Genomic DNA, 108,198 nt, shown 5'->3' on the forward strand with positions numbered 1-108,198 from the left:
GCACGTACGGTTCTTAGAGGGGCGGCACTTGGTAACAAGTGTCGTCTACTCGACAGAGACGTGTTATGCCGCCATGCTTTGGGACAAGAACGCCTCAGTGCTATGACTCTAAAACGCGTGTGCCTCAAAATCCGGCAGAGTTAAACCCATACATATCTTGTTCCAGTTTTTCACCAGATTATTTAGTCGTGAAGATCTCGATACGATTGAAATTAATGTGAGGCGGATGATATAAATGTAATCTTTAAATGCAAGAATTAATAAATTTAGATATGGTACAAATGGATAACTTTCCCACCGTAGGACTTAAAACCTCGTTACCCATAAGCATATTGGCACTTGCCTTATATTACTTATGGGGCGACATGGGTTTTAATGATCTTCGAGGCCTTTTTTGGGTGGTGGCGTTTGTGATGATGCTTACTTTAAAGAAGAGTGAAAATAGCCTCTTTTCAGTAACTCCACAAGTTTCCTCTTTTACTCATCATGTATTCCCAATTACTGTGCTAGCGATTGGCGTGGCTTGTATCACGTTGTTCTATATGGAATTTATCCGGCAATATGTCACGGGACAAGAAGTCGACTATATCGTAGGATTTCTCGTTAGTGGTGAACTGGAAGTAAGCGAGAAACTAAATTATCTTTTCGAAACCGTTATATTAGCTCCGTTATCAGAGGAGTTTTTCTTCAGGTTTATCTTGCTAAGTAGCATATGCTTACTTTTGAGAAACAAGTTTGTAGGCGTAATTTTATCGTCACTCTTATTCGCCTACGGCCATGAAGACACTGTCGTTGCTTTTTCTCTAGGTATCACTGCATCAATAGTTCTACTGAAATACATGAGTATATATAGCGCTATAATTTTTCATACGATTTATAATTTGTGGATATATACAGTGGAAGTTTTTATCGTACCCGCATTTTTCTTTAATGATTGGGACTTTGCACCAAGTGGGAACATCGGAACAATCGTTTCTATAATGGCATTAGCTGTATCTTTTTTGGCACTATTGATTATTAAACGCAAGGAAAAATCAATACAATAAGGTTTTAGCAACCGCTTCATCACTATATGGACTGAGGCAATAATCAATGAAATCAACACACTTATCAACACCTCGATAGTAAAGTTGCTGACACACTTTTGTCCAAACCCGTGTTAATAGGTGCGATTATAATAGCTTGCCAACCAACGAAGAATTCGTGATTGCTCAACAGTCGGTAGAACTTCTGTAATCTGAACTGAAGTCTAAGCAAGAAAAAGACAATCAAAAGCGAGCCCAAGTGGCTCGCTTTTTGTGTCTAGTAAAGATGCGTCTGAATGTTTTAACAGGGGGATAGCCTACAAGGCGATCGTGAAACAGTTTTAGAACAGAGCTTAAATTGCGACTCATCGGGTGCTCTGGAAGCGCTAAGGTTATTTAGTCCCTGAGCGGTAGTTTGGATCTGTCCAGCATCGAGGTAACTCTTCCCCTGACATAAACATCAGTTCGGACTTTTTAAACATCTCAGGGTCTTGCTGTTCTTCGCCTGCTTGAAACCGACCTTCGATACTGTCTTGAAATAAGTTGGTTAATTTGGTCATTTCAGTTACATCAACGAGGTCACCGGTTTTTTCTCTTTTAGAAACATTTTTTTGCCCTCAATCTAATCGGTCACCCCTAATTATAATTGCTATTTGGAAAATGAGAGTCTTTTCAATTCCGGCACTTCTTGACTAAGCAGACCCCAGAGCTACGCTTATGATCATCGACAACCCAATCGATGAACAAGCTTATCCTCAACAAATAAATGGAGTCGCGATGTCATCTGCCCATATTGCAAACAATCTCAGTGAACTGATTGGCGATACCGATCTTGTTAGAATCAACAGTCTTTCAGATATATCAGGTTGTGAAATTCTTATTAAGTGCGAACACCAGAACCCGGGTGGTTCGATTAAAGATAGAGCGGCACTTCAGTTGGTTATGGATGCAATAGAAGCCGGTAAGCTTAAGCCGGGAATGACAATCGTTGAAGGTACTGCTGGTAATACGGGAATAGGACTTGCTCTGGTCGCTAAATCCCTTGGTTACAAAATGTTGGTGGTGATGCCAAAAGGGCAGGCACAAGAGAAAGAGCGCATGATCTCGCTTTATAATGCTGAACTGTTATTGGTCGACCCTTGTCCTTTTGCAAACCCTGAACATTTTTACCACACGGCTAAGCGGATTGGTGTCGAAAATGAGAGTTATTGGTGGGCAGATCAGTTTGAAAATCTCAGTAATTATCGAGCGCACTATTTAAATACTGGACCTGAGATCTGGCAGCAAACACAGGGGAATATTGATGCTCTAGTTTCAGTGGTGGGGACGGGTGGAACCATTGCCGGAAACTCACACTATCTATCTGAGCAGCAACCCAATCTCGAAACTTGGTTAGTTGACCCAAATGGGTCCGGCATTTATTCGTTTCTACGTAATGGACACTATCAATCAACGGGAAGTTCGTTCACGGAAGGCATAGGGATCATGCGAACGGTTGAAAATTTCAGGCAGGCAAAAATCAATCGTGCAATTACGCTTCCCGATCAGGATTTGGTGACGATATCCCGCCTTGTTGCGGAACATGACGGTATTCTTCTAGGAAGCAGTTCGTCGTTGAACGTAGCAGGTGCGCTATACGCTGCGGCTAGAATGGGGAAAGGGAAAACCATCGTTACATTTAGCTGTGACCTTGCTGAGCGCTCGTATTCGAAGCTGCACAACGAAACGTTTCTGAAAGAAAAAGAGATACAGCTTAATAAAGAAAACCTCTCTCAACTATGGGCTCGTTATCAAGCCGAAGATGGCAGCATGGTCGTCAACGTATAGTCGCTTTAAGTTAGTAACAGCCAGTGGTCTGCCAGCTCTTTCGTTAGCGCTGAACATCCGGTTAGAGCTAAACATCCGTTAGCACCAAATCCGGCACTATTGCTTGTTATTAGGGTAGTGAATCACATTATGAAATACGGCGTTTCCTTCACCGATATTTTTGTAGGCATGGGTCTGGTTGGCATTGAAGCGAACGGCTTGTCCTGCGCGTAACGTATGCCACTCATCATCAAACATCACGGCCATCTCTCCTGAAATGCATAAGATGTGCTCAGTGACGCCTGCGTTATGTGGGGCGGATTCATGCTGGTAATCGGGTGCTAGGGTGAGTTCGAATATTTCAAATCCTAGTGCTTCCTCAAAAGGAAACAACAAACTGACGAAAAAGCCAATGTTGTATTCCTCATGTCTTAGTTCGTTTGCATCTCTGAATAAACTCGTCAGTTCACTGTTTGGGCTAGCCGCGATAAAGCTCGAAAGTGACACCTCAAATCCAGAAGCTATCTGCCAGAGCTTAGCGACTGTCGGGCTGGATTCTCCACGTTCAATTTGTCCTAACATTGCTTTACTCACGCCTGTTGCTTTCGCTGTTTTGTCTAAGCTCCAGCCTTTTTCTTGGCGAAGGCGTTTCAAGTTAACGCCGACTTTAATTTCTGTTTGCATATTTTCTCTACAAGTTTTTCAAAAATTAGTTGTGCGTTATAGCGCACGGGTGCTAAGTTCAGTCTATGGACGTTATAACGCACACAGGAATAAATTAACATGACTAAGCTAAAATTTTCTCACGTCAGTACCGGCTTTATCGCTGTTTTCATTGGTTATGCGAGCGCCGCGGCGATTATTTTCCAAGCGGCAATGAGTGCTGGAGCAACCGAAGAACAAGTGGCGTCATGGTTTTGGGCGTTGGGGGTTGGCATGGGCGTAACCACAATACTGCTCTCGTTTCATTACAAGAAGCCTGTGGTTACAGCGTGGTCGACGCCTGGAGCGGCGTTGTTAATCACATCTCTTGAAGGGCTGACAATGAATCAGGCAGTAGCCGTGTTTTTGTTCAGTTCGATGTTGATCACGTTGGTTGGATTGGTGGGGATATTTGAGAAAGTCCTAAAACAGATCCCAACATCGATTGCCTCAGCGATGCTCGCGGGGATTCTATTGCAATTCGGTTTGGGTTTGTTCACGTCGCTAATGGAAGAGGCACAAGTCGTAGCGGTCATGCTCGCTGTATTTATTCTGGCGAAAGCGCGGTTAGGAAATTTACTGATCCCAAGCATTTTCATCATCGCATTGGTCATGTGTGTGGGTTTTGGCAAACTCGATGTTAGTCAGGTGACTATGGGATTAACGACCCCAGTGTTCATTTCGCCCGATTTTGAGTTCTTTTCGTTGTTTAGTGTTGGTATCCCATTGTTTATAGTGACGATGGCTTCACAGAACTTACCGGGATTTGCGGTTCTAAAAGCGAATGGATACCAAGTTGATTCATCGAAGATCATTACCACCACCGGGGTAACAGGTTTGATCTTCGCACCGTTTGGTGGCTTTGCGTATAACCTTGCAGCGATTACGGGCGCTATTTGTATGGGCCCGAATGCGGATAGTAACCCCAAGACACGTTATATGGCTGGGATCTGTATGGGCGGGTTTTACTTGTTAGCTGGTGTGATGGGGATGTCATTTGTGTCGCTGTTTAGCGCCGTACCCTCCGAGATTGTCATTGCGGTTGCTGGCTTAGCGGTGATGCCCACCTTGATGAATTGCCTTGCGGTATCAATGGCAGACAGTCACTACAGAGAACCCGCACTGCTTACTTTCTTATTCACCGCTTCTGGCACCAATTTACTGGGAATCGGTAGCGCATTTTGGGGTTTGTGCATCGGGTTGTTTTGTTGCTGGTTACATAATTACAAAGCTAAGTCGCGTGGAGCAAACAAGACTTCGCAAACTTCGTCGTAATCAAGCTACCCAAGATTAGGATCAGGTTCGCTGTAAATTAGAAACATCAGCAAGTTGTTTGAGTAGTAAGCCCAGTCATACTCGTGACTGGGCTTGCTTACAAAGGAATAAAGCTACTTAACTTCGTATCTCAGTAGCACTTCATTATCGAGAACGACATTTGTCGACCAGATAAAGCTTGCGCCAGCACCACTGAATTTTTCGATAAAGTTCATGTACGCTTTTTTATTGTTCACGCCAATATCGTCTTCTGAATATACCGATGCTAGAGGCCAAGATGTTGAATCGAACTCTTGGTTCATCCAGTTGGTTGGTGTTTCCCAATGAGCGGCGTAGGCATCTTGACCGTGGTCAGTTCCTTCCGTGGTGCAGCTTTCAGAAAGACGCTTCCCGTCCACTTCACTCAAACAAGTCAGGTCATAAATCGGTGAGGTATAAAAGGTTTGTGCTTGCCAGTCTGGACCTGTCACGGTTCCGTCACTAAAGCTCGCGATAAAGCCACCATCACCAGCGTGGTATGCCTTTCCGCGGTTATCTTCGCTGCCAAGACCTAGGTTTTCTTCCCAATCAATCACTTTCACCGCAATCGTGTAAGGCTTCTTCACCTTAAATTTGACGATGTTTGAGTTAAACGGTGTGAAAGGAACGGTGTCTACCGCGATTAACTTGCCGTTGATATAAAGTTCGAAATAGTTATCGGCAAAAATATAACCTGTTATTTCCTCACCGTCTTGATCCACAACAGCTACCGGTACAGAGCTTTGATCGACTTCGGCTAGGCTGCTTGGCGTGGTGTTTGAGCACTCTTCATAAAGATCAAAGGCTTTCGGCCCTGTCGCAAAGTTGTTCTTGGCTGGAACCGTCCAAACCTTTCCTTCTGAGTCCATAATTTCCCCGACGCCCGCCACTCGGCTACGTCCGTTTGCACACTCAAAGAGATTCGATTCAACAGTGGTCGCCACACCTTGAGTAATACTCGCTGAGCCTTGGTAATCACTGATGTTGCTGACCGAAGGCGTATCTGATGATGGTGAGCAGCCTGTAGCGAGCAAAGCAACCGATGAAAGGGCAAGGGCTTGATATTTTTTGATGATCATTGATTGGGTATCCTAAATGGGTGATTTAAATAAGCGTGGTTCAAAATAAGCCAAGTGCAAGTAAGTTAATTGAAAACAAAGCTATTTCAAACAAATCCGAGCTAAGTAGCTAAGTAGCTAAGTAGTTAAGTAAGCCGTGAACTCATAGCTGATAGCTGGAACGACGAAACTAAGCAAGAGCCAAAGCAATTGTGAGGTACCACGCTTATTATTTGATGAGGCATATATTACCCGTACAAATGTAAACAAGCGTAAAGCTGAGTAAGCATGCGCAAAACAGCGCTTTTATAGGATGATCACATCAGCTTGCGCGGAGCTTGAAAAAATACTTAGAACGAAGCGGTTTCAGGTTGTGATTGAGATAGTATTTTGCTACAAAACGCGCATAATCTCGCTATACAACATTTAAAGAAGAATTTACCTATGACTACCTTTCAATACTACTTTCACCAACTGCCTTGCTTCGACTGTAAAAAAACGACAGTAAGTACTGATCTTGGTTGGTTAACGCCTGCGATGAAAGACGATGCTATCGCACAAGTGACAGCAACACTTGCCCAAGGCGAGGTCACTCCTGATCTTTCAGCGGACGTGGTTTGTACGAAAGATGAAGCGCGTGAGTATTTACTACTGAACTTCTTCGGTTATTCAGAAGAAGAGCTAGCAAGCGGAATCGAAGCGGATGATGAAAAAGAAGTGGTAGACGAAATCGCAGAGCTAGTAGAAGAAGGTAAAGACACCATCACCTTCGAACATGAGATTGCTCTTCAGTGCTGTGCAGACTGCGATGTTGAAGACGAGTCAAACTAAGCTCTTGTATTAAGAGTATTAAACTAAGTACTCTTATTAAGGTTCATCATGAAGCTATGATGTTCTAATGATGAAAGGCGTTAGCGAATTGAGTTCGCTAACGCCTTTTTTGTCTCTCTGTTTCTTATCTTTAAGCGGCATTCAATCTTAAGATGTTGTGCTTTCTATGATGCCTTGTTTGCTCAGTTGCGAAAGGATCTCAGCGGTCTTCTCTCTGAATAAATCTCTCAGTAGACGCACAGTCGGGGTGATGGATTGACGACTTGGACACACTAACCACAGCTCGGTAGGGGTCGGCTTAAACTCAGGCATGACTTTAACCACTTCGCCTGAAAGCAGATGACGTGACATGTCTAGACAAGATTTTATTGCCACTCCTCTACCCGCGATACACCAACGTCTTACAAGGTCAGCGTCGTTCGAAGCTCGGTTCCCTTTTAGTTTCACTTTATGATCTTGAGTGCCATCGTTGAATATCCACTCGTCTTGCAATATGTCATGAAGTTGGTAGAGCAAACCATTGTGTTGAGTTAAGTCACTCGGGTGTTTTGGTGTTCCCATTTCAGCCAAGTATTCAGGGGCCGCACACAATATTCTGGGTACATCGCAGATTTTAAAGCCATACATGTTGGCATCAGTCGGGGAGCCGTAACGCAGCGCCATATCGACGGAATCTCGGTAGAAGTCGATATTGCTATCGCTGATGCTAGTGCGAAGCGTCGCCTTTGGGTATTCAAGCAAGAACTCATCTAACCAAGGTGTGATTAGGTTGCGTCCTAGATCCGATGAAAGCGCTATGCGAATTTCACCGTCAAGAATACCAAGCTCTTCGCGCATGTTGAGCTTCGCTTGCTCCAACATCTTTAAGGCTTGTTCGCATTCCGGTAAATAACGCTCGCCTGCTGAAGAGAGTCTTAGGTGGCGCGTGGTTCTTACAAATAACTCCGCACCGAGTGCCGCTTCAACACGTTTTACTGCTGCACTTGCTGTGGCAGTGCGCATATCAAGGTTGGTGGCTGCAGCGGTGATACTGCGAAACTCCGCCACTTTCAAAATGACCTGTAAGTCTTCAAGAAGCATGTTATCTACCTGTATTGAATTATGTTCTAAACATGGCGTTGGGATATTTCCCCATCACAATCTGCAAATGGGTTATCTCTACTTATCGCTTCTAAGTTAGCTTCAAATACTTAATTGTCAAAACTAATTTGATAATAATTCAAATATGAGGCTGTTTTTCATTAGTAATTTTCTCACTATCATTTCCCCATATCGACAACGTAGCGCAGTACACATCGTATGGACGAAACCTACGATCTAGGGGGATAAGATGACTAAGAAAATCACAATGGGTGTAACGGATTTGTCGTTCCACCGTACGACCGCATCATTGGTTGCCAATGTATTGAAATCCATGGGTTTTGAGGTAGAGCGTATTTTCTCTCCACATCAGGAGAACTTTGAAAAGCTGAAAGCAGGCCAAGTGGATATGCTTTCTTCTGCGTGGTTGCCATCAAGTCACGGTATCTACAAAGCGGGCGTTGAAGAAGTTGAGCCACTTATCGAGCTTGGGCTTCATTATGAACCTTATGCTTTGTGGGGCGTACCAGACTATGTGCCTGAAGAGGCGGTTTCTGAAGTCTCTGATTTATTAAAAGCTGAAGTGATCGAGAAAATGAACTCGACCATTCAAGGCATCAACCCCGGCGCTGGTATCACACGCTTCTCTATCCAGATGATGAAAGATTATGGCCTGAGCGATGCCGGCTACGAGTTCTTTCCTGGCAGTGAAGACGATTGTTTCAGTGCCTTTGAAAGTGCAGTCGCAAACAAAGAGTGGGTGGTAGTGCCACTGTGGAAACCTCAGTTTTTGCACTATCGTTACGATATTCGTGAGCTCAAAGAGCCAAAAGGCCTACTCGGAATAGTGGACAGAGCAGTGCTTCTTTTAAGAGACGACAAGAAGCATCTGTTCAGCGAACAACAGATTCAGAAGTTGGATTCCCTATGCTTCTCGAATGACATCATCGCAGAGCTGGATTACAAAGTTTGCCGTGAAGGTAAACCACAAGATCAAGTCACACATGATTGGTTGATTGAGAAAGGCCTGATTTAGCCTTTAAGCCGTTGGCAATGCAGTGAGACGTCTGCGTTACTCAGATAACGGCAATACCACTATCAAAAATTATTTGAGAATTATTCAAATATTAGGCGGTTTATCTAGAGTGAGAATTGACTAAGATTAACTCGTCTAATTCAAGGAGAAAGCACAATGTCAGTACCATCAAAAATGAAAGCTATCGGATTTACTCAATCACTTGCGATTACAGAGCAAGACAGTTTATTTGAGTTTGAAACGAGTCTGCCAGAACTAAAAAATAATGACTTGCTGGTAAAAGTGAGCGCGACTTCTATTAACCCTGCTGACGCAAAAATTCGTATTCGTAGTGCCAAAGACAAAACACTCGAACAACCAAAAGTGTTGGGCTATGACGCAGTCGGTGAAGTTGTTGGCAAAGGTGCTGACGTTGAAGGCTTCGAAGTCGGTGACCGTGTGTACTATGCAGGTGACGTAACTCGTATGGGCGCTAATGCCGAATACCAAGCTGTGGACTACCGTATTACCGCTAAAGCGCCGAAGAGCCTTTCTGATGAAGCTGCAGCCGTTATGCCACTAGCAACGCTTACGGCTTGGGAAGCATTGTTTGACCGCTTGCGTGTTCGTCCTGAAGAGAAAAAGTCTATCCTGATCATTGGTGGAGCAGGCGGTGTTGGTTCAATTACGATTCAACTGGCTAAGCAACTGACCAACCTAAATGTTATCGCAACAGCTTCAAGACCCGAAACTGAACAGTGGGTAAGGGATATAGGGGCGGATTATGTGGTGAACCACCGTAACCTTGTCGAGTCTGTGCGAGAGCAAGGCATTCAACATGTCGACTACATTTTCAATGTTGCAGACACAAAAGGGCACTGGGATGCGATGGTTGAATTGATCGCACCGCAAGGCATGATCAGTTCGATTGTTGAATTTGATGGTGGCATTGACTTGTCAGCGCTGCAAGGCAAATCAGCAGGCTTTGTTTGGGAGCTGATGTTTACACGTTCACTGTTTAACACCGAAGATATCCAGAAGCAGCAAGACATCCTATTCCAAGCCGCGAATCTGATTGATGCGGGCCGTATTAAATCGACGCTAACCTCGACCCTAAATGGCTTTAGTGTGGAAACACTTAAAGATGCACACCAACGTATTGAAAGCAGTGCCTCGATTGGTAAAACTGCCATCAAATACTAATTGCTGATGTTTTAATCCGTCGTTGTTTTGAGTCGTTGACGGTTTAAATAGAAGAAGCCCCTGATATCTTATTGTTAGTCAAAAGGTACCAGGGGCTTTTGTTTTCGGTTTAGTCAGATTAGTCAGTTTAGTCAGCTTCTGGTGATGTGATAGGTTTCGATGTTCTGAAGTGAAGCTGTATTAGGTCTAGCTCAAAAGGCGAGGGCTGTTTGTCCGCAATCAAAAAAACTATTTGTTTGATGTCTCGTGCCTTAAGTTCCGGCGCATCGCTCAGTAGCCGACCTCTGAACACAGCTTGAAAATCATTGAAGTGGAACACCTTGTTAAGCCGCACTCCCTTTATCGTATCGAAATCGTGTTTGTATTGAACTCGATTACCATCTTTCGATGTTGTGAGCCTCAGTTGGTAAGTGCGACCATCACCAACGAATACTAGATCTGCGCTATCTATTTCATGGGCTGGTGATTTAATGGAGCGCTTTATGGAACTGAACCCCCCATTATTTTCTAACGATAGCTCGCCCTTAAATTGACTCGTCTCGCCTTCGTAAACAAGCTCGCCTGTTGAGATGCCGCCCATCACATCGTCGTTGGTCGCTGTCCAATTCTTATGTTCGTTCGGTTGTATAAAATCAATCATACCTATGCCTGCTACAGATACTTGAGACCATAAAAAGGAGAGGCTGAGTACTAGCCAAAAAGGGTGTCTTCGCTTAAGCAATGAAGCCGTTTCGTTCATGATTGTCTCCGTTAGCCGTTAGCCGTTAGCCGTTAGCCGTTAGTCTGTTCGCGTTTTATGGAGAAGGTTCAGTGGCAAGCATACCCAGACAACGCTCAATAAATTCAGAATAATTTGAAGCATTGTCGTACTCGATTTTCAATGAACCATGAAACATCAGCGTCACTGTTACGTCTTTATAGCTTAGCCAACAGGTATAACCATCATAATCATGCCAAGCCGCCATTTCGCCCACTTGATATTTATTGTCCAGTTGCTCGCCAGAGGTGCGAATGCACTCAAACACTCTGAGAAACTCAATAATGGTGATTCTGTTGTCCATGTTTTGCTCCCGCTGAGTAGTTATTGGTAATAGGCTGAATATTGGTATCTAAATTTGTTACTGTTTGATTGCTGTCCCTACGGCTTGCCTTTGTGTTCCGATCACTGAAAGTGATCTTATCTTCTCGATAAACCTCTGTTTTCTAATATTTTCATCGTCATTCCATACATCCGATTAATCCTGAGCAAAACGGGTGTAACAAACTTAATAACGATGTTAACCCTCAAGATAAAGACAAGCTTAATTTACGTTTATGGTGGTTAATTAAAATTAGAGTCGATAGGATAAATAGCGTCGGAGCCGGGTTATTGGCTGAAATAGAATCTATAGAAAGTGCGTGTCAACATGATAGAAAAACTGAAAAAGGAATGGTTTCTTGTAGGGATGGTGGTGGCTATGGTCGTTGCTGTTTTTACGCCGGATTGGGGCAAATCGGGTGGGGTACTTCATCTCGATACGGTGACTGTTCTCGGCATCGCTTTGGTGTTTTTCTTACACGGTTTGGATTTGTCTCCCAAAGCCATTCTTGAGGGGCTTTCGAATTGGAAGCTGCATGTTTTTGTACAAAGCGCGACATTCTTAGTTTACCCACTGCTTTGGGTGATATTCGGGCAAGGCTTTGTCGCTTATATGCCAGCAGCTCTGGCCTTTGGTTTCTGTTACCTCTTCGTATTACCGAGTACGATTTCGTCTTCGGTCGCGATGACGGTGATTGGAAAAGGAAACCTACCGGGTGCGATATTCAATGCATCACTTTCTAGTATCTTAGGCGTGTTCATTACGCCTCTACTGATCCAGCTCTTTATGGGGTTGGAAGGTGCAGAGCTAAACCTGATGGAATCGGTGATCTCTATATCTAAAATGCTGCTATTGCCAATGATTGTCGGCCAGTTGATGCGCCCGTTACTTTTTGAATGGACTCAGAAACACAAGTCAGTGGTCAATAAGTTAGATAAATACGTGATACTTCTGATCGTCTACAGTGCTTTCTGTGACTCTATTGAACACGGTATTTGGAGCGACTTTTCACCAATGCTGTTGTTGCTGTCAGCGGTGATTTGTTTAGTGGTATTGATGGTGATGGTACACGGCATTCAATGGAGTGCCCGAAAGGTTGGATTCAATCATCAAGATGAAGTCGCGGCAGTATTCTGTGGTACTAAGAAGACCTTAGCGGCAGGTATTCCTATGGCTAAGGTGATCTTTGCTCACAACCCTAATCTAGGGATGATATTACTACCAATCATGCTTTATCACCCGATTCAGATCTTTTACTGTGCAGTGCTAGCCAACCGTTACGCCAAGGTTGATACACAATCTAGTTAAACTTGTTTGTTGTTACAAGTACAACAGAAAAACGCCTTTCACTTCGCTGTGAAAGGCGTTTGTATTTGAATCTACTTCACTTTAATTAGAGTGCTTGAATCTGTATGAGCAAATGCGTTGTCGTAGATCTCTAAGCCTGTTGTTTGAGAGTACGTCAGCGTATCGTCTGAAATGCTAATGTTCATCGTGAAGCCCGTGGTGGTTGCGTTGTCCGTCATGTATTCGGACTCAGCGATGCCACGCTTAGACGCAACTAACGTCATTGTATCGCCAGCAGGGCCTTCTGCGGTGACACATGTGGTGCGTGGTACGCAGTAAGAGTTGTAGACGACCTGATTTTTTTGGTCGTAGATGAAGTAGCCACGTTGATCGTGGAACTTAGAGTCGTCGGCCTTTCTGAATACTTCTTGTTTGTAGTACAGAGCAACCAGATATTGATCGCTGGCATTGGTTGCATCTGCCGCAACCTCAAACGTCATTACTTCATAGAATGGTGTAACCGCGGGACCACCTGCACCCACTTCTGTGCCTTCTTGGCCTGGAGAAATATCAACGCCGCCAGTTTCGACTGATTTCCATGTGCCGACTAACTTTGCGAGTGGACCAAAATCCATACCATTGATTGTGTTGTGGTCGGCTACTGCTGGAGCCGAGATTACCGCTGCGATACCAAGTGCTAATAATTTTTTCACTTTAACTTCCTTTTTATTAATTATCTGACCCCAATAAAAATAAGGTTATTGTGAAACTAGTTTATTAACCCAGATCAGTGTTGTTGGCTAATATGAAATCGAATTGTAACTTGATGTATCAGTCAGTAAGGGGATATTAATGTGTGTATATATTGAGCAAGAAGCAGTTGTTGGGTCGTCTTATCTCAGTGATACACCATGGGTTTGCTAACTCTTGTGGTTGAGTTGAGTCACATTGGATTAGGTCGTCTAAACTTAAAGCTTATATCGCATCAAATACGACAATTTGGGCTCTAAAGACGTTCTCGAAATAAATGCAAATTAGTGCTTTACCTCAACTTAACTTGAGGTATTAGGATATGCAACGTTGCTTACGAGAATACTTTAAGGAGAGAAGAATGATCCAACTTGAACATGTGAATTTAGTGGTAAAAGATATCCCAGAAATGCTGGCTTTCTATAAAGCGGCGTTCCCTCATTGGTATGTCCGTGATGAGGGAAAAGGGGAGTGGTCAGGTAAGCCACGTAACTGGCTGCATTTTGGCGACGAGTACCAATACATAGCAATAAGTGATCACGGTGAAGGTGAAAATAGAGATTTGGCTGGGCATTCTGTTGGCCTCGCGCACTTCGCTTATGTGACCAATAATATCGAAAGTGTCACTCAGCGCCTTGTTGATGCGGGCTTCCCAATTGCCAAACCCGGCGCCGAAGAACCTTATCGAAAAAACGTCTATTTTGTGGATCCGGCAGGTTTTGAAATCGAGTTTGTTGAGTATTTGAGTGATGATCCCAAGTTACGAAATGCCACAAGTTAATCACGTAATACGCCGCTTTATTAAAGTTGGTTAGCGGCATGAAAACACGTTAGAGAACATTTATAGAAAAGGGCATTGTGGAATAATCCGCAATGCCCTTTTTAGGTCTATGCAATAGCTGATTATTTAGCTGATGTTTAGCTCAGTTGTTGGGTTGTTTATTTAGCCTTAAAAGGCACCAACAGTTGTTTGCCAAACACATTAATCAGCGCGCCAGTCACAATCAGGCCACCGCCTAGATAAGTCCAAATTGATGGAATCTCATTGAAGATCCACACGCCTAACAGTGCTGAGAATACGATCTGAACGTAAGAGTAAGCTGAAGCCTTGCCTGCTGCTTGGGTTTGCATCGCTTTGGTTAAACCGTATTGGCCTATTTGTGTGAAAATCCCGACCAGAACCAACATCATGGTTAAGAACAAACTAGGCCACACAAAGTCGTTCCAGATAAGGGCGGTTGAGATTGGGAGAGCAACCAGAGGGAAGTAGAAGATGATCACTGAGCTATCTTCCGTTTGGCTAAGCTTTCTCACAATCACATAAGCAATTGAGCTACCAAATGCGCCACATAACGCCACCATAATGCTGAATAGCGGTAATTCGCTGCTCGCGCCACTGTTCATGCTTGGTTGTACCATCACTAATAGCCCAGCTAGGCAGAACGCAATGCAGATCATGGTCGATTTTTGGACGCGTTCTTTCAGAAATAACACGCCAAGTAGGGCGGTAAATACAGGATGAACGTATTGTAGAATGGTCGCTTCGGCTAATGGCAAAGTGGTCACAGCGTAGTAAACACACATCAAGGCTGCTGTACCAACTGCGCCTCGAACAAACAACAAAGGTTTGTTATTTCCCCAGATCGAAATGCCTTTTCGCTTAACGTCGATATAACTGATGATCAAAGACACCAAAGCCCTTGCTGCAACAATTTCGAATACAGGTATGCCGTAGTTGCTGATGTATTTCACACACGCAGACATCAGTGCGAATCCAAAAGCAGAGAGGATCATGAACCTAACCCCAACAGGGATCATTGAAAAAGAGAAAGAAGGCATAAAAATATCAATCGGTTGAGGGAACAGGAATCATAACTTAGTTTAGAAGAGCCGACCAAAGTCTTTGTCCTGTTCTATTACACCAAACCATTGATATTGATGTGCGAGTACTTTCAGCAACTCGATCTCTTTTGTTGTCTCTTCTCTAAGCCATTCAATAAGGTCGTTGATGATAGGCGTGTGACTACGCTGGTGCATGAAGTAAGTCCAAGCACTGTGTTGGATTTTTGCATTTCTAGGGCAGTACAAGAAGCCTCGTTGGAGATCTTGTTGAACTAACAACAGATCCGTGACCGTAACCCCTTCTCCGGATAAACAGGCACTGAGTGCCATATCTAAAGACAAGAAACTGGTATTTCTGACGGGTTTCTTTGGTGGGAATTCAACATCGGCCAACCACACTTTCCAGTCGTGATGATCTAAGGTTGGGTGGAGTCTTGGTAGAGTTAAGATCGAATCGAGGTCGGTGTCTTTATTCGTTAAGTTGGTCGAATTAGTTAAGCTAGTCGAGCAGACCGGTGCCATAAACTCTTCACGCAAGAAGGTGATGTCAGGTGCCTTGTCATAGCGTTTTTTGAAACGCGTGTGGAAGATCAGTAGATCATACTCACTACTATTAATCGATTCGTCTTCCTCAATCACAGGAACTATGACGATCTCATGATCTTGATAACGCTCGTTTAATTCCCTGACTTTAGAGATCAATACTCGCGTCGCGAAACTTAAGGTCGCTTTGATCACGATACGTTTCTGCTTCGGCTCACTCCAAGAGGCAATGATAGCTTCGATATTGCCGTAGCTTTCACGCAAAGCCACATACAAATCATGACCTTGTACCGTTAATTCAATCGCTCGATGCTTACGAATAACCAGTGATGCGTTTAACTCATCTTCAAGCTGTTTGATCTGTCGGCTGATTGCACTTTGTGTCACATGCAGCTCTTCGGCAGCCAGAGTAAAGCTCATCAGCCTTGCAGCAGCTTCAAACGCTTTTAAGCCATTATGTGAGGATGGCAAGCTAGGATATGGGGTCATAATTCGTTCGCATGAGTTTATGGAATGCTAGAGTCGCAAATTTATCAATTGAACGCCAGCCTCATCGATCGTATTTTGGGCGAAATTAACTGAGGCGCTCATGAAAAAAATACTCACTCTTGCATTCCCTTTGATCATTTCACAGCTGATCTCTATGGCGTTAGTCCTTACTGATGTTTGGATGATGTCGCGTATCAGTGTGTCAGCCCTTGCGGCTGGTGGCTTAGGCGCCTCTATCTACTTTTTTATCTTTATTATTGCGAGCAGCACCGTGGGTTGTGTCGCGAACTTGATTGCGATTGCTTATGGTCAGCGAGTAGCTCGCCCTGAGTTTGGTAATACTCAAATCAGATTGGCTGTGAAAGGCGCAACCATGTTGGCATTAGTGCTCAGCGTGACCCTAATGGCCAGCTTCTGGTTTGCTCCGTTGGTATTAGAAGCAGCCAAACAGCCGCCAGAAGTGATCACTTTAGCCATGGAATATGTCCATGCTTTGAAGTGGGTGATGTTGCCTTCGCTTATCTTATTGGTGCTTCGCGGCTTAACCAGCGCGTTTGGTAATGTGCGCTCTATTCTGGTGATGTCGATTATCACCGTAATTCTGAATGTGCCAGTCAGCTACTTCTTAACCTTCCAATTAGACATGGGCTTAACAGGTTTAGGGCTAGGTACGGCTATCGCGGCATTTATCGTGATGGTTGGATACACGGTTTGGGTATTCAAACGTGACGAATTCAAGCAGTTCGCCCCTTGGTTAAACAAAGAAGAGTATTCAATCAAGTTGATGAGCCCGCTTTTAATGATGGGTTTGCCTATCGGATTAGCAGCATTACTTGAACATGGCCTTATTTACGGCGGCACCTTGATGGCGGGCACGATCAGTATTGCTTCGTTAGCCTTACACCAAATCCTGCTGCAATGCTTAAGCTTCACCTGGAACTTCAATTTCGGTTTCTCACAAGCTGCGGCGATTTTGGTGGGGCGTGATTTCGGTGCGGGAAACTACGAAGGTATCAAAAGAACCTCGATTCTCAGCTTTATCTTGGTGTCGGTGTTGAGCGTTGCTTTGTCTGCCGTGTTCATCATATGGCCCGAAATGATCGCGTCTATCTTCAAGCTAGACGATGGCACGGGTGCGATGACTTCACTGTTGGCTTCTGTTATCTGGGTAGTGGCGTTGTGCTTTATTGTTGATGCTTGGCAACTACTGGCGATTAACTTGTTGAGAGGGATGAAGATTGTCTCCATGCCAACCGTGATGACTGCTATCGGATACTGGGTATTTGGCCTACCTGCTGCTTGGTATTTGATGCCAAAATTTGAATTGGCAGGGATCTGGGGTGGAATCGGCGTTGGTTTGGGCGTGACAGGTATTCTGCTGCTTATCCAATTGATGCGTGTCATCCAAAAGAACAGCAAGTCTCCGGATTTGTCGAATCATGCTTATACGTGATTTGCTAATGGTGTACTGAACACAAAAAAGCCGCAGTCATCATAATGACTGCGGCTTTTTGTTGTCTATTCAGATTCTCCCTTTTCTGGGGGAGATGGGAAGAATCAATATCAGGATTAGGGGCAGCTATTGTCTACCAGACGACTTATTGCCAGACTACTTTCTATCAAACTACTTTCCACCAGAGAGCGCAGACTTCATCATGGTTTTGAACTGCTCTTTCTGCTCTTCAGTCAACACGTTATAAATGTTGTTCTTAAGACGCATCTCTTGCATCACCATCGACTTCTCGGTTGCTTGAACGGTGTCGATGATCTTTTCCATCTCGGCTTCATTGAAATCCGGTTGAGTCACAAGGCTGATCTGTTTCTTCTTGAGCTCGATCGCGCTATCCATGTCAATCTGTGTTCTATCAGATTGGTAGCCTTCAACAAGGGAGATGACTTCCGCGTGTTGCTCTTCGCTTAGGTTTAAAGAAGCAATAACCATTTGCAGTGGGCTCACTGCTGGCTGTGGCGGTTGTTGTGGTGATGAAGCACTCACAAACGGAGCGGTAACGAGTAGAGCTGAAGCAGTTAATACACAAAGCGACTTTTTCAGTGATTTCATTGAATTTCTCCTGTTAGTGGAAACATGAGTATAGATGGCGAAGCTGAACTCGATATGAACACGCTGTTCAGTTAAGGGTGCTCAGTGATTTACGTTCACTTAAATTCGTTCAGATAAGTACCTTCAAGTAAGTAGAGAGTGGGTTAGACCTTGGTCTTACAGAAACCTACGGCAAAGGTGACTAGAATGATTTGAGTTGCTCACCGTTTTATCAAGGAATACACAAATGGAAGTTGGATTGTTCTGGGCTGAAAAAGGAATGTTAGTGCTTGGCGCACTGTTTGTTTTGACGAGCATGATGCAGTACGGAAGACGCAGTAGCGATTGGAAGGGCGTGATTACGATGTTTTATAAGCGTATCCCAATGAGTATCGCGGAATACAAATGGTATCGTTTGGGTATCGCTTTATTGGTGTTTGCTGTGGTTATACGTTTCGCATTACTGATCCTATGGCCTTCATATCAGTTCTAGCTATTCACATTACGTCTCTTATCATGGCTACATAAAGCCGATAAATGAATGAGCAAACCGAGCCTTAATAAACTCACTTATTAAGGCTACCATTTCATAAACTAGCGCTGTTGTTCCATAAAAAAGTGCTATTACTCTATAATGATGAACGGTTATTACCTTTGTAGCATATTGTTTTTCATGAAGAATAATGCCAGATAATCGTTCACCTGCTTGTTCCATCATTCTTACTAATAATCTACACATAAATTCATTCACCCCGTACCTGATACTATAATGTTCTGTTACACTCGTTCGAATTAGCTTTAATTTGTCAGTGGTGCATTTATGTCGTTCCCAGTTCTTATATGTGATGATTCTGCGTTAGCAAGGAAGCAGATGGCTCGATCACTGCCTAGTTCTCTAAATGCAGATATAACTTTTGCTGTTCATGGGCTTAATGCACTTGAAGAGTTAGCTCAAAACCAATTTAAATTGATGTTCCTCGACCTCACCATGCCGGAATTAGACGGCTATGGCACATTGGAAGAGATGCAACGTTTGGGTGATACCACGCCTGTTGTCGTTGTTTCGGGTGACATACAACCAAAAGCACAACAGAAGGTGCTGGATCTCGGCGCTAAAGCGTTTTTACAAAAGCCGATCGATAAAGAAGCGCTAAAAGCTATTTTACGTGAGCATGTTGAGCCGCCAAAGCAGCCTCAGATTATTACTCCAACCGCTTTAGAACTGCCAATACTTCGTAGACGCGATATCTATATGGAAGTCGCGAACGTTGCGATAGGCCGTGCCGCTGATGCACTGGCTCGTCACTTTAATGTATTTGTCCACTTACCACTGCCGAACGTCAACATCTTCGAAGTGAGTGAATTGCACATGGCACTTCGTGACCTAGCCGACAACGACCAAGTGTCGGGTGTTTGCCAAGGCTTTAGCGGAGAAGGTATTGCAGGCGAAGCATTAGTCTTATTGAGTGATTCTAGTGTGAGCGATCTTAAGAAGCTCATGAAGGTGCCAACAGAGAGCGAGCAGCTAGAAGAACTAGAGTTGTTGATGGATGTGTCGAACATCTTAGTTGGCTCATTCTTGAATGGATTAGGGGAGCAATCAGAAGTTCGTTTTTTCCAGAGCTCTCCTGTACTGCTTGGGCAACACATCTCGATTGATTCCGTGATTGAGAATACCAGTGGCTCGTTTAAGAAGACCATGACCTTTGAAGTCAGCTACAACATCGATGGCACGTCCATCCGTTGTGATCTTCTATTTATGTTCGTTGATGAGTCTTTGCCGCTTCTAGACAACAAATTGGCCTACCTAATGGAGGAGTTTTAATATGCTGAATCTTCCTGCTGAATTTGAACAGTTCCACTGGATGGTCGACATGGTTCAAAACGTCGATATGGGGCTGGTGGTCATTAATCGTGACTTTCAGGTACAAGTTTGGAATGGCTTTATGACGCACCATAGCGGTAAGCAATCGCATGATGCGATCGGTAAGTCTATCTTTGAACTGTTCCCTGAGATCCCAGAAGAGTGGTTTAGACTGAAAACCAAGCCAGTCTACGATTTAGGCTGCCGTAGCTTCATTACATGGCAACAAAGGCCTTATCTGTTTAAGTGCCGCAATGTTCGCCCTGTAACCCAACAAGCCGATTTCATGTACCAGAACGTGACGCTGAACCCGATGCGCTCACCAACAGGACAAGTCAGCTCATTGTTCTTGTCTATTCAAGATGCGACTGCAGAAGCGTTAGTCTCTCAAAAGAACTAACACTGCTCTATTCACTAAACAGCACTTTTCTATGTGCGTATTAGCATCGGTCTGATCAGCGAATAAAAATGGCTAAGGTTAACCACCTTAGCCATTTTTTTGCTTTCTATTCTTCAAATCTTATCTTTTCCCCAGTTTTTTACGTCAACCAATCCTCTTTTTCTGAGCGCTTTGCAGAGTCTTCTAGGTTAAATGAACGAAAGGGCAACCACGAAACGTGCTTTTGGAACGGTAATGCTATGGGTGAATAGAAATTGGATTTATAAAGTCCAAGCTTGAAAGCTTCATTTAATGGAGTGTGAGGGCTCGACTCTCAAACCCAAGTGAATATTGGTCTCTAGATTGAGTCCTTTTCACTCTACTTTTCCAAGTGACCGCAAAACAGAAACGTCACGAGATTAGCCAATTTGGTCGAAAACAGATAAAAATTAGAAAATAATCGAATTTATTTAAGAAAAAAGGCATTTTTTTGTTGGAGAAAAGTGTGGTTTTTATGTGATTTCGAGGCACTTTCTTCACATATTTGCATTATGAGGGCGATATTGCGTGAAATATGAAGGAAAACGATTGCGCAATAAACCAACAGCGCTTGCGCGAATAGTTCGCTAAGTTATTAATTAATAAGAATTTAGTTGAAAAGTGTAACTGAGGAAGTTTTAGCGGATATGGAATCTTTGAGAGGATAGCATAAAAAAAAGTGAAATATCAGACTTGCTGTTACTAAATCACGACCTATAATGCTGAAAACCGGAGCGTCTGCCAACGCTCCGGTTTTTTTGTGTCCGAAGAAAAGTAAACTCGTCTGCCAACGGTTTTACTACGCATTTCGCGAGAGACACATAATTTTATGAATCAAGGAAAACACCATGCGTATCGAACAAGAACTTAAGTTAGGTTTCAAAGATGTACTCTTCCGTCCGAAGCGTTCTACCCTTAAAAGCCGTTCTCAAGTTGAATTAACCCGCGATTTTACATTCAAGCATAGCGGTCGTCAATGGTCTGGTACTCCAGTAATTGCAGCTAACATGGATTCGGTAGCAAGCTTTGAAATGGCAGCTGCTCTAGCAGAGCACGGTGTTATGACTGCAGTACACAAGCACTACACAGTAGAGCAGTGGGCTGAGTTCGCTAAAACAGCAGACAAGAAAACACTGAACAACGTATTTGTATCAACAGGTACATCTGAAGCTGAGTTCGAGAAAGTTAAGAAGATCATGGCTCTTAGCGAAGAGTTTGTATTCATCTGTATCGATATCGCTAACGGTTACTCAGAGCACCTTGTTGAGTTCGTACAGAAAGTACGTGCAGAATTCCCGACTAAAGTTATCTCTGCGGGTAACGTTGTAACGGGTGACATGGTTGAAGAGCTAATTCTAGCTGGCGCAGACATCGTTAAGGTTGGTATCGGCCCTGGTTCTGTTTGTACTACACGTGTTAAAACAGGCGTAGGTTACCCTCAACTTTCTGCAATCATCGAGTGTGGCGACGCAGCACACGGCCTTGGCGGCATGATCATCGGTGACGGTGGTTGTTCATGTGCGGGTGACGTATCTAAAGCGTTCGGCGGCGGTGCTGACTTCGTAATGCTAGGCGGCATGCTAGCAGGTCACTCTGAGTCAGGCGGTGAAGTTGTAGAGCAAGACGGTAAGCAATACATGAAGTTCTACGGCATGTCTTCACAGTCGGCTATGGACAAGCACTCAGGTGGTGTTGCTAAGTACCGTGCTGCGGAAGGTAAAACTGTTTTACTTCCATACCGTGGTTCAGTTCATTACACGATTTCAGACATCCTTGGTGGTGTACGTTCAACTTGTACATACGTAGGCGCAGCAAAGCTCAAAGAGCTAACTAAGCGTACGACTTTCATCCGTGTACAAGAGCAAGAGAACAACGTATTCGGTAAAGAGTAATCTGAACGAGTTCGAATAGTTTGAAAATCAAGAGCCGCTTTTTAGCGGCTCTTTTTTTTTGAAATTTGCGACAGAATCTGTTGGGTTTTAAATGGATGATATTAAGTACTGGTGTACCTATGGGAAGTCGAACCTATCGAGTACGTGATACAAAAAGACCACTATGTTGTGGGGGCGTATCAAGACCGGAAGTTGTATATCTTATTGCTAGGGTGGGTTCATAGTCTGTGATTTAGAAGTGTGGGTGGTAAGTCATAAATTTTGGTAAGTTTTAAGATTAAGCGCCCTGTATTAATCTAAAGGGCGCTAACGATATTATGTGTTGAATTCTTTTATGCGCGCTTTAACTAGGTTTATAGCTGTGTCTACTTGAAGTTCGGAAGTTCGATCAATAACTAAATCTATTAGCCAGTGGAGTGTATCTGACGTAGAGCTAATGAATGAATCCATGATTTTTAACTTATTCGTAGCTTCTGCTCCAGCAAATTTAGGACCTATTTTTGTTATTTTATTTTCCAATACCTCTTTTTTGTCCATCCAATGCATGACAACATCTAGAATTTCTTCAGTATTCTTGATTTTAGCATCCGACATAATCACAGGTATTACTCTCTGAACAAAAGATTCTTTGTCTTGCTGTGAACGTTCATGAATTAGTCGAAGCTCATTCATACAATGTTCTGAGTGATACAACGATTTTTCACTAATAATCATCAATACGTAATCGGCACGACCTATCTGTTTCTCGAAATCCTCTATACTGTCACCAGATTCCATTGATTCTTTATCTCTAAATACTGAGAGGCTGCTATCAGCTGAAAGAGTTGAAAATATTTCATCACAGACGCTTTGTTTGGGATCTTGTTCGTCTCCCCATGCATAAGAAAAATAAACCGTAGGTTTAGGGTTTGGAATTGTTACAGCTTCCCCAATAAGTGAGAATGGCGACTCGTTTTCTTTTCTCATTGTATACTCTTTCGTTTCAGGCTCACCTTTTAGCCACTCAATTTCTGCTTTTGCACCTAAATGATTTATCTCTGAAATAGAGTCTACAAGGTGTTTAATTAGTTTATCATTCGGTGATTGAATTTCTATGTTGATGTATCCAGGCTGACCGAAGTTTTCAAAGTTGCTGTTTGCACTCTTATCTTCATCGGACAATACTTGGCAATCGAACATTACCCTCGCTTTGTGTTTGCTATCGAAATAACAGCAACCATATTTCCAGTAACAGGCCGATACTTTGGCATTTTCGCCAATTTTACTGAGTAGGTAGCGCATTGTTGCATCATGCAAAAAGTCGTATTTCAATTTTACGTGATAGTTTGCTTCGGCTTGCTGCCAAATTTGGTCAATTTCCAATCTTTTAAAACGTTTAGCTGGTAGGGCATCTGGAGCAATGAAGTTACCATCTTGAATCTCAAAGCAGACACCGCATTGCGTCATCATTTCAATAAATAATGATTTGTTCTGATGCGTTTCAACTTTACACTCTTCTCCTTTCCACAAAAGTCTTTCAATTGTTGCCATTGAAAATTTACCCCCCATCTCGAATAAATGAGGAAGCGCATCTTCTCTTTCTAGCAATAAATAGACTCCTTGGAGCGCCCATTCTTGATCTAGAATTAAATTGTTATCGAAACAGCCAGAGCGATAAAAAACCTTTCCTGATTGATGTAAGTAAGTTAGGAGAGTATCGGGGGCCATTACATCATAAGAACTGCAAATGTTTTTATACTGTTCAAAAGATAATGTTTTTTGGTCTGTAATTTTATCAATATCATGTTCAACTTTGAGCCAAGAGTTAGGAAGCCAAGTTTCACCATTCTTGGTAATTTGTCGGTCAAGTGCTCTGTTAAATGTTGGCCAAAATATTTCCAATCCGTCATCACTATAAGTACTAATTGATATAGGAGCCAGAGCCTCAATAGGGTGTGGATGTGGGATAGGGGCGGGTTTGTCATCAACAGGGAGGTCACATTGGCTTTGACATATAATTACATTTGCTTTGTTTCCTGCGAGGGACTTTAAATAGGCTAGCCAGTAGCTCAAAGGTCTATTTCTTATCGCTATGTCTTCACATGTGACTAGGTCATTATTTTCAGACTCAGGAGTCCACAGTACCAGGAAAAGTGCTCTATTATCGATGAAGAGACTATGGGTGCCTAGGTAAACATCTTGTCCACCAAAGTCCCATGACTGGAGTTTTACGTCAACTTTAGATGATTTGAACTGATCAATTTGAATTCCGTGAGTACTGGGGATAGAAGGATCAAAACATTTTCCTCTGAGTTTTCGAGCAAGCTGGGTTTTTCCTATACGTCCGTTACCAAGTATCATAACCTTAACTGATTTTGGTGTTGAATAACCGTGTTTAATAATTTCTGAATACCATGAATGAATATCATGTACATTCATGGATGCGGTTAGTTCATTTGGTATATGTTCTGCTGATAGTTCAAATGATATATTCGATAATGTATTTTCAAAAAAAATCTTTTTAGATAAATCCCAATCTATGTAGATAGGCTCAAAACGCACTATGTCGATTATATCTATTGTATCCGTTTCTTTTAGTGGATTTAAATCCGTTAATCCTTCACAACATATAACTGATAGTTTTTTTAGCGAATGTAAATCATTGATCCCTTCTAGACTTTTTAGATTTTTACAATATGAAATGTAAAGTGATTCTAAAGATTTTAAATTATTTAATGTTCTTAGGTCAGAAATATTTTCATTTTCACTTATGGTTAATCTAGACAGTTTATTCAATTTCAATAAATGTTCTTCAAATAGCTTAGTGTTTCCATCTATAGTCAATGAAACAAGACTAGGGGTATTTTCTAATGTACTGAAATCCACATTGCTTGGTAGTGATAAGTGACTTATTAAAGGTAGCGAAGGTAGTCTGATTAGTTCACTCAACCGACTTGAATTACGTTCAATATAAATAAACAGACTTTTTAATTTTTTTAACGTACTTAGCTTTTTAAAGTTGAAAATCTTTTGAAAGCTCTTTACTTCTAATCTTTGTAGTAAAGGAATATGTTCAATTCCTTCTATGGATTTTAGTCGACTGTTCTCGGAATCTTCAATTGCTAGCGTTTTTAATTTCTTTAAATGAGCAATATTATGGAGGTTGTCGTCTTGGAAGTTTGCTCTAAGGTCAAGATGACTTAGGTTTTCAAGATTTGATAGAAACTGAAGTTCTAGCGGTGTATTGGAAGATTTTAGTGTAAGAAACTTGAGACTTTCTATATTAGACACACCATCTATATTTATAAACTCATCATCGGAGTTGTAAATATCTATTGAAAGGTGCTTCAACTCTTTAAGGTTTTTTACATTTTTTAATGAAAGGGCACCATTTGCAACCGATGGGCTTGTTATTGATAGATGAGTTAATCTAGATATTTTTGTAAATTCGTCTAGGTCCTCTTGAGAACAATAAGAGTAAGTAAATATCCTTTTAAGTTTTGGAAATGCCTTATCTAACTTGGAAGTATCAATAGTGCTACCCAAAGAGTAGGATATTTCTTCAAGATTTGATAAGTTTTCGATTTTTAACTCTTCTGTAGATGATTTTTTACCATTATAGCTGAATGAAATGTTAATTGACTTTATTCGAGTGTTTGTTTTGGAAATTGAATTTATAGTTTCTGTTGATGAGATTACTCTTTCTATTTTATTAAGAATTACACTTTTATTATTTGATAGTGTTTCAAAGTGATGGTAATCAATTCCAAGCTCTTTTAGTTTATTTAGTTTATCTAGTTGATCAATTGATGTTAGTTTATTACATCCATTTATAATTAATGACTCTAGGTTTACAAATGCCTCAATACCATCGAGGGATATCAGGTTAGAACATTCTTGTAAATATATTCTATTAACTTTTGAGGCTGAGCTGATTAATTTTTTGGGAAGTCTTTCGAATGATTGGTTATGTAGGACAAGGCTATTTCCCTCTTCTTTATTTAGCCTATTAATCAAGTCTATGGAATATTTTTCAACTATTTTAGTCGGATTAAATTCACTCATCACTTCTTCTCCATCACCAACGCCACACTACCTACAATTCTCACATCATCTTCTTCTACTGTTAGGGTCGAGCCGTTAAAGCTGATCGCTAGTTTCTTACCGGGTAAACGCTGAATGTCGTTGAGCGAGAGTAGGCCGTCCATATCGACTAGGTACGTGCCGCTAACTGCTTGGTGAATTTCTTTATCGGCAATGAATCTAGTTTCATCGTGCTCGATGTACATCATATACAAACCACGCTTAGATTGATTTAAAGGCTCGTATCAAAGCCTGTGAAATATTTAATGACGTATAGAATATCATTATGATTTCATATCAAGTAGTTCTAAATCCGTATTTTATGACTTGCAACAGTTACTTACGATTTTGAGGTTAATTATTACACATGCTAGTGGGGGGGATTGAAACAGGATGGAAGTGTTGGAGTTAAGACGAGGGATGGAACGGTTACTTATGAGTAATCAAGGTGAAGAAAAGTGGCCCAGTTGATTACTACCGAGCCTCATTATCAAACTTTACTTCTTCTACTTCGCGTAATTTGAAGGAAACAGTGCTCGCTTCGCTTCTTCATCACGTTCGGTTTTAAACTCAATGCCTTTACCGATTTCGCGAGCACGCAGTGCAGCAGGGCGTGCGTTGATTGCGTTAAACCAACGCTTCAAGTTCGGGTAAGGTGATAAGCCTTCTTCACCAAGCACGAAAGGTGCTTTATCAATCCAACCCCATGCAGCAACATCGACAATGGTGTACTCATTTCCGACGAAAAACTCACGGCCTTCCATATGTTTCTCTAACACTTCGTAGTGACGTTGCGCTTCGCGTAGATAACGATTTACCGCGTAATCTAAGCCTGCTGGCGCAGCATGACGGAAGTGTACTGCTTGGCCAGAGTATGGACCAAGTCCGCTGGCGATAAACATCATCCAAGATAATAGTTCAGCTCTGTCTTCTGGCTGACCAGCTAGCTTGCCTGTTTTCTCAGATAGGTACAGCAGGATAGCGTTAGAGTCGAATACACGTTGTCCTTCGTCTTCAATCGCAGGCGTTTTGCCATTTGGATTGATCAAACGATATTCCGGAGTGTGCTGCTCACCCTTTAAGGTATCGACAGGAACAAGTTCAAAATCTAGGCCTGTCTCTTCCAAAAACAGAGCGATCTTCATTGGGTTTGGTGTTTGGTGAAAATAGAACTTAAGCATGGGGTAACTCCTTGTATTGGTCATTTATTAAAGCACCACTTGAACGATCGTTCAATGATTGATTTTTGAATTTTCTGTGAATTGACTGATTTGATATCACACTCTGTGCTTTTTGAACTTGGTTGAGCAAACGTGAATGAGCGTCGACTTGTAGAGAGATAGCGTTTTAAGTTGCTGAAATAATGAACATAAAATGCACATTTAAGTTTGATGTTGAGCTTCGAAACTTACGGATTTAGATGGAATAGGCAGGTGGGATTCGAAGTTAAATATTCCAAAGTAATCAAGGGAGTTCCTCATAACTCGAAGCTATCTGGATATTTGAGCCTACTCTGGCGCATAAAGTCGTGATCTGCAGCCACATCTTATGCAACAAATGAATATAAACCTTGGAGAATAAGGTTTGGTTCACGGTTTTTTAATCTTGGCGGCTTACATTGGTGAGCAAATCTGATGTGAACACTTAACGACACAGGATCTTTCCATGAAAAAGAACATTATCGCCCTCGCTCTTGGTGGCATGCTCGCTTTTGGCGCAACACCTTACTCTTTTGCTGCTAACGATGGCGCTGTACAGGCTTCTGCAGATTACGCGCAGTTGGTGACTAAGCGACAAGTTGTCGACCAACTACTTCTTGATGCGTTGCAGGCGTTTAAGTCTCCGGCAAGAATTTCACACGCGGGCTTCACGGCTAAAATGCCAAGCAACATGGAAATTGTGACCAACCGATTGTTAGAAGCGTACCAGTTAGAACCTTACCGTACTGATTTGTTGATTTCGGCGGCGAACGCTCAGATCTACAACAAGAACGCAGAGCGCGCTATTGAGTTGTTTGAACAAGCACTGACGGTTGCGCCAGACGATGTCGACCTTCATGCGTATCTAGCGGTTTGGCAGCGATTTGAAGGCAATGAAAGTGAATCGAATAAGCACATGGAGAAACTGGAAAGCCTGAACAAGGGCAAAGCAGAAGACATCAAGCGTATTTTTGCTACGGTTGACCGCGTGTTAGAAACACCACTGAAAGAGTCGGCAGACAAAGGTTTATTGGATGAGCACGGTGCCATCGTCACTTTGGGCTACGCGCTTAACCCTGATGGCTCTATGCATGAAATCTTGATTGAACGTCTTGAAACCACATTAGCAATGTCGAAAGCTAACCCAGACGCGATGATCGTGTTAACCGGCGGCGTGCCGAAGAACCATAAGACTGAAGGCAAGTTAATGGCGGATTGGCTTATCTCAAAAGGGGTAAGCAAAGACCGCATCATTGAAGAGAACTACGCGACCAGCACGGTAGGCAACGCCTTGTTCAGTAGCTATGCGCTTGCTCGTCATGATATTAAACACGCGACCATTATTAGTTCGGCGAGCCACGTTCGTCGTGGTCAAACTCTGTTTGAAATTGCGAGCTGGCAAACGGGCCCTCAGGGCATTCCCTTCGATACGGTTTCTTCCCCAGACAAGCCGCTAGAAGATCTTAAGAAAGCGAGCAGTGGTGAGCTATTAGGTATCTACCGTGATGCACTGAGAACGTATGGTATGTGGAGCTACCGCTCTTACCCATTGGAATCTCGTTAAGCCCAAGCATTATTTGCGTTTGGGAAAGCACAGTTCGCGTTAAACCAAAGCTTCACTTGCTAGTACAACCGAGCACAGCTAGATGGTATGCTGTGCTCCTACTTAATTTAGTGTTTCAAAGGCAAAAAAATGAACCCGATTTTAGCAATGTTGAAAGAGAACAATATTAGCGACGAGCAGATCAGCGAGATATTCAAGACGTTGACCGAGAACCCTCTTGCAGCAATGGCGACAATCAGCCAACTTGGTTTACCTCAAGACAAACTTCAAATGCTGATGGGTCAGGTAATGCAAAACCCTGCGCTAATCAAAGAAGCAGTTGAAGAGCTTGGCCTAGATTTTTCTAAGGTTGAAGCGGCTAAAGAGCAACTTCAAAAATAATCGAGTGTGATATAGCGATTGAGCTCATGAGCGATAGCCGGTTTGGCTAACGGTTCTTGGCAGCGCTAATTAGACTCTAATAAAAAGCCGTTTGAGCATTGTGATTGATGCTTGAGCGGCTTTTTTGATCGCCATTAGAATGGGTTAGGGTACTAACAAATGCCAACCCGAAGTGACTCATTTGTTCAAATCATGTAGTTTCGTGTTTTAACTCGTTCTGAACCGATCTACTCCGGCGTTGCTCATGAAATCTAGCTTAAGCATTCGATCTTACACCAAGCAATTTAATACCCATGCTCATGATGACCATCATCAATTGGTATTGCCGATCCAAGGCAGTATCAATATCGAGATGGTGGGGTATGTCGGCAAAGTGGCCGTGGGCGAATGTGTGGTGATTCCAGTAACCACAGCGCATGCGTTTAAGGCGGATGAAGCCGCGCGGTTTATTGTCGCGGATATGGCAGAGTTACCGCAGCACTTGTTAGAACATGAGCTCTCGGTTTTCACGATAACGCCACCTTTGATGAGCTTCTTGCTGTTTGTTGAGAAGCAGTTGGAGTATCAGGTCGATAGTGGTATTGAGTCATCAATCGTGGATGTGTTTTCACTGCTGTTAGAGCAACAACAAGTGAGTAAGAGCATCGACCCAAGAATCCGGGCGGTACAAAGGTTGATAGCGGATAACTACACCCAGCCGTTATCCATTCCACAACTTGCAGAAACGGCCTGTTTGAGTCCCACTCAATTCAAAAAACGCTTCAAAGAGTGCTTGGGCATCAGTGCGCTTAAATACATCACTCGCTATCGTATGGAGAAAGCCCAAGCCTTGTTAACTCATACCGATTTACCGGTTCAATTGATTGCTGAAAATGTGGGCTATAGTGATGTGTCTGCTTTCAGTCGTCGCTTCTCTCAGCACTTTGGCATGTCTCCAAGGGCGTTTCTAGGCTCAATGAAAGACAGTCTTTAGAAACAACAATAGCGTCCTTTCGGCAAACTAACTTTTATCAATCTTCACTATTATCTATTTCAGAACTGAAAATTGGGTAATAGAAATGAATCTTGCCATCAATCGCGTTAACGAATTCCAAACGGGCACTTTAGCCATCTTGTTTGCTTCTATTTTATGGGGCACGACAGGCACCGCTGCAAGCTTTGCTCCTGATCTAAGCCCATTAGCAATTGGTGCTTTTTCTATGGGCGTCGGTGGCCTAATGCAAGCGGGCTTGGCGTATCGAAAAATCCTATTCGCTTTCGACAAGCTTTTGCAGAACAAGAAGCTGCTGACAGTGAGCGCTTTGGCTTTGGCGGTCTATCCATTAGCTTTCTATTCTTCAATGAAATTATCAGGCGTAGCGGTTGGTACCGTGGTTTCGATTGCAACCGCACCTTTCTTTTCGGCACTGTTAGAGTGTCTGATTAGCAAAAAGAATAATATCAACAAACGTTGGCTCACTAGCTTTGCGATTGGTGTGGTGGGTATTGGGCTATTGGTGTTTTCAGAATCTTCATCGACGAATGAATCCGGTGATGATCTCAAGCTGTTGGGTATTGCTTTAGGTCTGGTCGCTGGGTTGTGTTACGCCATTTATTCTTGGGCGACCAAAGCACTGATCGACAAAGGGATTAAGTCACAAGCGGCGATGGGCAGTATTTTTGGCCTTGGTGCGATGCTGTTGCTGCCAACGCTCTGGTTTACGGGGGAGAACCTGTTTTCCTCGCAGATTAACGTATTAGTCATCAGTTATCTGACGTTAATCCCACAATGCTTGGGCTATATCGCGTTCAGTTTTGGTTTACGCCACGTGACCGCGAGTAGCGCCAATCTGCTGACTCTGTTTGAACCAGTAGTTGCAGCGGTGCTTGCCGTCTGCGTTGTCGGTGAGCTGATTCCTTTTATAGGTTGGTTAGGTATGTTTCTGATTGTGCTGTGCTTGTTGATACAGTCGAAGCCATCTAAAGGAACGCTATAAGTATTTGTTTTGTTGTGCCTAATTGAAATTTATTCATGCGTAATTCTTATAATTGAATAAAATCAGTACCTCAGTTGTGAGAGTGCTGTTACTATCGCTATCAATAGTCGGGGGGCATATACCTTATTTGGTGTTTGCTGAGATCGTTAATCGAGACCCGTTGAACCTGATTCAGTTAACACTGGCGTAGGGAACTATAAGCACTCGATCTACGTCTGCACACATGAAAACTTTCATGAGCCTAATGCGACTTCTCCTTCGATCAGTGTTCGTTCTCCTACGTCTTGTAAGATAGTAGGAGCGACAATGACACACAGTTCTATTTCAAAAGATTTAACGCCAAAAGCCTCAGCTTCACAGCACTCTGCTGATGATTCGATTCGAACGAACACTCCGATTGTATTGACGATCGCAGGCTCAGACAGTGGTGGCGGTGCCGGTATTCAAGCTGATATTAAAGCCATGTCTGCTACAGGTAGTTTTGCTTGTTCGGTAATTACCGCGATCACTTCCCAGAACACGCAAGGCGTTTCCGCCATTTTTCCTATTCCACTCGACCATGTCGCTAGCCAGTTAGATGCGGTTTTCACTGATCTGAATATCGTAGCTGTGAAAGTCGGCATGTTGGCCGATTCGCAAATCATCAAAGTCGTCGCGGACAAAATCAAACAATACCAACCTAAACACTTAGTGATTGACCCTGTGATGGTCGCGACAAGTGGTGATCTGCTGTTAGAAAACTCGGCTATCACCACGCTAAAGCAAGAGCTGATTCCACTCGCAGACATCATTACGCCTAACTTGCCAGAAGGCGCCGCGCTAACAGGCAAGCCGGTACCTGGAAGCGAAGCTGAAATGCAGGGCATGATTGAAGATTTACGCGCACTAGGTGCTAAAGCCGTTCTTCTCAAAGGCGGTCATTTAGAGAAAGATGAAAACAGTAACGATCTACTGATTCTCCCGACGACGTCTGCCTTGATTAGCGCGAAGCGTTTCCCGACTAAAAACACCCACGGCACGGGCTGTACGCTTTCATCTGCCATTGCTTCTTTCTTGGCTCAGGGCAACACGCTGGCAGAAGCTGTTGACTTAGGCAAACAATACATTTCTCGCGCGATTGCTCATGCTGATGAGTTGCAAGTTGGTCAAGGTCATGGCCCTGTAAATCATTTCTTCGTTGGACACGGTAATGTCCGTTAATACGGTTGGTGTTCAGCTCAGCAATGCCTCCTTACGTTATAACGACAGTGAGCACGCAACCTTGTCTGGGTTGTCGCTTAGCTTAAACGCAGGTAAGTGGACGGTATTGTTGGGTCGAAGTGGCTGCGGAAAAACCACGGTATTGCGTTATCTGGCAGGCTTGCTGGACGACAAGGTGGAGTGGCAGGGCACATTGGCAACGTCCGATGAATTGCCTTTAACGGACCGCATCGCTTACATGGCGCAGCAAGATTTGTTACTGCCATGGCTATCGGTTATCGACAATGTTTGCCTGAGTCATCGCTTTCAAAATCCAGTTTCTGATAAAGCACGGCAAACCAATCAAGCACTAGAGTTGTTAGCTGCGGTTGGTTTGGCTGATCACGCGTCTACTATGCCGGATCAGTTGTCTGGTGGCATGCGCCAGCGTGTTTCTTTGGCTCGCACCTTAATGCAAGACAAGCCAGTCGTGCTGATGGATGAGCCGTTCTCTGCGCTGGATGCAGTAACAAGGCATAAGTTACAAAGCTTAGCGTGTGGACTGTTAAGAGATAAAACCGTTGTGTTGATCACTCATGATCCACAAGAAGCGGTGCGTTTGGCGGACAATTTGTATGTGTTGCAAGGCACGCCTGCAAGCGCTCAGTCATTGTCTGTGCCTAATACAGCGACGCCACGAGTGTTAGATGGTGAGTGTGCTGAGTTACAACAAGCGATCTTAGACCAGTTGGAGCGTGATTATGAATGATCTAACGCGAAGTGAAGTTGGGGCTCGTTCAACCGACATAAAGGCTAGCACTGAACGTCCTCGCCAGATGAATCCCGTTATGCGTTTGCTGATCAGCAGTGCTGTGATTTTGGGCTTATGGCAGCTGGTGGTGGTTATCTTCGAGATGCCGAGCTTCATTCTGCCAGCGCCTGCAGAAGTCTTTATTAAACTATTCGAACGCTACGATGTATTGCTCAAACACACTTGGGTGACTGCGCAAGAGATCTTACTTGGTCTATTGCTCGGTTTATCCATGGGGCTGTTTTTCGCCCTGCAGATGTTGATGTTCGAGCCACTAAAACGCTGGCTGTTACCTATCTTAATCGCCAGCCAAGCGATCCCTGTGTTTGCGATTGCTCCAGTATTGATGTTGTGGCTTGGCTATGGCATCGCCTCAAAAGTGGTGATGGCGGCGATCATTATCTTCTTCCCTGTGACGACTTGTTGTTATGACGGCTTACGTAATACACCGACAGGCTATCTCGATCTTGCCAAAACGATGGGCGCATCGAAATGGCAATTGCTGCGTTATATCCAACTGCCTGCTGCGCTGCCAACATTAGCGTCTGGCATTCGTGTGGCGGTGGTTATTGCCCCAATTGGCGCAGTCGTCGGGGAGTGGGTTGGTTCGAGTGAAGGGCTGGGTTACCTAATGCTACAGGCCAACGCGCGAATGATCATTGATGAGATGTTTGCGGCCTTGTTTATCTTGGCGGTGCTCTCTATCTCGCTCTACTTCATCACAGATAAGTTACTCAAAAAAGCTATCCCTTGGGAAAACCAATGATGGCTTGCTCAATAACACTTGTTTAATAAGGCTTCGTTTAATAAAGCCTGTTTAATAACGCTTCGCTCAACATAAGAATAATATTCAAAAGGAAAGGTTAACCGTGAAAAATACAAAATTGATAGGTGCAGTGGCACTGCTTGCTTCATTGGTTTCAGGTCATGCTCTAGCGGACTCTGAACAAAAGAAATTGACACTGATGTTGGATTGGTTTGTGAACCCGAACCACGGTCCAATCGTGATTGCTCAAGAGCGTGGCTACTTTGCTGACCAAGGCTTAGAGGTTGAAATCCAAGAACCTGCAGACCCAAGCACGCCAGCAAAATTGGTCGCGGCAGGTAAGGTCGATTTAGCGGTAACTTACCAACCAAGTTTAACCATGGATGTGGCAGCGGGCCTTCCTTTAGTTCGTGCATCAACCCTTATCGCGACGCCACTAAACACACTAATGGTTCTGGATAACGGCAAGAACGATTCACTAGCGGATCTGAAAGGTAAGAAGATCGGTATTGCGATTGCGGGTAACGAAGAAGCGACTATCGGCACCATGCTAGCTCAAGAAAACGTTGCGTTTACAGACGTGCAAACCATCAATGTTGGTTGGGCACTTTCATCTTCATTGGCATCGGGAAAGGTAGATGCAATCTGGGGTGGCTTACGTAACTTCGAAACCAACCAATTAGCCCTTGAAGGCTTTAAAGCAAAAGCGTTCTTCCCAGAAGAGCACGGTGTGCCAGCTTACGATGAGCTGATCTTTGTTGCGAACGCAAAGCAGCACGACGATGAAGCGATCAAAGCGTTCAACAAAGCATTAGAGCAAGCAACAACTTACATTGTGAACCACCCACAAGAGTCATGGAGCGAGTTTGTCGCGTATTCACCAGATACGTTGAACAACGAACTTAACCAACGCGCATGGAACGACACGCTGACTCGTTTTGCACTTCGTCCTTCTGCTGTAGACCTAAAGCGTTACGACGATTATGCACAGTTCATGTTCGACAAAGGCATCATCAAATCACTACCAAAAGCCGCTGACTACGTACCGACTTTTGACTAAGGAATCTCATGAAATACCAAGACTTAATCCAAGCCTGTCAACAAGATTGGCAAGACTACACCGAGCATGATTTTGTTAAAACGCTGGCAAACGGCACACTCGCTCAGCCGTGTTTTCTGCATTACTTGAAGCAAGATTTTCTGTTTTTAAAGCAGTATGCCCGCGCTTATGCATTGGCAATTTACAAGGCTAAAACCTTGGCTGATATGCGTCGTGCACTGCCAAGTGTTCATGCGTTGCTAGATTCTGAAATCTCTCACCATGTGACTTACTGTGGTCAGTGGGGTTTAACCGAATCGGATTTAGAAAACGAACCTGAAGATTTCGGCACTGTTGCCTACACGCGCTACGTTCTAGATGCGGGTATGACGGGTGATCTTGTCGACTTATATGCGGCACTGGCTCCGTGTTCAATTGGTTACGCTGTGATCGGTAAAGCGCTGTTAGAAAGCCGTGATACTGTTTTGGAAGGCAACCCGTACGCAAGCTGGCTACAGCTTTACGGCGGAGAAGAGTTCCAGTCTGGCGTAGCAACGGGCGCGGAATACTTCAATCAACTGCTTGCTGAAATTGATATCAACACCGAGCGCGGTCAGAACATCGTTCATATCTTCAAAACCGCAACGCGTATGGAAGTGGCTTTTTGGCAGCAAGGGCTGAACGCTCTCAATGACTCTCCAACTGTTTAAAGCGACTTCTAACGAATAAGGATTTATCCATGCTTACTGAACAAATTATTCAATCGCTGCGTGATGTACGAGCGCAAAAGCCACTGGTGGTGAACATCACCAACTACGTCGTGATGAACAATACGGCCAATGCGTTATTGGCGATTGGCGCTTCGCCTATCATGGCGCACTCGCAGCAAGAACTGGCTGAGATGATGTCTTTCTCTGGCGCGCTTGTGATTAACATTGGCACGTTAGACAGTGTTTGGACACCAAGAATGCGTTTCGCGGTTGAACAAGCGAATGCCAACAGCAAGGTTGTGGTTCTTGACCCTGTGGGTTGTGGTGCAAGTACGCTGCGTACTGAGACTTCTCGTGAAATTGCACGTTTAGCGGATAAATTGATCATTCGTGGTAACGCGTCTGAGATTATCGCGTTAGCGGGCGAGCAAGCACAGAGCAAAGGCGTTGATGCGCTAGATAGCAGTGATGCCGCGGTAGGTGCTGCGCAATGCTTGGTCGCTGAATACGGTGCGAATGTGGTGATTTCTGGCGAGACAGATTACGTTGTCACTAAAGACAGTGTTGTGACGTTAAACAACGGACATCCAATGATGCCGTATGTGACGGGCATGGGTTGTACCCTTACTGCATTAACGGGAGCTTTCGCTGCAGTCGGTGATGACAGTGGCTTGGCTGCCGCAGCGGTGTTGGGTGTGGTTGGTGAAATCGCAGCTGAGAACTCACGTGGCCCAGGTAGCTTGCAGATGAACTTACTCGATGAGCTGTATCAACTAGATGAAGAGACACTGATTCAACGTTTGAAGATTCAGTAGATTCAATCTAGATCTGCATTCGTAGCTTATTAAAAAGCCCTCAACACATATGTGTTGAGGGCTTTTCTATTATTGCTTCAAAACCGTATTAACTCGTCGTTGTGTTAGCTATCTCGTTATATGAGCAATTGGTTAGGTTCTAAATCGATTTACTTGGCTTTCTAAGTGATGAGCAACTTCGGTTAAGTCGCTCGCTGCACCTGAAATGCTGCTTACAGACTCTTGGTTGCTCTGCGCGATGGTATTTGCACCTTGCGCGTTTTCACCCAGTGACTTGGTCAAGCAATCTTGCTCGTCAACAGATACTGCAATTTGGCTATTCGCTTGGTTCAGATCTTGAATGTGTTGGTTAATCACATGCAAGTTCTGAGAAGCTTGCTGTGCCTGAGTTGAAGCATCGGAAACCGTGCTGTGGCTCTCTTTGATCGACTCTAACGCATCTTTAGCGCCACGCTGTAACGAGGTGATGAGTTCGTCAATCTGGCTTGCAGAATCTTGAGTTCGCTTAGCTAGAGTTCTCACTTCATCGGCTACTACTGCAAATCCGCGACCTTGTTCACCTGCGCGCGCAGCTTCAATAGCCGCATTCAATGCCAACAGGTTGGTCTGCTCAGAAACGCCTTTGATTACTTCAAGAATGGCACCAATGTTCATCGACTCTTTATGTAGGTCGGTCACTTTTTGGCTGCTTACCTGCATGCTTTCATCGGCGCTACCAATTTCATGCAGTGTCTTATCTACTTCTTTCAGTCCCATCGCCACATTCTCGGTCGCTTGGTTGGCAACTTGAGACGCGTGGTTAGCACTTGCCGCAATTTCTGATGTGCTGGAAGCTAATTGATAAACGGCAGAAGAGATATTGATCATTTCACTGTTCAATTGTGTTGCGTTGGTCGAGCTGTTATTTGTCACTTGATTGAGTGACTCCGACATCTCACCAATACGCACGCTAGAACGGTTCACTTGGCCAACAATATCGCGCAGAGATTCAATGGTGATCTCCATATTAGTCAGCAGTTCGCCAATCTCATTTTTGCTCTCAATGTTCACTTCCACATTCAGGTTGCCCTGAGAAAGCTCGTTGGTGATCTGTTTAACTTGTGCGATGCCTTTAGTAATAGAGCGAGTCACCAACACGGCGCTCGTCATGCCAATAACTAAAGCCACACCCGTCAGCAATATGATGATTTGAATCGAGCGCTTTTCGCTGGCTTGCAGTTCTGGTGTTAATGCTTGTTTCTGTTGTTCTAGAATGCTCTGAGCATCAGCTACCGAAATCGCTAAGCTGTCACCAATAGAGGCGAGGGTAGCGCTTCTTTGAGTGTTCTCCAGCATCTGTTGGTGAACTTGTTCAAAGCCTTTCGCGTACGCTTCACGTTGGTTAGAGAAATCTTCAATCAGTTCACTTTGATAAGGAGATGATTTAAGAGATTCAATATCGCCTTCTATACCTGGCAGAGCATATTCAAAAATGTCTTTACCAGCTTCATAGGTTTTGAGGTCGTTGTTGTTTGAGTAACTCAGCACTGTGATCTTGGCTGCGAGGAAGTTCTCCATCAACATGCCTGCGTATAAGCTCGCGTTTGGATCATTGTTATTGTAAGACTCATACAATAAGCTCTGAGCCGCTTTCAGTGCGTTGGTTTCTCGTGTGACCATCTCCACGTTCACTAACTGGTCAATGAGCAGTTGGCTCTGTTTCATTGATCCATAAGCCGCATCAAAAGCTGCAACGCTGTCTTGCACTAATTGCAGGCTCGACAAGCTATCAGTATTGGTGGTGGTTTGGATTAAGTTGTTCAGCAGTTCATCAATCGCAAGTTTGCTCGATTGATAATTCGCTTCGTATTGATCATCCAATGACTCTAAGTAACGTTCAGAAGCTAAACGCATCTGAAGAAAGTGCACTTGAATGTTGCCTGACAATGTCGCCTTGTGGCTGAGGTCACTGTACTGGCTAAAGCCGTTCGACAAGGTTTGAATACCTTTGTAACTCACAAGGCCTGAAATGACGAAAAAGAGCAAGCAGATGGCATAACCCAGCTTGATCTTGAGCGCTATAGAAAGGTGGCGCATAACTATCCCTATATTTACCTGATTCCTTCATAGGGGAGTATTTCATAAAACAGCATTCTGGGCATGCTAAAGCGAATAGTTTGTGTAATAAGTAACGCTTTTGTTAGAAAAATCGGGTTTTTCGACATGCTTTCAACGAGTTGCGTATTTGAATTCAACCGCCTAACTTAAGGAATTAAGTGCTAACTTCCATGCATAGGATGTGATTTGTCGGTAAAATGGCAGAAAACCAATTTTAGAAATCGACTTCAAAGGTACGCGATGAACCCTTATAAACTTTATCTGGTGACTGACGACCAACAAGATCTAGAAACGCTTAAATTCGTGGTTGAACAAGCGGTTGCGGGTGGCTTCACTATGGTTCAAGTAAGAGAAAAACATGGGGACGTAAGAGCCTTCATTGAACGAGCACAAGCGGTTAAGTCGATTTTAGCTGGCTCCGGTGTTCCGCTGATCATCAATGACCGAGTGGACGTTGCATTGGCTGTCGACGCCGATGGTTTGCACTTAGGGCAATCGGATATGCCTGCAGAGTTAGCCCGTCAGTTGATTGGCCCAGACAAGATTCTTGGTCTGTCGATCGAAACTGAGCAACAGCTTCAAGAAGCCGATAGTTTGCCGATCGATTACATTGGCCTCAGTGCGCTTTTTGCCACACCGACCAAGACGAATCTAAAGAAACATTGGGGTTATGAAGGCATTCAAATGGCGTTGGAAACAACGAAGTTGCCGATTGTGGGTATCGGTGGAATCAACGAGTCGAACATTCCGACGTTGGTTAAGACAGGCATTCATGGGTTGGCTTTGGTGTCAGCGATATGCCACGCTGAAGATCCAAAACAAGCGACGCGGGATCTGTTGTCTCTGATGGGAGAGTGAAGGGGTTATAGACTAGAAAACAAATGAGGTTAACCATTTGTTTTCTAGTTAAAGAACAGGCTAATAGAAAGGCTAAATTGGCCTATCGCTTGAGCTTTTAAGACAATTTATTTAATACACAGTTTGGTTTACTGAGCGCATAAAGCAACAGTACCGATGATCATAAGAACGATCGCGGCATACCAACCGTATTGTGCGGTCTTATCAGCAACAAACACCTTAATATAGTTGAGCTCTTCATGCGCCATTGCGATGAAGTCCGTGTAGTTAATCGATAACTCACGGCTTGCTTCTTTCAAGTCTTGCTGAAGTTTGTTGAAAGCCTCATCGATGAAGCCTTTTGTTTCTGAAACAGACGGAGTAGCAACCAAAGTTAAGCTATTCCAAACTGCCATACGCGATTCATACTCGCTTTCACTGACACAATTAAGTACGCGTAAATCATACTCTCGTTTGTTACGCTCTTTGCCCATTTTCTCAGGGCAAATATTTCTTAAAACGTTCACGACAAATTTTCCAAAAGGTTCATTTAGATATAAAAAAGCACTCGAAGAGGGCTCATAAACTGGGTGCGAATCAATATTCAAAAGTGATCTATTTGAAACCGGCATAAGCAACTGCAAGGCTGAGCGCTTATCTAGGAGATTTGAAGTTGGGTCAGTGATGTTAAAGAGCGATTTGGGTCTGTCTACATTCGTTTGAAAAGACACACCCGGTTGGGATCGCAGTGTAGTTAGGTCACTTTTGGACATCAACTAAGGTGTTTTATCCACACGACAAAGAAAATTATCGGCACGAAAGCCGGAAATGAGGTAGTGCTGGAGAAAACACCACCGTCATTGACTTAGGATTCAGTTGCTAAAATAGGCTGAATTCAAGAATTGGGGGAGATTAGTTGGCTTGCCATTGATTGTTCTCTAATGAGTGGCCTTTTAGTTTTTCAAGTAAACTTGTTAACACTGGGCCATTGATATGGCTGCGAGACACTAAGCAACCCACTGGAGTAATCCAACCACCATGCTCGTGTGCCACTGGCAGTGCTACGAGATCGCCTTTTTGAATGCCTTCCATCACCATCATTTCAGGCACGTTTGCCCAGCCAACGTTCTGTTCAACGAGATCGATGATCGTTTTGTGGTTGTTGGCATACCAAAGCATCGAGCTAATACCGTAGGTGAACCAAAGTTCGCGCTGCTTTGAACTGCGATGCACACATTGGCGGTAACGCTTTAGATCTGAGTCTTGTACTACCGACATTTGGCTGAGTTCGTGGGTGGCGGAGCTAACCGTAAGAAAGCGGGCTTGGCCCAGTAAGAAGAAGTCCATATCCACTTTAAGTTCACCATCCGCATAGATGATGCCAATCTGCGCTTTGCCACGTCTCACTAGATCTTCAACATCGAAGGTAGAAGTGGTGATGATATCGAAGTGCGTGATTGGGAACTGATCGGCCAGTGAGCTGATTATCTTAATGAAATTCTTATCTATGATGCTTTCATCAACCGCAATGATCAGTTCGTGCTCATCTTCTTGTGTGAGCGATTCTACTTTTTGGTCGAAGTACTTTTGTTGGTCGAGAATCGACTTAGCGACAGGTAATAATGCTTTACCTGTGTTGGTCAAAACGGGGATGTTTTTCTCTCGATTAAACAGCTCTTGGTCGATGGCAATTTCTAGGTTGGCGATCGACTGGCTGACTCCAGACTGAGCGCGTTTCAGTTTGCGAGCGGCGGCAGAGAAAGAGCCACTTTCACACACCGTGACGAAGACTTTTAGTTGCTCAAAACTGTACATGTTATCTCTCGCTCAATACAAAATGGGGTACTTATACTTAAGCTATCACTAAACGTGATGGCTGTTAACTTTCTCTTATTGTTTTCGGTGACATAATTTAGGTAAGTCCACCATGTTATAAATTGCTATAGGAATGTATGAGTACGTTAGAGAGAGTTTTTCATTCGGTGTTGTTTGAAGTATTGGCCGTCACACTGTCAATTATAGGTTTAGCGATATTTACTGATCACGATGTGAATACACTATCAGGAACCATGATAGTTGTTGCGACTATCGCAATGATTTGGAACTACTGTTTTAACCGTATTTTTGATCGTTATTTCACGGGTGAAAAATCAAAGCGTTCGCTTAGGTTACGTGTTTTTCACGTCGTGCTATTTGAGGCTGGCTTGTTGATCGCGACGATCCCTGTGATGGCATACTTACTTAACGTGGGGTTATGGCAAGCATTTTTGATGGACATCGGCGTGACCATTTTTATTACCATTTACGCGTTTGTGTTTAATCTGATTTATGACCATGTTCGAGCATTCTGGGTACGCAGAGGGGAGCTAGCCGTTCAGTAATCTACCAAGTCAGTAAACACGAGCTTGGCCACTAACCGTTTGTTTATTCGTTATTTTGACGGAGATATTCGGTTAGTAGGCCTAGGTAACCCGGCACTGGTTGGCATTCAAAGTGGCGGTCTCGAATCTTTTCAATCTCTTCCGCTTAATAGTTAGTGTAACCCTATGCACTTATTGTTCGATATGTAATTTGAATTTGTATGTGTCGTAAAATGGTAAATATCTTAATTAAAACTTAGCCATCATAGTCATTCGCCCATCACCAGAGCAAACTATGAACAAGTTAAGTTATGACCGAAAAATGCCGCTATACGTGGTGTCTGCACTTGTCCTCAATATGGCATTTAGCTTGTGGTTGCTGAGTATTGCTTCTACGCCAGCCATGTTTTTTTCGGTGTGTGCGTTGTTTTTACTTAGCACTCTTATTACCGCACGCCTTTATCGACATGAAATGGCTCAAAGCAAGAATAACTTGTCGGAAGCGATCATTGATGGTGTCGCAGGTTTTATTGTCCTCGATAGTCAATTGAGGGTCATACAAGTGAATCAACAATTCTCTCGGGTTTCAGGTTATGCCTTTGACCAAGTCGAATCTCGTCCGATTTTTGATCTCTGTTTTATGAATAACAGCAGCCTAATCACGACCATTACTCGCTCACTGAAGGAAAACCAGAGATGGAAAGGTGAGTTGAGTGGCGTCAGTCGACTTGGTGAGCAGTTTACCGCAAACGTTGTGGTGGAAAAGCTAACTGAAATTCTGCCGCACAATAACAAGTACGTGGTGACCTTTACGGATATTAGCCGACGCAAGATATTGGAGCGTCGATTAAGAATGCTGGTGGAAACGGATTCACTGACAGGGTGCTGGAATCGACGCCGCTTTGATAACGACTTAAAACATTATTCTAACCTGGCAGAGCGTTATGGTTACACACATTCCTGTTTTGCGTTAGTGCATGTGTTTTTCCCTGAGCCTAAATCGGCGTTCTCTGGCTTCGCTGCTGCGCCACTCGAAAAGAAACAGCGTTGGTATGCGGCCTTTAGAGCGATGATTATCTCCTATCCAGTGGTGTGTTTTTTCTTTATTTTTCAAATATCTGAAGCTTTGCTGACAATGATGTTCATTGCGTTGTTATCGTTGATGATTACGTCAGAGAAGTCGATAAAGTTGAGCGCTTTTCTGGTGATAAGTAACGGTATCGGGGGATTGCTGGCGATTGCTGCTTTTTCAATTCTTTCTATAGTACCCAACATTGTCTTCTATTCTTTGTTTATAGGACTTATTGCCATTCTTATGGCTACCAAGATCTACACGGTTCCCGAAAAAGCACCTATTTTCGCCACTGCATTTAGTACGTTGCTCGTACTTGTTGGTAGCACATTGATGAGCTCCGGTGATATCGATAGCAACACCCTTATACGCATATTCCAATTAGTGTTAATTGGCATATATATGATTTTGGCTTCTCTATTCCTAGAAACACGGAATTGGAAGTTTCTACAAAATCAGCCTTAATTTTGTCTAACAAGGACGTCTCATGAAGTTAACCGATGATTTTTCAAAACAGGCGATAGACGCTGCCATCAAGATCGCAGCGATTGCCATGCTCGTGTATTGGTGTTTTTCGATTTTGCGCCCATTCATTCTTCTGGTGATATGGGGTGCGATCATTGCGACTGCGTTGTATCCAGTGGCGGTCGCAATTTCAAATAAAACCGGGATGTCGAAAGGTAAAGCCAGTGCATTGCTGAGCTTTATTGGTGTGATTCTTCTATTTATTCCTTTGGCGGCGCTTTCTTCTGGTATCTACACCAGCGCGACTGACCTGATGACAGGGCTTCAAGATGGCACATTGTCATTGCCTAAACCGAAAGAGTCCTTACAAGATATTCCATTAATAGGGGAAAAGGTTTATTCAACCTTGGTTGCCGCCTCCAACAATATTGAAGGCACTTTCATAAAGTATGCGGATGAACTTAAACAGTTTGCGACGAAAGCGGCTTCTGTTCTTGGCTCGTTAGGTGGCGGCTTTATTCAGTTCATCATCTCTACCATCATTGCGGGTGCATTCATGAGTAATGCCGATAAATGCAAAACCGGCGTGACTCACTTAGTGGCGCGTTTAACGGGTGGTAAAGGTGAAGAGTTGGTAGAGCTCTCTAAATCGACCGTGCGAAGCGTTGTGCAAGGTGTGATTGGTGTGGCTGTGATTCAATCCATGATGTCGGCAATCGGTTTGGTGATTGCAGGCGTTCCAGCAGCTGCGTTTTGGGCGCTAGCTGTGCTGCTCATTGCGATAATCCAACTTCCACCGATTCTCGCTCTATTACCGGCGATCATCTACATGTTCAGCGTTGAATCGACACTGGCGGCGAGCTTGTTCTTAGTGTGGTGTATTTTAGTGAGCGGCAGTGACGCTATCTTGAAGCCAGTACTGCTGAGCCGTGGCTCTCACATTCCAATGTTGGTAATTCTATTGGGTGCGCTGGGCGGAATGGCGATGTCAGGCATCGTCGGTCTGTTTGTCGGTGCTGTGATACTGAGTTTAAGTTATGAGCTGATGATGGCGTGGCTTGGACTTGAAGAGAAAAATCAACAAGAAACTGAGAAAAAACCTGCAGAGGTCGAGGGAAAATAGATGAAACCAGTTTCGAAAGACGACAACTTCTACTTCTTGTTTTATGCACTGTTGGTGTTGTTTTTTGGTTGTGCTGTGATGCAGCAGTTCTATCCGCAAGGACAGAAAACAATACTATTTATTATCATTATTACTTTGGCGAGTTCAATTGTTGGTATTCATAAAGAGCGAGCTTTGTATCGCTCTTGGTATGGGATGTTGTTGATCACGGCCTTGGTGTCTGGTGTGTTTTCATTTTTGGAAGGCTATAACTTATCGGTAGTAACGTTATCGGCGTTGGCTGTGTTCTTGTTTTCACACATTTACTCGGCGTTGAAGCAGGTGATGAAAGCCAAAACGGTGACACCCAATCACATCATCGGCTCCATCTGTATTTACTTGTTGCTAGGGTTTGCTTGGTCGACCATCTACTTGTTAATTTTAGAGATCTTTCCTAATGCCTTTAACGGGTTAGAAGAGCAAGTCTGGCTGACGAACTTGTTTAATGCGATGTACTTTAGCTTTATCACCTTGACTACGGTTGGTTACGGCGACATATCACCAGCTCTGCCTATTGCTCAATTCTTTGTGTTTATGGAATCCATTATTGGCAGTTTCTACTTGGCCATCATGGTGGCGAGTTTGGTGAGTATCCGACTTGCGCAGTCTCAATCTTAAGTGCAATCTTTTTCATTTAAGTACCTGTATAAGTTAGAAGTCTGTTTTGTTGGAACAGGTGTAGTATGGATTTTAATCGATGATCAGTTTTACCATTTAACGCCATATGGATTAATAACTAGGCAAAAGGTAAAGAGTTGGGTGAATTTAACGGCATAGCGAGGTGTAACTGTTCAAGTTACCGAAAAAACGAGGGTAATAGTGGTATGATCGCGGGCTCAGCACCATAAGTGATAAAGAATAGGAAACAGAATGACTCACCTTACCGAACAGCAAGAAGCTGCAATGGCGACGTTTAAAGAAAACTTACACCTTCCAAATGGTGGTTTTCATAAACTGATTATCGAGCTAAGTAAGGAGTATCAGCTGCCTTTCCAAAAGGTGCGTGCGGTTTTAAAGAAAGCTCAAAAAGATGTTGAACGACAAATACGAGAAGATTTTACCAGCGTTGATGACACAGTACTGAACCAAGCGAATTGGGTAAACATCATTAAGTCGAAGCTTGTTGAGTTAGCGGAAGAAAACCAAACGGTCATGGATAAGCTGCAACAAAACCTGAAGTATCAAAAAGTGTTGTCGGCAACCGAGGGTTCAATCGCAAGCGAAGACGAACGTGACGAGTTGATTGAAGAGTTGATTCAAGCTTATGAGAAAGAGGTGTTCAAACCGTTACTGGCGATGTTGCATACAACGAAGCTGTATTGGAAGTTAATGCTGGTGGATGAGACATGTAAGATGAATGAGGAGAATCGTGAGAAGTTCAGTGATTACCCTCAACACATGCAAGCTGCAGAACACTTATATACTCTTGATCAGAAGTTAAGGTCGATGCCGTTAACTTATTAGTCCATGAATGCACTGATAATGACTCAATGGTGATTCAGAGTTTGATATAAGTTGGTTTCAATAGAAGTACGATAACCTAGCTAGCGTTAGCCGCGTGTGAAATGCAAAAAGGGCTAGGTTTCAGATCTGTTTTACTTCTACTCTATTTTGTTCTGCTAGAGCGAATTGAGGGTGACATCTTTTACATCTTTGGGACTAGATGGTGTTTCTTTTGTAGCCTTTGGGAAATGCTATAGGAGTGTGAAATGTCCTAGGGTGTTTCCGTTGCCTGAAACGATAGTTCCGATGCTTTCTCGTTCATTAAATTCAAAGTCGATGAGATAGCTGTGATGTTGTAGCTTGGGCAATATGTGGCGGTGGAGTATATCGCTATTGAGCTGTCGAATCTCGGTGACCCATGAAATCTCTTCTTTGTGTAAATCTATTTTAATCTTGAGCATTTATTACCTTTTAGTTTATTGACTGTTTTTTCGCGTGATAGTTGGTACCAATGGGTTTGTCGTGTTGTTCTGCGTGACATAACTGTGCCTTGTGTTTATTACATTTGTATTTAAGTGCTCGATCTATTCTGACTTCGCTGACAAAAGAGCAAATGACGATAGATCGGTAGTAGGATCGAATTTAAAAGCTATTGAATGACTATCTGGGTGAAAGCTGACGCAGAGATGGTGTAACGAGGGAATCGAGAACTGTCTATGTGGAACTTGGACTTACTTTAGCATTAACAGCTCTATAGATTAGAGCCAGGTGGCGAACTATACGCCTAGTTTTCAAAATTACAACCCTATTTCAATTAAATTCAAAAATATTTTTGGGTGATTTACCATCGGTTACTGAAGGTTAAATGAGCGAAGGTCAGGGATTTGACCATGATATCTGACTGAGTCTTGGCTTTTCAGCTGTTCGTATTCGTTGTCATTAGTGGGTTTAATTGATCAGCTAATTTGGTGATGATTAAGTCTCTGTTGTATATGATCTTTACATTGTAAATTACAATCCATGATTTTGGGGTTCAGCGTTGTAATTACAGGGTTTTTGGGTGCTTTCCCCATCTGTTTTTTTCTTCAGGTTGATGAGTATTTTCCTCTTCGCGTCTTTTTGATATTTCTGATTCCTAATACCTCTCCTGACTACGTAAAATATGAATACTCACTTTTACGTTTCTGAATAATAAAGTTGTTGTATCGCCAATTTAGTGCAAATATAATTGATAATAGTTCTCACTTGCGTTACAAGTTTGTTGTCAATCCAATGACAGACTTTAAATTATCGTTATTTAGCAGTTGTGTACGCCCCATGCTCGTCTATGAGTAATGTGACTTTCATTGTCATGAGTGGTGGTTTGTATCAATGGCAAAGGAAGAAACATGAAGAAAACAATCAATTCAGTTCGCCAGTTATTGAGCGGGCTTGCCATCGTTCTAGCATCATCATTCATGATGACCGCGCATGCGGAAACCGTCACCATTGAGCATGTGAAAGGCACAGCGCAGTTTACTGAAGTACCACAGCGAGTGGTGGTTCTAGGCCACGGTAGCTTAGACGTGCTCGATAAAATTGGTGTACAGCCAGTTGGCGCGCCTCATAGCTTGCTGCCTGATTACCTAGCTTCGTACAAAGATACGACGGCAAATACAGGCTCATTAAGCGAACCTGATTTTGAAGCTATCTACATGTTGAAACCTGACATCATCATCGCGGAAAACCGCATGCTTAAGGTTTACGACAAACTGGCACAAATTGCTCCGACCATCATGTTCTCTATTGAAGGCGACAAATACTGGGCTGATGCTCAGCAAAACTGGCGCGCGCTAGGTGACATCTTTGGTAAGCAAGCTGAAGTAGAAGCGATCATTAAAGAGACTCAAGCTTCTATTACTGCGGTAAACGACAAAGTGGCGTCTGACGAAACTTCAGCAATGATGCTAATGAACAACGGCAACAACATTGCGATGTTCAACAAAGGCAGCCGTTTCTCAATCATTTTTGATGACTTTGGTTTTGTGGAATCAAAGAGCGCAACTGTGGCTCCGATCAAAGGAACACACGGCAACCTAATCTCTTTTGAATACATTGCAGATGCAAAACCTGAAGTGCTTTACGTGCTTGACCGTGAAAAAGCGATTGGCAAATCAGAAGGTCGCGCACAACAACTGTTTGATAACCCACTGGTTGCGGCAACACCTGCAGCGCAGCACGGCAATATCGTTTACCTTGATTCAAGTGCTTGGTATTTGGCTGGTGGCGGTGTGACGGCGATTCACAGAATGCTTGGTGACATTGAACGTACGATTCAATAGTTATTAACCATCAGATTTTCGGGCTTATAAGAGTGTTCTTATAAGCCCTTTTTCCCTTTTTTATACGGGCTACCCGAGACCTACCTTTAGTATTATTTCTATGTTGAAACCCATTGCAGCTGCTGTATTTCTTGTTGTGTTATGCGTTGCGTCATTGATGATTGGAGTCGCTGAAATCAGTTTTAGTGACTTCTTCAATGGCAACCAACACGCCAATTCTATTTATATTGTTAGTCGGATTCCTCGACTACTCGCGATCGTGCTTGCCGGAGCGGGATTGAGTGTTTCTGGCTTGATCATGCAGCAAATCGTACAGAACAAGTTTGCCGCGCCTTCGACGATGGGCACCATTGACTGTGCGATGTTGGGTTACATTGTCGGCATTCTAGTACTAGGCAATGCTGCGCAATGGAGCTACTTAGGCTTTATCTTCGCGTTTGCAGTGTTTGGCACCATGCTATTGGTTCGCTTCCTACAACACCTCAAGTTTAAGAACGCGGTATTGGTGCCTTTGATTGGCATTATGTATGGCAACGTTGTTTCGTCTCTAACAACCTTTATTGCTTATAAGTACGACTTAGTACAAACCATGTCGGCATGGACTATGGCGAACTTTGCGAGCGTGTTGCAGGGCAGCTATGAAATCCTTTATCTCGCGGTTCCTGCTTGTGTGCTGGCTTATTACTTCGCGAGCCAGTTCAGTGCGGCGAGCATCGGTGAGAGCTTCGCGAAAAACATCGGCTTGAATTACCAGAAGATCGTTTTCATTGGTGTTGCGTTGGTCGCTATCTGTGCTTCTTCTGTGGTGATGATAGTCGGTGTTATCCCATTCCTTGGCCTTATCGTGCCGAATATCGTGTCGTTGATGATGGGCGATAACATGAAGAAAATTCTGCCTTGGACTGCCTACTGGGGCGTGATCTTGGTATTGGCCTGCGACTTATTAGCGAGAGTCATTATCTTCCCTTATGAGATTCCAATCTCGATGGTAATCAGTGTCTTTGGCGGCTTGATTTTTATCTACCTAATCATGAGAGACAAGTCGAATGCGTGATTCAGTAAAAATTGCGATTCTGGCTATCGCGTCTTTGGGGATGGCAGCAGTATTTGTGGGGCAAGGACTTACGTGGGATAACTACGAGTTCTTCTTGTCTCTGCGACTACCAAAACTGCTGTCGATTGTGTTGGCGGCGGTAGCGATCTCGGCGTCGTCATTGGTTTTCCAAACCATTACTAATAACCGAATTCTAACCCCATCCATCTTGGGCTTTGACAGCTTGTATATGCTGGTACAAACGGTACTTCTGTTTGTGTTTGGCAGTGCTAGCTTCTGGGTGATTGACTCGATCGCAAACTTTTCGATGTCTGTGACTGTGATGATCTTGTTCTCGTTTGCTCTGTTCCATTTCTACTTTAAGAGCAAGCGAAACAACGTATTCACACTGCTGTTGATAGGCATCGTATGTGGCAGCGTATTCTCGAGTTTGTCTAACTTCTTGGCGATGTTGATTGACCCGAACGAGTTCGCGGTGCTGCAGAATGTGATGTTCGCAAGTTTCAATAACGTGAAAGGCGAGTTGGTTTACCTCAGCCTTATTCCTTTGGGTTTGAGCTTGCTTGGCCTTTGGTTGTTGGCGCCTAAGCTTGATGTACTTTGGCTTGGTGTTGATAACGCGACAAGCCTGGGTGTGAACACCAAGCGATTGACTCAGATTACCTTGGTGATTGTGTCAGTGATGGTCGCGGTGTCTACGGCTCTGGTTGGCCCTGTGCTGTTCTTTGGCTTGATCACCGTGAGCTTAGCTCGCCAGATATTCCGATCTTATCAGCATCGTGTGCTTATCATCGCAAGCAGCTTATTAGCGATCGTGCTATTGGTTTCTGGCCAATGGTTTATCGAAAAAGTGATGGCGTTTGAAACCACTGTGAGTGTGATTATTAACTTGGTCGGCGGTTTGTATTTTATGTTCTTGTTGTTACGCACCAGAATTCAGTAAAGGTAGTAAGTAGTGATTAAATTAACAGGTTTAAGTAAGAAGTATGGCAAGTCACTCGTGGTTGATGATGCCAGTGCTATGTTCCCGAAAGGCGAAGTGACTTCTATCATTGGCCCAAATGGTGCGGGTAAAAGTACACTGCTTTCAATGGCGAGTCGCTTAACCGACAGTGACGCAGGTGAAGTGGTCATTGGCGATAAGTTACTGGCTGAGTGGGATACCAAAGAGCTAGCTAAGCACCTTGCCGTGTTAAGACAATCAAACAACATCAATATGCGATTTACGATTCGTGAGTTGGTCTGTTTTGGTCGCTTCCCACACTCTCAAGGTCGCTTGAAAGACGAAGATCATAAAATCGTCGATACAGCACTAGAACACCTTGGCATTACTGACATCCAAAACAAATACCTTGATGAGTTGAGTGGCGGTCAGCGTCAAATGGCGTTTATCGCGATGGTTGTGGCGCAAGATACGGATTATGTGTTCTTAGATGAGCCTCTGAACAATCTTGATATTAAACACTCGGTCGAAATTATGCAGACGTTGCGTCGTTTAGCGCATGAGTTCAATAAAGCGGTCGTTATCGTGATTCATGACATCAACTTCGCTTCTTGTTACTCAGATAACATTGTTGCGATGAAGAAAGGCAAAGTGGTTAAGTCGGGTAAGGTTTCGGAAGTGGTTGAAAAATCAGTGATGGAGTCTATCTACGAGATCCCATTTGAGATTCGTGAGTTCGATGGTGTTCGAATCTGTATGTATTATTCTGGTCGTTAGATTACTGAATAACTCGGTTGTTTTGCTTTCTAGCCGTTGAACGAAAAGAGCTCCCATATGAGGAGCTCTTTTTGTTTTCGGATAGTATCTGTGTTGTTAGTGAAATGTTGCAATGCAAAGGTAATTCCCCTTGTATAATAATAACTTAACTGACGTAATATTGACTGGTCGTACTTCTAATAACGCCAGTTTGAAGTCACTCACAGATCTACTCTTCATTTTTGAAAATCAATTGCTTTTTTTTCTACTTAACCTATGGAAACCGTTCTACACTAGGGTTATAACTGTTTGATTTGTATACGAGGTATCAATGAGTCGGAAACCTATAGTGTTAGTCGTGGATGACACCCCAAGTAACTTGGATGTGTTAACGGCAATACTCAAAGATACTTATCAAGTGAAAGTAGCGATTAACGGCACAATTGGTATCAAAATTGCGAAGATGGTGCCGCAGCCAGACCTTATCCTCCTTGATATCATGATGCCTGACATCGATGGTTACGAGGTGTGCCGCCAACTTAAAGCTCAGCCGAATACGGCTCACATTCCTATCATTTTCGTGACCGCCACAATTGGTCCAGATGCCGAAGTAAAAGGGCTCTCCTTGGGGGCTGTCGATTACCTAACCAAGCCGATAACCCCTGCAATTGCACTCCAGCGTGTGAAAACGCATATCGCACTTTATGACCAACAACGCGCGTTGTTTAGTCAGGTAAAAGAGAAAACTCAAGAGATCAATCTCGGTAAGCTAGAAACACTGAACATACTGGGTAGAGCTGCTGAATTTAAAGACAATGAAACAGGCATGCACGTTAAGCGTATGAGTCACTACTGTGAAGTGCTAGCTAAAGCCTTGGGAATGACTGACGAAGATGCCGAGACGCTCCGTGACGCGGCGCCAATGCACGATATTGGTAAGATAGGTATCCCTGATAACGTGTTGCTTAAGCCCGGAAAACTCGATGCGGAAGAGTGGGCGATCATGCAGAAGCACGTCGAGTATGGTGTGGAGATTTTAGGGCAGCAAAGTGATTCAAAACTGATGCGCATGGCGATTCAAGTGGCGCAGTATCACCATGAGAAATGGGACGGCTCTGGTTACCCGAGTCAAGTGGCAGGGGAAGATATCCCACTGGTTGGCAGAATTGCTGCTGTGGCTGATGTGTTTGATGCTCTAACGGCAGAACGCCCTTATAAAAAAGCTTGGAGTGTCGAAGATGCTTTGGCTTTAATCACTGAGCAGAAAGGTAAGCATTTTGACCCGACTATCGTTGATCTGTTTTTCATTAAATTGCCAGAGATTCTAGAGATTAAAGAGAAGTTCAAAGATGAGTGACCTCTGGCAGATGTGGGGTAAGTGGGGTAAGCGTTATGTCATCGCCATAATTTTGTTTGTTGTATTCGTTGTTCGTGCCGCTAGCGTTAACGCTGAGGCTGCTCCGGATCAACAACCAAACCTATGGCAAGATCCTGATCGTGAAATCACGTTTGTTACACTATCCAGTCATTATCCTTACTCATTTATTGGTGATGACGGAAAAGTCGACGGGATTATTCGAGATTGGGCTTACGATCTTGAAGAGCGTTTCAACGTAAAAACCAACTTCATCAGCGTAGATTCTCATGCTGAAGCAAAGCAAGCTTTGTTAGACGGGAAAGGCGATGTGTTTCCGTTTCAACAGTTTGATCCCAGCGAAGGAGGACGTTTCCTTCAAACTGATCCTTATATCTCGTACCAAATTGCCGTCATTCTTCCTACCGAAGATCATCTCAATAATAAAATAGAGCAAGAGGCCAAAAGGCGAATTGCCATGGTTCGAGAAAGCATCGACCTAAAGCGATCTGGCGTGCAGCTTAGTTCGATTGAGAGAGTTGAATTCGATACGGCCATTGATGCTATTCGTGCATTAGAAGATGGGTCGGTTGATGGCTTACTGGCTGAACCTGTAACCACCATGGATCTTGCTCATAAAAGCGGAGTCGAGAATTTAGCGGTCAACCATGTACTTGATCGCTGGAAGAACATCAAAGCAGCCATGGTTATTCGTTCAAACGACAATGAGCTGCTTAACTTATTGAATCAACAGATTGCAACGTTTGATATCAGTAAAAAGAACCGCATTTTATCTAAATGGTTAGATGACTCGCCTTATCGCTCTCCCATTAAAGGTGTATTTGGATTCGGCAACCCGCCTTACATGTATCCAGACAGTACTTCTGTTGGCTTAGAGCATGACATTATGCAAAGGGCATTGAACGATATGGGGTATCGACTGGGTGACGTTGTCACTTTGCCTCGTACTGCAGCTCGTCAAGCTATCGATAACAACAACTCAATATCATTTGTTTCTGGCGTTCAACTTGATGACTCTTCATTGCACTTTGTCAGTGACAAGGTGATGGATGTTGATTTTGTGCCAGTGTCATTAAAGAGGCGTAAGCTGGATTTGAAGTCGGCAAAAAATTTGTCCTTAGGTGCATTGTTGTTCGATGAAACATCGCCGATTAAAAACTCCGTAGAAGTGTTGGAAAGCCAATTGAGCATTGATCGGATAGATGATCTCGACAGCTTAGAGTCGGCGTTTTCCCAACTGAGAGCTCAAAATGTTGATCTCCTGATGGTAGAAAGGCGCGTATTAACCTGGTTTGTCACCAATACCCGGTTTATTGAAATGCGCGAGATTCAGATCCATGAAGATTATAAAGTCAGTTATCCCATCTACGTGGATTTCAGGGGGGCTGAGCTAAGAGACCGCTTCAATGCCGCATTGGCAAACCTGAAAAGGGAAGACGGGGAGTTTGAGCCAATTCTTAGAAGACAAATTAAGAACGACCTGACTCCGGTTCTGAAGAAGGCCGATATTATTGCTCAAATCTCAGCGTACTTTATTGTTAATGATCGCTTTGACGAATTGCCTAAGATTTTTGACATATTTGATGCAGATAATACTTTCATGGTTATTTCGGCACTGGCTGATAATAATAAGCGACCGCTTGAATCTTGGTTCCTAGGAGATGTATCAACGCCATCATTGGACAAGAAAAACACCTCTAAATTGTCATCCGTAACGAAAGGCGTTGGCTATAAAACGCAGACGGGCAGCACCAATGCTGGGTTTATGACGTTCTATTTCGATGTGGATTCCGTGGAAGGAAGTTATGTTTATTTCCCTGCCATTGAGCAGTTTGATTCATTCGGAGATGGTGCAAAACGTTATATTTCAGATGTTTATCAATCGAACAGTTTAGCCGGTGAACTTCTTAATCTTAGTCAAAATGAACGTCAGTGGATAAAATCTCATCCAGTATTGAAAATCGGTATTGATCCTAACTCTTTGCCTTATGAAGCCGTATCGAGCAAAGGGGAATACATCGGCATGATCGATGATTACCTAAAGCTGATCGAGCAGAAAACAGGTTTACGCTTGGAACATGTTGATGTCGGCAGTTGGCAGGAGACTCGACGACTCGTTGACCATAGAAAAGTGCACCTTGTGTCGGCCGCTGTGGAGAATCGTTCGCTTGGCGAGGGCGTGAAGGCGGGTAAGCCGTTATTTTCTAGTCGTTTGGCTATTGCCTCAAGACGAGATGTGAACAGCCTTGTCTTAGAAGAAGCTGCAGGTTGGAAAATAGGTATTTTAGAAGGGGGAGCCAACACAGAAGCTATTGTGGATAGTTACCCTGAGATCAATTGGTCGATGGTGTCATCGACTAATGATGGATTAGAGCTCGTCGAATCGGGTGAGTTTGATGCGATGATTGATACCGTTGACGTCTTAAATTACTTAATCGACTCATTTGGCTATCGAGGAATTGGCATCATCGGTCGATTAGACTTCTTCCTGTCGCCAACTCTGCATGTCATCAAATCTGAACCTTTGCTGTTGTCTATTGTGAACAAAGCGATAGGCAGTATCTCAGCTGAAGAACACCAGAAGATCTCTGCAAAATGGGCTGCACCCAAAGCGATAGAAAGAGTTGATTATCAATTGGTTTACACCATTTCGGTTTTTTCTCTGGTGATCCTTCTTCTTATTATTTTCTGGAATCGTAAATTAGCGAAGCAGATCAGTATTGCTAAGGAAGCGACCGAAGCTCTGGAAAAGGCGCAGAACCAACTCTACAACATGCTAAATAGCTCTCCAATTGCAGCTAGTGTGGTATTTGAAGAAGAGGTTCGTTACGCGAACGATACGGCAAAACGTTTGTTTGGCGTGGAAGATCAGGCGTTGTCTTCTATCGACGTTGCCGCTATCCATGACTCGCTGAGCGTTCGTGATGGCGTGCATAAAGAGCTCGACCTTAACGGTAAAGTTGAAAATAGGGAGTTGGTACTCAGAAAGTCTGATGGAACCCGATTTGTTGCTTTGGTCAGTTACTATCTTTTTGAGATTGATGGGGAAGTCGCCACACTATTTTGGGCATTCGATATTTCAGAAATGAAGCGCCTTAACGAACAATTGGAAGAAGAAAAACAGAGAGCCGATTTGGCGAGCCAAGCTAAATCGGAATTTTTAGCTAATATGAGCCATGAGATAAGAACCCCAATGAATGCCATTATTGGCTTGTCTTATCTGGCGATTGGCGAAATATCTAATCCTGTCGCTCGAAATTATATTGAGAAAGTGCACCGTTCTGGCCATTCGTTACTCGGTATCATCAATGACATCCTTGATTTCTCAAAGATAGAAGCTGGACAACTTGTTATTGATAACGTCCCGTTTGATCCCGTAACGACCTTTAAAGATGTGATTGAGCTGATGGAGTCGAAAGCGGCTGAGAAGCAGCTCAATTTGTCGATGGTCATAGACTCTGAGTTAGACACGCCATTGCAAGGCGATCCATTGAGGTTGTTCCAAGTCATACTCAACCTTGTGGGTAACGCGATTAAGTTTACGGAAAAAGGCAGCGTAGCGTTAACGGTGGAGCATGTTGACTCGAACGACAGCAGCCTAACCATGAGAGTGAGTGTGATGGATACCGGGATAGGCATTTCGGATGAGAACCGTCACAAGCTGTTTGAAGCCTTTAGCCAAGCGGATACCACAACGACACGTCGGTTTGGCGGTACAGGGCTTGGGCTCAACATTAGCCAGAAATTAGTTCATGCGATGGGCAGTCAAATTACGGTAGAGAGTGTTTACGGGCAAGGCAGTGAGTTCTCCTTTGTACTGACATTGCCACGCTCAAGCTCGGATGCGTTAGCCGACTTCAAAGCTCAAGAGTTGCAACTGGATTATCAGATAGAGTTCAAAGGGCAAAGAGTGCTATTGGTTGAAGACAATGAGCTGAACCAAGATCTCGCCTTAGCATTTTTCAGTCGCTCTAAATTAAATGCCGATCTTGCTGAAAACGGAAAGGAAGCGCTGGAGTTAGCTAAAAACAACGACTACGAAATAATCTTCATGGATCTTCAAATGCCGATTATGGACGGCTTTGAAGCTACCCGTTTGATTCGTGAATTCGATATAGATGTACCGATTATTGCAATGTCAGCCAGTGTTTTTGATGATGCGAAACAACGAGCGAGGGCGTCGGGCATCACGGACTTCTTGGATAAGCCTATTGTTATTGATAAAGCGATGTCTCTGATTACTCGATACATTGTTCCTGAGGTATTAGTTGAAGGTAGAACGCATTCAGATGCGATACAGACAGGTGATTCTGATGAGAGTGCGGAATTACACTCTGATACTCACATAAAACCGCCTGTTTTCTCTCAGTCGAGGTTTGAGCAACTGACTTATCATGATGTGAAACTGCAAGCCAAAATGCTTGATAGGTTCTGCAAAGGATCACCAGACATGATGTCGGATGCTTTTGATAGCTTAGTACAAGGCGAATGGGAGACGTTAGAGCGTAATCTACATACCTTAAAAAGCATGGCAGCTTCGATTGGTGGGTTGCGATTGGCAGAGTTACTCAGTGATTTAGAAAGCAAAGCTCATAACAAGGCGTGTGATGAAGAGGATCTTAAACAAGGTGAGCTTGGGTTAATTGAACTGATTAAAGCAGTTGAGATCAGCTTTGATGTGCCTGGTGCCAAAGGATCTAATACGACAAGTTCTGAAGTAGCCGATGTGAGTCTTGCTGATACCTCTGACTCACCGAGCATCACGTCAGAACAGCATGCTCAGTTGCTATCACTGCTGGATGCGTATGATAACGATGCAACTCAATATGTGACTGAGTTACTGGCACAGTATCCACATTCTGTTGTTCTCAAAGATGTTCGAAGTGCGTTAGATAATTATGACTTTGAACGAGCAAAAGAGGGGCTTGGCGCTTCTGAGTAGTTGTCTTTTATAAATATCACTTCAACATTAAAGCCTTTAGCTCTTATAGCGAAATACCGAGCTAGCTAAAGGCTTTAAATCTATCTATACCGAACTAACGACTCACGTTCTGTTTGATTAGCTCAACAACCGTATCGTATCGGTGCGGCAGTTTTCGGTTTCGTTTTTGAACCAGATACAGCGTTTCCTCTACTTCTACCTTTGGCGGCACAACGTGTAGCTTGTCTCTATCTGGGAAGTGTTCAACCGCGCCAGCCGGTAATACGGTAAAACCTAATCCTTTTGATACGGGTAGCAAGATCTGGTGAAGCTGATTGATGTAGCCAGATCTTGGTATTTCATTAACGTTGATGTTCGCGAGATCCTTGTCTCCACACAGATCGAAATACAAAGACAGGTAGTGAGCAGAATCTGGATGCGCAATAAGGCCAATGTCGTGCAGTACTTGTGGTGTTATCTCTAAGTGAGCCAGACTGCTGTGAACGATGAGGCAGAGTGCTTCTTTACCAATGACTTGGCTTTGATAGTAACTGTCGTTTGGGGAGTGCCTAACAATGCCGATATCGGTGGTACCTTGGATTAGGTCGTTCAATATCTTTTTGTTTGGAGCCGCTTCTAAGTTAATGCTCAGATCTTGGTGTTGCTGCTGAAGTTCAAGAAACTTGGGATACAGACGTAAAGAGAGTGAACCCGAACAGGATAGATGACATTGCCCAGCATAAGGATTGTCAAAACTCAGAGATTCGAATAAATCTTCTTGGTCTTTTTCTAGCTTGAGCGCATAGCGATACATAATCCGACCCTGTTCGGTCAGCTCGAAGCTTTTATTTTCCCGAGAAAGCAGGTCACAATTGCAAGCTTGTTCAAGCTTCTTGATGTGCTGGCTCACTCCTGGTTGTGTCATGTACAACTTTTCTGCGGTTTGGGTGAAATGTCCAACTTCAACCAGAGTCTTAAATGTATTGAGCCAAAGTGGATTGATCATACTCACCTTCAAATACTAAAGCCTATAAATAACAAAGCCAATAAATAACAGAAAATTATTATTATCTTAAGTAATGATAATTTCAACTCTAGCGTCTTAAGTAACGCTAATCAAAGTCATATGTTGGTAACACTTTATATTGGTCTATTGGTCTATTGGTCTATTGGTCTATTGGTCGACTTGTAGAGTTGCTATGAGTAACAAAGTGTTGCGACTTTGTTGAATTTTTGGTCTATTGACCAACTGTGCTCATATTTAGGAACGAAGATGAATAGAAATGTTTGGCTGCTCTCACTGTGTCAGGCCTTGTTGATGACGGGTAACATATTACTGATCTCTGTGATTGGCTTGATCGGCAAGCAGATTGCGCCCAGTGTGAGCATGATTACCTTGCCGGTTGCACTGCAGTTTTTGGGTTTAATGGCAGCCACTATTCCTGCGTCTTTAATTTCAGGCAAGTTAGGGAGAAAGCGAGGATTTAGCATTGGTAATGTGGTTGGCATTACAGGAGCTAGCCTTGCCACATACGCACTGTCTCAACAACACTTCTATCTGTTTTGTTTCGCCACTTTCCTTCTTGGGATAGGCATAGGTTTTGGCACGCTTTATCGTTTTGCTGCAATCGAGGTGTGTGATGAAAATGCCCGTCATCGAGCGATATCTATCTCTATGGCTGGTGGCGTTCTAGCAGCGGTACTCGGGCCAAACTTGGCGATTATGTCTCAACAGTGGTCGCAAGATGGCTTGTACATTGGTGCTTTTGCTTCTTTGATTGGATTGAACATTCTTGCGTTACTCATCTTACAAACCATTCAGTTCCCCAAAGTCTCTTTTAATAGTCAGGCGCCTAAATCCGATCCTCTCAGTGTGATAGTAAAAGCGCCTAACTTTATTGGTGCCGTGTTTGCTGCCATGGTCGCTTATGCGGTGATGAATATCCTGATGACAGCAACGCCATTGGCAATGATTGGCTGTGGCTTTGACTTTACTAAAGCGGCGGGTGTGATTGAGTGGCACGTGTTGGGGATGTTTGTACCTGCATTCTTTACTGGTTCACTTATCGAGAAGTTTGGCTCAAGAATGATGATCTTGGCAGGCGGGGTTCTGTTCGTCGTCTGTATCGCGATTAACATTCATGGCGAATCTATCTGGCACTTCAGAGCAGCCTTGGTTGTGCTAGGTGTCGGTTGGAACTTTATGTTTATCGCGGCAACAGGTTTGTTTAGTCAGTCCTACCAATCGCAGAATAAAGCTAAGGCACAAGCGTTTAATGAATTTATTGTCTTTGGCTGTGTGACGATTACAGCGATGCTCTCTGGTTGGTTAGAATCGACAGCAGGATGGCAGAACCTCAATATCTACGTATTACCATTCGTGTTAGCTGTTATCTTGTTGTTCGCATTCAGTGCTCGTAAATCGCGTATTCAAAAGCAGCTTGTGTAATGGCTCATCGAATGGTGGTTCAGTAAATTTGTTACTGTGATTAAAACCCTAGTATCTCGAACTGCGACCAATAAAAAGCCCTACCAAATCGGTAGGGCCTTTGCTTACGGCTTAAATAATAACGTTTTCTTAAAACTGCTGTCGTGGCTTATATCCTGTGACAACAGTACTTAAGCTTGTGTTGTAAATACGCATGACAGAGCCAGCGGTGATTTACAGGTCGACCAAAATTGTCTTAGTGGTAATCCCACCTTGGTCATCGATTATCTTCAGTGTCACCTCGTGCTTTCCGTATGAAGGGAAGATTGACGTGAATGTGCGACCACGTTTGACCTTTCCATTTGGAAGTGTCCACTCGGTATCAACAATACGACCATCGCTGTCTGAACTTGTAGACCACATGGTTACCCAGCGGCCCAAGTGAATGTACTTCGCGCTCGCTTCTGGAAGGGCGTTTGGAGATTCAACACTCACTACAGATCTAAATGAATCGGTAGCGCCTTTGTCGTCGACAACAGTCAAGTTCACCGTGTATTCGCCCGCTTGCTCGTAAGACCAAGTTGGTGCCACTTCGTTACTTGTTGTGCCGTTCCCAAAGTCCCATAGGTAACGGGCGATCTCACCGTCTTGGTCTGAGCTGAAGTTGTTTGCAGAAACAGTCAGACCAGTCACATTAAGCTCGAAGTTCGCAGTAGGAACGATGTTGTGTTGGCTTACTTTAGATAAGCGAACCACACCGTATTCGTTGTTATCACTCTGATTCACAATATCGACCGCTAAACCAAACTCCGTCAGGATGCGTCCTGAATCTGGTGCTTGAGGCGATGTGTAATCTTGGTCATCCGAGAAGCTAGCATTGCCAACCAAACTGGTATCTTCGAGTACATCGTTGTCGCTGTTTACAAGACGCATTGGAGTATGATCTTTGAGTGAAAACGCTGCGTCTCGAACTTGGTAGCGTGTTTGAGCCGCTTCACCAGAGTTTGCCCACACCATGGCATTTTGGTCTGCATCGACCACGCCTAACCAACCTTCACCAGGGTGTTTACCTACCCAGTTGTCGGTTAGTGATTCGTCGACGTACCAAATGATCAAGCCAGGGTCGAATGACATCAGTTGTCCCATGCGTTTGATGTTCGCTAGGCCTTCATCAACATTCATGTGGCTGCGCCACTGCAATAGATAGTAGTGCTGCGCTTGATGGAATCCATTACTCAGCTTGTAACCATTAAGGGCGAAGGTGGAGTTGCTTTCACCATCGTCTATTGAGGTGACTTCACCATCAACGACAACACTGAGGTTATCCAGATAGAAGCCTTCCATTGCTAAGCCGCCATCGGTGATGTACTCAAATGAAAGTTCAACTTCTTGTCCTGCCCATTGTGAAACGTCGAACTCAGCGTTAACCCATCCGCCAGATTCGCCGCCAATAGCAGGAACGAGGTCCGTGTTGTATGGGTCGTCCATTGAGGTAATGTTGCCTGCAATGGCTTGTCCGTTGATTAGCACGCGAGCAAAGTCGTAGTCTTTTTCAATCTCATACCAAGTTTTGAAAGACAGCAGTGCAGAATCACCCGCTGGGATCATCAACTTGCGAGTCATACTGTTTTTTAGATCATCGCCTTTTTGAGAGTGGAATGAATACTCGCCCTCAAAGGGTTTCAGACTTTCAATCTGCTTTTCAGGAAGATCCACTTTGATCATGTTAGGACGACTGTTATCCGTTGTTTGGAACAGCGTATACACTTGTGGATTGTCTTCTAGGTCATCAATCGAGAGCTGATCATCGTTAACCCAGCGTCCGCCAATCGATTTCTGTAGGAAGTGTTTTGCCCAAGAGCTGAATGCCGTTGGTTGTGTACCACCAATTTGACCAGCCCAACTGCCCGAAGACATGATTGACCAGTAAGAAACCGGTTCGCCTCTGCCTGTGTATTGCGTGTCATACTCGTCTGGTAAGCCTAAATCATGACCATATTCGTGGGCACAAACACCTGCAGCCGCATCAATCGGTTGAATGGTGTAATCGAACGCCGCGTATTGGCCACCAAATCGATCTGGAAGCGAGCTAGAAGTACCTTCCAGTACATGAGTGCGACCAAGGTTGAATCGGTGAGACCAAATCGCATCAGGGCCTAACACGCCACCACCGGCTTCTTCGCCTACCGATGCATGAAACACCATCAGGTGGTCAATCACACCATCGGGTTCGCGGAAATTTCCGTCACCGTCGTAATCGTAACGATCTTCGATGTCGTAATCGGCAAGGTTGATACTCGGATCTTGAGCCAGTTGATTCAGCGCTTCACGAACCAGTTCTTGGGCGTTTAGGTCGTTGTCGGTGGTAGGGGAGTTGCCACCATAGAATGACGCAGGCTTAGAGGCGCGATACCAACCTGCCGCTTGACCTGAAACGCTGTAACTGTCGCCTGATTCGCTTTGGTAATATTGGCGCATCGAGATTAGGTTTTCGCCATTTGGCCCTGTGTAGCCAGAATTTGAAAACAACAACTCTTGATAATGTTCAGGGTTGTAGCTCTCGTAGAGCATCTGCGTGTGCTCTTCGGTCAACTTGTTGTCATCCCAGTTCAAATCAGGGAAATCGACCAATAGAGCGAGTACTTTATCGGTGCGCTTGGTGCCGACTTCTAAAGCAAAGACACTCGCTTTTTTAACGCCAGACCCTTTTTCTATGGCTTTGAGTATTTTTGCGCGTTGCTCAAGTGCTTTTTTTCCGAATTGAGCATCGCCTTTGAAACCGGAATTGATTTTATTTTTCAAGTAACGGTCAAGCGCATCGCGCTTTGCCGCATCGGTTGCATCTTGGTCGACTAAGCCTTGTCTAACTAGCATTTCAATGAGTTTGTCTTCATTAACTACGCCTAAATCAATAGGTGTTTTTGCATAACCACTGACGCTAAATAGAGTAAGCATTGCTGAAGCCAACAATGTTTTTCTCATCATTTTCATTATATTTCCTTTTTATATTTCCATGTCGATATCAGTATCAACTTGCCTTATTCGGATCTGTTGTCCGAGTTTGGCCTAATACACTCTTGTGGTGTCTTATTTAACTGACGTGTGTTTGTTGTATGTTTTTTACCTTCTATCTCTTTTGTATTGGTTGTCTCTTTTCTATTTTTTGAATCAAACGGAGTGCTCTTCACTTTTTTAGCGTTGAGATAGATACGCAAAGCTTCTTGATTTTCCTCATAGGTTAAGCCTGAACAGATAACACCTTGTTTTATCAATGACTTCAGCAATAGTTCGTCGTTCTCAATAGTGGAAGCCTGTGACAGTGAGGAAAAAATTAGAACCATTAAAGCCATTGTTTTGTGTGACATTATTATATCAAGCCATCAGTTTTGATTATGTAATAAAATATATTTATAAAATTTACCAATCAAATGGATAATTATTACAATTAATTATTCGTTCCGGTTTCAACATTTAGAGTTAATATAAAATAAGGAGTGTTATTTATTCTATTGTCAGTTATTTAATGGGTTTTGTTGAATGAATAGTTGATAGTTTGGATGTTTAATAACATTGATTAGGTCGTGGTTATTATTCTGGAGGGCGCTTTATACAAGGCGTTGGGTTCTAACTAATAAGATGATTTTTTATTATCGGTGTTTTAAAATACGCATGTAATAACTGAGTCATTAGTAAATACCCATGCTCAAATTATTTTTACTCAAAATATCAATAATTAGGGTATTGAGAGTAACTTTCAGTGTTTAAATGACGTGAAATTTAACAATAGCAGAGCTGGTCGGGTTGTCACCGCCTGCTTGCTTAAAGCGAGTGAAACGGCTGAGAGAAGAGGGCGTGATTGTCGGTGGTGTGTCCATCATTAATCCAGAACTGACCGGCAGTAAGATGACTTTGGTTGTGTCCGTGGAAATGGAGCGTGATCGAGGGGATATTTACCAAATCTTTCGCCATTCTATTTCAAAGGCAGAAGAGGTCACGCAGTGCTATCAGATATCAGGCAGCTTTGATTTCATGCTGATTGTGACGGTCAAAGACATTCAAGCCTACGAAGACTTTGTGGAGCGAGTACTACGCAAAGATCTGAATATTCGTAAATTCCATACCTCTGTCTCAATGAGAACCGTGAAATTTACCACTGCCGTAAACTTAGATGAGTCGTGACTGTTGGCATGAGAAGATAGTGAAGTTATTAGCTTTGTGAGGTACTTAGCTAATATTTGTATAAATAGCAGGCATTTACACAAAATGTGATGTTCACATTTTGTCATAACTTTAATAATTGTATATATTCCTCGCCTAAAATAATAATTAACCTAAGTTAATATAATGACTGTCAGCTCATCTACTCAATCTCGTGAAACGCTTCTCAGCGAAAACGAACAACTTGTCTCTACCACTGATTTAAAAGGCGTGATTACGTACAGTAATGATGCTTTTTGTCGCATAGCGGAATACAGCCAACAAGAATTGCTAGGGCAACACCACAATATCGTAAGGCATAACGATATGCCGAAAGCCGCTTTTGCTGATATGTGGGTTAACCTAAAGCAAGGTAAAGCTTGGCGTGGCATCGTAAAAAACAAAACCAAATCTGGTGGGTTTTACTGGGTCGATGCTTATGTAACTCCAATTTACGACAATGGTAAGGTGAGTGGCTACCAATCTGTTCGTGTTAAGCCAAAGAATGAATGGATACAAGTTGCAGATAAGGCTTACCAAGGCCTCTTGAAGGCTGAAAAGTCGGGTCGCCAATGGTCATTAAAGATCAGTGACAGTGTTCGTTACGCCGTGTTGCTAGGCTCTTTGGCTGCGCCGTTAATTTCAAATCTCATTGAAGTAGGGCAAGTATCACAATGGTTGTTGAGCCTACTTCCTGTTTCAGCATTAGCACTGCTTTTCCGACAAGAGCTGATTGATACTCCACTGCAGTTGAAAAAGCTGCAATCTAAATTCGATAGTGTTAGTCGTCTTGTTTATTCAGGTAATAGTCAGTTCTCTATTGCCGATTTTCACTTAAAACTATTGTCTGCAAGAATCCGCACCGTATTAGGTCGCATGACAGACTCAGCCAAGCCGTTACAAGATTTGGCTGACAACCTAAATGCGACGTCATTTGAAGTATCAGAAGCCTTAGATCAACAAACAAAAGACATTCTTCAAGTACGAGAGGCGACTGAAGAGGTTGAAGTCACCGCCAATGAGGTCTCTTCTCGCACAGAAGAAGCGCACCAGATTGTTGATGTGACTTTGCAAACCTGTGCTGGCGCTAAAGAAAGCATTAATCAAACTCATCAAAACTTAGAGAGCCTAGCTTCTCAGGCTGAAAAGGCGACTCAAACGACTTACCAACTGAGCGATCAAGCGCAGAGCGTAAGCAAGATAATGGAAGAGATTGGTGGAATCGCCGAACAAACCAACTTGTTGGCCCTGAACGCTGCGATTGAAGCGGCGAGAGCGGGCGAGCAAGGACGAGGCTTTGCCGTTGTTGCCGACGAAGTCCGTGCATTGTCGGGTCGAACCTCAAAGGCTACGGTTCAGATCAAAGAGAGCATCGATACCATGCTAACGACGATTGAAGGGTGGCAAAAAGATATTCTGGCGAACCGTAAGCAAACGGACGCATGTGGTGATGTTGCGAAGGTGAGTGCAGAGCGCTTGTCGGAAGTCGAAAACCTAATGCAATCCATGAATGAACTCATGCAGTCTGTTGAAAGTTCTGCTCATAAGCAACGTGAGCTGTCGAGTGAAGTCAATCTGCATATGCAGTCTATCGCCTCGACCGCAGAACAAAACTTAGTGGCAACGCATTCTGTGAAAGACCACTCCACAGAGCTAAAAGAACGAGTCAATGAGTTCTACCAACTGGCAAAGCGTTTCGAAGAAAAATAGCCGTTAGATTTAATCCGAATGAGAGAAAAGACAAAAAAAGCCCCGCATTTTCATGCGGGGCTTTCTGTATGCATCAACCCATTGAAGGGCGAGACAATGTATTCAAGATTAAGCTAGAAGCTCTTTCGCTGTGTTTACTACGTTTTCAGTAGTGAAACCGAACATCTTGAATAGCTCACCTGCAGGTGCAGATTCGCCAAACGTTGTCATACCGATGATCTTGCCACCGAAACCAACGTACTTGTACCAGAAGTCAGCGATGCCAGCTTCTACAGCGATACGTGCCGTTACGTCAGATGGAAGTACAGACTCACGGTACTGCGCGTCTTGTTTGTCGAACGCATCAGTAGCAGGCATAGAAACTACGCGTACTTTCTTACCTTCAGCCGTTAGCTCAGCAGCAGCGTTAACCGCTAGCTCAACTTCAGAACCCGTTGCGATAAGGATAAGCTCTGGCTTGCCTTCACAATCTTTCAGGATGTAACCACCCTTAGCGATGTTTGCTACTTGCTCAGCGTCACGATCTTGTTGTGCAAGGTTTTGACGAGAGAAGATAAGTGCAGAAGGACCATCTTTACGCTCGATTGCTAGTTTCCAAGCAACAGCAGACTCAACTTGGTCACATGGACGCCATGTGCTCATGTTTGGAGTTAGACGTAGAGAAGCGATCTGTTCAACCGGTTGGTGAGTAGGACCATCTTCGCCTAAGCCGATAGAGTCATGCGTGTAAACTTGGATGTTCTGAGTTTTCATCAGAGCAGCCATACGCATAGCGTTACGCGCGTATTCCATGAACATTAGGAACGTTGCGCCGTATGGTACGAAACCACCGTGCAGAGCGATACCGTTCATGATCGCCGTCATACCGAATTCACGTACACCGTAGTGGATGTAGTTACCAGAGAAGTCGTTTGCTTCAAGAGACTTAGAACCAGACCACATAGTCAGGTTAGAAGGCGCAAGGTCAGCCGAGCCGCCCATGAATTCAGGTAGCATAGCACCGAACGCTTCTAGAGCATTTTGAGATGCTTTACGTGATGCGATGTTTGCTGGGTTAGCTTGAAGATCAGCGATGATTGCCGATGCTTTCTCTTCCCACTCAGCTGGTAGGTCACCGTTTACGCGGCGTTTGAATTCAGCTGCCAGCTCAGGGTATGCTGCTTCATAAGCTGCAAGTTTCTCGTTCCACGCTGCTTCCTTAGCTGCGCCTGCTTCTTTCGCATCCCACTCTGAGTAAACTTCCGACGGAATTTCAAAAGGACCGTGCTCCCAACCTAATTCTTTACGTGTTGCTGCAATTTCTTCAGCGCCTAGTGGAGCACCGTGACAGTCGTGCGTACCTGCTTTGTTTGGAGAACCAAAGCCAATCACTGTTTTAGTACAGATTAGAGTAGGGCGAGGGTCTGCTTTAGCCGCTTCAATCGCTGCGTTGATAGCGTCAGAATCGTGACCATCTACCGCTGGGATTACGTGCCAGCCGTAAGCTTCGAAACGCTTAGGTGTATCGTCAGAGAACCAACCTTCAACTTCGCCATCGATAGAGATACCGTTGTCATCCCAGAAAGCAACCAGCTTACCAAGACCAAGCGTACCTGCTAGAGAACATGCTTCGTGAGAAATACCTTCCATCAGACAGCCATCACCCATGAATGCATAAGTGTAGTGGTCTACGATGTCGTGGCCTTCTTTGTTGAACTGTGCTGCTAGCGCTTTCTCTGCCATAGCCATACCAACAGCGTTAGTGATGCCTTGACCTAGAGGACCAGTCGTTGTTTCGATGCCTGGTGCGTAGCCGTACTCTGGGTGACCTGGAGTCTTAGAATGCAGTTGACGGAAGTTTTTAAGATCTTCAATTGAAAGCTCGTAACCTGCTAGGTGAAGCAGAGAGTAAATCAGCATTGAGCCGTGGCCGTTAGACAGGATAAAACGGTCGCGGTCAGCCCACTCTGGGTTTGCTGGGTTATGGTTTAGGTGAGAGCGCCAAAGTACTTCAGCGATGTCTGCCATACCCATAGGTGCGCCTGGGTGACCAGAGTTTGCTTGTTGTACGCCGTCCATGCTTAGAGCACGAATAGCGTTAGCTAGATGTTTGCGATTCATAAGAACTTCCGAATAAAAATTAAGAAAAACAAAATTGATAAAAGTAGGGGAACTGAACGTTCCCCTATTTGAATTTGGTAAGAGTGATTACAGCTTAGCTGCGATCATGTCTTCTAGTTTGCCTTGGTCAACGGCGAAGTTGCGGATGCCTTCAGCCAGTTTCTCAACAGCCATTGCATCTTGGTTGTGGTCCCATAGGAACTCAGCGTGAGTCATCGCTGCTGGACGCTCTTTAGTACCGTTAGAGTCGATAAGCTTCTCTACTACTTCGCCTTCTGCTGCTTCTAGGTCTGCTAGAAGTTGAGGAGCGATAGTTAGACGGTCACAACCAGCAAGTTCAAGGATCTCGCCGATGTTACGGAAGCTTGCGCCCATAACAACAGTTTTGTAGCCGTGGTCTTTGTAGTAGTTGTAGATATCTGAAACAGAGATTACGCCTGGATCTTCTGAAGCTTCGAAATCACGACCTTCTTTCGCTTTGTACCAGTCCATGATGCGACCAACGAAAGGAGAGATTAGGAATACGCCAGCTTCAGCACAAGCACGAGCTTGAGCGAAAGAGAATAGAAGCGTTAGGTTACAGTTGATGCCTTCTTTCTCTAGGATTTCAGCAGCACGGATGCCTTCCCAAGTAGAAGCCAGTTTGATAAGGATGCGGTCGTTAGTGATACCAGCGTCGTTGTACATTTTGATAAGTTGACGAGCTTTAGCAACGCTGCCTTCCATGTCGTAAGAAAGACGAGCATCGACTTCAGTAGAGATACGGCCAGGTACAACTTTTAGGATTTCTTTACCGATGTTCACGTTAAGCATGTCGCAAGTATCTTGAACTTGCTGTGCTTTATCACCGCTTTGCGCTTTTGCGTATTCGATAGAAGCATCGATTAGAGGAGCGTACTCAGCAATTTGAGCAGCTTTAAGAATTAGAGATGGGTTAGTTGTTGCATCTTCAGGAGTGTACTTGCTGATAGCTTCGATATCGCCAGTGTCAGCTACAACAGTTGTTAGTTTACGAAGTTGCTCTAATTTATTGCTCATTTTGATCATCCTATGTATCGCATAACACCTCATTAATGGGAGAGGTGTGGGCATTTGCAAGCTAACTAATGAAGTTCTCAATGGTTGTACCAGTGAGCCAAACTTACATTAATTTAAATTTTTCTCCGAACGAACATTTGCACAGAACATTTGATCGCTCGATGAGTAAATGATGTAGCCATATTTATCCGATCTAGCCCCAAAGTCAACGGTAAATAGTACTGTATGGTGACTTCAGTCAAATATATTTCGCTCTAGTAATCATGGGCTATGCAAGCAAACGTTTAACGAGCAAAGTGAGGTGAATTAATCAACAACAAAACCATGGTTATGACCATGAGCAAATGTACCTTGCTGTTACATATGTTCGGGGTGTAAACTTGTGTATCACTTGCTTAAGCATCGAACATTTGTTCTTCAAGCAGGTAAAATAATTGTTAAATATTGGTTGAGTGGTATATGAGTAAGAATATCCAAGATGTTTCCGAAGAAAACACTGATCTCCTCACTGAAGTAGCGGTTGCTTATTATCAAGATGGTGCCACGCAAGAAGAGATATCTAAAAAGTACTCTATCTCCCGTGCAAAGGTTGGTCGAATGCTCAAGCAAGCCCGAGATGAGGGCATTGTTGAGATCACCGTGAAATATCACCCCGTCTTTAGTGCGAAGATCGAGCAACGTTTGATCGAACGATTTGGTGTAAAGCGTGCTCTTGTAGCACTAGACCAACCAAATGAAGAGAAGCAGCGATTACAGGTTGCTGGTTTAGTGTCTAATTATCTTACCAGTACACTGAAAAACGGTATGGTGGTGACAGTAGGACAAGGGCGAAACGTATCGTCTGTTGCTCACCACACTGGCGTAATTACGCCACGAGACTGCAAATTCGTGTGTGGTATCGGCGGTATTCACCCAAGAGGCGGTATGTTTAATGCCGACCATATATGCAGGCAGCTAGCCAAAAAGTACGGTGGATCTTCTGAAACCTTATACGCGCCGGCTTATGCCGAGAATAAAGCGCAAAAAACCGCATTTATGGAAAACAGCACCGTTAAGCAGACACTCGATCTCGCTCGAAAAGCCGATGTTGCATTAGTCGGTATCGGTGATATGAGTGAAAACAGCTATATGGTCGACTTAGGTTGGTTTACCGCAGGTGAGGTCGTTCAATCTCGTTTATTGCAAGGAGTCGTCGGTGACTTTGCGGGTTATGACTTTTTCGATGTTCACGGTAAAACAGCAAACACAGTAATGAGTGACCGTGTGATTGGTTTGGCCTTGGAAGAATTCCGCCCAATTGCAGAAGTCATTGCCATTGCAGCCGAGAACAGTAAGCCATTAGCTCTATTAGGCGCACTAAGGACCGGTGTGGTCGATGTGATAGCGACCAGCGTAAGTAATGCTTTGACGGTACTTAACTTGGACGAACAACTTAGCGTGAATAAACCAAACGGCAGTGAATAGTAAGATATTTATGCTTCGTTGAATTCACTATTTGAGTAATCATGGAAATTCCCCCTAATGAAACCAGTGCAATAAGGGGGATAACTATTAGACATGACTCGAATAGTGAATTTGTTCAGCGGTTGAAAGAATTATCACTCTTTAATGTTAAGCCACACTAAAGGAGATAATTATGAAACTGTCATTTATCACACACGCTATTTCTAGCAACAGTGACCAATCAAGTTCTATCTTTAAATCTATTTCTATCTTTGGGCTTAGCTCAATAGCCACGGTTTGTATGCTCACACCTACAGTACATGCCGATGATAAAGTCGTCGCAGGGTATTTTGCGGATTGGCAATATCTGAATAAAGACAACCCTTATACCGTTGACGACATACCTGCAGACAAGCTCTCACATATTATTTACGCCTTCTTGAGCATGTGTGGTCCTCATAGCGGTGCTGGTGAGCCCGTCCAAAAACAAATTCAGCAGCAATGTGCAGACAAACAACCATATACCGCGATTATTGTGGATAAAGAAGCTGCGTTAGAAGTCGATTTCGGAGACGTGGGTGTTGATGTCGCCTATAAAGGTCACTTTGCCCAGTTAGCTCAACTGAAGGCCGACAATCAAAATATCAAAATTTTGCCCTCATTTGGAGGGTGGACAATGTCTGAACCTTTCCATGCGATGGCGAAAGATCCTCAAGCCATTGCGCACTTTTCAAAAACTGCTGTTGAATTGATCCAAAAATACGACTTCTTTGATGGTATTGATCTTGATTGGGAATACCCAGGAGGCGGCGGCTTAACCACTTCGCCTTGGAACCCAGAGACGAAACTAACGGATGAGCAAAAAGCGCTAGAGCGTGAAGCTTTTACTCTTTTAGTAAAAACAATCAGAAGTGATTTGGACGCTCTATCAAAGACGACTCAAAGTGATTACGAGCTTTCAACGGCTGTCGGTGTTGGTGCTAAGGCAGCTCAAATTGACTGGAACGCAGCTAGCCCATATCTGACGAACATGTTTGCGATGACGTATGACTTCCTCGGAGGCTGGGGAACTCAAACAGGTCACACAACAAACTTACATGCCACCGAGCGTAGTTGGTGGGGAATGGGAGCTGATGTCTTCATTAATCAGATGATAGAGCAAGGTATTCCTAGCGAGAAGCTCGTGATCGGGGCGGCTTTTTATGGTCGAGGTTGGCAAGGGACAAAAGACTTTGCTGGAGAGCTGCCTAAAGGTGACCTAGTTTCTGAACAAGGGGCGCAGTTTGGTACCGGTGAAAACGGTTACTTCATGTTTTGGGATCTTATGAATAACTACAGCAGTAAACAAGGTTATGAGTATAAGTATGATGAGCAAGCTCAAGCACCTTATTTGTGGAACCCAGATAAAAAAGTATTCATATCTTTTGAAGATCAGCGTTCTATTAAAGCAAAGGCAGAATGGGCGAAGAAATCAGACCTAGGCGGCATTTTTACTTGGGAATTATCAGGAGATCCTTCCGGGCAGTTGATCGATGTTATGCATAGTGAAATGAATAAAAAGTGAAATGAATAAATAACTGAACAGAAAATACCTAGAAAATAAGGTAGGTGTTTAGCCGCCTACCTTATTTAGCTCGTCTATTTAACTCACGTTCTTAAACAGAACATTCCGCGTGCTCGGTCACTTGCTTGTTTAGGTGAGTAGCCAGCTCATCGTAAGGAATAGGGCGAGAGAAGTAATAGCCTTGCATTAAGTCACATCCACATGCCTTTAGAATTGCGAAGTGTTCGTTTGATTCTACGCCTTCTGCTAATACCACCATGCCGAAGTTCTTACCGATTGCGATGATGTTTTGCACCATGGTGAGTGACTGCTGATCGACAGCAATGTTCTCAATAAAGCTCTTATCGATTTTAAGTTCATCGATAGGCAGTGCTTTCAACATACTTAGTGATGAATAACCTGTCCCGAAATCATCTAAAGAGATCTTTATATTCTTCTCTTTGAGGGCTTCAAAAGTCGGTTTCACCAAAGTCACATCTTCAATGAACAAGCTCTCGGTAATTTCTAGCGTTACACAGCTAGGAGAGAGTTGATACTTTTCTAGTGTCGCGAACAAGTGCTCAGAGAAGGATTGATGAGAAAACTGACGCACTGATATGTTGATCGACAGCCCGATTTTTTGTTCTGTTGTTCGGTGCAAGTGGGCGATCTGCATAATGCTGGACTCAATAATAAAAGTCCCCAGTTTTTGCATTAAACCCGTGTTCTCTGCTATCGGTATAAAGACATCTGGCGGAACAAAACCCAATTCCTCATCAATCCAGCGCACGAGTGCTTCTACACCATGAATACTTTCATTTGCACGAACCAGCGGTTGGAAAACCATGAACAGCGTTTGTTTCTCGATAGCGATGCGTAGCCTTTGTTCTACTTTCATTTTGTAGAGATGAGCATCTTGCATTTCCGTTGTGAAAATACTGTACGAGTTTTGCTGCTGTTTCGCTTTGTACATTGAAATATCGGCAGAACGTAACAGGCTATCCAGATCTTTTCCGTGTTCTGGGAAACGCGCTACGCCGATGCTGCAACCTAACAAAAACTGAGCGCTTTCAACTTCATAAGGTTGAGAAAGCACTTCAATAATGCGCTTGGCGAGTCGTTTAATTTCAGCTTCATTCGACAAGGGCGTCAAGAACAAAAACTCATCACTGGATTCACGTACCAATAGGCTGAGGCGAGATCGGAACCTCATCAAACGCAAAGCGATCTGTTTGAGAACCTTATCTCCAAAGTCATGCCCGTGGGTGTCATTGACGCATTTAAAGTTATCGATATCGATAAACAACAGCGAAAATGGCTCTGACTCATCGTCAATCCATTTACCAATGTTTCTACGCATGTACAAACGGTTTGGCAGAGAGGTTAAAGGGTCATGGTTCGCCTGATAAATGAGTTGGCTACGAGTCCGTTGTTCATTCTTGGCAATCGACTTAACCAAAAAGTAGAAACCAAACTGAAGAAAAATAAAGGCAACGAAAAGAATGCTGAACTCTTGTATGAATATACTATCGACGTGAGTTAGATCCGTACGTCCTACCACCCATAATTTGTAGTTTGGGATGTATTTCGCGCTCATCAAAGAGTGGTACTCTTCATCGTCGACGACAAAAGAATAGGTTTCTTGCCCATTCATCGCTTCTTGTACGCTAATTCCGAAGTGGTCGGTAAAGATACTTGCAATACGCTGTATGACATCTTTGCCGACTGGAGAGGAATAGGCACTCTCAGATTCAATATCACTTGAATAAAACTGGCGATAGCTGTCTTTTCTGATCAGGCTTAGTGTATTGAAACTTCCGGCGTGAGCATTATTTTCAAATACGATCGTTGCGTCTAATCGTAGCCCTGCGGTCATTACTGCATCGGTTTTCTTGCCATCGATTGAAATGGATTTTCTCAGCGGGATGACTAAGCTATTCAACGAATCTTGAAAATAGGTACGGCCAAGCACCATGCTACTGCTTGATAGGGCGTCTAGGAAGGAGCCTCTGGTTGGCGCGTATTGCAGCAAGTTCCTTTGATTCGCAAGTTCGAGATTTGAGCTAATCGAGAGGTAATCACCGTCGGTGTTCAACAAGCCAAACGCTGCTATCGCAGGGTGGGTCTCAAGTAGCTTGTCTAATATTGGCCTAATCTGGATAGATGCAGTACGTGTGAAATCAGACTGTTGAGCCAGTTGATGGCCAACCACTTCTAACAAGGCTTCTTGACTGGTCAGCAGCGAGTTGACGGAGCTAGAAAAAAGCTCAACCTGAATGTGTTGCTGCTCTATGAAGTCGTCTCTGTTTGCTTTCCAGTTTGTTATTCCCAACGCGGCGAAAAGTATCAGGGTCAGTAGTACGACAAACGCGTACAGCGACCAGATATTTTGCTTAAATAGAGCCATGAGATGCCTTTGTTGGTTACTACTTTTAACAGACTGCAAGTGACAAACTATTGGGTTGTCAGCGCGATTCATGCAACGAAAAATACAAACATCAATGATGAAAGTATTAATGATTAAATAGTGTAACGACTACGAGCAGAGATTCTTGAGTGAAAAATTAGTATTCATAACGTCGATAACGATTAGTTTATGATTAATCACGAATTATGGTTAGCAAGTTGATGTGGGTTACAAATCAAACGGCGTGAATCGAGTCTTGGTCTCAAATGAACATAGCGTTAACTGCGACATAGAGGCTTACTTCATGAGACGTGGGGCCATCATTATCAGTAAGCTCTTTATGCATGCGCAGTATATTCTAATAGTTGCATTAAGCGAAGTTGAATTACTTTTTAGTCACGGCGATAGGGAGTTTGTCGTTAGCACCCCATTCCGTCCATGAACCATCGTAAACACCCATTTCACCGTTATAGCCAGCGAGTTTAGCGGCTAATAATATGATGCAAGCTGTTACGCCAGAGCCACAGCTAAAGAACATAGGTTGAGAAGGCGTTAATTCTAGCGTTGAAAAGATATCAATAAGCTCTTCTTGGGACTTTAACTTGCCGTTTTTGAGTACTTGGGCAAATGGTAGGCAAATAGAATTCGGTATATGGCCACTACGCAAGCCTTCACGTGGTTCAGGAACTTCTGAATCGAAACGAGCTTGAGAACGAGCATCTACAATGTTTGCGCTCTTGTCAGTTGAGTAACCTTCAATCTGCTGAGCACTGACAAAGTAGTTGTCTTGAATATGGCCTTCAAAATTGCCCGCTTTTACTTCGGTGCGATAGTCAGTCTCGGTCGCGTAACCGGCTTCGATCCAAGCTGGCAAACCGCCATCTAAGATGAATACGTCGTTGTGTCCCATTGCCATAAACATCCACCACGCACGAGGAGAAGCGAAGGTTCCGGAGTTATCGTAAACCACAATCGTACTGTCTTGATTGATGCCAATTTCTTTTGCGCGAGTGTTGAAGTGTTTTTCGCTCGGAAACATGTGAGGAAGCAGAGTGTGCTTGTTACAAAAGTCTTTGTCGTAGTCAAAACGAATAGCACCAGGAATCATTTGTCCTTTGATCTTTTCTGACTCGCTTGGAATTTGAAACTCGATGCTGGCGTCGAGGATGATGATATTGTCTTCTGCTAGCAAACGTTGTTGAAGTTGTTGTGGTGAGATGAGTGGCTGATTCATTATTGTTATATCCATTCTTGTTGTTTTAGCGATTCTTACTGTTTTAGCGAATACAGTGGTAGAGCGATTACTGTTGCTTTTGCGAATACAGTTGCTTTACGAATACCGTTGTTGCATCGATGGCTACTGTGCAGCTCGACAGTGGATGAACTGATAACTGCTTTGTCCGGTTATTTGATTGTTTAATGTATCAAGCGCGACCACAGAATCAATAGGGCAGTCTGTGGTAGGAGCAATAGAGAGCCGAAATACGTCATTATCTTTTGTCTGAACCGTCAGATAACGCCTGTGCCCATCTAAGGATTGAGTAAGCGTGTTCGAAATTACTTTGGCTTGAATACGTTGCCCCGTCTCTGATGTTAGCGGGAAATAGGCAAGGGCAACTAACACGCCTACGCCACACATTAAGATAAATAGACCTATTTTTAACTGTTTCATGAGAGTAAGTCTTTGAAGGTTATGTTGAAAATATAAGTGAGGTTGGTGGTAAAGTGAATGCTACTCGCTAAGAAAGCTGAATTAACTGCTCTTCGACGAAAATAAAAAAGTGAGCATTTCTGCTCACTTCCTACTTACAAACAATCCATTTTGACTCTGTTTCGTCAGAGATCTCGCTAACGACAAGTTACCTGCTGTTAAACAATTTACTGCCAGACAATCTGAGAGTCGCCGCTAGAAACCACTTGTTGTAATGGAGGTTGACCATCGTAAAACCAAATCTCTATCAAGAGTGCGTCATGGTTTACTGGTGCTGCAAAGTTGGAGGCGAACACACCGTTATCTAGTGGGCCCGCAATGACCTTGCTGGAGTAATCCGGCTTCAAGGTTGAGTCATCTCTTGTACTAAAGCGGCTATAAACGGTCACAAAAGAACGGTCTGTCGAAATGCTGCTGATGTCAATGTTGAGATCAAACTGTTCAACAGAGTTGTAGTCAAATCCATCAGGTACCACCAAATCACTCATCGTATAGCTCTGCGCTGCTACCGCACTTGTCGCGGGAGACGGCGAAGGCGTTGCTGTTACCGGAGTCGTTGCTGTTACCGGATTCGACGGAGTTGCAGGTGTCGAGGGTGTAGATGGTGATGCCGTAGATGTACTTCCGCCCCCACCGCCGCCGCCTCCACAGCCGGCTAATACTAATGGCGCTGCAGCTAAAATAACGGCTAGTGACTTCTTGATGTTCCAAGTGCTTTGTACAGACATACGTTTTTCCTCAAAGAGATTGCGACTTGAATCAACGCAATGATTGTCTCGATATTGTTTAGTGTGAATAGTCATAACGTCTCTCCTTATGGTTCGTAACGTTGGTTGTCTGCAGGTGATTGGTACCATGTTTGGTTCGTTTCACCGCCGGATTCTGCGTATTCTTTAAACCCTGGGTAAGCGGTAACAATATCGACGTACTCTAAAGGCCACTCCCATTCGTCATCCGAAGTCACTATTAGTGCCCAAGGGTGGTTTTCTACTGTTTTGAAGTATTTACCTGTTGATGGATTACTGTCATCGACGCCTAAACCAGCTTCAAAGAGGTTAGTGGTATCAAATGCTTCGGTTGGAGCTTGGTCTGGCAAGTGAACCTCCCAGCTGCGTCCTGGATGTAGAGGTAGGTTTTCACCATGATAATACCCAGGCGTTGCGAAGATGAACGGGTCGTAAGGCATATCGGTCCAGCTGCCAGTACTCACACCGTCACCGGCTAAAGTAATACCAATTTGGAACGAGAACTGCTCATCTTCTTTACATCCATTACTGGTGCGGTAGAAGGTACAGCCAGTGCTGATTTTTTCTGTCAGGTCATTGGCGATAACAAAGATTGCTTCGCTACGTCCATCTTCTAGGTCAAGGTCAGTGAATACGCCGTTGTGTTTCATGTAAGAGCTACCACTACTCACCAAGCTCGGGTCTAGGTTAGGAAGTCGAACAGCAAAACCATTTCTGTACGATGCCCCGACAGCAGCTAAGCGTCCGTCGATGGTGGATTTAACGACCTTTCCATCTTTAAGGATCTCGGTAATGCGATACATAAGAACAGCATCGTTCATGTCGTAGTCGGCTTTATATGGCCAGTTATCTTCGTACGCGAGCGTTGCGTAACCAGAAGCACTTGGGAAGTAACGAGCGGTGGCACCATCGTTAAGGACATCGACTTGAATATCGACCACCTCACCAGAGGTTGAACCGCCAAAATAACTTAGGTTGGTTTGTTGGCTGAATCTAAATCTAGCCCACGTAGTACCGGTTAGTGCGTTGATATCAACATTAAGGAACAGATCGTTTTCACCAGCATCGAGCGCGTAATCTGTAAACACTTGCTCGTTGGCGCCATCGAAACTGCCATCTTGGTTCCAATCTATCCAAGCCGAAAGGTAACCGGTTGTTGAAGCCTCAATCACCACTTTTGAATCAAGACCAGCTTCAAGTGCGGTTACAAAACCGATACCACCGTTTGCCCATTCATCATCCACCCCGACAGTTTCATCTGATTGAGGTGTGACATAACCATCTAAATCCGCATCTGGAGGAGTTGTACCTAACCATGTGATGCCATCGAGTTCATGTCGAGGGCCATTGCTCGCCAGTAACGTTAGGTAGCTGTCTGGAGCATCACCGAAGTCGATGTTTGAGTCTTCATCAACAACAGGTGCATTAGCACAACGAGCACCATCGTTTTGACCAGAAGCTGGGCCATTCGAAACAAATTCAACGGCTGGAACAATACCTGCCGCGATATTGGCAGCGTTGTCTGGAGACAGATTGATACGGTAAATTTTACCGTCTTGGTTTCGAGATACGTAGTAGTAGCCGTTGACATCAAAATAGCCAGCACCGAACGTACCTAACTCGCCGGTGTCTCCGATGTAGGTTTCGGCACCAGTTGTAGGGTTGAAGCTGTATAAGCCACCAGAGTTATTATCGATACCATATAAAGAGCCATCACTTGGATGAAAGGCGAAATCAGTCAATTTTACAGTTGCTGGGCTGCCTGCGATTTTGTTGACCGTGACGGTCGCATTCGGATCAGAGTCTAAAGGAGAGAGGTCAACAGTAAATAGTCCCTTACCTGTACGATACAAGTAGTAAACATGGTCATAGACGTCGCCGACATAGAAAGTGTGATCGGTTGGTAAGCCACTGGTATTGATAACTTCAGCTTGGAAATCCTGTCCAAGGCGCACCAAGCGTTTGTTGGTGGTGTCATAGCCATAAATATATCTGTCTTGAAAGTCGAAACCAACACCATTGATATTGGCATTCATACCCGTATCGTCTTCTAACAGAGTGGTTGAGCCGGTCACTAGGTTTACACCCCAAACTTCAACGGGTTTCGACTGAAAGAGGTATGCTTGACTAGGGCAGGTATCGAATGGCGCTGCGTTGGCGACTAGAGGGGCACTTAATAGCAAACTTAACGTTGTAATTCTCATATCTACATCCTTGTGATGGAAGGTACAAATATAGTTACAAGTTATGTGCCAAATTTAACACGTTGATTTTTAACGATTATATTTTGTGGTGCTGATTTTTTTATTGTATTCTCAAAATGAGAACTCAAATGAAACTAATCTCTCATAGAGTATTTCAAATTGATAAAGCGAGTTGAGATGCTGACGTTGAGATATAAAAAAGCCCCAACATATAGTCAAGGCTTAAGTTTTCGATAAGAGGGGATATGATTTAGCTTATCCACACACCGAACAATTAGGCATCTTCATTAAATTCATTTCACGCCAGCTGTGAGACATGGCATCGAGAATCAAAAGCTTGCCTTGCTTTGGTTGTCCAAACCCGGCAATAACCTTGATAGCTTCCAAAGCCTGAGCCGCGCCAACCATGCCAACAACAGGTGCCATCACACCGGCTTCAACACAGCTTAGAGCAGCGTTGCCGAATAGAGCGCTCAAGCACTGGTAGCAAGGTGCATTTTCATCTTGATAAGTGAATACGCTAATCTGACCTTCCATGCGAATCGCAGCGCCCGATACTAGAGGCGTTTTTGATGCGTAACATAAGCGGTTCAACTGATTGCGCGTTTCGACGTTGTCACTGGCATCAAGAACAAGCGAGTGTGCTTCAATTAACTTGCCAAGTGCCTCGTCATCAAGCCTGTGTTCGACAGTTTCAATCGTCAGATGCGGGTTCAATACCTGCAAAGATTCAGCGGCAGAATCGACCTTCTTCTTACCAATATCAGTATCGGTGTGAAGTACTTGTCGCTGCAAATTTGAAAGCTCGACAACATCGTCGTCGATCAGCATTAGCTTACCAATGCCCGCAGTCGCAAGGTATTGAGCAGAGGCACAGCCTAAACCACCCGCACCTAACACTAAGATTGAACTCTGTTTCAGCGCTTCTTGACCTTCAAAATCAAACTGTTTGAGAATGATCTGGCGATTGTAACGAAGCATCTCTGCGTCAGACAGTATTTCCATCAGCAAGCCTCGTTAGTAAAGCGTGGAGTTAAACAGTTGAATCTGAACCGTTTCACCGACTTCAACACGGCCACGTTCGCGCTCTAGTACCACAAAGCAGTTTGCTAAGCTCATTGAGCGGAAAGCGCCAGAGCTTTGGTTACCTGTTGTTTCTACTACAAACTTACCGTTTTCAATCGAGTAAATACCACGTTGATAATCAGTACGGCCTGGGCCTTTTTTGAATGCAGATTTAGTGATCGCAGGAATCGATTCTGGTGCTGTCCACGCAGTGTGACCGGCAAGTTTAGCCAGCATAGGTTGAACTAACACGTACATGGTCATCATTGCAGACACTGGGTTACCCGGTAGGCCACAGAACCAAGCGTTGTCTAGCTCACCAAATGCGAATGGTTTACCTGGTTTGATTGCTAGTTTCCAAAAGCCGATTTCGCCAAGCTCTTCAAGAATGTCTTTGGTGTAATCAGCTTCGCCGACACTTACGCCACCAGAAGTGACAACTACGTCTGCCAGTTCTTGCGCTTTTACAAAGGTTTCTTTAAGCGTTGCAGGGCAATCAGGAATAATACCTAGGTCAATTGCTTCGCAACCAAACGCTTCAATCAGTGGTTTGATACCGTAGCGGTTGCTGTCGTAGATCTGACCATCTTCAAGAGGCTGACCTAATGGCTTGAGCTCATCGCCAGTAGAGAAGAAAGCGACTTTAGGTTTGTGTGCCACAGTTACATGACTCACACCGAGCGAAGCAATCATTGGAATGTCACGAGGTGTTAAACGTTCGCCACGGCTAAGAACGATATCGCCTTGCTTGATGTCGTCACCGGTAGGGCGAATGTTATTGTTCAGCTTGATGTCGTCTTGCTGAATCTCAATGCCAGCGTCAGTTTCAGCCGTGTTTTCTTGCATGATTACGACGTCACAACCTTCCGGGATCTTTGCGCCAGTCATAATGCGAATACAGGTGTTTGCTGGCCATTCACCTTCAAAAGGTTGACCTGCAAAGGACTTGCCCGCTAAAGGCAGCACTTTACTGTTCTCTAGGTCTGCTAAGCGCAGTGCATAGCCGTCCATTGCTGAGTTATCAAAAGGAGGTACGAAAATAGGGGATAGAATATCTTCAGCAAGTACGTAACCCAATGCTTCTGCCAATGGCAGTGATAAGGTCGTTCGAATAGGTTGAATTGGCGATAGCAGCTTATCTAGTGCTTCTTCAATTGGCATCAAGCCCGGAGCGTCGCAACAGCCCATAATTGAAATCCTTTGATCGTTATTATTTTGATTTTGTGGTTGGCAATGGTGGTTAAATAATGATCAGAGCACCTGATTCGCCAACGAAATTCTAGCCACTCTAGCACAGTTTAAGCCCCGTAAATAATGACCTCCCTTAAAATATGGGTGTATTTATTCAAAATTCCGAGTATCCTTGTTTGCCATCCAGAAGGGGTAATAAAAGAGGAAGTTCAATGTCAGGTCTTAGCGAATCAGCGAAGTTGGTTAAAGATGCGCTAGCAAGCCGTGGTTTAGAGACACCAATGAGTCCAAACCAGGTTAGCCGAGAAGAGAAAAAGGAACGAATCGAACACCATATGCGTGAGATTCTCACTCTCCTTGAACTTGATCTTACGGACGATAGTCTGGAAGAAACACCGCAACGTATTGCTAAAATGTACGTGGATGAAATTTTCTCTGGTTTGGATTACGCCAATTTCCCTAAAATTACGGTAATCGAAAACAAGATGGGCGTTCGTGAGATGGTACGAGTAAAAGACATTACCGTGACCAGTACTTGTGAGCACCACTTAGTGACGATTGATGGTAAGACTGCGGTCGCTTATATCCCGCGTGGAAAAATCATTGGTCTTTCAAAGATTAACCGTATTGTTCGATTCTTTGCTCAGCGCCCACAAGTTCAAGAGCGTATGACGCAGCAGATCCTTGTTGCACTGCAAACGCTACTCGAAACTGATGACGTTGCTGTCACCATGGATGCGGTTCATTACTGCGTGAAATCACGCGGTGTAATGGACGCGACTAGCGAAACGACAACAACAGCTCTGGGCGGTATCTTCAGATCAAACCCAGCAACGCGCCACGAGTTCTTACACGGCCTGCGTTGATTCACTGCATTATTAGATGAATTCAATTTAGCCTCTGTAAATTGATGTTCATTGAAATATATTCTAAGCCTCGCTTTATGCGGGGCTTTTTTACGCCTGCAATGAAGTCAACTGTAATGGCTGAGAATGCTGTTATTCCCTAAAGTGAAGAATGAGCGACTTATTCACTTTCGCCATTCCCTAAAGTGAGGAATGAACGTAATAGGGAATCTGTTGCGGCCAAGCAGAAAAAGCACGCTCTATATCTTAACGTTTGTTGAAAGCATATAGAGCGTAACTAGAATCAGTCGCTGGTGGAGTGCTTAAGAAAGGTTAAACAAACGCTTTAAGTGGTGAACAATACCGGATGGCTTGTTCTCGGCTTGATAGATGCTCAAACCATCGTAAAAACTCGCCATTAACTCTACGCGAATCTCATCATCACTGCTTCTCGATATACGAGACAGTAGCGTAGCGGCTACAGCTGCGTGATCATTGGCTAGGCTGTAATCCATTCCTAGTCGTCCTTGAATGAACAACCACAAATGCGTGACTAGTTTTAACTGTTGAGCGTTAGAGTTTTGTAACTTGTCGCTGTGCTCAGTTCCCACTGTATTATCGAATACATTTTGCATCGCCTCATTCGCTTCTTTATTGCTTTCAAAGCGATAGCTTGCATCGATATGTACCTTGGTTAGCAAGCCAAGCAACGTCTGACGTGCAGAGTTCTCCGGCTTGTTCTCGCAAGCGTGTTTAAACAAAGCGTGGTTTTCATCAATAAATGACGACAGCTCTTTCTCGTAGCCTGTCGAGAGCGCTTTGACTGAACCTAAACCTGCTTCTTTTAAACACTGGTGAAGCTTGGTTCTAGCTTGTTGTTTAGCTTTGATTTCTTGCTGCGCGTCGGCTTGTTGCTTGGCTTCTTCTAGCTGGCTAGCTGCTGTTTGCGAATTATTCGGGGTTGGACGCTCAGTCATTACTCTGTAGCTCTTCCCACGTTACTTCTGCCGATTGAGTATCGCTGTTAATGAAAGCAGAGTTACCCGTCAGCATGACTGAAAGATCCATCGTACGTTGTGTCATCGCCGCTAGCTGCTCAATACCATCGTTGTCTAGACGAACGATCTGAGCTTTTAGGTAGCCGAATTTACCTTTGTTCTGCTCCCACCAAACGTTTGATTTAGTGTTGAAGCTGAATACGCGTACTGATTTAGATAGGCGAGTTGCCTTCTTAACACGCTCTGGATCGGGTTCGCCCACATCGACCCATTCTAGGATTTGATCGTCTAACGACTTCTGCCATAAATCGGGTTCTTCAATGCTAGACAACCCTTTAGTGAACTCAAGTTCAGGAGACGCATTGATACAGAAAGCCATGATTCGAGCCATCATTCGCTGTTCTGTTTCAGAAGGGTGTTGTGCAACCGTTAGATTGAAAGAGTCGTAATAGTCGCGATTCATATCGGTTAAAGAGATACGAAACTTGTAGATTGTGGGTTTAAGAGCCATTGAGAGGGTGTCTTAGGTAGAAATAGTGAAGGGGAATATTACCTTAAATCTCTGAATAGCGGGTAAAAAAATAGCCAGCAGAGGCTGGCTATTTTTAGAAAGCTTTAAAATACTAAATTAAAGTACTTTGATGCTGTCAGCTTGTGGGCCTTTTTGACCTTGAGATACTACGAACTCAACTTTTTGGCCTTCAGCAAGAGTTTTGAAACCGTCGCCAGTGATAGCAGAGAAGTGTGCGAATACGTCTGGGCCGTTTTCTTGTTGAATGAAGCCGAAGCCTTTAGTTTCGTTGAACCATTTTACTGTACCAGTAACTGTGTTAGACATGATGATATCCTAAAATTAAATTTTTATTTTGAGCCAATTGTGGCACTGATAGCGCGGAAAAGTTTATTGCTATTGCGTACAACACAACGGGGTTACTAGTAATCCAACGAAATGTTTATATACAAAGAACTTTCTTTCTAGCCGGAAACGAGTCTAAATCAAATCAGGGGATAGTCAATCGAATACATAGGGAAAGGTTGCAGAAACTTGGGGGTAGTCAAACTTTGCATTCCTTAAATATCATGGAGTTACAGTTGTATGGTGATTTGTTGTAGTTTTTGTGAAAAAGGTGGTCGAAATTGATGACGAATTTGGAGTCAATGCACTGTTTTAGCGCATTCATTTTTGCAAATTTAAAGCCGCTAACTGGGCGTTGAGCCCACTTTTAACGGCTTATATTTATAAATGTCGTTGTAAGGTAAGTGCCTTTACTTGAACGAGGTCTCGGCTACTTTTTCAAGCGGTACAGGTTGCCATTATCAGTGCTGAAGAAGATGTCTCCGTTTGGTGAAGTTTCGATGTCTCTTATCCTTTCGCCCAAGTCCTCTAAAATGCGTTCTTCCTCGATTGCCTCACCTTGTTCATTGACTGTCACAATATTGATGTGAGTAAGTTTTAGTGCGCCAGCCAGCAGTTTGCCTTTCAGCTCTGGGTATTTGTCTCCTTGGTAAACAAGCAAACTGCCCGGAGCGATTGAAGGAACATAGACTTTTTTTGGCGCTTCAATACCATCTTTGGTTTCCGATTCGCCAACGCTGATAGGGCCCCAATACTCTTTTCCGTGTGAGGTGACAGGCCACCCATAGTTGGCACCCGCTTTTATTAGGTTAATTTCATCACCACCGCGAGGGCCGTGTTCAATCGACCAAAGCTTTTGAGTCGGGAAATCGTAATACAGACCTTGTGGATTACGATGGCCAAAGCTCCAAATTTCATTGAGCACTTTGTTGTTATCCGTGAATGGGTTATCGCTTGGTGTGCTTCCATCGGCATTCAGTCGTAATATTGATCCGGCGTGAGTCATGGTGTCTTGGCCGTTGTCTCGATCACCTCGATCACCGATTGAAAAATACAGGTGGCTATCATCAAAGGTGATACGGCTACCAAAGTGACGTCCTGTGTCCGTTCTGGATTTAGTTACAAACACGTCTGTCCAATTGATGACTTCATTATTGCTGTAATTAGCAGAAGCCAGTGTTGTTACGCCTTCATCATCGATGTCTTTACTGTAAGTGACGTAGAACTTTCCGTTTTCAAAAGGGGAAAGTGCGATATCTAATAATCCACCTTGGCCTTTCGCCGATACATTGGGCAGCCTGAAGAGTGTGTGTTGATCGCCAGTTTTTAAATCGACATGTTTAATGACGCCTGATTTTTCTGTGACTAGCATGGACTTATCGTTGACATAAGCCAGTCCCCAAGGGATCACGAGTCCGTCGGTGATCTTCTCTGCCTGCCAAGCAAAGGCTGACGTTACAGGACCTGAGGCAAGCAGCGCCAAAGCACATGAAAAAATACGGTGATGAGTGTTCATTGAAGTCCCTTGATTATGAGCATCTAGTGTTAGTCTAGCGCTTGTGGCCGATAGTCGGAAAGCCGAGGTTGCTGAAAAGTGACTATTCACATATTTAGTTGAACGCCTATTGTATGATTATACAAGCTCACGTATGTTTACTCTGCCTTTCTCTATTTGATCCTGTCGGAGCATTATGAACAACTCACCAGCAGCATTTTCGCTATTTTCTCAGTTTTTATGTTGTGAGTTAGATACGCACGATTTTTCTTCGAACGGACCTATTAAACGATGAGTCGTGGATTTGATTTTAAATCGATCTTACTTGCGTGCTTGGTCATCAGTATCGGTCAGCTCAGTATGGGACTGGTGTTTCCATCACTACCTTGGATCGCCAAAGACTTCGATGTATCACTAGAGCAAGCCCAGCTATTGGTAAGCGTGTACCTATTAGGTTTTGGGCCTTCCCAGTTTATTTATGGCCCTATTTCCGATGCTCTTGGGCGCAAGAAAGTGCTGCTGAGCGGATTATTAATCGCCATGCTGGGACTATTGATGATCATTTTCTTCAGCCACTCGTTTACCAATATGGTGATGGGGCGATTTCTACAAGGCCTAGGAACCGGCTGTTGCGCTGTACTTGCTCGTGCCTCGACGCGCGATAGATTCAACGGCGCAGACTTGCCTTTGGCTATGTCTTATATTGCGATGGTTGCCTCTATAACACCTTTGATCGCGCCTGTTATCGGTGGGTTTATTAACTTCCACTTTGGCTGGAGTATGGTGTTTATCTCACTACTTGGCTATGTCTCATTGGCTTGGGTGGTATTGGCGTTCAAGTTTAAGGAAACCGTCACTAAGGTTTCGGCTATCCCTTCACCGAAGAAAATGATTTCTCAATACAAAGAGCTACTCACTTCTCGTTATTTTATGAGCTTTGCGAGTATTGGCTGGCTTAACTTTAGCTTGATGATCACCACCGTATCAGTGATGCCATTTATCATGCAAAATCAGATTGGCATGACGTCAGATGAATACGCGATGTGGGCGGTGATTCCTGCATTAGGCATGCTCGGCGGAACAAGCTTATGTAACCGTATTCGCCCTATGCTGGGCAACAAGAAAACTCTGTTATGCACACCTGTATTACATGTGGCTGCGGCGTTGTGGCTTTTCTTTTGTCCACTTGAGCCACTTTATTTAATGCTTGGCCAGTTCTTGATGATTCTTGGCAATGGTATAGCGTTACCTTGTGCTCAGGCGTTGGTGATGTTGCCTTATAAGAAGAACGCTGGCGCGGCTGCTGCGATGTCTGGCGGAGGGCAGATGGTGGTGTCTTCAATGGTGAGCATGGGGCTGGTTCAGTTAGGACTAGGAGAAGCGTGGCATCTATCGCTTGTCATCATGTTGTTCACACTGATTACCCTGTTTAATATTTTACGTGGTTTCAGTAGTCAAGAAGCGAGAGAGTCCCAGCTTAGCTAGTTATTTAATTATTTAGCTAGCTAGCTAGCTAGTGAGTGAAAAACGAAAAGGCCATTGAAGTTTATGATTTCAATGGCCTTTATTATGCTTAGAGCTTAGAGCTTAGAGCTTAGACTGAAATGCCCGAACTATTCACAGACGACTGCAACCTTCTCACTTGCTGCAGTATTGGCTGGCACTGGATGATCGATCAGTCGGATAGGGGACTCATACAGTGCTGACAAAGCCTCTTCATCGAGTAACTTATCCGCGCTGCCTTCGAACGCAATCTGACCTTTTTTCAGGGCGACAATATGCGTCGCGTAACGAAGCGCTAGGTTCAAATCGTGTAAAATAACGATCACCCCAACATCTTCTTTTTTGTTGAGTTCAGACAGTAAGCCCATTAGCTGAAATTGATGATGAACATCCAGTGCAGAAGTCGGTTCATCAAGGATCAATACCGGTGACTGTTGAGCTAGTAACATAGAGACCCACGCTCGTTGACGTTCACCACCAGATAAGTCATCCGCTAATGCTTGTGAGAATTCAGTAACACCGGTTCTTTCCATTGCTTGCTGGATGATCGACTTATCTTCTGAATTCCAACGGCCTAGTGCGCCTCTCCATGGGAAACGCCCTAAACGAACCAGCTCTTCGACAGTTAAGCCAGCAGAAGCGGGGAGTTTTTGCGGTAAATAAGCAATCTGCTTGGCTAAGTCTTTGCTTTTGAATGAAGAGAGGGAAGCGCCGTCTAGTTCCACGCTGCCATGATCTGGTGACATCTGCCCTGAGAGTAAATTAACGAGTGTAGATTTACCCGAACCATTATGGCCAAGAACGACGGTCAGTTCGTTGGTCGGAATCGAGAGGTCTTCGATTGAGAGAATCGTTCGTTCATCACGAACAATTTTGATGTTTGAAAGCTGAAACATGTCAGTCCTGTGCCTAGACCAATAAAGCGCTTCAGTGAAATTAAACGAGCTTTATTGGCTTTTAAAAATAGAGGGTGTTATTGAGCTGTTTTTTTGTTGTCGGGATGTCTTGGGCAATCGTCGCAATACTTTCTAGAGTCGCACTTATAAACTAAGCAGCAGCTGATTCTGATCAGTTTTAGCATCCCCGAATCAGCGTCTATTTTAAGGCTGTTTAAATGATTTTCAGGTAACTGGCATGCTTCTAACCAAAGCTTAGCTTGTTCAGTGATATAATCGTTGGTTAGGCTCGGTTCGTGCTGCTGTAGTTTTATCAAGCTGCCTAATAATAGATCAGCAAGTAGATGATTGGTAAACCCCGGACGAATACGTGTCCACTCACTAATCTGGCTACGATAAAACTCTGTGAGTGCAAGAATAGCTTCGCCTGCTTGTGGAATCAGTTCTTCTGGTGAACCGTGTTGATGATCACCATTAAAGAAACGGTAGCCTGTGACAAATTCTTTGTACCTAAACTGGCCGATGTTCTTAATATCAGGCAGTGAGTGAAGGCCGTAGATAGATATAAAGGTCACGTAGATTGGTTGCCAGCAAACCAGATCCCACGTTCGGGTTAACCAATAGGCTTTGCCTGCTTCAGGGTGGCTCTGCGCAAGGCCATCGTAAACTCGTTTGATTTCTTTATGGCTATCATCATTCGTTATTGCAATGCTCTTGCTATGCAGAACACCAAAGCTTCCACTTAAATAAGGTGTCACTTGTTTTGAGTGAGCGAAGATTTTCTGATGTAGAGACGGGGCTCTCCGACGAGTGATAATATTGTGCAGCTGGGAAAGCATCATAAACCATTAAATGAGAATCAGTAGCGTTATCATAACGGACATAATCGAGGATAACCATACAAAATGGAGCATCTACTCGGTGCCTCTATCTTTTGGTCATTTTATAGAACACACATGAGCGCTTCTTTTTTTGAGTGATAAAAGCCGTTTTAAATGATAAAAGTATTGGTGAATCGAATATGTCGCTGTCAACTATAGAGAATATGAAAGCTTAAATATGAACACACCTGCATTTGGTCGTATCAGTCGCGTTTTAACCTATATCCATTCGAACCTTAGCTCCTCGCTATCGTTAGAAGATATTGCGACACAAAGCTGTTGGTCTCGTTGGCAGCTTCAGAGAGTGTTTCAAGCTGAAACAGGGCTTACTGTGGCTAACTATGTGAGAGAGCTAAAGTTAAGCCAAGCTGCAGAACACCTGCTTGATGGAAAAGATCGCGTGATAGATATTGCTCTTGGGCTCGGGTTCAATTCAGAAATAAGCTTTAGCCGCTCGTTTAAGCAGATGTTTGGGTCTAGCCCAAGTCAGTATAGAAAAGCAGGCAAAAGAGTCGGGCTAAGAAAGCCGATACAAGTATCTGAAACAGCGAGTACTTCTGAAAAAGGGGCGTTAAGCTTTGTGGAAGTGCGCATTGATGAAAGAGAGTCTTTCCTAGTGAAAGGCATGACATCAGAAATCAGTGGTCTGTTTTCACTCACGCAAGACTTCGCTCAGAAAGTCCCTCAGCTATGGTCACGTTTAGAAGGTGAAGTTGAGATCCCTGACGACAACGTGCTCCAGTTCATTGGCGTGGTTGACCTGACTCAGTCTTGCTTTGACGGGACTAATATTCACTATTGGGCAGGGGTAGAACTTCAGGAAGGAATTTCAATCCCGCAATTACCGAGTATTATCTCTGAAAGATTAGAGGTACTGACGGTTCCTAAGCAAACTTATGCTGTAGTGAAGCACTGTGGTCCAATTGAGAATTTACGACACACCTTGAGTTGGTTTGTGCTGAATTGGATGCCAAGTTCAGGTTATCGTGGCGTCGATGGATATGAGCTTGAAGTGTACCCGTTTGCCTATCAAGCACATGCCTCTGACGCTGAAATGGAGTACTGGGTTCCTATTATTAAATCGTAGTCATATTCCCGCTCACTCTCTTCTAGCAAAGCCTTCCTATCAATAGGGTCAATTGTCTTTTTAATCATCAATTGACCGTTTTCGACTAAAAATAGGTCAAGTTCTTTTTGAATTTGCACCAAATTGTTAATTATCCCACCTCTAGATACATACAATGCAAATGAGATTTATTATTATTTATATTAAGCATTGGTACCGAGGGAATTATGACCACTCACACTCGTTTTAAGTATTCATCATTGGCAGTAGCGTTGCTGACTGCGTTTTCAGCGCAAGCATTGGCGGAAGAAACCGTTACTGCGGCAGATTCGAATATAGAAACTGTCACTATTATGGGTAAAGCCTATCGTAATACAGCCACAAAATCGGCACTTGAGCCGGAAGAAACACCTCAAGGTATTACAGTCATTGATGAAGAACAGTTAGAGCAACGAGGTGTAAAGTCTCTTAACCAAGCGCTTAGATACGCGCCGGGTGTTGTGACTGAGCAAAAGGGCGCATCAGTAACCATGTACGATACGTTCTCGATTCGTGGGTTTAGTAACAATCAGAGTTACTACGATGGCTTGATTCTGCCGTTCCTGACTGGATGGAACCTGCAACCTCAGATCGACCCTATTGCGATTCAGCAAGTTGAAGTGTTTAAAGGCCCTACGTCTGTGTTGTATGGATCGATGCCGCCGGGTGGTATGGTCAACATGATCGCGAAGGCACCGCAAGAAGACGGGTCGACAAAAGTGGGTGTATCTACAGGCTCAAGAAACTTGATGGAAGCGTCAATTGATACTTCAGGTCAGTTAGGTGACAGTGACTTTTCATATCGTTTAGTTGCACTCGCTCGTAAACAAGACAGCCAAGTTGATAACGCTGAAGAAGAGCGTTATGTGATTGCTCCATCGCTAGATTGGCAGGTATCTGATCGAACACTTATTAACTTCAATCTTTACTATCAGAATGATCCGTCAATGGGTACTAACTCTGCAATGCCGCTCGAAGTATTGAAGGCAAGTGATCCATCTGTGTCGATGGGCGACAAGAACTGGAGTACTTTTGAACGTGAAGTCTTGATGTTAGGTTACAAAATTAACCACCAAATCAATGACAACTGGACTTTCCTTCAGAACGCTCGTTATTCCGATGCGTCGCTATATCAAGAAAACACCTACCATCGCGGTACGAATTTTAACGCCGCAACTGGTAGCTTAATTCGAAATGTGTATAGCACGGATGAAGACTCTCAAAGCTTTGTTATCGACAACCAAGTATCAGGTCGCGTCGAGGTTGCTGGGCTAGAGCATAACTTATTGTTTGGTCTCGATTACCTAAAACTGACGGGCGACTCTTTGTATCAAGAGTTCACCGCGAACGCTGGTTTCTACGGATTTAACGCATACAACCCAAATAATGACTTGCTTGATAAGAGTCAGCTACAAGAGAATTATCGTGAATCACATGACATCACGACCGAGCAACTGGGCTTGTATTTCCAAGATCAAGTTCGCTACGACGCGCTGGTTTTACTTGCTGGTGGACGTTACGACATGTTCAAAGCGAGTGACGAAAAAACGAGCATTTATCCAACAAGCGATGGCACAGAAAAAGCGGATCACAATCAGTTCTCTTACCGCGTAGGTGCTTTGTATGAGTTAGATAATGGCATCTCTCCATTTGTAAGTTACGCGACGAGTTTTGAACCAGCTGCTGGTACCGATATTAACGGTAACTCTTTAAAACCTCAGCTGGGTGAGCAAGTCGAACTAGGTGTGAAATACCTGTCTGCTGATATGGCACAGCAACTTACAGCATCATACTTTTACATTACTAAGAAAGATTCAATTGCTGCCGATCCATCGGATCCAACGTATCGCTCTAAGATTCAGTTAGGCGAAGTGCGTTCTCAAGGTGTCGAAGTCGAAGGCAGATGGTTTGTAACGGAAGATTGGGATGTGAACGCGAGCTATACATACGTCGATATGGAAGTAACGGAAGATGCAAACCCTGACCTTGAAGGAACGACACCAATCTATGTACCGACACATGCCGCTAATCTATGGAGCAATTACTATGTCTATGGTGGTGCTTTATCGGGAACTCGCTTCAGTGCAGGTGCTCGTTACATGGGTGAAATGGAGATGGATGCAACGAATACTCAAGGAAAAGTACCATCATATACGGTTGTCGATTTATCCGTAGGTTATGACCTAGGGGAAGCAAGTGAAACTCTGTCAGGTGCAACGGCTAACTTGCTGGTTAACAACCTGTTTAATGAAGAGTACTACACCTGCTACGACCAATCGAACTGTTGGTTCGGTGCAGAGCAGTCAGTAGAACTCAGCGTGAACTACGAGTTCTAATTCATTTGAATACATAAATCTAAGCAGCCTGTGTAGGCTGCTTTTGTCGTTAAATAAACAATTAAAAAGTGACAGTGATTATATGAAAGCCAACTATTTTACTTCTCGTTTTCCTAAAGTGAGTTCGTTCATTGTCTCATTGAGCTTGTTGTTATCAGCTCAAGCGATGGCCAACTTTCAAGTTGAAGACAGTGAGGGTGTTAAAACCCTTGAAGCTCAGCCTGTTAGAGTGGCTGCGCTGAACTGGGACATAGCCGAACAAGTGATTGAACTCGGTGTTACACCAGTAGCGGTACCTGATATTGCAGGTTATACCGATTGGGTTGTTCAGCCTGCGATTCCAGAAGGCGTGGCGGATATTGGCACTCGAACTGAACCTAACTTTTCGGCGCTTAAAAAGCTAAACCCTGATGTGATTCTTATCGCTTCTCCTCAGAAAGATCTTCAGGAACGACTTTCTGAAATTGCGCCCGTGCTTTACTACCAAACGTACAGCGAACAACACAGCAATGCAGCGGCTGCTATTGAGAATTTCAAGAAGATCGGCCAGTTGCTTGGTAAAGAAGAACAAGCGAACCAAAAGCTGGCCGCAATGGATGAGCGTATCGCTGTTCTAAAAGCTGAGTTAGATAAAGCGTATCCGGGCGACAAACCGAAAGTCACTTCTTTCCGTTTTGCGAGTACTACATCGGTGTTCATTTATGGCGATAACTCGATTCCACAATACGCACTTGAGCAGCTTGGCGTTGATAATGCGATGGATCTTCCTGCAAGTCAGTGGGGCATCAGTCAAAAACGCATGACCGAGCTTAAGAACGTGAAGAACGGCATTGCGCTTTACTTTGAACCTTGCCCATATCAAGACAAGCTAAACCGTTCTCCGGTTTGGAAGAGCATGCCCTTTGTTCGCAATGGTCAATTTAGCCCAGTAGCGGCAAGTTGGAGCTACGGCGGTGCTATGTCGATCTTGTATAACGCAGAAGCCATGGCGCAATCGTTGTTGACGCTAGCGGAGCAGTAATGAAATCCAGTGGTTTTATGATGGGGGCTGCGCTGCTTTGTGCTGCCCTTGTTCATTTATGGTTAGGGCAGTCGGAATTTGGTCCTATTGGTGAGTTGCTTCAGCAAGTCTCACAGATCAGTGACATCGCGACATTCAACTCAATGGTTGATGATTCATTTGAGTTGATGGCGTTAGCCTATGTCAACTTACCTCGCTTGGTGATGGCGATCTTGGTTGGCGCAACACTTGGCACCATCGGCAGCTTGTTTCAACAACTGACACAGAATCGCATGATGTCCCCGTTAACCTTAGGTACATCGTCAGGTGCATGGCTTGGTCTGGTTATTCTGAATGTGGTGGCGCCGATGTTGGTCGCTCAGTATTCAGTTTGGTTTGCTTTGGTCGGTGCGCTGCTTGCGATGGGGCTGATTGTTTCGATTGTCGGAATCAAAAACATGAGCGGCTTGCCAATTGTATTGGCGGGTATGGCGGTCAACTTGTTATTAGGGGCATTTGCAACGGCGATTATTCTGCTCAACGATCAGTACGCACAAAATCTGTTTGTATGGGGAGCGGGCGATCTAGGGCAAAATGGCTGGGAACAAGTGCTTTGGTTGATGCCTAAGCTGTTGCCGATTTTTGCCATATTCTTCTTAGCTCCGCGAGTTCTGACTTTGCTTTCCATCGGCACTGAAGGGGCTGCGGCGCGCGGGCTCAATATTGGCACGACCTTCTTTGTGCTAATGGCAATCGGCGTTTGGTTGGTTTCAGTGTCGATTACCTCAGTGGGCGTGATCAGCTTTATCGGCTTGATTGCTCCGAACATCGCTAGGCATCTAGGTTTTCTAAAGGCTAAATCTGAACTCATCGCGAGTTGTGTATTAGGTGCGCTATTACTTTGTGTCACCGACAGCTTGGCGATCTTCTTGGCGCAATGGTCTTTGGACATGATTCCAACAGGGACGGCAACCGCAGTGATTGGTGCTCCTGCGTTGATCATTATTGCGAGAAAGCAAATGTCTGCTCAAGATCAGTTGTTTTTCTCAATGCCTAAAGGTCCGAAGTCTATTTCATCTTTGGCTTACTTCTTGTTGGGCTTGATGATCTTCGGGTTGTTCGCGTTGAGCGCATTGTCACAGCCTTCTTCTGATATGGGCTACTTTGTTATCCCAGATGCATTTGAATGGTCTATTCGTTGGCCGAGAATGTTAACCGCGATATTCGCTGGTGGTGGCTTAGCGGTGGCTGGGGTGATTTTACAAAGGTTGGTCTACAATCCGCTCGCAAGCCCAGACATTCTTGGTGTGTCGGCGGGTGCGGTTCTAGCTTTGATTTTCAGCAGCTTGTTTATGGGATATTCGATTCACTCATTGAGCCCTTGGATTGCTTTCTTAGGCAGTGCGATTGCACTCTGTCTATTATTGTTCCTTGGCAAGAAGCATCAGTTTGCGCCATCGATTTTGATCCTTACCGGTATTTCGCTGACCGCAGTCTTGGAAGCTTTGGTGCAATTCTCTTTAACGCGAGTGGGTGAGGGGAAATACACATTATTGGCTTGGTTAGCCGGCTCTACTTACCGTGTGGAGCCTGAATCAGCCACTATAATGGCAGTAGTGATAACGGCTTGTATTGGTGTTGCTCTGTTACTGAGCCGTTGGGTGACCTTAATTGCGACTGGACGACAGTTCGCGAGTGCCAGAGGGTTGAATATCAATATCGCATACGTGGCACTGTTGTGTATTGTTGCGATCTTATGCTCGGTCGTGACAACAACCATGGGGCCTGTCGCGTTTGTCGGCTTGTTAGCTCCGCATATCGCTGCAATGGTGGGGGCTCGTTTGGTTCGAGAGCAGATCATCTTGTCGTTTTTAATTGGTGCAGCATTGATGCTATTCGCCGATTGGCTAGGGCAAGTGGTGGTGTTCCCAGCGCAGCTTGCGGCAGGGACGTTAGTTTCCATTATTGGTGGTAGCTACTTCATCTTCTTGTTATTGAAATCTCGAAGAACATAGGTTCTACCAAAACTGAGAATCCTTGATTATCAAAGCTATTGGTATTCAAAACTACTGGCAAAAGCTATTGGTAATAAAAGATACGAATGAAAAGCAGTGAATGGAGCGAGCCATCACTGCTTTTTTATTGATGTCGTTTGTGTAAGGGAGCGGTGTTAAGCAACACAGGTCTCGCTTCTTAATGTGCAAGTTTGGCATATGTTAATAAAATGTATAACCTAAAGGTCTGACCACTTGTAAGGTAGCCACCATGCCAAACCTCGATCGTATTACTTGTTCTATCGATGAAAACCAAATTGCGACGGTTGTGTTGAATCGACCCGATAAGCTCAATGCTATTGATATGGCGATGTTTGAAGCCGTTAATGACATGATAAGTGAGCTCAAGAAGAACAGAGATATTCGAGCTGTTATTGTTAAAGGCAGTGGTTCAGATTTTTGTTCTGGTTTAGATGTTAAATCGTTATTGAACAGTAAAGTAGGGGCGATGAAGCTCTTGTTCAAATGGTTACCGACATTACCCAATGCTGCGCAGCGCTTTTCGCTTGGTTGGCGAGAGATCCCATGTCCTGTCATTTTTGCGATTCATGGTCGTTGTTGGGGAGGCGGCCTTCAATTAGCCAGTGGTGGTGATTTTAGGATGGCCAGTCCAGACGCGACCTTCTCGATATTGGAAGCGAAATGGGGTTTGATTCCAGATATGGGAGGCGCCATCGCATTTCGAGAGTTAATGCGTAAAGATCACACCTTAGAAATGGCGATGACCGCTAAAGAGATCGACTGTGAAAAAGCGAAAGACTATGGGTTGGTAACCAAGATTGCCGAAGACCCTTATGCTGAAGCTTATGCATTGGCACTTGAGTGTGCGAATCGGTCGCCAGATGTTGTCGCTGCTAATAAGAAACTCTACAACAAGACTTGGTGGTCAAGCCCTGGCATGGCCGTATTTTATGAGACCTGGTATCAGATAAAGGTAGGGTTAGGTAAGAATAGAGCAATCGCTGCTCAACGTGAAATTCATCGAGACAAGCCACGTCCATACGTCGCGAGAAAGTTCAAATAGCGTTTGTACAGGAATAACGGATATTCCATTTGTTTATGGGGCTTTGCGGTAACCTTAGAGCAATTTAATGTCTAAGGCTAAATGAGCAATCTAATGAACAAAACTTTTACTTACTCGCTAGCTGCCACCGCAATTTTTACAAGTTTAAATGCTTTCGCAAGTGGTTTGTTTTTACAAGAAGCTGTCGTCGCCAATGCCGGTACTACCGGCGCCGGTGATGGTGTTTACACTCGCTCTGCCGCGGCGATGTGGACTAACCCAGCAACCATGTCTCACATGGGTGAAAGCAAAACCACGATCAATACCATGGCGTTCGATCTTGAGATGAAATATCAAGATAACCAAGATTCTAGCGATGATGGAAAAGGGCACTCAGTTCTTCCCTCATTTGGTGCCTTTCATGCTCATCAAGTCACAGACAAATTGCACCTTGGTATTGCACTTGGTGCTGTTGGCGGTTCAAGCCTCGATTATGGCAGTGATTGGGCGGGTGCTGCACTTCTAGAAGATATCACTCTCACAGCAATGCAAGTGAATCCATCACTGAGTTATAAGCTGAATGACCAGTGGTCAGTAGGCGCGGGTGTGCAATTCAGCTGGGCAGCATTTGAGCAGTCAACTTCTGGGTTTACAGCTAAACAAGATACCGATTGGACCTATGGATATAACCTTGGTGTGATGTATACACCAACGGATAAACTTAAGTTGGGTGCCAGCTACCGCTCGAAACTAGAACATGAGTTTAAGAATGATGTAAATGGCGTTATTAACCAAGGCGTATTGAATTCATTATCAACTGATATTGCTTTACCTGAAATCATCGATGTCAGTGCGAGCTATGCTTTGAACTCTCAACTTGACCTGCTTGCTAGTATTCAGTTCCACCGTTGGAGTGAATGGGATACAACCGTTCTTGATTTTGGAATAGCAGGAAGTCCAATTAATGGTGTTCCGATTGAACGTGACTGGGATGACGTTTGGAAATTTGCGGTAGGTGCGGATTATCAATTGAATTCAGACTGGCGTTTGAAAGCTGGCTTCTCTTACGAAACTTCTCCGCAAGACGATCCGTCAATGCAATGGGTTGACCTTCCTGTGGGTGAACAGTACCGCTACTCAGTTGGCGCATCTACCTACTGGGACGACATCTTAATTGATGTGTTCTATGAATACGCTGATTTGGGTTCAGTTGAGATGGATCGATATGGTCGATTTGGTCAAGTTAATCTGTTGAATGGTTCGTTCGATGGCCGTATCCACTTTGTTGGTGTTAGCGCGACCTTCTAATGACATTACGTAATCTACTAATCATTACTTTAGTGTCTTTATTTTCAACGGGTGCTTTTGCTGAAGAGAAGCACCCTGATGATCCGACTAAAATCGTAACCAAAGCTGGCGTTGCTTATAACGAAGATCTGCAGTTCTCTGGGTCTATTGGGCTTGATGAAGCGCGAATGATCAATGCTCGTGTCAATGCAGACGGCGAAGAGTGGCGATTAGGCGGTTCATGGCTGTTGCCTATGGGTATTGTTAACTTCAACTTTAGCCGTTCTGAATATGACAACGATGCTTATAAGAACAACTACAGTATTGGTACGTTTATCCCACTGAGTTATTTCGACATTGAGCCGTTCGGTTGGCAAATCTTCCCTATGGCTGGGTACAGCTATAATGACGGCGAAGTAGCGGTTTTCGATGATGATAACGTTGGCTCTGACTATGTATTGATGCCGAGTGCAACACACGGTGGTTACATTGGCGCGTTTGGCTTAAAAACGATTACGGATGAATGGTCTATCATGGGCTTCGGTGGTGGTTCAATGGGCTCTGATGATTATTCAGGGTATTGGGCAGGCGGCGGTGCTAGCTACAAGTTGAGTGACGCTCAATCATTCAACTTCTTCACTATTTTTGCTGAGGACGATTTCGGTGAAAATAACAGTGTTGGCGCGTCTTACACCTATGAGTTCAAATAACTGTTAGCAGGCAGAAATTCGCAGGTGGACACCTCTCGTAAGAACCATTGACTTAGTCCAGATTAAATTGAACAAAGTCGCTTATTAAAACTTAGCGACTTTCTTTTGTTACCATTTCTCCAATCTTTTTTATCTCTTTTTGATGCTTTCTATATCTTTCTCACATGAGAGTGCCGCTCTCTTAATCTAGATTAAGTTTTCGCTGCCTTATTCTCTGTAGTATCCGCCTGAATCAGTGCCCATGCTTAATGGGTAACTTGCGTAACACGATTTTGAGAGGAAGACACTTGAGCACTTTGTTTACAGAAACCCACATTGGCAAGATGACACTAAAGAATCGCTTCATGAGAAGTGCAACGTGGGAAAATATGGCCACCGAAGATGGGCATATGACAGATAAACTGTACGCTATCTATGAAGAGTTGGCTCAAGGTGAAGTCGGCCTGATCGTGACGGGCTACGCGAACATTGTTGAAGAAGAAAAGCCGAATGCAGGCATGATGGGTATGTATAACGACTCATTCATTGAAGAGTATCAAAAGCTGACTCAACTGGTGCACGACAACGACTCTAAAATCGTGATGCAGTTGGCTTATGGTGGCACCAAAACCACGCATGACCTTGGCGAGCGAGTAATCTACGCACCAAGTGAGGTTCCAGAAAAAGGAACTCAAACTCTAGGCAAAGCGATGACCAAAGACGAGATCGACTACATTGTTGATGCGTTTGCTCAAGCGTCTTTGAGAGCACAGAAGTCAGGCTTTGATGGCGTTGAAATTCATGCCGCTCACACTTACCTGATTAACCAATTTCTAAGCCCTTATTACAACCAACGTGAAGATGAATACGGCGGTAGCTTAGAAAACCGCATGAGATTTTTGTTAGAGATCTATACCGCGACACGTAAGCTGGTGGGTGATGATTTCCCTATCTTGGTTAAGCTCACGGCATCCGAGTTTTTTGAAGGTGGCGTCACCTTTGAGGAAACACGTATTGTCTGTAAAAAGCTTGAACAAGTGGGTGTGGATGGCATTGTCGTGTCAGGCAATATTCATGGCAAAGCAGACACTATGATTGGCGAGTCGCACGATGGTTTTACCATTCAAGCTGAAGGCTACTTCCATGAGTATGGTCACGCGATTAGCCAAGACGTTAATATCCCAGTGATCACGGTTGGTGGTCTAACGGATTTTGATGCTATCGAAGCGATTGCAAACAACACGGGCATTGAGTACTTCGCGCTTTCAAGACCGCTGCTTTCTGAACCCCATTTAGTGAAGCGTTGGAAGGAAGGGGATAGAAGCCCTGTTGAATGCGAACGATGCTCTAAGTGTCGTACTAAGCGCGGTAACTTCTGCGTGGTGAATAAAGACAGAAAAGTACAGCTTGCACGCATGTAGTCGCTGAGCCCAGCTCCAAGCGAGCTCCGAAGTTTATAGCTGAGTCTAAGTTTGAGCCTGTGTAATCGCGCAGGCTCTTGTTCATTCCGTATTCCACGAAACGAAATTTGAAACCTTATTAATCACATCTTCCTGTCAAATTGGCGCGACTAAACAGTTACACTACGCCTGTAAATTATCCAACCAAGTTATCGATAAAAACTGAGCAAACTTTGAAACTACTTCCTCTTCTTAAGCAACCTCGAATCCACTGACGTCTCTTTAGTTTTAGCGATATTGCTATGATTTAAGCGTGATACTCACTATTCATCCCAGTGAACCCTGTATTTATAGGGCGTTAGTTTGTACACCTTGGATTTGCATCGTCGAACATTTTGATAGTTAACGAATAAAACTTAATAGATCATTCAGAGGTAAAAATGCAAAAGAAGCATTGGTCCAAATTCGAGTTGCTGCATGAAGTCGTAACCAACCCCAATATTCACGTAAAAGGTCAACACAGTTATTACAGCGATTGCTGGGATAATGGGTTCGAGCAATCTGTCGTCCGTTATTTACATGGCGACGAAGTCAGCCGCCAGTGGGAGCCTCGATGGGAAATCGACGAACTCCATATCGGCGATTATGTCTGCATTGGCGCAGAGGTTGTGATTTTAATGGGTGGCAACCATACCCACAGAGTTGATTGGTTTTCGCTGTATCCATTTATGGATGTAATCGACGATGCCTACATTGGCAAAGGTGACACTCACATTGAAGATGGGGTGTGGTTAGGCATGCGAGCGATGGTGATGCCCGGTGTGACGATTGGCGAAGGCGCTGTGGTTGCAGCGAATAGTGTGGTGACTAAAGACGTCGCTCCATACAGCATTGTCGGTGGTTCTCCAGCTAAAGTCGTCAAATACCGCTTTGATGAGTCCGTTATTGATGAACTCATGTCATTCAAAATATACGAGTGGCCCTCAGATAAATTTGAAGCGCTGAAACCGTATTTATGTAACTCAGACTTTTCAAAGTTAAAGCAGGCGATAACGGATTACGACAATTGTTTGTAAGGAGCACTTGTAACGAGCGTTTGTAAGGTACAGGTATAGCCACAGATTTGTATAGAAAGATCTGTGTCATATTTATATTGAAAAACACGTTAAATCAGTCCGTTACCTTGCAATACTCAACATGGTGTACCAATCTTATTTCATAAGCATGGATAAGGATTGTGTATGCCCGCAAGTTCAATGAAAAACAAAGGGGTGGTGGGGAAAGTCCTACTGCCTTCTTTACTCATAAATCTTCTCTCTCTCGCCGTTCCGTTAACGGTTTTGCAAATTTACGATCGTATTTTACCTAACCAAAGTTACGGTACTGCCACTTTGTTGTTGGCGGGTGCAGCGTTGGCTGTTGCCATGGAAGCATTGATCCGGTTTGTGCGTACTTGGCTTTTGTCAGCCGCGGCCAGCAATACCGAGAAAGCGACCTATCAAACCTTGGTTGAAAGAGTAACAAAGGCTTCATCAGGCCATCTTCGCCACATTGGTGTTGGTGGCGTGGAAGAGGGGCTGGGCTCAGTATCAAAAGTCAAAGATTGGTATTCCGGTGGTGTGATTGCAGGCTTTATTGATTTGCCTTTTGCATTGATCTTCTTGGGCTTGGTGGCTTACATCGGCGGTGAGCTGGTGGCGATACCTTTGGCAGTTTGGCTGATTACTCTCGGAATCGTTTGGTTATCTTCTATTCGCGTTAAAAGCTTAAGTGAAGAAGCTTCCCAAGATGAGCAGGAGCGAAAAGCGTTCTTGATTTTACTGAGCCAAACCATTCAGGGAATCAAACGCCAGGCTGTTGAGTCTCGAATCTTCAATCAGTTTAAATCCCTCAATAATGTTCGCTCTCAGTCTAAAGCGAGAGAAGAAGAACAGAATGCCTTCGCCCAAGAATGTATTCAGCTTGCTGCATTAGCCACGTCAGTTTTACTTGTGATTACGGGGAGCTTGTGGGTGTTGGATGGCCAGTTAACCACTGGTGGATTGGCGGCATGTTCTATCTTATCGGGCAGAGCCGTCGCACCTTTAAGTGCTTTGGTGGGAGTTCGAATTAAGCTTAATTCAATACACAGTGCTAATCAGGCAATAGAAAAATTGAGTGACTTATCACTATCGGATTCTTCAGATTCTGAGCAAGCCGAGAACCACTTATCTGACTTTGAGACGTTGGAAATTCAGCAAGCGACCGTTGAAAGATACGGTGAACTCTCTCATGCAGATATCACCTTGAATAAAGGTGAGTTGGTATTGTTAGAGAGTGAAGATCGCCACACCAACAGTCATTTATTGTCGTCGATTGCAGGTATTGATGATCTAAAAGCGGGTGAGTGCTTCATTAACGGAGCTGCAGTTTCAATCGCATCCGTAACCAATATTGCTGCCTACTGTGGCGTTAAAGGACAACTGGTGTCGGGGACCATTCTTGACAACTTGTGTGGCTTTGACCCTGAGAAAACACAAAGCGCCAGTGACTATGCAAAGCGTTTGGGTTTAACCAAAGAGATTACTCGATTACCCGATGGACTAGAGACACAAATTGGCCATACGAGTGCTTCTTTGTTGAGTATGGGTAACGTGAAAATGCTCAATATCGCGGCTCAATTGGCAAGTGATAAACCCATAATCATGTTGGAAAGGCCGGATTCTTCACTTGATTTAGACGCCCTTGGGAATCTAGCTAAGGTGTTGGAAGAAGAAGTAACGGCAGGGCGCACGATACTGATGGTGAGCTACCATTCGAAGCTTCGCGAATTTGCTAATCGAATCATTACAGTGGAAAGTCGAGCTATTACGGTCGACAGCGAGAGCAATCAGGAGGCCGTCGTATGAATCGTTTAGATATTGGTAACCCTTCAGGTACGAACAACCGTGCAGATACCAGCGGTCGACAAGAGGTGATGAACCATTTAGAAACCGAGAGCCTTTCCGTTCTTAAGCAGTTGGAAGTTAATGCTAATATCCAGTTGTTCGCACATCAATGGGTCGATGAAAATGGCATTGAATCAATCGACGATATGTTTGCCTTGTTCGACAGGCTTGCACTGCCTTATCGCTTGGTTGCCAACCTAGATGAAGTTGGTGAACATAAATTGGTCTTACTGGTACTTGGTGAACATGAGCTGGTCTCTGGTCATTTAGAATCCAAGCAATTTGTTGCCTTTAATGCCAATGACGACATCACCGATGTCCCTCAGTTTTGTATTGTTATCGAAGGGCCACCATTAGAGAAGGCCTCTCCTGATTGGGTTGGCGAAAGGTTACATGCGTTTCGTCCCATCATTCCTAAATTGTTATTGGTCAGCTTTATCACTAACTTATTTGCGCTTGCCGTTCCTTTCATCACGATGTCGATTTATGACCATGTGATTGGCGGTGATGCAGGGCATGAGCTGCAAGGTATCGCCATTGGCGCGGCGTTGTTGTTTGTGATGATGGGTTGGTTGAGAACATTACGTAGCCGAGTGTTTGCTTCAGTTTCCAACCGAGTAAGTCGTGAGATTTCTCAATCCCTCGTGCAGCGTCTGCTTCGTAATAGCTATGCTCAAAATCAGCAAACAGCTTCTTCTAGTCAGCAAAACCAAGTGATGCTGTCAGAGCGTATTTCAGGTGTGCTATCGGGGCCATTAGGAAATGCGCTGTTTGATCTGCCATTCATTCTTATTTTTGTACTTGCGATAGGTGTTTTAGGCGGGTGGTTGGTACTGGTTCCAGTCGTCTCTTTAATCCTTTATTACTTGCTAGCAAAACGCTCGATACGCTCTAGCAGCAAGCGCTCTATGCAATCGACAGTGGCAGGTACGAATCGTCAAAACATGACCAATGAACTGTCATCCAAGCTTGCCTTTATTCGCAGTGCTGGATTCTCAGAGCACTGGATTCAACGTTTCAAAAAAGCCAATCTTCTTGCTTCAACAGTGACCTTTAATCAATCGGTTCTCCAGAGTCGGTACACCTCGATTTACTATTTCATTGGTGTGGGCTCGACACTCGCCGTGATGGGGTTAGGCATAGGACTTATTTTTGAACAAGTGATGACCCCTGGTGGTTTGATTGCTTCAATGATGTTGATATCTAAGGTGACGGGTCCAGCTCAGGTGTTGGCAAACAGTGCGATGCGTTTTAATAGCTTTAATCAATCCAAGCTGCAAGTGAACCGTATTTTGTCTCAGCCGTCTGAGCGTGAATTCAGTTACCAGCATCACCCGTTACCTGTGGTAGCGCCTAACTTGAAATTAGAGCAAGTGACACTGCGCTATCCCAAACAGAGTCGCCCGGCCTTGAATGGTGTGAGTTTTGATATTGAAGCCGGTGAAATTGTCGCGATTACCGGCCCTTCTGGGAGCGGTAAATCAACATTAATTGAAGTGCTGTCTGGCTTGCAGCCTATCCAAAACGGCATGGTCGAGCTTGAAGGCGTTAACCTCGTTCAATACGATCCGCAGCTTTATCGCCACTGGTGTTTCATTCGAGCCGCATATCCTGATTTGCTCACGCTGAGTATTCGAGAGTGGCTAAACGACGGTCACAAAGTCGAAGATCAGAAAATGATCTCTGCAATTGAAATGGTCGGTGGAAAGCGTTGGTTCGAGACATTATCAGGTGGGCTCGATACTTCCATCAGCAGTATTCAGCCGGACAGCCTTTTTGACATGTTGTCTGGCAGCGTCGCGCAGATCCTCATTGACGCGAAAGCGCTGGTTTATGACTACCCAATGTTCTTAATGGATAATCCTGTGCCTGATGCTCACCCAAATGCTAAACGTATGTTTGGTGAGTTTGTGCAATCGAAAAAAGGAAAAGCAACGGTGATTTACACGTCCCACGATCCGGATTTAATCAAGCTTGCCGATAAAGTGGTGGTATTAAATGAAGGTGCAGTGGTTTATGCCGGTCCATTAGAGCCGGAGCAGTCTTCGAAGCAGGAACAGCCTTCAGAGCCTCAAGCTTCTCAAGAACCGCAGTTATCTGAGCAACCGTTATCTCAAGAGCTACAGCCGTCAACTCAAGAGGCGTCTGCTCAACAAAATGCAGCCCAACAAGAACAATCAGAGTCTAAGCAAGGAGTCGCTAATGACTAAACAATCTATCGAGAAGGGCAAGCGCTACGGTGAGCTTGTTGAATCACAAAATACGGCTCGTACATTAGCGCTGGCCACATGGTCGGTTGCCTTATGTGTTATTGCTTTTGCCACTTGGTCTGTAGTCACTCAAGTTGATGAAATCGCCAAAGCCAAAGGTGCTGTGATTCCGGAAGGCGAGAAGCAAGTATTACAAAGTGCGATTGGCGGTAAGTTAAAGCAAATTCTTGTTAAAGAAGGCCAGTTGGTAGAGAAAGGCCAGCCGCTTGTTGAGTTTGATGCCACTTTCCAGCGTACCGCCCTTGAAGAGCTAAAGTCCCAACAAGTGACGCTTCTAGCCAGTGTGGAACGTATGAATGCGTTGCTTGAGCAACGTGAGCCTAACCTTGCTGAGTTTGAGGTCGATTACCCAGAGATCGTCAGCCAGCAAAAAGCGCAGCTGAACGCGCAAAAAGCCCTCTACTTCCAAAAGCGTGTGGTGCTTGAGAAAGAGAGCGAGCAAATTGCAGAGCAGCTTCGTAGCGTAGAAAAGGCCTTGCCGAGTTATGAGAAAGAGTTAAATGCGACTAAGCAAGAGTTGAACATACTGGAGAAGGGTTATAAAGCGGGTAACATTTCACGTTTACGTGTGCTTGAAATGCGACAAAAATTGGCCAGTATCGAACAGAAAATCGAAGAAGCTCGTGGCAAGAAGTCGGTATTGATTAGACAAGCTGACAGTAATGACCAAAAAATCATACAGCTTCTGGCGGAAGCGAAAGCTAAAGTGAGCGATGATCGTTCTAAAGCCGTATCTGACTTATCAGCATTGAATGCTAGAGTTCGTTCAAGCCAAGCTAAATTGACGAACACTATGTTAGTGTCACCGCTACAAGGCTTGGTGCAAAGCATACCAAGCACGCAGGATGGTGGTGTTATTCAGCCGGGTGGCACGGTAGTTGAAATTGTGCCTGTCGGAGGGAACGCTGACTTCAAAGCACGTTTGTCCCCAAGAGATATTGGTTTTGTGAGTGTTGGGCAGCCCACTCGAGTCAAGATTGATGCGTTTGATTACAGCCGCTTTGGGGCTTTAAAAGGGGCGGTAGAGAGTATTTCACCGACCACAAGTCAAAGCGAACGTGGCGAGATCTATTATGAAGTTGTAGTGTCGGTTGATACGCCTTACTTCCGTGATAACCCTGAAAGCTTTTCCATACTGCCGGGTATGACGGGTGAAGTAGACATCACAACTGGCGAGAAGTCGGTGTTCCAATACTTATGGAAACCGATTTATACCAATGTTAGCGTGGCGTTTGGAGAGAGGTAAAGTCCTCCACTCTGGCTTGCATAAAAAAGGAGCACATGCCGTGCTCCTTTTTTTATCTAACCGAAGGGGTGATGTTCTAGTTATTTGGGTCTATGTCAGGCAGTCCGTCAACGTCATTATGATGGTGTAAAGAATCATCAATAGATGGGTTATCGGTATGGTGAGACAGCCCATCACTCATACCATCGTCAGTTTGCTCAGCCCCATAAGCACTCTCGGCATCACTGAAAATGATATCGATATCATGCGCTACTGGTACATTGTGTGACGGTGAATCTATAGACGGCGAGTCAGCATTAATACCCAGAGCGTCTAGGTAAGCATGGGCACCAGAACGCTGTTCGTGTTCGCCTATCGCTGTATGTTCTAGGTTTGCCGTCACCTCATCAAAATTAAGAGTAACTTCATCAGGGGTGCTGAAAGAGGCATCCGGTTCATCCGCTTGGCTCATGCCGGGTGCTGGAGGAGGTGGTGGAGCGATTGGCGATAAATCCATGCCAGTTAGTGTGGTTTGGTCAATGTGATGTCCGCTGTTTCCATGGACGGATTGCGAGTGCAAATGTAGGTGCACCGCGACTTGTGAGTTTTGATCGCCTCCTAGGGTTAAAACAAACGAGTCGGTTTCGTCTGTACCACTACCGTAAGAGCCTCCTGTATGTGTCTTAACGACGCCTGATGAAGTTTGTTGGTAATCGTAACTCAACTCTCCGGTTGCAGGATTGACATGCAAAGTACCAAATTGACCGTGTAATGCAGTGAGAGAGTGTCCGTGGTGATCTGATATTCCCCAGCCTGTCATTGGCGTAGGCGTTCCTTGGTGAATAATTGGAGGAATTCCGATTGAGGCATGCAGGTCCTGATTGCCTGCACTGCCGGTAATTTTTGCAGGGGCAACTAGGGTTGGCATTGGTGGAACATCGCTGTGTCCATCAATGTGCATTTCAACTTCTTGAGTTGTAATGCCCCCGTGTCCATCATCGACTAATAGAGAAAACTTATCGGTCAATTGTTCACCATTATTTAAAGCATTAACATGGCTATTGCTGTTATTAAGTGTGTAGACCCAAGTTTGTGTATTGCTATTATAGGTAACAGAACCATACTGTGGCTGATGTTGGCTATCAATACTGACAGAATGTTGATCGCTATGATCAACATCGCTGATAATAATTTGCCCAGAGGTCGCATTTGCAGCATCTTCATCAATGTTATGTGCACCTGCGATAACTTCAGAAACTGTTGGTTTATCATTAGTGCCATGCACATTGATGGTAATAATTTGTTTATCACCACCAGCGGTCGTTACTTCATATTGAACCTGCTCGACTTGCCCTGCCGCTAAGTGCTGAATATTGGCATTGGGAACCGAATAAGCCCAATCACCGGCTTTTCCAATGGTCAGATGACCGCCATAGGGATCACTGACCGCATGGGCATTACGAGTGGCGTAAAAATGATCTTCACTGGCATCAGGATCGATAACATTCAACACGCCAGTGACAAATATCGTATGTTGAGCATCACCTTGTACATGGCGATCTTCTGTAATTTGACCGCTTTTATCTCCGGTGAAGATCGCAGCATCGCCAGCTGCCGAGAGCGTCGTTGATGCGCCCGTGTGGGTCACACCACCGTGAGCATCTTTAACATCATAGCTAAAATGCACTTGGCCGTTATAGTCTTTATCTGGGGTAAACGTGAAGGTGCCATCGGCATTTAATACAATAGCACCGTGGTCAGCCTGTAGGTTTTCAATGGATAATTTGCCAATATCGTTGTCGTCAACATCGCTAGAATTGGCCAGTAGCTGTGCAGGGGTGAGGACTATCTGGGTATCTTCTAAGCCATTCGCTAAACGTACTTCAGCTGATGCAACTGGCGCATCATTGGTGCCATGAACGGTCACTGTAATATCTTTTTTAGCACTGCCATCGATAGATTCAACGGTAAAGGTTTGCTGGAAGCTTTCCCCTGCGCCTAAATGTTGGACTTTATCATTGTCAATATCGTATGACCATTGGCCCTGTGCGTTGATATTGAACCGACCACCTTCGGCGGTAGTGATGGTTTGTGCGATAAAACCGGCTTGATCGTGATC

88 protein-coding genes, 4 pseudogenes and 1 riboswitch are annotated in these 108,198 nt (G+C 44.1%); of the genes and pseudogenes, 55 read left to right on the forward strand and 37 right to left on the reverse strand.

Annotation, left to right across the window (positions count from 1 at the left end; translation table 11 throughout):
• Nucleotides 1–248: 248 nt before the first annotated feature.
• Complete coding sequence (locus tag AB6D06_RS15140) at nucleotides 249–1,046, forward strand: lysostaphin resistance A-like protein (RefSeq protein WP_372110818.1); 798 nt, start codon at nucleotides 249–251, stop codon at nucleotides 1,044–1,046.
• Between the two features lie 371 nt (nucleotides 1,047–1,417).
• Here the strand turns inward: AB6D06_RS15140 and AB6D06_RS15145 are convergent, their stop codons facing one another.
• Complete coding sequence (locus tag AB6D06_RS15145; RefSeq protein ID WP_017062447.1) at nucleotides 1,418–1,585, reverse strand: hypothetical protein; 168 nt, start codon at nucleotides 1,583–1,585, stop codon at nucleotides 1,418–1,420.
• Nucleotides 1,586–1,802: 217 nt separating this feature from the next.
• Between AB6D06_RS15145 and AB6D06_RS15150 the strand changes: the two genes are divergently transcribed.
• Nucleotides 1,803–2,852: a cysteine synthase A gene (locus tag AB6D06_RS15150; protein WP_372100347.1), complete on the forward strand. Its 1,050-nt coding sequence runs from the start codon at nucleotides 1,803–1,805 to the stop codon at nucleotides 2,850–2,852.
• A 96-nt stretch (nucleotides 2,853–2,948) separates the two neighbouring features.
• On the opposite strand, the gene AB6D06_RS15155 is transcribed toward AB6D06_RS15150, so the two are convergent.
• Nucleotides 2,949–3,515: a helix-turn-helix domain-containing protein gene (locus tag AB6D06_RS15155; protein WP_017070515.1), complete on the reverse strand. Its 567-nt coding sequence runs from the start codon at nucleotides 3,513–3,515 to the stop codon at nucleotides 2,949–2,951.
• Between the two features lie 99 nt (nucleotides 3,516–3,614).
• Here AB6D06_RS15155 and AB6D06_RS15160 point away from each other — a divergent pair, with 99 nt between their 5' ends.
• Nucleotides 3,615–4,808, forward strand: a complete 1,194-nt coding sequence (locus AB6D06_RS15160) for a benzoate/H(+) symporter BenE family transporter (RefSeq protein ID WP_102333938.1) — start codon at nucleotides 3,615–3,617, stop codon at nucleotides 4,806–4,808.
• Nucleotides 4,809–4,921: 113 nt separating this feature from the next.
• On the opposite strand, the gene AB6D06_RS15165 is transcribed toward AB6D06_RS15160, so the two are convergent.
• Nucleotides 4,922–5,905 (reverse strand): hypothetical protein, encoded by a 984-nt coding sequence (locus AB6D06_RS15165; protein ID WP_102333937.1) that lies wholly within the window; start codon nucleotides 5,903–5,905, stop codon nucleotides 4,922–4,924.
• Nucleotides 5,906–6,328: 423 nt separating this feature from the next.
• Here AB6D06_RS15165 and AB6D06_RS15170 point away from each other — a divergent pair, with 423 nt between their 5' ends.
• Nucleotides 6,329–6,715: a hypothetical protein gene (locus AB6D06_RS15170; protein ID WP_102333936.1), complete on the forward strand. Its 387-nt coding sequence runs from the start codon at nucleotides 6,329–6,331 to the stop codon at nucleotides 6,713–6,715.
• 147 nt (nucleotides 6,716–6,862) lie between these two features.
• Here the strand turns inward: AB6D06_RS15170 and AB6D06_RS15175 are convergent, their stop codons facing one another.
• Nucleotides 6,863–7,795 carry a LysR family transcriptional regulator gene (locus tag AB6D06_RS15175; RefSeq protein WP_372110823.1) on the reverse strand — a complete coding sequence of 311 codons (933 nt, stop codon included), beginning with the start codon at nucleotides 7,793–7,795 and terminating at the stop codon, nucleotides 6,863–6,865.
• A 268-nt stretch (nucleotides 7,796–8,063) separates the two neighbouring features.
• Between AB6D06_RS15175 and AB6D06_RS15180 the strand changes: the two genes are divergently transcribed.
• Nucleotides 8,064–8,831 (forward strand): glycine betaine ABC transporter substrate-binding protein, encoded by a 768-nt coding sequence (locus AB6D06_RS15180; protein ID WP_372074320.1) that lies wholly within the window; start codon nucleotides 8,064–8,066, stop codon nucleotides 8,829–8,831.
• 156 nt (nucleotides 8,832–8,987) lie between these two features.
• Entirely contained in the window at nucleotides 8,988–10,013 is a 1,026-nt protein-coding gene (locus AB6D06_RS15185) for a zinc-binding alcohol dehydrogenase family protein (protein ID WP_372110825.1), read from the forward strand.
• Nucleotides 10,014–10,140: 127 nt separating this feature from the next.
• Here AB6D06_RS15185 and AB6D06_RS15190 read toward each other — a convergent pair whose 3' ends face one another.
• Entirely contained in the window at nucleotides 10,141–10,752 is a 612-nt protein-coding gene (locus tag AB6D06_RS15190; protein ID WP_372100342.1) for a CIA30 family protein, read from the reverse strand.
• Nucleotides 10,753–10,807: 55 nt separating this feature from the next.
• Nucleotides 10,808–11,074, reverse strand: a complete 267-nt coding sequence (locus tag AB6D06_RS15195) for a DUF3081 domain-containing protein (RefSeq protein WP_371724978.1) — start codon at nucleotides 11,072–11,074, stop codon at nucleotides 10,808–10,810.
• A gap of 345 nt (nucleotides 11,075–11,419) precedes the next feature.
• Here AB6D06_RS15195 and AB6D06_RS15200 point away from each other — a divergent pair, with 345 nt between their 5' ends.
• On the forward strand, nucleotides 11,420–12,400 hold the full coding sequence (locus tag AB6D06_RS15200; RefSeq protein ID WP_372110829.1) for a bile acid:sodium symporter family protein: 981 nt from the start codon (nucleotides 11,420–11,422) through the stop codon (nucleotides 12,398–12,400).
• A 71-nt stretch (nucleotides 12,401–12,471) separates the two neighbouring features.
• On the opposite strand, the gene AB6D06_RS15205 is transcribed toward AB6D06_RS15200, so the two are convergent.
• Nucleotides 12,472–13,092: a heme-binding beta-barrel domain-containing protein gene (locus AB6D06_RS15205; RefSeq protein WP_017062436.1), complete on the reverse strand. Its 621-nt coding sequence runs from the start codon at nucleotides 13,090–13,092 to the stop codon at nucleotides 12,472–12,474.
• A 398-nt stretch (nucleotides 13,093–13,490) separates the two neighbouring features.
• On the opposite strand from AB6D06_RS15205, the gene AB6D06_RS15210 reads away from it, so the two are divergent.
• Nucleotides 13,491–13,910, forward strand: coding sequence for a VOC family protein (locus tag AB6D06_RS15210; RefSeq protein WP_017072063.1), 420 nt, complete (start codon nucleotides 13,491–13,493; stop codon nucleotides 13,908–13,910).
• Between the two features lie 158 nt (nucleotides 13,911–14,068).
• Here the strand turns inward: AB6D06_RS15210 and AB6D06_RS15215 are convergent, their stop codons facing one another.
• Together AB6D06_RS15215 and AB6D06_RS15220 are read right to left on the reverse strand one after the other, a co-directional pair.
• A complete protein-coding gene (locus AB6D06_RS15215) occupies nucleotides 14,069–14,968 on the reverse strand; it encodes a DMT family transporter (protein ID WP_372100341.1) in 900 nt (299 codons plus the stop codon).
• Between the two features lie 42 nt (nucleotides 14,969–15,010).
• Nucleotides 15,011–16,003: a LysR family transcriptional regulator gene (locus tag AB6D06_RS15220; RefSeq protein ID WP_372110833.1), complete on the reverse strand. Its 993-nt coding sequence runs from the start codon at nucleotides 16,001–16,003 to the stop codon at nucleotides 15,011–15,013.
• Nucleotides 16,004–16,103: 100 nt separating this feature from the next.
• On the opposite strand from AB6D06_RS15220, the gene AB6D06_RS15225 reads away from it, so the two are divergent.
• On the forward strand, nucleotides 16,104–17,456 hold the full coding sequence (locus AB6D06_RS15225) for an MATE family efflux transporter (protein WP_102451178.1): 1,353 nt from the start codon (nucleotides 16,104–16,106) through the stop codon (nucleotides 17,454–17,456).
• A gap of 171 nt (nucleotides 17,457–17,627) precedes the next feature.
• Here AB6D06_RS15225 and AB6D06_RS15230 read toward each other — a convergent pair whose 3' ends face one another.
• Nucleotides 17,628–18,065, reverse strand: a complete 438-nt coding sequence (locus AB6D06_RS15230) for a Spy/CpxP family protein refolding chaperone (RefSeq protein WP_017087288.1) — start codon at nucleotides 18,063–18,065, stop codon at nucleotides 17,628–17,630.
• A gap of 226 nt (nucleotides 18,066–18,291) precedes the next feature.
• Between AB6D06_RS15230 and AB6D06_RS15235 the strand changes: the two genes are divergently transcribed.
• Complete coding sequence (locus AB6D06_RS15235) at nucleotides 18,292–18,537, forward strand: hypothetical protein (protein ID WP_004731665.1); 246 nt, start codon at nucleotides 18,292–18,294, stop codon at nucleotides 18,535–18,537.
• Nucleotides 18,538–18,564: 27 nt separating this feature from the next.
• On the opposite strand, the gene AB6D06_RS15240 is transcribed toward AB6D06_RS15235, so the two are convergent.
• Nucleotides 18,565–18,762 carry a hypothetical protein gene (locus tag AB6D06_RS15240; protein WP_017081448.1) on the reverse strand — a complete coding sequence of 66 codons (198 nt, stop codon included), beginning with the start codon at nucleotides 18,760–18,762 and terminating at the stop codon, nucleotides 18,565–18,567.
• Nucleotides 18,763–18,864: 102 nt separating this feature from the next.
• Between AB6D06_RS15240 and AB6D06_RS15245 the strand changes: the two genes are divergently transcribed.
• From AB6D06_RS15245 to AB6D06_RS15255, 3 genes are all read left to right on the forward strand, one after another.
• Nucleotides 18,865–19,869: a response regulator gene (locus AB6D06_RS15245; protein ID WP_004731662.1), complete on the forward strand. Its 1,005-nt coding sequence runs from the start codon at nucleotides 18,865–18,867 to the stop codon at nucleotides 19,867–19,869.
• A gap of 1 nt (nucleotide 19,870) precedes the next feature.
• Nucleotides 19,871–20,308, forward strand: coding sequence for a PAS domain-containing protein (locus AB6D06_RS15250; protein ID WP_004731659.1), 438 nt, complete (start codon nucleotides 19,871–19,873; stop codon nucleotides 20,306–20,308).
• 866 nt (nucleotides 20,309–21,174) lie between these two features.
• Complete coding sequence (locus AB6D06_RS15255) at nucleotides 21,175–22,218, forward strand: GMP reductase (protein ID WP_004731658.1); 1,044 nt, start codon at nucleotides 21,175–21,177, stop codon at nucleotides 22,216–22,218.
• Between the two features lie 315 nt (nucleotides 22,219–22,533).
• Here AB6D06_RS15255 and AB6D06_RS15260 read toward each other — a convergent pair whose 3' ends face one another.
• The 3 genes and pseudogenes from AB6D06_RS15260 to AB6D06_RS15270 all read right to left on the reverse strand — a co-directional run bounded on the left by AB6D06_RS15260 (nucleotide 22,534) and on the right by AB6D06_RS15270 (nucleotide 27,461).
• On the reverse strand, nucleotides 22,534–26,262 hold the full coding sequence (locus AB6D06_RS15260) for a COR domain-containing protein (protein ID WP_372110838.1): 3,729 nt from the start codon (nucleotides 26,260–26,262) through the stop codon (nucleotides 22,534–22,536).
• Nucleotides 26,262–26,495: pseudogene (locus AB6D06_RS15265) on the reverse strand (transcriptional regulator); the annotation flags it as partial. The gene AB6D06_RS15260 and the pseudogene AB6D06_RS15265, both read right to left, overlap by 1 nt.
• Before the next feature lie 291 nt (nucleotides 26,496–26,786).
• Nucleotides 26,787–27,461, reverse strand: a complete 675-nt coding sequence (locus AB6D06_RS15270) for a glutathione S-transferase family protein (RefSeq protein WP_372110841.1) — start codon at nucleotides 27,459–27,461, stop codon at nucleotides 26,787–26,789.
• A 484-nt stretch (nucleotides 27,462–27,945) separates the two neighbouring features.
• Between AB6D06_RS15270 and AB6D06_RS15275 the strand changes: the two genes are divergently transcribed.
• The 10 genes from AB6D06_RS15275 (at nucleotide 27,946) to thiM (ending at nucleotide 36,720) form a co-directional block, all read left to right on the forward strand.
• On the forward strand, nucleotides 27,946–29,043 hold the full coding sequence (locus AB6D06_RS15275) for an ElyC/SanA/YdcF family protein (protein ID WP_372110844.1): 1,098 nt from the start codon (nucleotides 27,946–27,948) through the stop codon (nucleotides 29,041–29,043).
• Between the two features lie 129 nt (nucleotides 29,044–29,172).
• On the forward strand, nucleotides 29,173–29,424 hold the full coding sequence (locus AB6D06_RS15280) for a DUF2999 family protein (protein WP_009844829.1): 252 nt from the start codon (nucleotides 29,173–29,175) through the stop codon (nucleotides 29,422–29,424).
• Nucleotides 29,425–29,668: 244 nt separating this feature from the next.
• Complete coding sequence (locus AB6D06_RS15285) at nucleotides 29,669–30,397, forward strand: AraC family transcriptional regulator (RefSeq protein ID WP_102456564.1); 729 nt, start codon at nucleotides 29,669–29,671, stop codon at nucleotides 30,395–30,397.
• Nucleotides 30,398–30,482: 85 nt separating this feature from the next.
• Nucleotides 30,483–31,400, forward strand: coding sequence for a DMT family transporter (locus AB6D06_RS15290; protein ID WP_372110848.1), 918 nt, complete (start codon nucleotides 30,483–30,485; stop codon nucleotides 31,398–31,400).
• A gap of 98 nt (nucleotides 31,401–31,498) precedes the next feature.
• A riboswitch (TPP riboswitch) is annotated at nucleotides 31,499–31,610 on the forward strand.
• A 96-nt stretch (nucleotides 31,611–31,706) separates the two neighbouring features.
• Nucleotides 31,707–32,600 carry a bifunctional hydroxymethylpyrimidine kinase/phosphomethylpyrimidine kinase gene (gene thiD, locus AB6D06_RS15295; RefSeq protein ID WP_372110851.1) on the forward strand — a complete coding sequence of 298 codons (894 nt, stop codon included), beginning with the start codon at nucleotides 31,707–31,709 and terminating at the stop codon, nucleotides 32,598–32,600.
• Nucleotides 32,590–33,348, forward strand: coding sequence for an ABC transporter ATP-binding protein (locus AB6D06_RS15300; protein ID WP_137002139.1), 759 nt, complete (start codon nucleotides 32,590–32,592; stop codon nucleotides 33,346–33,348). The genes thiD and AB6D06_RS15300 overlap by 11 nt, the downstream gene beginning before the upstream one ends.
• Nucleotides 33,341–34,156, forward strand: coding sequence for an ABC transporter permease (locus AB6D06_RS15305; RefSeq protein WP_102454476.1), 816 nt, complete (start codon nucleotides 33,341–33,343; stop codon nucleotides 34,154–34,156). The genes AB6D06_RS15300 and AB6D06_RS15305 overlap by 8 nt, the downstream gene beginning before the upstream one ends.
• Before the next feature lie 103 nt (nucleotides 34,157–34,259).
• Complete coding sequence (locus AB6D06_RS15310; protein ID WP_017086372.1) at nucleotides 34,260–35,216, forward strand: ABC transporter substrate-binding protein; 957 nt, start codon at nucleotides 34,260–34,262, stop codon at nucleotides 35,214–35,216.
• A gap of 8 nt (nucleotides 35,217–35,224) precedes the next feature.
• Complete coding sequence (gene tenA, locus AB6D06_RS15315) at nucleotides 35,225–35,905, forward strand: thiaminase II (protein ID WP_372110855.1); 681 nt, start codon at nucleotides 35,225–35,227, stop codon at nucleotides 35,903–35,905.
• A gap of 29 nt (nucleotides 35,906–35,934) precedes the next feature.
• Complete coding sequence (thiM, locus tag AB6D06_RS15320; RefSeq protein ID WP_372110857.1) at nucleotides 35,935–36,720, forward strand: hydroxyethylthiazole kinase; 786 nt, start codon at nucleotides 35,935–35,937, stop codon at nucleotides 36,718–36,720.
• A 132-nt stretch (nucleotides 36,721–36,852) separates the two neighbouring features.
• Here the strand turns inward: thiM and AB6D06_RS15325 are convergent, their stop codons facing one another.
• A complete protein-coding gene (locus AB6D06_RS15325) occupies nucleotides 36,853–38,796 on the reverse strand; it encodes a methyl-accepting chemotaxis protein (protein ID WP_372110860.1) in 1,944 nt (647 codons plus the stop codon).
• A 261-nt stretch (nucleotides 38,797–39,057) separates the two neighbouring features.
• Between AB6D06_RS15325 and thiE the strand changes: the two genes are divergently transcribed.
• Complete coding sequence (gene thiE, locus AB6D06_RS15330; protein WP_372110863.1) at nucleotides 39,058–39,675, forward strand: thiamine phosphate synthase; 618 nt, start codon at nucleotides 39,058–39,060, stop codon at nucleotides 39,673–39,675.
• A gap of 128 nt (nucleotides 39,676–39,803) precedes the next feature.
• On the opposite strand, the gene AB6D06_RS15335 is transcribed toward thiE, so the two are convergent.
• Nucleotides 39,804–40,148, reverse strand: a complete 345-nt coding sequence (locus AB6D06_RS15335) for a hypothetical protein (RefSeq protein WP_009844840.1) — start codon at nucleotides 40,146–40,148, stop codon at nucleotides 39,804–39,806.
• Between the two features lie 418 nt (nucleotides 40,149–40,566).
• Complete coding sequence (locus AB6D06_RS15340) at nucleotides 40,567–41,469, reverse strand: LysR family transcriptional regulator (RefSeq protein ID WP_104214942.1); 903 nt, start codon at nucleotides 41,467–41,469, stop codon at nucleotides 40,567–40,569.
• 137 nt (nucleotides 41,470–41,606) lie between these two features.
• Between AB6D06_RS15340 and AB6D06_RS15345 the strand changes: the two genes are divergently transcribed.
• From AB6D06_RS15345 to AB6D06_RS15370, 6 genes and pseudogenes are all read left to right on the forward strand, one after another.
• Entirely contained in the window at nucleotides 41,607–42,035 is a 429-nt protein-coding gene (locus AB6D06_RS15345; RefSeq protein ID WP_372110865.1) for a PACE efflux transporter, read from the forward strand.
• Between the two features lie 274 nt (nucleotides 42,036–42,309).
• Nucleotides 42,310–42,990 (forward strand): annotated as a pseudogene (locus tag AB6D06_RS15350) (PAS domain S-box protein); the annotation flags it as partial.
• Nucleotides 42,979–43,551: pseudogene (locus tag AB6D06_RS15355) on the forward strand (hypothetical protein); the annotation flags it as partial. The pseudogenes AB6D06_RS15350 and AB6D06_RS15355, both read left to right, overlap by 12 nt.
• A 22-nt stretch (nucleotides 43,552–43,573) precedes the next feature.
• Nucleotides 43,574–44,674 (forward strand): AI-2E family transporter, encoded by a 1,101-nt coding sequence (locus AB6D06_RS15360; RefSeq protein WP_136974477.1) that lies wholly within the window; start codon nucleotides 43,574–43,576, stop codon nucleotides 44,672–44,674.
• On the forward strand, nucleotides 44,675–45,331 hold the full coding sequence (locus tag AB6D06_RS15365; RefSeq protein WP_372110868.1) for a potassium channel family protein: 657 nt from the start codon (nucleotides 44,675–44,677) through the stop codon (nucleotides 45,329–45,331). It begins immediately after the preceding gene.
• 252 nt (nucleotides 45,332–45,583) lie between these two features.
• Nucleotides 45,584–46,177, forward strand: a complete 594-nt coding sequence (locus tag AB6D06_RS15370) for a hypothetical protein (protein WP_372110870.1) — start codon at nucleotides 45,584–45,586, stop codon at nucleotides 46,175–46,177.
• 230 nt (nucleotides 46,178–46,407) lie between these two features.
• Here AB6D06_RS15370 and AB6D06_RS15375 read toward each other — a convergent pair whose 3' ends face one another.
• Nucleotides 46,408–46,617: a hypothetical protein gene (locus tag AB6D06_RS15375; protein ID WP_004731601.1), complete on the reverse strand. Its 210-nt coding sequence runs from the start codon at nucleotides 46,615–46,617 to the stop codon at nucleotides 46,408–46,410.
• A 927-nt stretch (nucleotides 46,618–47,544) separates the two neighbouring features.
• On the opposite strand from AB6D06_RS15375, the gene AB6D06_RS15380 reads away from it, so the two are divergent.
• The 6 genes from AB6D06_RS15380 to AB6D06_RS15405 all read left to right on the forward strand — a co-directional run bounded on the left by AB6D06_RS15380 (nucleotide 47,545) and on the right by AB6D06_RS15405 (nucleotide 57,547).
• On the forward strand, nucleotides 47,545–48,477 hold the full coding sequence (locus AB6D06_RS15380; protein WP_048610912.1) for a siderophore ABC transporter substrate-binding protein: 933 nt from the start codon (nucleotides 47,545–47,547) through the stop codon (nucleotides 48,475–48,477).
• Between the two features lie 100 nt (nucleotides 48,478–48,577).
• Complete coding sequence (locus AB6D06_RS15385) at nucleotides 48,578–49,531, forward strand: ABC transporter permease (RefSeq protein WP_372110873.1); 954 nt, start codon at nucleotides 48,578–48,580, stop codon at nucleotides 49,529–49,531.
• Nucleotides 49,524–50,474, forward strand: coding sequence for an iron chelate uptake ABC transporter family permease subunit (locus AB6D06_RS15390; RefSeq protein ID WP_372110875.1), 951 nt, complete (start codon nucleotides 49,524–49,526; stop codon nucleotides 50,472–50,474). The genes AB6D06_RS15385 and AB6D06_RS15390 overlap by 8 nt, the downstream gene beginning before the upstream one ends.
• A 12-nt stretch (nucleotides 50,475–50,486) precedes the next feature.
• Entirely contained in the window at nucleotides 50,487–51,251 is a 765-nt protein-coding gene (locus tag AB6D06_RS15395) for an ABC transporter ATP-binding protein (protein WP_017061894.1), read from the forward strand.
• A 310-nt stretch (nucleotides 51,252–51,561) separates the two neighbouring features.
• Nucleotides 51,562–52,587, forward strand: a complete 1,026-nt coding sequence (locus tag AB6D06_RS15400) for an HD-GYP domain-containing protein (RefSeq protein ID WP_372110879.1) — start codon at nucleotides 51,562–51,564, stop codon at nucleotides 52,585–52,587.
• Nucleotides 52,580–57,547, forward strand: coding sequence for an ATP-binding protein (locus AB6D06_RS15405; RefSeq protein ID WP_372110882.1), 4,968 nt, complete (start codon nucleotides 52,580–52,582; stop codon nucleotides 57,545–57,547). The genes AB6D06_RS15400 and AB6D06_RS15405 overlap by 8 nt, the downstream gene beginning before the upstream one ends.
• A 94-nt stretch (nucleotides 57,548–57,641) precedes the next feature.
• On the opposite strand, the gene AB6D06_RS15410 is transcribed toward AB6D06_RS15405, so the two are convergent.
• Nucleotides 57,642–58,532: a LysR family transcriptional regulator gene (locus tag AB6D06_RS15410; RefSeq protein WP_372110885.1), complete on the reverse strand. Its 891-nt coding sequence runs from the start codon at nucleotides 58,530–58,532 to the stop codon at nucleotides 57,642–57,644.
• Between the two features lie 267 nt (nucleotides 58,533–58,799).
• On the opposite strand from AB6D06_RS15410, the gene AB6D06_RS15415 reads away from it, so the two are divergent.
• A complete protein-coding gene (locus AB6D06_RS15415; protein ID WP_372110888.1) occupies nucleotides 58,800–59,975 on the forward strand; it encodes an MFS transporter in 1,176 nt (391 codons plus the stop codon).
• A gap of 213 nt (nucleotides 59,976–60,188) precedes the next feature.
• Here AB6D06_RS15415 and AB6D06_RS15420 read toward each other — a convergent pair whose 3' ends face one another.
• Together AB6D06_RS15420 and AB6D06_RS15425 are read right to left on the reverse strand one after the other, a co-directional pair.
• The gene (locus AB6D06_RS15420; protein WP_372110891.1) at nucleotides 60,189–62,945 is read right to left on the reverse strand and encodes an immune inhibitor A domain-containing protein; all 2,757 of its coding nucleotides are present in this window, start codon (nucleotides 62,943–62,945) and stop codon (nucleotides 60,189–60,191) included.
• Between the two features lie 47 nt (nucleotides 62,946–62,992).
• On the reverse strand, nucleotides 62,993–63,319 hold the full coding sequence (locus AB6D06_RS15425) for a hypothetical protein (protein ID WP_017064423.1): 327 nt from the start codon (nucleotides 63,317–63,319) through the stop codon (nucleotides 62,993–62,995).
• Nucleotides 63,320–63,728: 409 nt separating this feature from the next.
• On the opposite strand from AB6D06_RS15425, the pseudogene AB6D06_RS15430 reads away from it, so the two are divergent.
• Both AB6D06_RS15430 and AB6D06_RS15435 read left to right on the forward strand, forming a co-directional pair.
• Nucleotides 63,729–64,133, forward strand: a pseudogene (locus AB6D06_RS15430) (Lrp/AsnC family transcriptional regulator); the annotation flags it as partial.
• A 165-nt stretch (nucleotides 64,134–64,298) separates the two neighbouring features.
• Nucleotides 64,299–65,861 (forward strand): methyl-accepting chemotaxis protein, encoded by a 1,563-nt coding sequence (locus tag AB6D06_RS15435; RefSeq protein ID WP_372110895.1) that lies wholly within the window; start codon nucleotides 64,299–64,301, stop codon nucleotides 65,859–65,861.
• 108 nt (nucleotides 65,862–65,969) lie between these two features.
• On the opposite strand, the gene tkt is transcribed toward AB6D06_RS15435, so the two are convergent.
• The gene (gene tkt, locus AB6D06_RS15440; RefSeq protein WP_009845572.1) at nucleotides 65,970–67,961 is read right to left on the reverse strand and encodes a transketolase; all 1,992 of its coding nucleotides are present in this window, start codon (nucleotides 67,959–67,961) and stop codon (nucleotides 65,970–65,972) included.
• Between the two features lie 87 nt (nucleotides 67,962–68,048).
• A complete protein-coding gene (gene tal, locus AB6D06_RS15445; protein WP_009845571.1) occupies nucleotides 68,049–68,999 on the reverse strand; it encodes a transaldolase in 951 nt (316 codons plus the stop codon).
• A gap of 459 nt (nucleotides 69,000–69,458) precedes the next feature.
• Between tal and AB6D06_RS15450 the strand changes: the two genes are divergently transcribed.
• On the forward strand, nucleotides 69,459–70,463 hold the full coding sequence (locus AB6D06_RS15450) for a sugar-binding transcriptional regulator (protein WP_017065721.1): 1,005 nt from the start codon (nucleotides 69,459–69,461) through the stop codon (nucleotides 70,461–70,463).
• A 172-nt stretch (nucleotides 70,464–70,635) separates the two neighbouring features.
• On the forward strand, nucleotides 70,636–72,006 hold the full coding sequence (locus tag AB6D06_RS15455) for a glycoside hydrolase family 18 protein (RefSeq protein ID WP_372110899.1): 1,371 nt from the start codon (nucleotides 70,636–70,638) through the stop codon (nucleotides 72,004–72,006).
• Between the two features lie 91 nt (nucleotides 72,007–72,097).
• Here the strand turns inward: AB6D06_RS15455 and AB6D06_RS15460 are convergent, their stop codons facing one another.
• The 7 genes from AB6D06_RS15460 to moeA all read right to left on the reverse strand — a co-directional run bounded on the left by AB6D06_RS15460 (nucleotide 72,098) and on the right by moeA (nucleotide 81,306).
• Nucleotides 72,098–74,392, reverse strand: coding sequence for a putative bifunctional diguanylate cyclase/phosphodiesterase (locus AB6D06_RS15460; RefSeq protein ID WP_372110902.1), 2,295 nt, complete (start codon nucleotides 74,390–74,392; stop codon nucleotides 72,098–72,100).
• Between the two features lie 385 nt (nucleotides 74,393–74,777).
• A complete protein-coding gene (locus AB6D06_RS15465; RefSeq protein WP_017065718.1) occupies nucleotides 74,778–75,626 on the reverse strand; it encodes a sulfurtransferase in 849 nt (282 codons plus the stop codon).
• Between the two features lie 123 nt (nucleotides 75,627–75,749).
• Nucleotides 75,750–76,064, reverse strand: a complete 315-nt coding sequence (locus tag AB6D06_RS15470; RefSeq protein WP_017061706.1) for a hypothetical protein — start codon at nucleotides 76,062–76,064, stop codon at nucleotides 75,750–75,752.
• A gap of 206 nt (nucleotides 76,065–76,270) precedes the next feature.
• Complete coding sequence (locus AB6D06_RS15475) at nucleotides 76,271–76,906, reverse strand: hypothetical protein (protein ID WP_017064433.1); 636 nt, start codon at nucleotides 76,904–76,906, stop codon at nucleotides 76,271–76,273.
• 11 nt (nucleotides 76,907–76,917) lie between these two features.
• Entirely contained in the window at nucleotides 76,918–79,053 is a 2,136-nt protein-coding gene (locus AB6D06_RS15480; protein WP_372100303.1) for an LruC domain-containing protein, read from the reverse strand.
• A 255-nt stretch (nucleotides 79,054–79,308) separates the two neighbouring features.
• Nucleotides 79,309–80,058, reverse strand: coding sequence for a molybdopterin-synthase adenylyltransferase MoeB (gene moeB / locus AB6D06_RS15485; RefSeq protein WP_171733099.1), 750 nt, complete (start codon nucleotides 80,056–80,058; stop codon nucleotides 79,309–79,311).
• Nucleotides 80,059–80,070: 12 nt separating this feature from the next.
• Nucleotides 80,071–81,306 (reverse strand): molybdopterin molybdotransferase MoeA, encoded by a 1,236-nt coding sequence (gene moeA, locus AB6D06_RS15490; RefSeq protein WP_017061724.1) that lies wholly within the window; start codon nucleotides 81,304–81,306, stop codon nucleotides 80,071–80,073.
• 215 nt (nucleotides 81,307–81,521) lie between these two features.
• Between moeA and folE the strand changes: the two genes are divergently transcribed.
• The gene (gene folE / locus AB6D06_RS15495) at nucleotides 81,522–82,175 is read left to right on the forward strand and encodes a GTP cyclohydrolase I FolE (protein ID WP_017061725.1); all 654 of its coding nucleotides are present in this window, start codon (nucleotides 81,522–81,524) and stop codon (nucleotides 82,173–82,175) included.
• Nucleotides 82,176–82,477: 302 nt separating this feature from the next.
• Here the strand turns inward: folE and AB6D06_RS15500 are convergent, their stop codons facing one another.
• From AB6D06_RS15500 to AB6D06_RS15515, 4 genes are all read right to left on the reverse strand, one after another.
• On the reverse strand, nucleotides 82,478–83,131 hold the full coding sequence (locus tag AB6D06_RS15500) for a hypothetical protein (protein WP_372110906.1): 654 nt from the start codon (nucleotides 83,129–83,131) through the stop codon (nucleotides 82,478–82,480).
• On the reverse strand, nucleotides 83,124–83,663 hold the full coding sequence (locus tag AB6D06_RS15505; protein WP_017061727.1) for a YaeQ family protein: 540 nt from the start codon (nucleotides 83,661–83,663) through the stop codon (nucleotides 83,124–83,126). Before AB6D06_RS15505 ends, AB6D06_RS15500 begins: the two co-directional genes overlap by 8 nt.
• 117 nt (nucleotides 83,664–83,780) lie before the next feature.
• The gene (locus AB6D06_RS15510) at nucleotides 83,781–83,990 is read right to left on the reverse strand and encodes a cold-shock protein (protein WP_010430417.1); all 210 of its coding nucleotides are present in this window, start codon (nucleotides 83,988–83,990) and stop codon (nucleotides 83,781–83,783) included.
• 448 nt (nucleotides 83,991–84,438) lie between these two features.
• On the reverse strand, nucleotides 84,439–85,524 hold the full coding sequence (locus tag AB6D06_RS15515; protein WP_372110909.1) for a PQQ-dependent sugar dehydrogenase: 1,086 nt from the start codon (nucleotides 85,522–85,524) through the stop codon (nucleotides 84,439–84,441).
• Between the two features lie 270 nt (nucleotides 85,525–85,794).
• Between AB6D06_RS15515 and AB6D06_RS15520 the strand changes: the two genes are divergently transcribed.
• The gene (locus AB6D06_RS15520) at nucleotides 85,795–86,988 is read left to right on the forward strand and encodes a multidrug effflux MFS transporter (RefSeq protein WP_065583717.1); all 1,194 of its coding nucleotides are present in this window, start codon (nucleotides 85,795–85,797) and stop codon (nucleotides 86,986–86,988) included.
• A gap of 128 nt (nucleotides 86,989–87,116) precedes the next feature.
• Here the strand turns inward: AB6D06_RS15520 and AB6D06_RS15525 are convergent, their stop codons facing one another.
• Nucleotides 87,117–87,902 carry an ABC transporter ATP-binding protein gene (locus AB6D06_RS15525; RefSeq protein WP_102333678.1) on the reverse strand — a complete coding sequence of 262 codons (786 nt, stop codon included), beginning with the start codon at nucleotides 87,900–87,902 and terminating at the stop codon, nucleotides 87,117–87,119.
• A 77-nt stretch (nucleotides 87,903–87,979) separates the two neighbouring features.
• A complete protein-coding gene (locus AB6D06_RS15530; protein ID WP_102333677.1) occupies nucleotides 87,980–88,741 on the reverse strand; it encodes a siderophore ferric iron reductase in 762 nt (253 codons plus the stop codon).
• Between the two features lie 220 nt (nucleotides 88,742–88,961).
• On the opposite strand from AB6D06_RS15530, the gene AB6D06_RS15535 reads away from it, so the two are divergent.
• The 12 genes from AB6D06_RS15535 (at nucleotide 88,962) to AB6D06_RS15590 (ending at nucleotide 106,100) form a co-directional block, all read left to right on the forward strand.
• Nucleotides 88,962–89,870 (forward strand): AraC family transcriptional regulator, encoded by a 909-nt coding sequence (locus AB6D06_RS15535; protein ID WP_017086415.1) that lies wholly within the window; start codon nucleotides 88,962–88,964, stop codon nucleotides 89,868–89,870.
• A gap of 206 nt (nucleotides 89,871–90,076) precedes the next feature.
• On the forward strand, nucleotides 90,077–92,224 hold the full coding sequence (locus AB6D06_RS15540) for a TonB-dependent siderophore receptor (protein ID WP_102333676.1): 2,148 nt from the start codon (nucleotides 90,077–90,079) through the stop codon (nucleotides 92,222–92,224).
• Between the two features lie 82 nt (nucleotides 92,225–92,306).
• Nucleotides 92,307–93,245, forward strand: coding sequence for an iron-siderophore ABC transporter substrate-binding protein (locus tag AB6D06_RS15545; RefSeq protein ID WP_372110913.1), 939 nt, complete (start codon nucleotides 92,307–92,309; stop codon nucleotides 93,243–93,245).
• The gene (gene fhuB / locus AB6D06_RS15550) at nucleotides 93,245–95,239 is read left to right on the forward strand and encodes a Fe(3+)-hydroxamate ABC transporter permease FhuB (protein ID WP_102487275.1); all 1,995 of its coding nucleotides are present in this window, start codon (nucleotides 93,245–93,247) and stop codon (nucleotides 95,237–95,239) included. The genes AB6D06_RS15545 and fhuB overlap by 1 nt, the downstream gene beginning before the upstream one ends.
• A gap of 250 nt (nucleotides 95,240–95,489) precedes the next feature.
• Nucleotides 95,490–96,302 (forward strand): crotonase/enoyl-CoA hydratase family protein, encoded by an 813-nt coding sequence (locus AB6D06_RS15555; RefSeq protein ID WP_229648333.1) that lies wholly within the window; start codon nucleotides 95,490–95,492, stop codon nucleotides 96,300–96,302.
• 93 nt (nucleotides 96,303–96,395) lie between these two features.
• Nucleotides 96,396–97,589 (forward strand): OmpP1/FadL family transporter, encoded by a 1,194-nt coding sequence (locus AB6D06_RS15560; protein WP_372110917.1) that lies wholly within the window; start codon nucleotides 96,396–96,398, stop codon nucleotides 97,587–97,589.
• Nucleotides 97,589–98,278 (forward strand): hypothetical protein, encoded by a 690-nt coding sequence (locus AB6D06_RS15565; protein WP_372100295.1) that lies wholly within the window; start codon nucleotides 97,589–97,591, stop codon nucleotides 98,276–98,278. The genes AB6D06_RS15560 and AB6D06_RS15565 overlap by 1 nt, the downstream gene beginning before the upstream one ends.
• A gap of 287 nt (nucleotides 98,279–98,565) precedes the next feature.
• Entirely contained in the window at nucleotides 98,566–99,678 is a 1,113-nt protein-coding gene (locus AB6D06_RS15570; protein ID WP_032546839.1) for an NADH:flavin oxidoreductase, read from the forward strand.
• Nucleotides 99,679–100,097: 419 nt separating this feature from the next.
• Nucleotides 100,098–100,733 (forward strand): CatB-related O-acetyltransferase, encoded by a 636-nt coding sequence (locus AB6D06_RS15575; protein ID WP_017061734.1) that lies wholly within the window; start codon nucleotides 100,098–100,100, stop codon nucleotides 100,731–100,733.
• A 165-nt stretch (nucleotides 100,734–100,898) separates the two neighbouring features.
• Nucleotides 100,899–102,545, forward strand: a complete 1,647-nt coding sequence (locus tag AB6D06_RS15580; protein WP_372100293.1) for an ABC transporter transmembrane domain-containing protein — start codon at nucleotides 100,899–100,901, stop codon at nucleotides 102,543–102,545.
• Nucleotides 102,542–104,794 (forward strand): ABC transporter transmembrane domain-containing protein, encoded by a 2,253-nt coding sequence (locus tag AB6D06_RS15585; RefSeq protein ID WP_372102981.1) that lies wholly within the window; start codon nucleotides 102,542–102,544, stop codon nucleotides 104,792–104,794. The genes AB6D06_RS15580 and AB6D06_RS15585 overlap by 4 nt, the downstream gene beginning before the upstream one ends.
• The gene (locus AB6D06_RS15590) at nucleotides 104,787–106,100 is read left to right on the forward strand and encodes an HlyD family type I secretion periplasmic adaptor subunit (protein ID WP_017061737.1); all 1,314 of its coding nucleotides are present in this window, start codon (nucleotides 104,787–104,789) and stop codon (nucleotides 106,098–106,100) included. Before AB6D06_RS15585 ends, AB6D06_RS15590 begins: the two co-directional genes overlap by 8 nt.
• A gap of 76 nt (nucleotides 106,101–106,176) precedes the next feature.
• Here AB6D06_RS15590 and AB6D06_RS15595 read toward each other — a convergent pair.
• Nucleotides 106,177–108,198, reverse strand: a 2,022-nt coding sequence (locus AB6D06_RS15595; protein ID WP_372101483.1) for a VCBS domain-containing protein, incomplete at its 5' end; no start/stop codon positions are given.

The organism is Vibrio sp. 10N.239.311.G01 (genome assembly GCF_041465805.1).
GTDB classification, from domain to species: domain Bacteria; phylum Pseudomonadota; class Gammaproteobacteria; order Enterobacterales; family Vibrionaceae; genus Vibrio; species Vibrio crassostreae_C.

Coding starts and splice junctions, on each gene's coding strand:
- AB6D06_RS15270 (WP_372110841.1), bottom strand. CDS start 27,461: ATGCTTAAGTTCTATTTTCACCAAACACCAAACCCAATGAAGATCGCT.
- AB6D06_RS15500 (WP_372110906.1), bottom strand. CDS start 83,131: ATGACTGAGCGTCCAACCCCGAATAATTCGCAAACAGCAGCTAGCCAG.
- AB6D06_RS15525 (WP_102333678.1), bottom strand. CDS start 87,902: ATGTTTCAGCTTTCAAACATCAAAATTGTTCGTGATGAACGAACGATT.
- folE (WP_017061725.1), top strand. CDS start 81,522: ATGTCAGGTCTTAGCGAATCAGCGAAGTTGGTTAAAGATGCGCTAGCA.
- tkt (WP_009845572.1), bottom strand. CDS start 67,961: ATGAATCGCAAACATCTAGCTAACGCTATTCGTGCTCTAAGCATGGAC.
- AB6D06_RS15305 (WP_102454476.1), top strand. CDS start 33,341: ATGAATGATCTAACGCGAAGTGAAGTTGGGGCTCGTTCAACCGACATA.
- AB6D06_RS15380 (WP_048610912.1), top strand. CDS start 47,545: ATGAAGAAAACAATCAATTCAGTTCGCCAGTTATTGAGCGGGCTTGCC.
- AB6D06_RS15290 (WP_372110848.1), top strand. CDS start 30,483: ATGAATCTTGCCATCAATCGCGTTAACGAATTCCAAACGGGCACTTTA.
- AB6D06_RS15250 (WP_004731659.1), top strand. CDS start 19,871: ATGCTGAATCTTCCTGCTGAATTTGAACAGTTCCACTGGATGGTCGAC.
- AB6D06_RS15225 (WP_102451178.1), top strand. CDS start 16,104: ATGAAAAAAATACTCACTCTTGCATTCCCTTTGATCATTTCACAGCTG.
- AB6D06_RS15400 (WP_372110879.1), top strand. CDS start 51,562: ATGAGTCGGAAACCTATAGTGTTAGTCGTGGATGACACCCCAAGTAAC.
- AB6D06_RS15510 (WP_010430417.1), bottom strand. CDS start 83,990: ATGTCTAACACAGTTACTGGTACAGTAAAATGGTTCAACGAAACTAAA.
- AB6D06_RS15180 (WP_372074320.1), top strand. CDS start 8,064: ATGGGTGTAACGGATTTGTCGTTCCACCGTACGACCGCATCATTGGTT.
- AB6D06_RS15220 (WP_372110833.1), bottom strand. CDS start 16,003: ATGACCCCATATCCTAGCTTGCCATCCTCACATAATGGCTTAAAAGCG.
- AB6D06_RS15480 (WP_372100303.1), bottom strand. CDS start 79,053: ATGAGAATTACAACGTTAAGTTTGCTATTAAGTGCCCCTCTAGTCGCC.
- AB6D06_RS15145 (WP_017062447.1), bottom strand. CDS start 1,585: ATGACCAAATTAACCAACTTATTTCAAGACAGTATCGAAGGTCGGTTT.
- AB6D06_RS15540 (WP_102333676.1), top strand. CDS start 90,077: ATGACCACTCACACTCGTTTTAAGTATTCATCATTGGCAGTAGCGTTG.
- AB6D06_RS15580 (WP_372100293.1), top strand. CDS start 100,899: ATGCCCGCAAGTTCAATGAAAAACAAAGGGGTGGTGGGGAAAGTCCTA.
- AB6D06_RS15345 (WP_372110865.1), top strand. CDS start 41,607: ATGAGTACGTTAGAGAGAGTTTTTCATTCGGTGTTGTTTGAAGTATTG.
- AB6D06_RS15565 (WP_372100295.1), top strand. CDS start 97,589: ATGACATTACGTAATCTACTAATCATTACTTTAGTGTCTTTATTTTCA.
- moeA (WP_017061724.1), bottom strand. CDS start 81,306: ATGGGCTGTTGCGACGCTCCGGGCTTGATGCCAATTGAAGAAGCACTA.
- AB6D06_RS15340 (WP_104214942.1), bottom strand. CDS start 41,469: ATGTACAGTTTTGAGCAACTAAAAGTCTTCGTCACGGTGTGTGAAAGT.
- AB6D06_RS15260 (WP_372110838.1), bottom strand. CDS start 26,262: ATGAGTGAATTTAATCCGACTAAAATAGTTGAAAAATATTCCATAGAC.
- AB6D06_RS15475 (WP_017064433.1), bottom strand. CDS start 76,906: ATGACTATTCACACTAAACAATATCGAGACAATCATTGCGTTGATTCA.
- AB6D06_RS15410 (WP_372110885.1), bottom strand. CDS start 58,532: ATGATCAATCCACTTTGGCTCAATACATTTAAGACTCTGGTTGAAGTT.
- AB6D06_RS15170 (WP_102333936.1), top strand. CDS start 6,329: ATGACTACCTTTCAATACTACTTTCACCAACTGCCTTGCTTCGACTGT.
- AB6D06_RS15375 (WP_004731601.1), bottom strand. CDS start 46,617: ATGCTCAAGATTAAAATAGATTTACACAAAGAAGAGATTTCATGGGTC.
- AB6D06_RS15255 (WP_004731658.1), top strand. CDS start 21,175: ATGCGTATCGAACAAGAACTTAAGTTAGGTTTCAAAGATGTACTCTTC.
- AB6D06_RS15300 (WP_137002139.1), top strand. CDS start 32,590: ATGTCCGTTAATACGGTTGGTGTTCAGCTCAGCAATGCCTCCTTACGT.
- AB6D06_RS15175 (WP_372110823.1), bottom strand. CDS start 7,795: ATGCTTCTTGAAGACTTACAGGTCATTTTGAAAGTGGCGGAGTTTCGC.
- AB6D06_RS15555 (WP_229648333.1), top strand. CDS start 95,490: ATGCCAAACCTCGATCGTATTACTTGTTCTATCGATGAAAACCAAATT.
- AB6D06_RS15285 (WP_102456564.1), top strand. CDS start 29,669: ATGAAATCTAGCTTAAGCATTCGATCTTACACCAAGCAATTTAATACC.
- AB6D06_RS15455 (WP_372110899.1), top strand. CDS start 70,636: ATGAAACTGTCATTTATCACACACGCTATTTCTAGCAACAGTGACCAA.
- AB6D06_RS15230 (WP_017087288.1), bottom strand. CDS start 18,065: ATGAAATCACTGAAAAAGTCGCTTTGTGTATTAACTGCTTCAGCTCTA.
- AB6D06_RS15535 (WP_017086415.1), top strand. CDS start 88,962: ATGAACACACCTGCATTTGGTCGTATCAGTCGCGTTTTAACCTATATC.
- AB6D06_RS15590 (WP_017061737.1), top strand. CDS start 104,787: ATGACTAAACAATCTATCGAGAAGGGCAAGCGCTACGGTGAGCTTGTT.
- AB6D06_RS15420 (WP_372110891.1), bottom strand. CDS start 62,945: ATGAAAATGATGAGAAAAACATTGTTGGCTTCAGCAATGCTTACTCTA.
- AB6D06_RS15470 (WP_017061706.1), bottom strand. CDS start 76,064: ATGAAACAGTTAAAAATAGGTCTATTTATCTTAATGTGTGGCGTAGGC.
- AB6D06_RS15280 (WP_009844829.1), top strand. CDS start 29,173: ATGAACCCGATTTTAGCAATGTTGAAAGAGAACAATATTAGCGACGAG.
- AB6D06_RS15210 (WP_017072063.1), top strand. CDS start 13,491: ATGATCCAACTTGAACATGTGAATTTAGTGGTAAAAGATATCCCAGAA.
- fhuB (WP_102487275.1), top strand. CDS start 93,245: ATGAAATCCAGTGGTTTTATGATGGGGGCTGCGCTGCTTTGTGCTGCC.
- AB6D06_RS15560 (WP_372110917.1), top strand. CDS start 96,396: ATGAACAAAACTTTTACTTACTCGCTAGCTGCCACCGCAATTTTTACA.
- thiD (WP_372110851.1), top strand. CDS start 31,707: ATGACACACAGTTCTATTTCAAAAGATTTAACGCCAAAAGCCTCAGCT.
- AB6D06_RS15185 (WP_372110825.1), top strand. CDS start 8,988: ATGTCAGTACCATCAAAAATGAAAGCTATCGGATTTACTCAATCACTT.
- AB6D06_RS15140 (WP_372110818.1), top strand. CDS start 249: ATGCAAGAATTAATAAATTTAGATATGGTACAAATGGATAACTTTCCC.
- AB6D06_RS15545 (WP_372110913.1), top strand. CDS start 92,307: ATGAAAGCCAACTATTTTACTTCTCGTTTTCCTAAAGTGAGTTCGTTC.
- AB6D06_RS15240 (WP_017081448.1), bottom strand. CDS start 18,762: ATGATGGAACAAGCAGGTGAACGATTATCTGGCATTATTCTTCATGAA.
- AB6D06_RS15150 (WP_372100347.1), top strand. CDS start 1,803: ATGTCATCTGCCCATATTGCAAACAATCTCAGTGAACTGATTGGCGAT.
- tal (WP_009845571.1), bottom strand. CDS start 68,999: ATGAGCAATAAATTAGAGCAACTTCGTAAACTAACAACTGTTGTAGCT.
- AB6D06_RS15165 (WP_102333937.1), bottom strand. CDS start 5,905: ATGATCATCAAAAAATATCAAGCCCTTGCCCTTTCATCGGTTGCTTTG.
- AB6D06_RS15155 (WP_017070515.1), bottom strand. CDS start 3,515: ATGCAAACAGAAATTAAAGTCGGCGTTAACTTGAAACGCCTTCGCCAA.
- AB6D06_RS15325 (WP_372110860.1), bottom strand. CDS start 38,796: ATGCGCCACCTTTCTATAGCGCTCAAGATCAAGCTGGGTTATGCCATC.
- AB6D06_RS15460 (WP_372110902.1), bottom strand. CDS start 74,392: ATGGCTCTATTTAAGCAAAATATCTGGTCGCTGTACGCGTTTGTCGTA.
- AB6D06_RS15195 (WP_371724978.1), bottom strand. CDS start 11,074: ATGGACAACAGAATCACCATTATTGAGTTTCTCAGAGTGTTTGAGTGC.
- AB6D06_RS15415 (WP_372110888.1), top strand. CDS start 58,800: ATGAATAGAAATGTTTGGCTGCTCTCACTGTGTCAGGCCTTGTTGATG.
- AB6D06_RS15160 (WP_102333938.1), top strand. CDS start 3,615: ATGACTAAGCTAAAATTTTCTCACGTCAGTACCGGCTTTATCGCTGTT.
- AB6D06_RS15275 (WP_372110844.1), top strand. CDS start 27,946: ATGAAAAAGAACATTATCGCCCTCGCTCTTGGTGGCATGCTCGCTTTT.
- AB6D06_RS15335 (WP_009844840.1), bottom strand. CDS start 40,148: ATGGGCAAAGAGCGTAACAAACGAGAGTATGATTTACGCGTACTTAAT.
- AB6D06_RS15405 (WP_372110882.1), top strand. CDS start 52,580: ATGAGTGACCTCTGGCAGATGTGGGGTAAGTGGGGTAAGCGTTATGTC.
- thiE (WP_372110863.1), top strand. CDS start 39,058: ATGAACCCTTATAAACTTTATCTGGTGACTGACGACCAACAAGATCTA.
- AB6D06_RS15435 (WP_372110895.1), top strand. CDS start 64,299: ATGACTGTCAGCTCATCTACTCAATCTCGTGAAACGCTTCTCAGCGAA.
- AB6D06_RS15235 (WP_004731665.1), top strand. CDS start 18,292: ATGGAAGTTGGATTGTTCTGGGCTGAAAAAGGAATGTTAGTGCTTGGC.
- AB6D06_RS15515 (WP_372110909.1), bottom strand. CDS start 85,524: ATGAACACTCATCACCGTATTTTTTCATGTGCTTTGGCGCTGCTTGCC.
- AB6D06_RS15360 (WP_136974477.1), top strand. CDS start 43,574: ATGAAGTTAACCGATGATTTTTCAAAACAGGCGATAGACGCTGCCATC.
- AB6D06_RS15200 (WP_372110829.1), top strand. CDS start 11,420: ATGATAGAAAAACTGAAAAAGGAATGGTTTCTTGTAGGGATGGTGGTG.
- AB6D06_RS15365 (WP_372110868.1), top strand. CDS start 44,675: ATGAAACCAGTTTCGAAAGACGACAACTTCTACTTCTTGTTTTATGCA.
- AB6D06_RS15505 (WP_017061727.1), bottom strand. CDS start 83,663: ATGGCTCTTAAACCCACAATCTACAAGTTTCGTATCTCTTTAACCGAT.
- thiM (WP_372110857.1), top strand. CDS start 35,935: ATGCTTACTGAACAAATTATTCAATCGCTGCGTGATGTACGAGCGCAA.
- AB6D06_RS15585 (WP_372102981.1), top strand. CDS start 102,542: ATGAATCGTTTAGATATTGGTAACCCTTCAGGTACGAACAACCGTGCA.
- AB6D06_RS15390 (WP_372110875.1), top strand. CDS start 49,524: ATGCGTGATTCAGTAAAAATTGCGATTCTGGCTATCGCGTCTTTGGGG.
- AB6D06_RS15385 (WP_372110873.1), top strand. CDS start 48,578: ATGTTGAAACCCATTGCAGCTGCTGTATTTCTTGTTGTGTTATGCGTT.
- AB6D06_RS15530 (WP_102333677.1), bottom strand. CDS start 88,741: ATGCTTTCCCAGCTGCACAATATTATCACTCGTCGGAGAGCCCCGTCT.
- AB6D06_RS15215 (WP_372100341.1), bottom strand. CDS start 14,968: ATGCCTTCTTTCTCTTTTTCAATGATCCCTGTTGGGGTTAGGTTCATG.
- AB6D06_RS15465 (WP_017065718.1), bottom strand. CDS start 75,626: ATGAATCAGCCACTCATCTCACCACAACAACTTCAACAACGTTTGCTA.
- AB6D06_RS15370 (WP_372110870.1), top strand. CDS start 45,584: ATGACTCACCTTACCGAACAGCAAGAAGCTGCAATGGCGACGTTTAAA.
- AB6D06_RS15575 (WP_017061734.1), top strand. CDS start 100,098: ATGCAAAAGAAGCATTGGTCCAAATTCGAGTTGCTGCATGAAGTCGTA.
- AB6D06_RS15520 (WP_065583717.1), top strand. CDS start 85,795: ATGAGTCGTGGATTTGATTTTAAATCGATCTTACTTGCGTGCTTGGTC.
- AB6D06_RS15190 (WP_372100342.1), bottom strand. CDS start 10,752: ATGAACGAAACGGCTTCATTGCTTAAGCGAAGACACCCTTTTTGGCTA.
- AB6D06_RS15245 (WP_004731662.1), top strand. CDS start 18,865: ATGTCGTTCCCAGTTCTTATATGTGATGATTCTGCGTTAGCAAGGAAG.
- AB6D06_RS15425 (WP_017064423.1), bottom strand. CDS start 63,319: ATGTCACACAAAACAATGGCTTTAATGGTTCTAATTTTTTCCTCACTG.
- tenA (WP_372110855.1), top strand. CDS start 35,225: ATGAAATACCAAGACTTAATCCAAGCCTGTCAACAAGATTGGCAAGAC.
- moeB (WP_171733099.1), bottom strand. CDS start 80,058: ATGGAAATACTGTCTGACGCAGAGATGCTTCGTTACAATCGCCAGATC.
- AB6D06_RS15450 (WP_017065721.1), top strand. CDS start 69,459: ATGAGTAAGAATATCCAAGATGTTTCCGAAGAAAACACTGATCTCCTC.